This is a genomic window from Alteromonas marina, from assembly GCF_000808575.1.
Taxonomy (GTDB): domain Bacteria; phylum Pseudomonadota; class Gammaproteobacteria; order Enterobacterales; family Alteromonadaceae; genus Alteromonas; species Alteromonas marina_A.
The window spans coordinates 57,672-157,762 of record NZ_JWLW01000014.1; the positions used below are offsets into that span (position 1 = coordinate 57,672).

Below are 100,091 nucleotides of genomic sequence, written 5' to 3' on the forward strand. Positions count from 1 at the left end.
GTGTATCACCACCACCTGCGATTGAGAATGCGTCGCTTGCCGCAATCGCTTCAGACAGCGCTTTTGTTCCAGCACTGAACTGTTCAAATTCAAATACGCCTACAGGGCCATTCCATACAATGGTTCCCGCGTTCTTGATAATGTCCTCTAACGCCTTTGAAGAATCTGGACCAATATCAAAAATCATATCGTCGTCGGCAACGTCACTGACTACTTTTAGCGTCGCTTCGGTATTCTCATCAAACGCTTTGCCCACGACCACATCTGTAGGTACTGGAATATTACCGCCATTCGCCTGCGCTTCATTCATAAGCTGCGTGGCTTGCTCGGTAAGGTCCATCTCTACTAGTGACTTACCCACATTATGGCCTTGAGCAGCAATGAAAGTGTTGGCAATACCGCCACCAACAATCAGCTGATCAACTTTTTCAGCCAATGTTTTTAACACGGTCAACTTGGTAGATACTTTAGAGCCACCCACAATAGCAACCATTGGACGTTTAGGGTTGTCTAGCGCTTTGCCAAGTGCGTCTAATTCTGCAGCAAGTAATGGGCCAGCACAGGCTTTTGGTGCAAACTTAGCAACGCCATGAGTAGACGCTTGTGCGCGGTGAGCAGTACCGAACGCATCCATAACAAAGATATCGCAAAGTGCTGCGTACTGTTTTGCCAGTGTCTCGTCGTCTTTCTTTTCGCCATTATTGAAGCGAACGTTTTCAAGAATGACGAGCTCACCTTCGCTAAGCTCAACACCGTCTAGGTAATCTTTTACTAGCTTTACCGGCACATCTAGGGCGTCGTTAAGGTAATCAACAACAGGTTGAAGGGAGAACTCATCAGCAGGCTCGCCTTCAGTAGGGCGACCAAGGTGAGACATCACCATAACTGCCGCACCTGCGTCTAGGGCTGCTTTAATCGTAGGGATTGATGCTTTGATACGCGCATCAGAAGTTACTTTGCCGTCTTTTACCGGCACGTTTAAATCTTGTCTAATTAATACGCGCTGACCTTTTAGGGCCATATCGCTCATGCTTGGAATTGCCATCGTCTTTCCTATGTTAATTTAAATTCAGTAGAGCGTGTTTTGAAGGTAAGACACGCTCAAATTAACTGTGAAAGCTGCGCGGGCTGGTGCTACCAACCCTTGGCAGCATCAATGCTTTATTTTGCGTCGAACATCACTTTTGCGGTATCGAGCATACGGTTTGCAAAACCCCATTCGTTGTCACACCATACTAGTGTTTTAACCAGTTGTTTGTGACTGACTCTTGTTTGTGTGCCATCTACAATACACGAGTGAGGGTCGTGATTGAAATCTACCGACACCAAAGGCTCTTCGGTGTAGTCCAAAATGCCCTGTAAACGCCCCGCTTTTGCATTGCGAAGGGCTTGGTTCACTTGCTCAATCGTTACCTTAGATTGAAGCGTTACACTCAAATCCATGGCAGTAACATTGATAGTTGGCACTCGAACCGCAATGGCTTCGAATTTTCCCGCAAACTTAGGCAGAATGCGCTCTATACCGGCAGCAAGTCGGGTATCAACGGGAATAATCGACTGACTTGCAGCACGGGTTCTGCGCAAATCTTCGTGATAGGCGTCGATAACTTGCTGGTCGTGCATAGACGCGTGAATGGTTGTGATCGTACCACTTTCAACACCGAACGCAGCGTCTAGCGCTTGGATAACAGGAACAATGCAGTTTGTGGTGCAAGAGCCGTTGGAGACTAATTTTTGTTCACTGGTCAACGTGTCTTCGTTGGTTCCGAAAATGACCGTATTGTCTAAATCTGGTGACCCGGGTGACGAGAAAAGCACTTTGCCAGCGCCTGCATCTAAATGTGCTTGCCCCGATGCTCTGTCATCAAACTTGCCCGTACACTCAAGCACAATATCAACGCCTAAGTCTTTCCAGGGTAGGTCTTTAATATCGTTTACCGCAAGCAGCGTAATATCGTCACCTGCGACATTAAGCGTGTTATTTTCTAAGGCCACATCAAAACGGAACCGCCCGTGGGCGGTGTCGTATTTAAGTAAATGTGCTATGCCTTCGGGTTTAGCAATGTCGTTAATGGCCACCACGTTAAATTCGTTGTTGCGCCCACTTTCATACAGCGCGCGCAACACGTTACGACCAATACGACCAAACCCATTTATGGCAATATTTACCATAGGCTTATCTATTACCTCTTACAGAGACAGTGCAGCCTCTACTACAGCGTCAGTGGTAATGTTGAAGTGCTTGAACAGGTCGCCCGCAGGTGCAGATTCACCAAAGGTGTCCATGCCTACGATAGCACCATTAAAGCCAACGTACTTGTACCAGCTATCTTTAGACAAGGCTTCAACCGCTACGCGTTTAACTACGCTAGAAGGTAGTACACTTTCACGGTAGTCAGCAGACTGACGGTCAAATACATCAGTTGATGGCATAGACACCACGCGAACGGCTTTGCCTTGCTCGGTCAGTTTCGCTGCGGCTTCAACGGCTAGCTGAACCTCAGAACCGGTACCAATAAGAATAAGCTCTGGCGTACCTTCACAGTCTTTAAGTACGTAACCGCCTTTAGCGATATCTGCAACTTGTTGAGCCGTTCTTTCTTGCTGTGCTAAGCCTTGGCGTGTGAAGATTAGTGTTGTTGGGCCGTCAGTGCGCTCAATAGCAGACTTCCACGACACAGCAGACTCAACCTGATCACAAGGACGCCAGTTATCAAGATTAGGCGTTGCACGTAGCGCAACCACCTGCTCTACTGGCTGGTGTGTTGGGCCGTCTTCACCTAGACCAATTGAATCGTGGGTGTAAACGAAAATTGCAGGCTGCTTCATTAGCGCTGCCATACGTACCGCATTGCGTGCATATTCCATGAACATTAGGAAGGTTGCACCGTATGCCTTAAAGCCACCGTGAAGGGCAATACCATTCATCATGGCAGACATACCAAACTCACGTACACCGTAATAAATGTAGTTACCTGACGCATCGTTCGCTTCAACGCCTTTGCTGCCTTCCCAAATAGTAAGGTTAGAACCAGCAAGGTCAGCAGAGCCGCCTAATAGCTCAGGAAGTAGTGGACCAAATGCGTTTAGTGCATTTTGCGACGCTTTACGTGAAGCAATATTTTGTGGGTTAGCTTGAAGCTCAGCAATAATTGCATCTGCTTTTTCGCTGAAATCTGCTGGCAACTCGCCATTTACGCGGCGTTTGAACTCTGCCGCAAGCTCTGGGTAAGCGGCTTCGTATGCCGCGAAAGCGTCATCCCACGCGCTCTCCGCGTTTGAACCTTTCTCTTTAGCATCCCAACCCGCGTAAATATCGTCTGGAATTTCGAACGCGCCATGGCTCCAGCCAAGCTTTTCGCGAGTGGCTACAATTTCATCTTCACCTAGTGGTGCACCGTGACAAGACTCGGTACCTTCTTTATTAGGCGAGCCGAAGCCAATAGTGGTTTTACAACAAATAAGCGTAGGCTGCGCGGTGTTCGCTTGCGCCTTTTCAATAGCGGCTTTTACTTGCTCTGCATCGTGACCGTCAACGCCATCGATCACTTCCCAACCGTAGCTCTTAAAGCGTGCTGGTGTATCGTCAGTGAACCAGCCTTCTACTTCGCCATCAATTGAAATGCCGTTGTCATCCCAAAACGCGATAAGCTTACCAAGGCCTAGTGTGCCGGCTAGTGAACATGTCTCGTGTGAGATACCTTCCATCAAGCAGCCATCGCCTAAGAATGCGTAGGTGTGGTGGTCAACAATATTGTGACCATCTTTGTTGAATTGTGCCGCTAGCACTTTCTCGGCAAGCGCCATACCCACAGCATTACTGATACCTTGGCCTAGTGGGCCAGTGGTCGTTTCAACACCTGGCGCATAACCGTACTCAGGATGGCCTGGCGTTTTTGAATGCAATTGGCGGAAGTTCTTTAATTCTTCTATTGGCAGTTCGTAGCCCGAAAGGTGAAGAAGAGAGTACAACAGCATCGAGCCGTGACCATTTGAAAGCACAAAGCGATCGCGGTTAGCCCAAGATGGGTTTGCAGGGTTGTGTGATAAGAAATCACCCCATAGTACCTGTGCGATATCAGCCATCCCCATTGGGGCACCTGGGTGACCAGATTTAGCTTGTTGAACGGCATCCATGCTTAATGCACGGATTGCATTGGCGAGTTCACGACGAGAGGGCATGTTGTCTCCTGATTTATTTTGTATCTTTTGTTTCGTATCTTAGCGGGCTAGGCAAGCTAGACGAGCGTAGAGGTAAGGCGTTCGCTCTACTTCTTTATACGAATGAATGTGGCGTTATTCTTACCTATGCCACCTTACAGTTCAATGGGTTTTGATTGCCAATAGTGAAAGTCTTAGTAAAAAATGGTCTATACCTTATCCATCACGTATTCCCAATACATCAAAAACGGTTATATCTAACGTCTGGTTTTACTAGTACATCATTCGCTTTACCAATTTCGTCCTGGATAACCCCATTAGTGATCGGGTTGTGTCAACTATTCGTAACGAAGAGACTTTTAGACGTCTAGAAGTAAAGACTGGTATTTATAACTTGTTTTAGTACAATATACGACTATTTTGATAATTTAACGCTTACGGAGCATTTATGGCCACGCATTTATTCACATCCGAGTCAGTGTCTGAAGGACATCCGGACAAAATTGCTGATCAGATCTCAGATGCGGTTCTTGACGCTATTTTAGAACAAGATCCTCGCGCTCGGGTGGCCTGCGAAACGTATGTAAAAACCGGTATGGTTTTGGTGGGTGGTGAAGTAACTACCTCTGCATGGGTAGATATTGAAGAGCTTACCCGAAAAACAGTTAAAGAAATTGGCTACACGCACTCAGATATGGGCTTCGACGCTGATTCATGTGCGGTATTAAATGCTATTGGCAAACAGTCACCTGACATCAATCAAGGTGTTGACCGTGCAAGCCTTGAAGAACAAGGTGCGGGTGACCAAGGTCTAATGTTTGGCTACGCTAGCGACGAAACTGACGTACTAATGCCTGCGCCGATCACGTACTCTCACCGCCTTGTTCAAAAACAAGCCGAAGTGCGTAAATCTGGTAAGCTAGACTGGTTACGCCCAGATGCTAAAAGCCAAATTACTTTCAAATATGAAAACGACAAGCCTGTTGGCATCGACGCGGTTGTGCTTTCAACCCAGCACTGTGATTCAGTGAGCACTGAAACAGTTCGCGAAGCGGTAATGGAAGAAATTATTAAGCCAGTGCTGCCTAGTGAATGGATTGATGGAAATACACGCTTTCACATTAACCCAACGGGACGATTCGTTATCGGTGGTCCAATGGGCGACTGCGGCTTAACAGGTCGTAAAATCATTGTTGATACTTACGGTGGTATGGCCCGTCACGGCGGTGGTGCATTCTCTGGTAAAGATCCATCAAAAGTAGACCGCAGTGCAGCATACGCGGGTCGTTACGTTGCTAAGAACATTGTTGCAGCAGGTCTTGCCAAGCGTTGCGAAATCCAAGTGTCTTATGCAATCGGTGTGGCAGAGCCAACGTCTATCAGTATCGATACCTTTGGTACAGGTGTGGTAGATGAGAAAACGTTAGTAGCACTGGTCCGTGAACATTTCGACCTACGCCCGTATGGACTTATTCAAATGCTAGACCTTGAGCGCCCTATTTACCGCCCAACGGCTGCTTACGGTCACTTTGGTCGTGACGAATTTCCATGGGAAGCAACAGATAAAGCAGAAGCGTTAAAAGCATCGATTTAATTCGACAACCAAATAACGCTTTTAAATACGCCGCTCAGTTTTTATAACGCTTTGCAAAAAAGTGTTAGTATAAACTAGCGGCGTTTTTTATTTGGCTAGCAAAATCAACGAAACAAATAAAAAACAGCAAAGAATATTTTCATCATTTATTTTTTGCAGCTATGCTTAAATAACGAACACACTATCGCTTGTAGTTTCTGGTTGTTTACAAGCCATGATAACAACAACTTGGGCTCTTCCATGAATGTGGTTACTGGAATTCTTCTGGCACTTACTTTGGCTGCGTCTATGGCGGCTTCCCCCGTGCTCGCGGAAATGAATGCTCCCCACTACAGTCCTATCCAATTCAAAAGCAAAAAAATAGCGCGGTGGCAGATAAATAGTATGTACCGCATTCAATCTACAACCGAAACTTATCTATACGACAACAGTTATACCTACCCAGCGGGGTCTCAAGGTATGTTTAGCGCCAGCCGGCGGTTTAACACTTGGGTTCCGCAAAAGGTCTATGCAACGTACAAAACCAACAATACCGCCTTTCAGCATTACGCAGAGTGGCTTTATTTACCTCATGATGTAGGTACTTTTACTCGGTTGGGCTGGCTGCTTGGCAAAAGCGAGGGTTTAAACATGGCGGTAGAACTTGAACATAGGCAAGTTGGGGAAGAAGAAAACATGGCCCTTTCTTTGGGGGTGAACTACCTGTTCTGATGAACATGTTAGCTTCCCGCTAACAAAACTCGTCATACACTTGCTGCCCGAGTTAATTAAAGCCAATCCTGCATTCACAACCTTTCCTAAGAAATGCTCCTGCACTTTCTGAGTAAGTATCTATCTATGCGATTTGGTATTACCCTTGCGTGAGTTCAATGGTTTTCGCATAAGTTTGTTGAATAATCATCGCATCTGAACTTGCTCTATGGCGCTTAACATTATGCTCGGCTACGAGACTGTTTTTTACATCATGCCATCTTTCCATTTGAGGCTCAGTTAAAATATATTCAAGAGCGCGACAGGTGAAAGACATGTCAACGTTCGCTGCAGCGTAAAGTTTAATCAGCCAAGGGTTATCCACTACCCATCCGTCGCTGTATACTATAGTGTTTCCTAGAAAGTTATTAAGCTCAACACACACTTTATAAGGGTCCTCACCTCGTGCTTGCAGCATTTGCTGAGAAATGCCATGTAGCGACTCAGCCTGCGAGTCCCAATGCACCCAAGAGGCAAATGGTCTAAGCAATTTGCACCACTTTGCACCATCATAGCGCACAATGCCAATCTCTATAGGATAACTCGCTGCCCCAAAACCACTTGCTTCCACATCTATTATTGTCGGCAGTGTTGTATTTCGCACTTATACTCCAAACTACTGTTTTCATTAATGTGTGTCAGTAAAAGAAGATACCTTTCACATAGGTACAGAAAGATTTTCTAAACAACCGTTTAGGGCGCAATTTTAGCCCCCTCACATAACAACCACTCAACTGTATATTTCTAACGCAATAGCAGAATCGTGCCACATTACTATCTACTCGACTAAACTGAATACGGTGTCAAAAAAGAGAAACTGTTTATAAAAAGCGCAAATTTATACTAAAGGATAATACGTAAATGGCAAAACGCTGAGCGCATTGCTATACACTTTTAGGGTAATCAATCAGGTGACTACCCCATGCGTGCAAATCTTTTTCTATCAGCGCTCTTCTGCTTTTTTTCTCTCTTAAATTCATGCCTAGCTGACAACAACCAAGCACCTTTAATTATAGGTATAGATGCCGACCTTTCAGCGGTAGCGGTCGAGGGAGGTATTGCTATTACTCGAGGCGTCGAGCTAGCCGTAGAAGAAATTAACGAAAAGGGCGGGATTCTCGGGCGTAAGCTTAAAGTGATGACCAAAGACCATCGAGGTAACCCGGCTCGCGGCATATTCAATATTGAACAGTTCGCCCAAATGCCCAACTTGCTAGCCGTAGTTGGTGGAGTTCATACCCCTGTAGTGCTAGCCGAAATAGATATTTTACATGCCAAGAATGTGCTAATGCTGGTACCGTGGGCCGCTGGCACACCAATTATTGATAACCAGCACTTCCCTAATAATGTTTTTCGAGTTTCAGTTCGTGACGCTGAAGCTGCATCGGTACTTATTGACTATGTAAAAACCAGGGGGCTGTCTAACATTGCTTTGGTGCTTGAACGCACAGGCTGGGGTCGCTCTAATCTAGAATCGTTAACCCAAGCTGCGCAAGTACATGGCATAAATATCAGTGCAACTCACTGGATAAATTGGCAGCAAAAAGATTTTTCCGAAGATGCCGCTGCAATTAAAGATTCAAAAGCTGACGGTGTTATATTGGTCACTAACGTACCTGAAGGTACGGTTGTCGTCGACGCATTGGCTGAGCAAGGGTTGAGTTCGCTTCCGGTCGCTTCCCATTGGGGTATTGCTTCAGGTCAGTTTGCATCTCAATTAGCTAACCCAATTAGCGAGTACGATATTTCCGTCCTTCAAACGTTTCACTTCGACCATCAAAAAAATAACAAGGCTAAACAGCTTTTAGAAGCCTACTACAATAAATATGGGTTAATCGATGCTGTAGCCATTGATGGAGTCACAGGCTTAGCGCATGCGTATGATTTAATTCACTTAATTGCCATTGCTGCCGATAAAGCAGGTAGTACAAGTGTTGACGCGTTGCGTAGCGCCCTCGAATCACTTGAAAACATCCAGGGTGCAGTTAAATACTACAAAGCCCCATTTACAAAAGAACGGCATGATGCGCTTTGGTCAAAGGATTATTTTATGACAAAATTTAATGATAAAGGCCACTTGGTCACAGTAGGCGATAAATAATGCAGCAAGAACATATGAGACTACGTTCTCTATTGCTATCCAGCATGATCCCTAGGCTGGCATTGTTAATCACAGTACTTTCCATCACGCTGTTTGCGCTATCTTTTCATTTTATCGTTAAGCAAACTGACCACCTCCAACAGCAATCAGTGAAAGGGTTGGAGCAAGACATCAATTTCATTGTTAGTGATACAACACGTCAGCTAGCAGATTTAGCAGCTAACGACATCATCATCAATTCGCTGGTAGATATAGAACAGCGGGACAACTACCTTTCTATGTTTTTTCGCTCTTTGAATCTTACCCAAGCAAAGAGTGTTGAATTTGCGCTGTTTGATTTTGCTGGAAAGAAGGTTATTGATAAAAATTGGAGTGCGGCGCTTCCTGAGTCGTTAAGTAATGCGTGGCGCCAGCAAACCTTAGGTTCATCGAATACGTTTTCTTCTGTATCACAGTATGGCGTAGTCATTAGCGTTCCTGTCTTACTAAACGGCGTCTCTGAAGGTGCCCTTGTGATGTACGTTGACAGCCTTCAATCATTACTTGCGCCTTATCCACGCCTCACAAATCAGTTAGTGACTGATGCTAACGGAAATGTTCTTTTTAGCAGTGAGCCCTCACTCATTGCTCCAAGTTCAAAGTTTTCAAACTTTAACCAAAGTGGCTATTCTATCAAGCAAACGAGTTGGAAGAACTTGCAGTTATACAGCGTAAAACCAACGATTACTGCATACAGAGAGATGGCTTGGACAGGCATCGTTTTAGTTTCAATGATCGTGGGGTTTATCTTCATCATATTGCATATGGTGCGTATGACCGGCACCTTGGCAGAGCGCACGCTTTCAAAGCTTTACAAGGATATTAAAAATCAACTTACCAGTAAAAAAGCAGCGTCTCTTCAAAATGACCAGCCAATAGAGGCCAAGGAGCTGGCAGACATCAGAGCCGCTTTTGATAAGCTTATTTGGGACTTAACAGAAGTATCGCTGTCCAACGAACAATTTTCGAATGTACTGGAGTCGATGGGCGATATGCTGGTGGTAGTCGACCCGAATCAGGAAATCCTGCTTGCAAATAAGCGCTTCGAAGGTTTTTGCGAAGACCAATACGGCGAAAAAAATTCAATCCTAAAACTGATAGTACGAAAGCTAGCAGAGAAGCAGAGCGAAGAGCTTACGCATTTTTCAGTAACCACTGGCAAAGAGCGTTACATTCGATGGACGAAAGCATCTTTAGCCGATGCTAAGGGTAATATTCGTGGCAACATATATGTAGGAAGTGATGTTACCGAACAGCGCGCGTTAGAAAGCCATCTCAACGTGCTCACCCATGCGATGGATGAAGCAACGGTTTCGATTATTATTTCTGACGTTAAACGAGTCGGTCAGCCAATTATTTATGTAAATAGCGCGTTTGAAGAATTAACCGGCTACAAGCGTGGTGAAATGATTGGTCATAATTGTCGCAACATGCAAGGCGATGAAACCAATAAGCAAACAGTCGAACAAATACGAAAAGCCATAGCAACCCGCGAGCCTATAGAAACCACCCTCATTAACTATAAAAAAGACGGCAGTCTATTCTACAATAGGCTAAATCTAACACCGGTTAAAACCAATGGCGAAGTAACTCACTATATCGGTTTTCAGCAAGATGTTACGCAGCAACGTCAAACTGAACAATACCTACAAGATGCTAGAGAGAAAGCCGAGGAATCTGCGCGCCTGAAATCGAGCTTTTTGGCGAGTATGAGCCATGAGATACGCACTCCAATTCACGGGATTTCTGGCGTTTTACAGCTATTAGCAAACTCTGATTTGGCTGAAGAGCAAAAACATTATCTTTCATTAGCCAAATTTAGCATTCAAGGCCTATTGCATATCGTTAACGATATTTTGGATTTTTCAAAAATTGAGGCCGGCCAGCTACAAATTGAAGAAAACCCATTCGACATTCTAGAGTCACTTGAGAACCTTCAAAGTCAGTACGCCATTATGTGCCAAGAGAAAGGCCTTGAACTGCACTTCCACTTTGATTTACAAGGTTTCCACGTAGTTCAGGGTGATGACGTACGCTTCAGACAGATTTTGTCGAACTTACTGGGTAACGCCGTGAAGTTCACCGATTCAGGCTACATTGAAGTAACCACAAGTATTAAGCAAAACGCAGATGATAGCCTTAATCTATTATGTAGCGTTAAAGATACCGGAATAGGTATTGCTGAGGATAAACAAGGCACCATTTTCGAAGTTTTCACGCAAGAAGATCTGTCAACTACTCGCAAGTTTGGTGGCACTGGCCTTGGCTTATCAATAAGCAAACAGCTTTGCGAACTTATGGGTGGTAATATAAAGCTTGAAAGTGCAAAAGGACACGGCAGTACCTTCTCATTCACCATATCCCTCGAACCTGCTGACGAGGCTTTGCTGAAGCCAGTTCACTACGCATCAGCGCTGACACGAGAAAAGGGTAAAAAACGTAAGGTTCTGATTGTCGAAGATAATGATATTAACCAGGTTATCGTAAAGCAGCACTTGAACAACCATACAACACTGAGTGCTAAATCTGGCTTAGAGGCATTAGAAGCATTAAATAAAATGAAGGTAACTTTTGATGTCATTCTTATGGACTGCCAAATGCCAGAAATGGATGGCTTTGAAGCCACCAGGCGTATCAGAAATGGTGAAGCCGGAGAACGCTACTTAAATGTACCTATCATCGCACTAACCGCCAATGCCATGAAGGGTGATAAAGAGCGCTGTGTAAACGCGGGAATGGACGACTACTTAAGCAAGCCTTTTGAAGCTGTTGACCTTATTGATAAAATCGAGCATTGGGCAAGTTTTGAAAGAAATAGTGAAGAAAACGCAGTTCATTAACCTATTGTAGCGGGACATCGTGAATGTATGCTTTAGCAAGATTAACACCTCTCATAAAAAGAGTTTTTTCGATAAGTTTATTGGTAAATGTTTCGCTTTTTAGTGATACCGCCACTGCCGATGAAATATTGCGGTACAACCTTGGAACATCAGGTAATTCTATTCCATACGAAAATGCTGTCGACGAAGACAGGGCCGGTATTTTAGTTGAAATACTTCCACTAATTATGGATAGAGCTGATATCAAGACAGAGAAAGTCATGCTGTCTACCAAACGCGCCATGCTTGCATTTAAAACAGGCGACCTTGATTTCGACTTCTTCAGTCCAAGCTGGCTGTCTAAAGATGAGCCTGCGGGTGACTTTACTTTTTCAGACACCCTTATAGATATCACAGAATATTTTATTACTCTGCCTGAAAATCATAGTCGATACCCTACTGTTACCTCTATCTATGGTGAAACCGTAGGAATGATTTCCGGCTATGTGTATTTTGATTCTGATAAGTTCGTCAGAATGGATTTTCAAGCCGAGAACAACCTTATCTCAGCCCTAGGCGCGAAACGGATAGATGTCATCATAATGGAGGAGGCATCGGCCCGTTACTGGTCTTCAATTCACGACATAAACATTGCCTTAGGGCCCATCCATACCGCAGGCAAAATGGCTTTGCGTCTTCACAATAGACATAAAGATAAGCTTCCCGCCATTAACCGCGCCATTGCTGAATTAAAACAAACGGGTCAAATTGATAGAATACTTAACAAGTATTCTGACTTTTCATTATAAGCCACACGCGGTTTCAACATTACGCCGTTGCTTTTTTGCCATAGCGTTTTACAGCGAATGGAAGTCTTATCGATTGGATTAAAAGGCAAAGACACACCAGCGTCATGCCACCCCATCCCAACGGCTTGAATACTTCACCAATTAGAAAAATAGCGAAAAGTGTCGCAACCAGTGGCTCGATTAACGTAATAAGCGTAGCTTTACTCGCTTCGGTAGTGCGAAGACCATAGCCAAATAGTAAATAACCAAGAAACATTGGAACCACAGCCATATAGAGTGAAACGCTAATGTGGGTAGTATTAGCAAACAAGTTTTGACCGGTAAACCAGAGGGAAGGCAACAGCGCAACTGCAGCGCAACCGAAAAGTCCCGCCATGGCAGATTTTGAATTTGCGCCAGCGTCAATGTGTTGCTTCGCGGACCATGAGTACCCCGCGTAAGTTAAACCTGCAATTAAACCCAATAGAACGCCGAACACCTGATCATCTTTAGATGCTGACAACGCCATTGCGTCGTGTGCCTTCCCCATGGATAACATGCCAATCCCAAACGCACCAAACACAAAACTAATAAACCATTTTAAAGACACGGGCTTTTTACTTAAAAAGTACTCTAAAAGCGCAGCGAATAGTGGTGCACTGGCGATAGAAACCACGGTGCCTATGGCAACGCCTGACAAACGCATTGAGCTGTAGAAGGCCAGCGGATAAATTGCAACACATGCACTGCCAAACAGAAAGGTCAGTGGTGTAGAAAAAAGAATAGGTGCATCCTTTACCAGTGATTTTCGGGCACTAACACAAAGCAATACACCGCCTATACCCATTGCAAAGGCACCGATTGCCAAAGGACTGATTTCTGGAGCGAACTGAGCGGCAGTGCCTGTTGTCCCCCACAGAAAGCTTGCTATAACAATTGCTAAGACCCCTTTTACTACATCGCTTGTATTCACTGCTTTCTCCACTTTATTACTCACCTTCTTAGCTTTAACTGTTGAACAATGCTTTCACGTTGTACTTTCCACTTAACCCATCAGCTTTTACTGTGACGCTGATATAAACCGATTGCTGCCGCTTGCTTTTATCACTCAGTCATTTTTGCTCTTAGGGTCAACACCACTTTCATAAAGATGATACGTAGATTATTGCTTTTGTAATTAGCCAGATAGACGCTTCTTTTGACCTTTTAGACGCACATTCGACGCACGCTGAAATTAACATACAGCTAACACCAAGAGATGAAATCAAACCTACTAGACTAAAGTTGAAATATTTATTTCATTACAGCTAGAAATGAATGCAATTTTTTGCCACATTACGCCCTTGCCTGATAACAAAATAGAAACAACCAACCTGGATAGACTTATGGTTAAAATAGTAAAATCGTCGTTTAGACGAAGCACACTTAGCGTTGCGGTAATGGGGTTGCTTAGCTCCGGTGCAATGGCGCAGGACACACAGCAAAAGAATGACGATGACTTTGAGCAGATCATAGTAACCGCAACAAAGCGCGCAGAATCCATTGAAGACATTCCTTTTTCAATCAACGCACAAACGCAGCGAGACTTTGAACGCAGCGGTGCAGGAAACTTAGAAGACGTCGCAAGAAACGTGGCGAGCGTCTCTATTCAAAACTTAGGGCCAGGCCAAAGCCAAGTATCTATGCGTGGCGTCTCAGCGGGTCAAATTGTACGAGACCAGCCTGGCGTTAAAGAGCAGGTCGGCGTATACCTTGATGAAAGCGTGATCTCGCTGTCTCTATTTACTCCAGATCTCGACCTTTTCGATCTTAACCGCATCGAAACCCTACGCGGTCCGCAAGGCACGCTTTTTGGATCTGGCTCTATCGGCGGAACCCTTCGCTACATCACCAACCAGCCCGAGCTCGACACCTTTGAAGGTAAGTTTGAAGCTAACCTTAATAGCGTGACAGACGGCGGTGTGGGCGGTCACGTTAAGGGCATGGTAAACGTACCTATTTCCGACACCATTGCCATGCGCGCGGTGGTATACCGCACTGATTACGCAGGCTTTATAGATGCGTTAGGTGAAAACGGCGCGTTTAGCGAAGACGTTAACGACGGCGATAGAACTGGCGGACGCGTAGCGTTTGTTATTGCTCCCAACGATAAGCTCACCATTACGCCACGACTTATCTTCCAAGAATTGGAAATGAACGGGTTTAACAGGCAGGAAGTGTATAACGTGTTTGCTAACCCTTACACAACGACCCGCCCAGCTATTCAACTGGGTGAACGAGAACAGTACCTGCTGCTTGAAGAAGGCTTCTCTGACGATACCTTGATTGCTGACGTAACTGCTGAATATCAAGCTGACGTTGCTGATTTTACCTTTGTTTATAGCTATACCGACCGCGATATTCTTGTAAGTCGTGATGCCAGTGCGCTTTCAGGCTCCGTAAGTATCGACTTAGGTTTTCCTGATGAAGCCGTACTATTACCGTCGAACTTATTAGACAGAACTGAAGTAGAGCAAGATACCTTTGAGCTTCGCGCCGCATCCAATGGCGATGGCGCGCTAGACTGGCTAGTTGGCGCTTTCTACTCTTCTACAGAGCGTGTTTACGACCAATCACTCCCTACCCCTGGGTACGACGCATTTACCGATGCTACCTTAGGTGAAGGCACGTCAGCAGCGGTTGCCAACGGTTTTGAAGCTGATTCTCCCTACAACGCCTATTTACCGTACGACTTGAAGCAGCTTGCTGTGTTTGGTGAAGTGAACTATCAAGTGAACGATGACTTTAAAATGACCGTGGGCTCTCGTTTTTACGATTATGAAGAAGAGCGTCAGTTTATCTCTGGGGGCTTATTTGCCAACGGCGACAACCAGACCGATTCTACAGAATCAGATGGCTTTACTTCTCGCGTTATCGGCCAGTATAGCGTAAACGAAAACGTGAACTTAAATGCTCAGGTGTCTCAAGGATTTAGACTTGGCGGTGTAAATGACCCGCTAAATAGAAGCCTGTGTACCGACCAAGATGAAGCCATCTTTGGTTCGTTCCAAGACTATGACGATGAAAAGCTCACCAACTATGAGATCGGTATGAAATCATCAGGTCGTGGATGGTCAGCTAACATCTCGGCTTTCTATAACGATATTGAAGATCTTCAGGTTACATTGGATGCTGGTTCTTGCTCTTCACGTGTATCATTTAACGTGCCTGACGCCCACACCCAAGGTATTGAATTTGAGCTTACGCGTCAGTTTACTGACCAGCTCTTTTTCTCATTAACGGGTAGCATCATTGAAGCCGAGTTCGATTCAACCGTTGTTGATGGTGATGGTGCGGTACTAGGTGGCGTAGAAGACGGTAACCGCTTAGCTTCAGTACCTGAAGAGAGCTTTGCCATCGCATTTACCTACGATTTAGCGCAGCCTTTATTCTCGTCAAACAGCACCTATTTCCAAGGCTCTTACCAGTACGTGGGTGATCGTATAACCCAGCCTAGTGACCAAGTTGCAGGCGCAGGTATATTCACTTCAGGCCTTGCCTTTGGCGGTGCCACTGGCGCAGAAACAACGGAATTAGACTTGTTGTTAGACGACTACGGTACGCTTAATATGAGCTTTGGTCTCACCTACGATGACTATGAAATATTGCTGTATGCAAACAACCTGTTCGACGAAAACGCGCAGCTATCCTTTGATAGAGAACGTGGTGGACGAGCTCGGCTTGGGTTTACGGTGAACCAGCCACGTACAGTAGGCGCAACTTTCCGTTACTTCTTCCAGTAACGAGCGATAAATGTCTCTGCCTGAGGGTTTACTTTCAGGTAGAGGCTTCACCTCGATATGAATAGCCGTCAGCTGCTACAGGAATAGCTTTCACCGACTTTAGGAAAAAGCTTCAAAGAAAAGCGGCACTATAAGTGCGTTTTGAAAAGCTAGCTAAGAAAAGAGTGGAGTTGGCCGTAAGCCATGTATGGTTGATTCTTCTGCTCATATTATCAAGCAATTATCTAATGTCTAGCTTACAATGTGTTACAAGCCGTGTGACAAAAGCATGTAATCTAAGATAGTATTTCGATGACGATAGCAACTTCTTACTAATGACGATTACTCAAGGATTGAGCTGAAATTTAGGTCAATAACTTTGTCAAAAGGGAACTAATGAGAGATTCATCGCTGATTGAACAGGCATTACGATTCACAATTTTATTATTAACCTGTATTTTTTTAGTTTCTGGAATCTCTTACATATTGGCGGAGTTAGCTTCCACCAAACCACTGTTTATAGCTACTGGACTTTCTCTTTTTGCTACATCTATAACGATATTTATCGCGTGGAAAATGATGTCTCTTAACTATGCGAGAGATAACTGTCATGTTTTCATAGATGACGGATACACAGAGGACGGCTACAACGCTTTCAGATTCAAAAATGCAGGGCCAAATATTGCTATAATCAAAAGCGTAACATTGAGCCTAGGTGATATTACGGCCCCTCATGATGATGCCAAACTTATTGACGATTTACTCAAAGCCTTCACCTTTGATAGCTCCGTGTACGATTGTATTTATAACAATATCGATATGCCACGACCATTATCCGTTGATGAAGAAATAACCTTTTTTGAGTTTAAACCTTCTAACACAGATAAAGTACCGTCAGGTAGAGTGGAGAGAATACGTACCCTGCTTTCAAACATGCATGTTAAAGTGAGCTATGAGAACATTCACGGGAATGTAAAAGAAAAAAACATATGCTTGCTGCCAAACTATATGTTTAATTCTACAGAGCTGTGAGTATCTAGAAATCTCAGTAAATACAAATGCACGTAAAAATATTAACTACTTAGTTTAAAACTAATTGCATATGGGTGTAAGTCTTAAATGAACCCTAATTTTACTAGGGGAAAAGTGCTAACGAATACAAAATATCTACGCTTTATCCCTAACTCTCATAATTGTTTGTCTGCTCACTTCATACTCTTTTGCCAAGGCATAAACAGTTGAGCCATTAGAAAGTTTTTTCTTGATAGACTTTCGTTGTTCTTCCGTTAAAACGCTCTTTCTACCAAACTTAACGCCTTTATCTTTTGCCGCCTCTCTACCCTCTGTAGTCCTCTGTACAATGAGATCTCGTTCCAATTGGGCAAACGTACCAATAAGGTTAAGTTGAGCTTGAGCAAACGGAGAGGAGTTCGTTGTATCTATTGCTCCATCTAGTGTTTTAAGCGTTGCCCCCTTATCCGTTATTTGCTGTATTGTTTCTAGTATTGACTTAAGGCTTCTGCCTAACCTATCAAGTTTAGTTACAACTACCGTATCTCCTTCTCTTACGTAATCCACCAGCTCTTTGAGCTTTAATTCATTCTCTTTAGATTTACCTGATTGCTTACCGTGAAATACTTTATTGCAGCCATGTTCCTCAAGCGTTCTGAGTTGATTGGCTAAGTCTTGGCTACTTGTCGATACTCTTGCGAATCCGATTAATTGCATCTTCCTACCCTGTCCAAAAATTAATATATTTGAACACATAGTAACAATGATGTACTTAATATACAATATTGAATTTTGAACATGTCCTAAATGGAGCATGTATATTTTGGGCAGTGCTATTTATACTTTCGTATAGAATTAGGGTAAGCATTTCTGATAATGTCTCAGAGTAAAGTAAATCAAGGAAGAAATAATGTCAGAATCGTTGTGTAAGCTAATTCAGAAGTATGAGGATAGAAAGTATTACGGATTATGCGTGCTATCTTTGTTTCTGCTTATGTGGCTGGTTATCGCTTTTACAGGCTTTGCAGAAATACTATCTCTTTTTTCAAATAGGCATCTTGGACTAATAGAAGCATTACTTTTCACTCAAATAGATTTACTCTCCTTCCAACGCAGTGGAATAGAAATACTCCCTAACAATAGTTGGCGCCCTGTCTCTGGTGATACATTTCTTAATAGCTTTAAATACTGGTACAACGCTATTTATCTTTTTCTATGGTTCACTTTACTGAAGTTGCTTACTTCCAAACCGTTAAACTCGCTTATTCTCGGATTAAGTGTTGGCGATATAATTAGTTCTATAAAGCTACTTTGTACCAAAATACAAGTGATTTTGAGTAGCATAGTTTCTAGTCTATTTAGATTAATTAGGCGGGAAATTGAAAACTTAAAAAAAATAGATGGGATTAAGTACAACCCACAAAATGCCAGTGTCAATGATAACCTAGAAGTAGTAAATAAAAGCGATTATGGCGAAGAGCCAACCCATAGGGAGTGCCCTTATTGTTGTGAGAAAATACTTTATCGAGCTATAAAGTGTAAGCATTGCGGTAGTAAATTAACAAATAGCGTCCACCTCAAGAAAACCAATAAAGTGAGACGTTCAGATGTTTCTTGCCCAAAATGCTCTTCAGATAATGTCGTAAAATCCAGAAGCTTTTGGATTTGGTTTTTCGCGATTGTTTTAATTCCATTGGGATTATTGCTGCTATTATTACCAGCTAGGCGCCATTGTTTAGATTGTGACTTTAAATTTAAGAAATAGTCAGTTTATGTCCGATCTCAATATCCGCAACGCTGCATTCAAAGTGGCTATTACATCGTCATGAGCAATATTAAAACAATCGTCTTCGTAGTTGTTGAACTTTATGAGGTTCGAAAGTATTACCTCTGCTTGCTCAATTACTAAGCGAGATTCTAACAATTCAGATTTAAGCTCTTCATTAGTCATGATCTTATACTTCCAATTAAGGCTAAGAGAGCCTATTGTATGAAGTTGTAGTGGCTTATATAACTGAACTAAAACCTAGTTTTTAAGTTGAATAATATTAATAAATACTATTAAAAAAAGCATAATAAATCTACTTATGCGATTGATTAATCTTGTAATCTCCCAAAAACTGATTAATAAAATTTGAGTTTCTAGCTTTTATTGAAGAGAGAGAAGGGTATTGGCAAACCTAGATAGCCACAAAAAGCCCTGTACAGCGCTGTAAGCCAATTTTTAAACAACCCTTTAGGGTTGGGTTAATATTAGACAAAAATACCCCCAGAAGGCTTTACAGGCTCAGTTTGAGCCACCCATATCCTTGGTGAAGCACTTTTTGTTAAGTATACCGTATCTTTGCCCCTTACCATCAAGATATTTAACAAGGTTATGCGGTTTCTCTCGTTTAATTTTGTTCATGTAGCTAGCGATTGTTTCTTGGTTTTGAAAGTAATTTGTATACTTATAGCCGCCAATATCGAATGACCTAATACGTGATAAATCAGGCTTTAAAGGAGTTCTCTGGCAAAAGTATGTAATCATAACCCCTGTAGTAAACTTGTTACTTTCTTCGTATTCTAAACCAAGTTCTTTGCTTTCAGAAAAAACATACTTCTTTGTCATGTTTATACAAATTCGGTACAAAAAGCCTATATCTGGATTCTTGGTAGTTAGTGAACGATTTATTCTACCTAGATACTCATAGATATTGTTTCCAAACTCTTGTGAGTCGAAGTATAGATTTAACTTACTTTCCCATGGGTAGGACTGTAACAGAGTTATAAATTTTCTCTTAGTTTTGTCCTCTGATGCTTCGCTCATAATGCACTCCTTTTAAGAGAATATAATTAAAGAATGTCTATCCATGGTACTTACTCGTTACACTATACAAAAAATGAGTTCCCATACAGGCTACATACATCGGCTAGCGTAGATGCAAGTGTTAAATCCGCCAACCTTAAATGTCGTAAGTATGCGGTAAAATTTTGACTACTATAATTTAATTGTACTACACAAAGAACACAGTAATTCAGCTGTCAATCTCTATCATATTAATTATCTCTCTCATAATTTCCATATCATCGGTATGAGTGTAATACATAGTTGTCACGCTTTGATCTAAGGACTGCAAATGTCCAATCATTGACTGAATATATGCGGTTTGCGCCTTCTTATTAACTAAAGTAGAAACAACAAAGTGTCTAAAGCTGTAAAGAGTAAGCTTTTCACCTTTCTCAGTTTCATGGGGGATATCGCATTTTGGTCTAATATGGTTAGAATACAAACGTGTAAGGTACTTCTCTGAAGTAGAATATTGTCGGAACAAGTACTCTTCTTTACACTTCTCAACAAAGTCTAGAAAACCTTTTTTCAGCAGTGACTCATGTACAGGAATCACTCTGTTGCTTTGTTTCGTCTTTAATTTTCCAGCTTCTTCGGTAACTCTAAAATACCAAATACCCTCTTCACTTTTTACTATATCAGCCTTTCTTAACTGCATAACTTCTGCGTTTCTCATTCCTGTAAACGCCATTATGTTTATAGGCCATTTTTTCCCAACAGATAAGCTATCAACAAACTTGAGTATTTTAACAACCTGCGCATTAGAAAAGCGCCCTCGTTTGATTGGTTCATTTTTGACGGTGAAGCGCATTTCTTCAATTGCTTTACTTGAGCCATTAAGCTCTTTTTCGTAAAAATTGAAAAAGGTTTTTAACTTTTTATAGTGCTCAAAAATTTGTTTCCCAGACACAGTTTTATCATCGTCTACCTGACCACCAGCGGCATGTTCGAGTAACTCTTTGGGAGACATGTTGTTATAAGGTGATATGTTTCCCATTGGGAAGTTAGATAATACCTCCCTAAATAAAAAGTCTAATTCTTCCGAATCTATGTCACCAATCATTTGGTCATCAAAATGAGCATTCATTATGTTGAAACATCGCTGGTAGTCTTTTACGTTTTCGCTATTCCATGGTTTGCCCTTGTAACTTTTAGTGATAGGAAGCTTACCTTCCTCACCAGCTTTTAAAAATAGCCTCGATACTTCAGAAAATGGTAGCGATCGCTCTTGTTTCTTTTTGAGTGATTGGTATGAATTGTTAGCTGCCTCGAAATTGCCAGCACTCAACAGCTTTTGAATTCGCTCAATCTGCATGAAGAAGATCTCTAACTTCTCTTGCATATCAAAATAGTTTTTATCGAAGTCCACAATATCTGGCGTTGGAACCGCGTCACATTCTCCTTCATCTTCTTCCGAAATAAATAATTTTCTTGATAAATTAGAAACGGAATCAGCAGGTCTTCTATGAGGAAAACATTCTTGAACTTTAAACTGATGATATGAGGGTAAAGGCGAGTCGCTTTCGTACATGTGAGTAAATTGCTCGTGGATTGCTTGATGCTGATAGCGATTAAACAACATATCTCCATATGAGCTCTTTTCTCCGAACAAACAACCAACTTTGGATAAATGATTATCTATAGTTTCTCGAACTAATTTATCTAGAGCTACTTTGTCCATACTTTTTCTACTTCCCTGTATCTTTATTTGACTTAAAATTTTACTCACTAACTCTAATGCTTCAACTCGACAGCTTGTTCGAAGCGACCTACGAACAATAGATGATTTATGACGTAAGTTAAAATGGTAAGTGTTTCCACGTTGTATAGTATGTGGAACTGATAAGTGTGACATGATGTGTGACGCCCCTGTGACAATGAGGCTTAGAGCATTCTATGCTTACCAGCAACATACTGATAAGCATAGATTTTCCGAATTAGGGCGGAGTTAGCCGTAAGCCGGGTTCTGTCGTGGGCAACCATTCCTCTAGATCAGCAATCGCTCACTGATTCAAGCAACCTACCCGATCCCCATGCGGGCCACACGTTGAGGGATCCTATTTGGTCTTGCTCCGGGTGGAGTTTACCTTGCCACACTCTGTTACCAGAGGTGCGGTGCGCTCTTACCGCACCCTTTCACCCTTACCGGCATGTAAACATGCTTAGGCGGTCTTCTCTCTGCTGCACTTGTCGTCGGCTCGCGCCGCCCAGACGTTATCTGGCACCCTGCCCTTTGGAGCCCGGACTTTCCTCCCCTTTCTTACGAAAGCGGCGATTGCCTGGCCAACTCCGCGGCGCATTCTACATGAAGTCCCCTACAATAGCACCCTATTCCTGCTCGCTGTAAAAGCAGAGCTCAACGGCGCTTTTATCGAGCAGTTTGGTGATAATAAAAATTTGGTCGCCCATTTCTATTTTGGTACTTCCTTTAGGTATAAGGGTTTCTTCACCGCGGGCAATCATTGCCACTACCGTATTATCGGGAAGAGCTAATTCGCTAATGGTTTTATGTAGTGCCGGCGATAACTTCGAAACCTCTATTTCTATAAGCTCGCGCTTGCTCTTAGCGACTTTAACAATCTCCAGCGTGCTCGATTCCTTTACTTCATCGTCCAACACTAAACCTAACTTACGCGCCGCATAAGGTAAGGTGGAACCTTGCAACAAGGCGGAAATAAGCACGATAAAGAACACCACATTAAAAATGAGCTCGGCATATGGCATGCCGAATATTAGCGGAAATATAGCGAGTATAATTGGCACCGAACCGCGTAAACCCACCCATGAGATGAGCAACGATGCTTTGAACGAAAATTTCGAAAGCAACAAAATCGGCATAACCACCAGCGGACGGGCAATAAAAATAAGCACAAACGCAATTAAAAGGCCTTCTTTCCAATTCACAAACAGCTCGGTGGGCGTTACCAACAAACCTAAGATAACGAACATGGCAATTTGCCCAAGCCAGGCCAGCCCATCCAGAAACACGAACGTATTACGCTGATAAGCAAAGCGGCTATTACCCACGATAACACCCGTTATAAAGGTAGCGAGAAAGCCGCTGCCATTTAAGTTCGCAGCAAGGCCAAAAGACAATACACCAAACAACATCACAAATACCGGGTACAAACCGATGGCCATTAAGGTGATGCGTCTGAAAAGCCATACTGCAATACCGCCAATGGCAAGGCCCACTATCGCTCCCACTCCCATTTGACTGGCAAACAGCGAAAGTAAGTCAATGGGCTTAGTGGTGCTGTCTTGAATAAGCGTAATAAGGCCAATTGTGAGGAATATGGCCATTGGATCGTTCGAGGCACTTTCCAGCTCTAGTGTGGATTTTATTTTTGAAGGAATGCGTATACCAGCGTTGCGCAGAACAGAAAATACTGCTGCGGCGTCTGTCGACCCTACAATAGCACCAAGCAATAAGCCCTTATAAAGCGGTAAATCGAGAATAACCATAGCAGCGATACCGGTGATCACTGCCGTACCAATTACGCCAATAGTGGCGAGTAACGCGGCGGGTTTCCACGCCTGCGCTATAGATTTTTTTGACGTTTGCAGACCGCCATCAAATAGGATGAGAATAAGAGCAAATGTACCAATAGCATGCGCAGCATCGGCATTATCAAAGAAAATTCGGCCAATCCCATCTTCACCAGCAAGCATACCAACACCAAGAAATAGCACCAATACAGGTACGCCAAAGCGCGGAGACAGCTTACTAGCCAGCACACCTAAAATAGCCAGCACTGCGCTAAGTAAAATAATGTGATCAACTGCAAACATTATACGTTCCTTATTGCCACTGATGCATGCTTACGCAAGACTAGAAGTACGCATCGAGGGTTCCTGTTAATACTGACACCTTACCGCGTTTTGTTACCAAAGTATTTAGGTACAGAAACGCGGCAGGGTAATAAAGTTAAGGAGCTCGTGTCGTCTAAGGGATGTGCGACAACGAAGCCTTAATCTCTTCTGCAGTAGGCTTTAACTGCGCTTTGCCTTGTTTCTCTCTTCTACTGCCCAACAAATACAGCAGCGTAGAGGTGATAAACAAGGTCGATGACGTGCCAATCACGACAGCAAAAACCATAGGGACTGCAAAACTTTCTACTGCATCACCGCCAAAAATAGCCATCGGTAACAACGCCAACAGCGTGGTAACGGAAGTGAATACCGTGCGGCTTAGCGTGCTGTTCACGGCCTCATTAATAGTATCTGCCAATGGCTTGTTTGGGTCTAAACGCAATAATTCACGGATGCGATCAAGCACCACCACTTTATCGTTTATAGAGTAACCAATGAGCGCCAACAGTGCTGCAACAGCCGTTAAGTTAAATTCGATACCCGTAAGCGCGAAAAAGCCTATGGTCTTGGTTAAATCGAGTATCACGGTTAGCAGCGCTGCGCTCGCAAAATGCGCTTCAAAGCGTGCCCACAGATACACCAACATGCCGCCACCTGCGATAAGCAGTGCTAGAATAGATAGCTCGGCGAAGCCTCCGCTGACCTTGGGTCCTACCATATCAATTTTATCAAAACTTACCTCACTGTCGGCTTTCGAAATCGCACGCTTTAGTGCGTCAGTCTGCTTTGCATTGCTATTTTCAAGCTCGCCACTGCTATCTAGAACAGGTGCTCGCAATAAATAGTGATGTTCACTGCCATATTCTTGAATTGCTATTTGATCAAAGCCATTGCTTTCAATCACATTCCTTAGCTCATCGGTACTAAGGGTTGGTGCGGTCAACTCAATCATGGTGCCACCGGTAAAGTCGACGCCATAATGTAAGCCAGGTTTAGCAAACAAGCCGATTGAAAGCACTGTTAGCACTACAGAAACAGCAAGTGCAATTTTACGCTTTGCCAGAAAATTAATACCGCTTAGCTTATCGCTTAACCGCAAAAGCGGTGATGAAAAGCGCAAAGGAACGCGCTGCTGCGCGCGATCTTGCGTATTCTTGTGCTTCGACTTAACCACTCTTAGCATTAACATTTTAGTTAGGGCTACAGCAGTAAATACCGAAGACACCAGACCAAGGGCAATGGTAATTGCAAACCCTTTAATAGGGCCGCTTCCAAACATAAACAACAAACTTACCGCTATTAGTGTGGTGAAGTTTGAATCCACAATAGTCGCGAACGCTTTATCAAAACCCACTTCTATTGCACTGGCTGCCGGACGACCTTTCTTACTTTCTTCACGAATACGTTCATTAATCAAAATGTTCGCGTCCACCGCCATGCCCATGGTTAGGATCAAACCTGCAATGCCCGGCAACGTCAGCGTTGCGCCAAACAGGGTTAATGCGCCAAATACCAGCGCCATATTAATACAAAGAGCAAAACTTGCGATAGCGCCCCACCTGCCGTAAATCGCTACCATAAATGCCAATACCAGTAACGCGCCTGCCACGCCGCTTTCCACTCCGGTTTGAATTGCATCGCTGCCTAAATCAGGCCCCACCGTACGCTCTTCAATAATGGTAAGTGGCACAGGTAGCGCACCAGTGCGAAGCATTAATGCGGTGTTGCCCGCCTCGGGCAATGTAAAGTTACCGGTTATTTCACCACGACCACCCGGAATCACGCTATTTATAACGGGGGCTGTAACCACTTTGTCGTCAAGTACGATAGCAAGCACACGGCCGATGTTGTCACGTGTCATAGTGGCAAACTGCTTGGCACCTGCGCTGTCTAATCGGAACGTCACTACTGGCTGGCCATTTTCACTACTTAAGACACCTGCCGCATCAGTAATATGCTCACCTTCTAGCGCCACTTTTTGCTCTAAGCGATAGGTATTACCCGCCGCATCTTGCTTATTCATAACCTGCTCAGACTGGCTATTCGCGGCCCAGTGAAAAGTCATTTGTGCGGTAGTGCCCAATAATTTTTTAACTTGAGTGGGGTCAGACATACCCGGCATCTGAACTAAAATGGCGTCTTTACCTTGTAGCGTAACGCTAGGCTCAGTAAGCCCCGTTTCATTCAAACGCTTTCGAACTACTTCAACACTTCGGCTTAACGTGTCTTTAACCAGTTGTTCGGTATATAGCTCGTTAAGCGTAAGGGTAACGGTGCTTTGCTTTATCTCTACATCAAGTGCACTTGAACCATTTGGCTGAGCTGAAATTTGGTATGCGATGTCTTTTACCTTTCTCGCATCATCTGCACTACGCAGTGTAAAAACGACACTTCCAGAACGACTATCTTTATGAATGAGTGAATGAGACGTTTTTGTATAGCGCACTTTTTGACTGCGCAATTCGCTAAGTAAGTCACTCGAAAAGCTGTTGAGCTGCTTTTCAAACAAGGCGTTGGTGTCTGCGGCTAATAGCAGATGCGAACCTCCTTGCAAATCTAAGCCTAAAGATAGTGTGGACGTGGTGTACCACGTAGGTAGTTGCTGTTTAATTGATTGTGGCAATATGTTGGGCGCAGCGCTCAGTAAACCGAGCATAACGATGAGCACATACACAAAGCCACGAAATGAAAATCGTGTCATTTTAAAATCCTGAATAATAATGTTTTTAAGGTCGCCAAATTTAAGATCACAACAGGTGTGCTCCCGTTTTGACGCATATGAGTTGTTAAATCAGGATAGAGGGTGGTGCGCGAGGGCTTGGTTTAACCCACCTTTGTGACCGAAAAGGAACGTTTGCTGAACGTGTATTGACAGCAAAAAGGCCGGCATAAACCGAGTTCAACGAAGCAGGTATTAGCCCTAAGAGATCGGCATCGGTAGGCTGCTCACTGTTGTTGGCCGTCAGCTTGCTGACGTTAAACCGCAGAGAGTAGCTTTGCGAGTTATGAACAAACTTAGCAAGCGGTGACTGTGATGTTACCTCGGCATTACTCGCTACATCAGGTAGCTGAAACCCGGTACTAACAACCAGATACGACAATACCCACGCCATGAGGAAAGGCGCAAATGTAGAGGGGTAAAAGCGTTTAAAGATTGTATTCACCAGAGTTCCATTAGCGGTTAGAGGTAACAGCTGTGGGTTGTCAGTGGAAGAAAGTGGGGGCTAAAAAAGCAAATTCAATCGCTATATTAAAAAGAGCCCAATTTAAGGACTCTTTTGACAATTCACGTTTATCATATTTACGGGTGACGTACATTTACTCTCGCGCCACCTTGCCAATACAGGTTACACGATTGCAATAACGTCTTCTTTCGCCAAGCGCGCTTTTGGAAGGCCGTAATTCCAATCTTTCTCAGTATCTGGGTAACCAATCGCTAATGCGACTTCACACACGTGACCGTCTAGTTCATCTCTAAACAATTCACCAAGTAACTCAGGATCAACCCCTTCCATTGGCGTAGATGCTATGCCTAAACGCGCCAGCGTGTGAAGAACATTGCCTAACGCTAGATAAACTTGCGCTTATAAAAGAAATTATTTATGGGTAATAGATCACGCTTTGCAAAGCCTTGAAGTATTGCAGCAACAACACAATTTTACAGGAAAGATGTGCATCAATATATCTGGCGTGGAGTTAACCAACGAAAACTTTCCACCTCTGGTTAAACGTTTACTTGAAACACACAAGGTAAGTCCTTGTAGCGTAGAATTGGAAGTAACTGAAACCGCATTGGTTGCTGGAGATAAAGCCTGTTTAGAAACCCTTAATGTGTTAAACGCACTAGGTGTATCCTTAGCACTCGACGACTTTGGTACGGGTTATACCGCATTCAGCCAACTTATCCACTACCCTGCCAATGCCTTAAAATTGATCGCTCTTTTGTCAGTGATCTATTTTCTGAAAAAGAGCCACGAAGCTAAATGGTTTTAATTATACAAAACCTTGCCGAGCTTTACGGCTTGCGTGTTATCGCAGAAGGAGTTGAAACTGAAGAGCAGTTAAACTACTTGAAGAGGCATGGCTGTGACTGGGCACAGGGGTATTTCTTATCTCGTCCCTTACTTTGGGATGATTTAATTAAGCGTCTAGCTGGATAAAAGTAAAGCTAAGATAACATCATGCTTATAACGAAAAGCCCCTCTGTTGAGGGGCTTTTACGCTAAAAAACGAGATATATTCGCATTTTAATTAGGCGTAATCGCGTTGTGGTAAACGTCTTGTACGTCGTCACAGTCGTTAAGCATGTCCATGAATTTTTCAAACATCGGCATGTCTTCTTCGCTAATCTCAGTTTCAGTCTGAGGCATCCAGCTCATTTCTTCTGCAATAAAGCTAATGTCTGGATAGGCTTCGGTTAGCGCTGTTTTTACTTGATAGAATTCAGTGTGTGGCGCGTAAACGGTCACTTTATTGTCTTCTACTTCAACGTCAGTTACGTCTGCGTCAGCTTCCATAAGCACTTCTAGGATAGCGTCTTCGTCGTCACCTTCAAACTGGAATACTGCTTGGTGATCGAACATATGCGATACCGCACCCTGTGCACCAAGTTTCGCGTTAGTTTTAGTAAAGCAGTTACGTACTTCGGTAATGGTACGGTTTGCATTGTCAGACAAGCAGTCAACAATTACCATGCAGTTACCTGGGCCAAAACCTTCATAACGCATAGGCTGGAAGTCTTCGCCAGCGCCACCAGCGGCTTTATCAATCGCTTTTTCAATAACGTGGCTTGGTACTTGATCTTTCTTCGCTTTTTCCATTAGGCGGCGAAGTGAAAGGTTGGTGTTAGGATCGGCACCACCATTTTTCGCACATACGTAAATTTCTTTACCGTATTTAGAATAAACTTTAGTTTTTTGGCCGGCAGTTTTTGCCATGGCGTTTTTACGAACTTCGAATGCTCTTCCCATCTTAAAATTCTCTTTCTCGCAATTTGAAATGCTGCGTTGGGTTTTATCGGGCTACCTGTTGCCTGACGGTTCATCAGGCGCATCGCTCTGCCTTACTTGGAAGCATTGCCGAACTCGACGTTTCTATAAATGGCCGAACGCGACGGTGCTTAACATTGCCAAGCGAAACACTGCCCAAAATAACGGTAGGCTAAGCGACACAAAAAATTTAGGCGAAATTCTACCTTAATTTTCATGTAATACCAATGTGAACGCCCCGAGAAAGGGTGTAGGTTGGTAGCTTTCACATTTTCAATGAGGTCAAAATGTACTCTGACTCCATATTTATGTTTACGGCAAATGCTCGGTTGCTAGGTAGTCGTGTGACTGCATTTCCTTTAAGCGGCTCAGACAGCGCCTGAACTCAAAATTAAGTAGCCCCTCGGTGTACAAGCTTTCTAGCGCGACTTCTGCAGATATGATCAGCTTTACATTTCGCTCGTAAAATTCGTCCACCATCGCAATGAAACGACGGGCCACATCGTCATTATGCTGGCCCATTTCCTTAACATTGGCTAAAAGCACTGAGTGATAACAACGGCTTAACTCAATATAATCGCTCTGGCTACGGGGCCCGCCACACAGGGCTTTAAAATCTATCATCAATACCCCGTCAGCGTTTCTAAGCGTCGGTATTTTTCGGTTGTTCACCTCAATATCCTCGTCTTTAGAGCCCTCTTCCGGTGCTAATTGTGAAAAGTAGCTATGCAAGTTTTCTGTGGCCTCGTCATCAAGTGGATAATGATAAATTTCGGCTTGCTCTAACGTTCTAAGACGATAATCAATACCGCTATCAACATTTACCACGCGGGTATTCTGATTGAGTAGATCGATGGCTGGTAAGAACCGCGCACGCTGCAATCCGTTTTTATATAAATCGTCAGGGACTATGTTCGACGTCGCCACCAGCACAATACCGTGACCAAACAGTTCTTCCATTAACGTGCCTAAAATCATGGCATCGGTTATATCAGACACGAAAAACTCGTCAAAACATATTACCCGCGCCTCTTTTGCTAGCTTGGCTGCTACTAGCTTTAGCGGGTCTTGCGCGCTTTTAAGCTGCTTTAGTTCATCGTGCACACGGTACATAAAGCGGTGAAAATGCACGCGCATTTTCTTCTCGAACGGCAAGCAGTCGTAGAAGGTATCGACTAAATAGGTTTTGCCTCGCCCTACACCGCCATAAAAGTAAATACCCTGAATGCCGGGCTTTGCGTGACCTTTTCCAAACGCAGCTTTTAACTTTACCCGCCACGTCGTTTTCTTTTCAGGTTGGGTAAGTTCATCAAACAAACGTTGAAGTTCTTTTACTGCATTTTCTTGCGCCGCGTCGTAATGAAAGTCAGACGACTGAAGATCTAGCTGATATTTTTCCCATGGCGTCATCGCCGAAACCACTCCATACAAAAGTCAATAGCGGCGCTTGCTGCACCGACCTGCTTGAATTTCTCAATTATGACCTTAATTTTAATGGAAATCACGGTAGAATCTCACATTGAAATTCGACATACACCGAATAAATGTCACGATGTATGCGCTTTTCGGGTTCGACCTTGCTATATTCAGCGTATGGTCGAAAGCAGCTTTTAGATCGTAGAAGTAAAGGTCGGCTGCAAGATGTAGATTGATTCGGAGAATATAATGGAATTGTTAGTATCTCTTGCTTTGTTAGTAGTTGGGTTAATTATTGGCTTTTTCGCAGGTCGCTTTTTTCAACAAAAGCAGGGCGCAGGCAATACTGCACAGACTGAGAAGCAAGTTAAAGAGATCCTCGCACAGCAGGCGCAACACCACATTCATCAAACTCGTCAAAGCTTAGAGAGCATTGAAAGCCAGTGCGAAACCTTAAAGCAACAAATTGAAGAGTATGAATTGCTGCTTGAGCAAGGCAGCGATGATGACAGCAAAGTTCCTTTTTATGGGGAACAAGCAACTACGTATTTACGTAACAACCTAAAAGGGTCTGACAAATCGAGAGTTCAGCGTGTATCTGACACACAGCCAAGAGATTTCGCTAACTCGGGTTCTGGGCTGTTCGTCGGCGGATCTGATAAGAATACCGCAGAAAAACAGTAACATCGGGAACTTTATCACGACCTCGGACTCTTTTAATGAAACCATGCTATGTCGCATATAACATGAAGGAGTGTAAGCGAACATGAAAATGTCTTTCCGCCATTGTCTATTGGCGTCTGCCGTTGTTGTAAGTTCATTGGGCTTTACTGCTAGCACACAGGCGGCGTTACCGTTCTTTTCTGATAAGAAAGATGAAGTTCCCTCTTTAGCCCCTATGCTAGAAGAAGCTACCCCAGCGGTAGTAAGCATTGCAGTAGAAGGAACACAAACCTCTACGCAGCGTGTACCCGAGATGTTTCGCTACTTCTTCGGTGCCCCGCAAGAGCAGGTTCAAGAGCGCCCTTTCCGAGGTCTGGGTTCTGGTGTCATCATTGATGCCGATAAAGGTTACGTCGTTACCAACAATCACGTTGTTGATAACGCGGACGAAATCACGGTTAAATTAACAGACGGGCGCGAGTTCAAAGCGAAAAAGCTAGGCTCTGACGAGCAAAGCGATATCGCGTTACTTAAAATAGAACCTGATGATTTAAAAGCGTTACCACTCGCCGATTCTGACGCGCTGCGCGTAGGCGACTTTGTAGTAGCAATTGGTAATCCGTTTGGTCTTTCTCAAACGGTTACATCTGGTATTGTAAGCGCTCTGGGCCGCTCTGGCTTAAACATTGGCGGTTATGAAGACTTTATTCAAACCGACGCCGCAATTAACCGCGGTAACTCAGGTGGTGCGTTAGTTAACCTTCACGGCGAACTGGTTGGCATCAATACCGCTATCTTTGGTCCTAACGGCGGCAACGTCGGCATCGGTTTTGCCATTCCTGCCAATATGATGAAGAGCCTTGTTGACCAAATTGCAGAGTTTGGTGAAGTTCGCCGTGGCCTTCTAGGCATTTTAGGTAGCGATATTGACGCGGGCCTTGCCGAAGCTATGAATGCGGAAGTGAACATTGGTGCCTTCGTGAGCGAAGTACAGCCAGACTCGGCTGCTGAAAAAGGTGGTCTGCAAGCCGGTGATATCATTACTGCGATTAATGGTCGAAAACTTCACAGTTTCCAAGAACTGCGCGCAAAAATTGCGAGTATGGGCGCGGGCGCAGAAGTCGAACTCACCGTTATGCGCAAAGGCAAGAAAATGAATGTAGACGTTGTGTTGGACGACGCTACTGATACCACGGTTACCGCTGCTCAAATTCACCCTGCTCTAGAAGGTGCAACCTTATCTAACGGCACCGACGATGCTGGTAATGCTGGTGTAGTGGTTTCCGATATTGAGCGTGGTGCGCCTGCGGCGCGAATTGGCCTTCAATCTGATGATGTGATAATTGGCGTTAACCGCGTGCGTACGTCTACGGTTGCAGAGTTTAGAAATGCACTAGACGAAGCAAAAGGCGTTATTGCACTCAATGTAAAACGTGGAAACTCTACGCTTTATTTGGTAATCAGACAGTAGCAATTAAACGTTCAATTACGTTCCCCCGCTCAGACGCGTTGGTGTCCAAGCTGGGAATTAGCATAAAAACGGCGCTTTATAAGCGCCGTTTTTTTCAAATGATAACCGTTGAAAACAGTGTTCTCCTAGCTTCCTAACGGGGCTTCTTTACGGGCTCCTCTGATAAGCCGCATTCTCAATGCTACACCTATGTCCACGTAAATAAGTATGTATGAACAGCATGAAAAGTTTTGAAGTACATGCTAGTGTTAATCGAGTTGCACAAAATTTGCGTTTCATTACGGTAGTTTATTGAATAAAGTGATATCCTTTATATCACGAATGATAATTCAAAAACGTTGCGCTTTTAATTTGTGAAGTAGTGCCGCTATGACGGTTCATATAGAGTAAGTGCGACAGACAACAATAAGTGTGATTTGTGACTGGCCGCTCAATAATAAACTTCTTACTAAAATCTATAATTCTTGGCGTTGCTGTTGCTGCACTGCTGTTGGTGTTTATCCCCGAGCTTCGCAATGGTAAAGGTCTTGCTCAGGGCTTCTTTAATACTCATTCAGTCAGCGCCAGCCGCGAGAGCTATTTCACCGCGTTAAGCCGCTCTGCACCTGCAGTAGTTAATATTTATAGCGTAAGTATTGAAAACGGCTCTGGTATTTTTAGAAATCAATCTCGTGGGCGCACCAACCTTGGTTCAGGCGTTATTATGACAGAGAATGGCTACCTGCTGACCTGTCACCACGTAGTTGCCGATGCAGATAGCATTTACGTAGCTGTGCAAGACGGCCGTATTTTGGAGGCGCAGATTGTCGGCACAGACCCTTTGACCGACCTAGCAGTATTGAAGGTAACCGCGGATAACCTGCATATCATTCCTCAAGTATCAGAACCTGATACCCATGTAGGTGATGTAGTTATGGCGATTGGTAATCCCTTCGACTTAGGCCAAACAGTTACCCAAGGTATTGTCAGTAGAGCGGGTCGTAACGGTCTTTCAAACTATGTTGATTTCATTCAAACCGATGCAGTTTTGAACCAAGGTAACTCTGGTGGCGCGCTGGTAGATAGCAACGGTATTTTGCTAGGCATTACCAATGCCAATTTCCAAGTATTAGATTCTAATAACCGCGCTCGCAATGTAGATGGTATCAATTTCGCCGTACCTTATGAATTGGCCAAGCGAGTCATGGATGAAATTATTAGTAACGGGCGCGTTGTGCGCGGCCAGCTAGGTTTTGTCGGCGGTGAAAATCGCAACCGGCCGGGTATTGATGTTCAAGCGGTAGGTAAAGGCAGCCCTGCCGATATTGCGGGTATTCGCCCTGGCGACATTATTGTTGCCATAGACGGTGTGCGTTTAGAAAGTGCTTCCAAAACCTTGGATATGATTGCCGAAACCGAACCCGGTACTGAACTAGAAATTGAACTTAGTCGCGATGGTCGCTCCATAACTATTACCGCTACTGTTGCAGAGCTTCGTGCGGGCCAATAATTGTTATAGATATTCAGCGCCACGTAGGCAGATTGCGTTTGTTCTGCTGCTGTTTAACTTCACTGGTAATAGAGACAAATCAGGTACAAAAAAAGCGCCGTAATGAACAGGCGCTTTTATCTATGCTAAAAACTCACAAGATAACGTTACTCTTTAACTCGCTCTATGATGGCGCCTAAACCACCAAGTTTCTCTTCTATCGATTCATAACCACGGTCTAAGTGGTAAATTCGATTTACGTGAGTTTCACCTTCTGCAATAAGCCCAGCGATAACCAAGCTTGCTGATGCGCGAAGATCAGTAGCCATCACTGGTGCCCCTTTCAAGCTTGAACTACCTTTGGATACAGCTGAGTTTGCTTCTAATGCGATTTCGGCGCCCATACGCTGTAGCTCTGGCACATGCATAAAGCGGTTTTCAAAAATAGTTTCTGTAATTACGCCTGTACCTTCGGCAACACAGTTTAGGGTGACGAACTGGGCTTGCATATCGGTGGGGAATGCTGGGTGTGGTGCAGTCTTAACGCGAACAGCCTGCGGCTTACGCCCTTCCATATCTAGCTCAATCCAGTCTTCACCTACCGTGATTTTCGCGCCAGCTTGCTCAAGCTTATCGAGTACTGCATCTAACGTGTCAGGGGCCGCATGGGTACAGCGAATTTTACCGCCAGTTACTGCAGCTGCGACTAAGAAAGTACCGGTTTCTATTCGATCAGGCAGTACGGCATAATCGCAACCATTTAAGGTTTCTACACCTTCAATGGTTATTTTATCGCTTCCTGCACCAGTGATTTTTGCGCCCATCTGGATAAGACAATTCGCCAAATCAACAATTTCAGGCTCTCGTGCAGCGTTTTCTAAAATAGTCGTACCATCAGCCAATGCCGCGGCCATAAGTAAGTTTTCGGTAGCACCTACACTCACCATATCCATAAAGATACGGGCGCCTTTTAAACGACCATCAACTTCAGCACGAATATAGCCTTCGTCTACTTCAATCTTTGCGCCCATCTTTTCAAGGCCAGTTAAATGAAGGTTCACTGGGCGTGCGCCTATCGCACAACCACCAGGCAAAGACACGTTCGCTTTACCCTGTTTGGCAAGCAATGGGCCTAACACTAAAATTGAAGCACGCATGGTACGCACTAAATCATAAGACGCGGTCACACTTTCAAGTGTACTTGCATCAATAACAATATCGTTAGGCGCGGGTAACGCTACCTCTACCCCCAATTCACGCAAAAGCGCCGTAGTCGTGTTGATATCACGAAGACGGGGAACATTGGTATAACGACAAGGAGAATCGGTAAGCAAGCTAGTCATCAACAACGGCAATGCCGCGTTTTTGGCACCTGATATACGCACTGTACCGTTAAGCGCAGGGCTCTTTTTAATTACGAGTTTATCCACGAGCAGCGCCTATTATTGAGGAATGTTGAACTGGCGCTCGCGCTCCCAGTCTTTTACTGAAAACGTCTTGATAGTAATCGCATGCATGCTGCCGTCTGCAATTTTATCAGCTAAAGGCGCGTACACCGCTTGCTGACGCTTCACACGACTCATTTCGTTAAATGCATCGCTTACTGCAATGATGTTAAAATGCGAACCTTCGCCCTTTACGTGGACTTCGTGTAGGTCTAACGCATCTTTCAAGATCTTTTCAATTTCAGACAATTCCATAACTTACTTCTTTATTCGCTAACTGGTGTTTATTCTACGGGTAAAAAGCTATTTGCGTTGCTTATTTTCGCAAGCTTCTGTAGCTTTTCAGGCATTTTATAGAGGGTCATGCTAACACCATTTTGCTTTGCATCCCTAACAGCATTAATAAGCCACGCCAAACCGGCACTGTCTGCACGCTCTACATCACTCAAATCGATTTGACATCTTTTCTTAGTAATCAAAGCACTACGTTCGTTACCGTTTAAGCTTTCCCAGAAATTTTTCGACAGTGTTTCACGGTCGAGATGACCGTGAACCACAATATTGCCTTTGTCATTTACCTCGAAAAGGCTCACTCAGCCTCTCCTTCGATTTCGATTGGCTCGCCCTGCTTGAGCTCTACTGGCTTACCAATTTTATCGCGCATTAGCGCAATCACTGAATCGATGCCGTCTTGACGGAGTATTGACTCAAATTCGCTACGCTTGCTGTTTAGCATGCTAATGCCTTCAGCCACCATATCGTAGGCTTTCCATTCATTAGTTTTGCTGTCTTTACGAACCTTAAAAGCAATTTTAATTTCAGGACGGTTGGGATCTTGAACAACCGCGCGTACAGTCACAGACTTCTTATCATCAAAAGACGATTCAGGCTCAAAGATAACTTCTTGGTTGTCGTAGTAGCCCATCGCAACAGCATAGGTTGTTACCAAATACTGACGAAATACACTGATGTACTCGCCCATTTTTTCTTGAGGAACCGATTTAAAATGCTTACCTAGCACCATAAAAGCCGCAAATTTGTAGTCAATGTGCGGCACCAACTCTTCTTCCATAATAGTGCGTAGCATTTCAGGGTCAGCTTTAATTTCAGCCTGATTCGCTTTAATTCGCTCAAATGTGCGGTTAGCCACGTCCTGAACTAGCTCATAGGGGTTTTGCTCATTAACTTCTTGCGCATTGGCTATGCCTGCTACAGACATCATAAAGATGCCAATTGCTACCATAAACTTTTTCAAAATCACTCTCCTAACTTAAAACTCTATTTAGCAGACCTGACAAACAAGCATTTCGTTTCATCAGGCCGCTGGAATTAATTGACGACTAGGTTACATACGTTCAGATGCTATGCCGCGATTAGTCTTCATCGCTGCCGCGGTTAAATAAGAATTGTCCAATAAGGTCTTCTAGCACCAAAGCTGACTTCGTATCTTGTAGGTAATCACCATTTTGAAGATTAGCGACACCGTCAAAAGAGAACCCTGGCTGGAAACCAACATATTGCTCACCCAAAAGGCCAGACGTCAGAATAGACACCGAGCTGGTTTCAGGGAAACCGTTGTATTCATTTAGGATTGATAGTTCAACCACTGGCGTAAAATCTTCTTGGTCTAGCGTAATTGATGATACACGGCCAACTGTTACGCCCCCAACTTTTACCGCTGAGCGAGGCTTTAATCCGCCGATATTGTCGAACTTCGCATATAGAGTGTAGGTATCGCCTTCGGTGGCTACCGTTTGGTTTGCAACCTTTAGTGCCAATAACAACAACGCACCAATCGTAAGCATGACAAACACACCAACCATTACTTCCGTTTTATACTTACTCATTCCAATCCCCTACTCGATACCAAACATAAGGGCGGTAAGCACGAAGTCCAGCCCTAATACTGCTAATGATGAATAGACCACCGTTTCGGTAGTCGCTTTGCTGATCCCTTCCGATGTAGGAATAGAATCGTAACCCTTAAATATGGCAATCCACGTCACAACCAAGGCAAATACGAGGCTTTTTATCACACCGTTTATGACATCTTGGTTCCAATCAACGGTCGACTGCATGATTGACCAGTAGCTACCTGCATCAACACCCAACCAGTCTACGCCGACCAAATGGCCACCTAAAATACCAATAGCACTGAAAATAATGGCCAGCATAGGCATGGCTAACATTCCCGCCCAAAAACGCGGAGCTACTATGCGCCTTAAAGGATCTACCGCCATCATTTCCAAGCTACTTAACTGCTCAGTGGCTTTCATAAGGCCAATCTCAGCAGTCAACGCAGACCCAGCACGTCCAGCAAACAATAGAGCCGTAACCACCGGCCCGAGTTCTCGTAAAAGAGACAGTGCAACCATGGGACCTAAGCTCCCCTCTGCACCATAATCCACTAAAATAGTGTAGCCTTGAAGTGCCATCACCATGCCAATAAACAGCCCCGACACCATGATGATGAGCAGCGACTGAACACCAACCACATAAAGTTGTTTGATAATCAGTGGAATATTTTTTACTCGAGGGACAGCGACAAGTGCACCAAACAACATCAGCGCGGCTCTACCAATTGCGGTAACTTTCCCTATCGTTTTAGCACCTATTGATTGGAAGAACTTCATTCATCTGCCCCCAAAAAGCTTGTTTTCAAATCAGGTGCAGGGTAATGAAAGGGGACCGGGCCGTCTGCTTTTCCTTTCAAGAACTGCTGAACTAATTCAGAGTCACTCTCTTTAATTTGCTGTGCCGTTCCTTCACCGATAACCCGCTTATCTGCCAAAATGTAGATATAGTCAGCAATGGTCAACACTTCGGTTACATCGTGGGTTACCACTATGCTAGTAAGGCCTAGAGCGTCGTTTAGTTCACGAATTAGCTTCACCAACACGCCCATCGAAATAGGATCTTGGCCGGCAAAGGGTTCGTCGTACATGATTAAATCTGGGTCTAACGCTATCGCTCTTGCAAGTGCGGCCCTGCGCGCCATTCCACCAGACAGTTCACTGGGCATTAACTTAGCAGCACCGCGCAATCCTACTGCCTGTAGCTTTAAAGCGACAATCGTTGCTATCAAGTCTTCTGAAAGGTCAGTATGCTCGCGAAGAGGAAACGCCACATTATCGAACACACTCATATCAGTAAACAGCGCGCCACTTTGGAAAAGCATGCTCATTCTACGACGGGTTTGGTAAAGAGACTTTCTCGACATTGAGACAATCGAATCGCCGTCGAATTTTACGTCGCCTTCATCTGGCGTTAACTGCCCACCAATGAGGCGCAGCAGCGTGGTTTTACCTATACCACTTGGGCCCATTACCGCAGTAATTTTGCCTTTGGGTACCTTAAGCGATATCCCATCATAAATGATGCGATCGGCGCGCTTAAAGGTAAGGTTATCTACTTCAACTAAATGATCCATAGTTACTTAAATGTCGACCCCTGACGCTGGATTGGCTACGTTTTTAACCGCGATTGCAACCCACTTAAAAAATAATAAATAATAAATAATATGAGTGATATGCATATTCAATTTCTATGCCTTAGCACTCATCTCTCATAAAGTTTACTGAGCAGTTTACTTTTAAGAGCGTGCAATTTCAAAAAAGTTTACTCTTCAGTGTAGTTTTTATGTTTACAGGCTAACATGCTTTTTGGGCCGTGTAATTTGGTGCCATTGTACGCTTTTTCAAGACCCTCGCCAAAGTCAAAAAGTTACAAGTTATGTTCTATTGAGACGAATGATAGGTGTCCCGCGCTGAAGTAATGCCCGTGCCTTCACTAATTCTTACATGTAGTACCAATTCCCATCCTATTTCCTTGTTTATTAAATGAAACTGAACGCCCTTGCATATCAATAAAGCCTCATTCAACGTTTGCTATCGGCAGAAATTTACGGCAATTGCCCTTATTTGATGAAAATAAAGCGTTGCGAGCATAGGCAAATGGCACTCTTTTTGCGACAATCTAGCGAAATACTTTCTATTACAGGTTGTTGTGCTTTTAAACATTGTTATTTTTCTGGTTGGACTGATTGTCTTGAGTTGGAGTGCGGACCGTTTTGTTTATGGTGCTTCAGCGCTAGCAAAGAACATCGGTATCTCTCCTATGATGATCGGCCTAACGATCGTCGCTATGGGCTCCTCGGCACCTGAAATCGTGGTTTCCGCTATTGCCTCTGCCAATGGCAATATGAACACTGCGGTAGGTAATGCACTAGGTTCGAATATAACAAACATCGCACTGGTGTTAGGTATAACCGCGCTTGTAAAGCCGCTTCTTGTTTCATCTACCACCCTAAAACGTGAACTTCCGGCGCTTCTGATCATCTCACTAATAGCTATCGGCTTTATGTTTGACGGAGAATTGAAGTCTTATGAAGGGATCATCTTACTGGGCCTATTTATTTTTGTTCTGGCAATGATGGCTTGGTTGTCACTTCAAGTTGATAAAGAAGACCCGCTTGTTGCTGAAACCGCAGATGAGATCCCTAAGGGCGTTTCAAATACTTCTGCGCTTATCTGGATAGGTGTTGGCCTTGTTGTTCTGCCATTGAGTGCCCACTTTCTAGTAAATTCGGCCGTTGAAATTGCCAGATATATGGGCATTTCTGATTTAGTTATTGGACTGACTATTATTGCCTTTGGCACAAGCCTGCCCGAGCTTGCAGCAAGTGTAGCAGGCGTGCTCAAAGGCGAAGACGATTTAGCACTGGGTAATATCATCGGCTCTAACATTTTCAACCTGCTTGCCGTACTTGGTATGCCTGGGTTAATTGCCCCAGGCCTTCTCGACCCGGATGTTTATAATCGAGATATGTACGTTATGCTCGGCTTAACTTTGCTATTGTTTTTGTTCAGCTTCGATTTAATTGGCAAGCGTACAATTTCAAGAACAAATGGATTTATACTTCTGGCTTGCTTTATCGGCTATCAATTCTGGCTGTTCGGATAATCATGAATACAAAAACTCAGATGAACTATATCGACTCAGCGAAGCGCGTTATTGAAATTGAAACGCGGGCTATTGCTAATCTGGCAGAACGCTTAAACAATGAATTTATCGCTGCCTGTAATATTCTCTTCGCCTGCAAGGGCAAAGTTGTCGTGAGTGGTATGGGAAAGTCTGGGCATATCGGTAATAAAATTGCCGCTACGCTGGCCAGTACAGGAACTCCTGCTTTTTTCATGCATCCAGGCGAAGCCAACCACGGCGACTTGGGCATGTTAAGCAAAGGCGATGTCTTACTCGCCATCTCTAATTCTGGTGAAACTAACGAGTTAGTTAATCTTCTGCCTGTCGTTAAGCGTTTGGGGATACAAGTTGTGGCCATGACTAATAGTGCATCCAGCTCGTTGGGTCAACACGCAGATGTAGTACTTGATATTAGCGTTGAAAAAGAAGCCTGTTCACTAGGTCTTGCCCCTACGTCAAGCACAACAGCCACTTTGGTTATGGGCGACGCCCTTGCGGTGGCGTTACTCGACCAAAAAGGCTTTACGTCAGATGATTTTGCGCTGTCACATCCTGGTGGTAGCTTGGGTAGAAAACTGTTGCTCAAAGTGAGTGATATTATGCTTAGCGGCAGCGACATCCCGCTAGTGAGCCTAAATGCGTCTGTCGCTGACGCACTTTTAGAAATCTCTAAAAAGGGATTAGGCATGACCGGTGTTTTAGACTCAGATGGTTCGTTGACCGGCGTTTTTACAGACGGTGATTTACGACGAATACTCGATGCACGCATTGATGTGCACGGCGCAACCGTAGAAGATGTGATGACCAAAGACGGTAAAACCACAACCGCTGAGCAATTGGCTGTTGAAGCCCTCAACTTAATGGAAACTCACAAGATAAGTGCGTTGATGGTCACCGATGACAAGCGCAAACCTGTTGGCGCCTTCAATATGCACATGCTTCTGAAAGCAGGAGTACTCTAAATGACGACGACCTTATATACCGACCTAGACAAAGGGCTTTTTGAAAAGCTAGCACATATTAAGCTGTTGGTGTGTGATGTAGACGGCGTATTTTCTGACGGCCGCATTTACTTAGGCAATGACGGTGAAGAACTTAAAGCATTCCATACCCGTGATGGATATGGCGTAAAAGCGCTAGTAAGCAATGGAGTGAATGTCGCAGTTATCACAGGGCGACGGTCAGCAATTGTAGAAAATAGAATGAAAGCCCTTAACGTTGCGCACATTATTCAAGGCGAGGAAAATAAAGCAGACGCACTGAGTGAACTGATGCAAAGCCTAGAGTTAGCCCCTAATGAAGTTGCAGCGGTAGGTGATGACATGCCTGACACAGGTATGTATCAGCATGTTGCTGTTAAAATTGCAGTGGCCGATGCTCACCCTCACGTCGCCAAACAAGCCAGTTGGATAACTACACTTCCAGGTGGGTTTGGCGCGGTCCGAGAAATATCAGACACTATTTTGCAAGCCAAAGGGGTAGCAAACGAGATTTTTGGAGCGAGTGTATGAGCCTATTTGGCTTCAATCGCTTAGGTTTAAGTATATCGGCGCTATTTATCTTAGCGCTTTTGATGTACATCCCTACGTGGATGGAAGAGCAGCCTGAAACTCAAGGCAGTAGCGAAAATGACGCCTTGAAGCCAGCATATAAGGCTAAAAACCTAACGACTACGTTATACAATCAAGACGGTGAGTTGAACCACAAAGTCTTTGCAGAGTCGATGGAGCACTATGACCAGCTGGGTTTTGTTTTATTTCAACAGCCAAAGTACACCTTGTACACGGAAAACGCTTCATCACCTTGGGTTGTCACGGCACAAGAAGGAACGCTTTATAACAATGAGCTGATTCAACTAGAAAACAGCGTTGTTATTGAAAATCAAACCAGCGATGACTTTGTCAAAAGGTTATCAACTGAATACATACAGATAAATTTAGAAACGAAACAAATGACATCTGATCAACCCGTTGAGATACTGGGTACACAATACCTTATTTTAAGTAATGGGTTTAATGCGAACTTACGCACACAAGAATACGAGCTTTTAGATCATGTACAAACGACTTATTCCCCTAGCAACTAGTTTTATGCTTGCCATCGCTAGTGGTGCGGTGCTTGCCAGTGAAGACGACTTTTCACAACCTATCAAAATAGGGTCGAACACCCAGTTTATTGACGGTAAAAACAAAACTGCGCTTTACAAAGAAGACGTCCTTATCACGCAAGGTTCGCTTGTCATCAAGGCTGATGAGGTCGAAGTTATCGCTACAGACGGTAGCGGACGAGAAATATTTATCGCACGAGGTAAACCTGCTAGCTATTCTCAATCGCTTGAGGACGGTACGCCAGTGTCAGCAAAGGCCAATGAGATACGCTATGAAGTTGTTAATCGTACCATCTCTCTGGCAGGCAGCGCTGAGCTACAGCAGGACACCAGTAAAGTGCAAGGCGACAAGATTACCTTTGATATGATTACCGAGCAATTACTTGCAACCGGTGGAGCGGGTAAAAATGGCGAAGGCCGGGTAACTACGGTATTTACGCCGGAAACTATTCGCAAAACATCGTCAAAGAAAGATAACAAGGACAATGAATAGCAATGGCTACTTTGAGTGCTAAAAACCTTGCTAAAGCCTACAAGTCACGACAGGTTGTTCGCGATGTGAGTCTTTCTGTCTCAACGGGTCAAATAGTCGGCCTTCTTGGGCCTAATGGCGCTGGTAAGACCACTACATTTTATATGATTGTCGGCTTGGTAAACCTAGATAAAGGCAAGATTGAGATTGACGACAACGAACTCACTCACCAACCAATGCACGAGCGTGCACGCCGCGGAATTGGCTACCTTCCACAGGAAGCATCAATTTTTAGAAAGCTTACGGTACATGAAAATATCATGGCTATTTTACAAACCCGTAAAGATTTAAATTCACAGCAGCAAGAAGAAGAAGCTGACGCCCTACTTGATGAATTTAATATCAACCATATACGTAATAGTACTGGGATGAGTTTGTCAGGGGGCGAGCGCCGTCGTGTTGAAATTGCACGCGCTTTGGCCGCAAAACCACAATTTATTTTGTTAGACGAACCATTTGCTGGTGTTGACCCAATATCAGTTAATGATATAAAGAAGATAATACAACATCTTCGGGATAGGGGCATTGGTATCCTTATCACAGACCATAACGTACGCGAAACATTGGATGTTTGCGAGAAAGCGTACATTGTGAGTCATGGCGAGCTTATTGCGCAAGGAACGGCGGAACAGGTTTTAAGTAATCAAAAAGTAAGGGATGTATACCTAGGCGAACAATTCAGGCTATAGTTAGTGTAACCGAATTGTCATTTTTCAGTTTAGCTCTGGTATATTTAATTTAGAGCATTTAAATAAGACGTAGATGAAACCATCTTTACAGCTAAAATTTAGCCAACAACTTACCATGACACCACAGCTTCAGCAGGCAATTAAACTGCTGCAGCTTTCTACGCTTGATCTCCAGCAAGAGATACAAGAAGCACTCGATTCAAATCCACTATTGGAAGTGGAAGAAGGCAATGACGAGCCACAGCTAGAAAAGAACAATATCGACAACGATGACAGCGGCTCTGAGGCCACTGCTTCTGCGTCTAGTGACACGTTAGAAGCGGGTGATGCATTAGAGAAAAATGACCTTCCCGACGAGCTACCTATCGATAGCACGTGGGATGAATATTACTCAGCTTCATCTGCGCCAGCGCCAGGCCCGTCTAATGACGACGAGCAAATCTTTCAAGGCGAAACCACTGAAGATATTCAAGAACATCTTCTTTGGCAAATGCGCCTTACTCACTTTTCAGACACTGACCGCGCAATTGCTACTGCTATCATCGACTCTATAGACGAATCCGGTTATCTAACCGTTACCCTTGAGGATATTTTAGAAGCAGTAAATGACGACGACTTAGAAGAGCCAATAGAGATGGACGAAATAGAGTGCGTACTTAAACGCATTCAGATGTTTGACCCCATTGGCTCAGGTTCCCGAACGCCTCAAGAATGCCTTATGGTGCAGTTACGTCAGTTTTCAGACGATACACCGTGGCTTGCTGAAGCAAAGCAACTGATTGAAGAGTACTCTGACTTACTGAGCAGCAAAGACTATCGTACGCTTATGCGTAAAAGCCGATTGAAAGAAGATCAGCTACGCGAGGCAATGCGTTTACTGCAAACCTTGAATCCTCGCCCAGGTAGTGCTTTAGTTACTAAAGAGCCTGAGTACGTTATTCCTGATGTCTCAGTAACCAAGAAAAATGGCCGTTGGGTGGTTGAGCTGAACCCCGACAGTCTGCCTAAATTAAGCGTTAATCAACAATACGCTGCAATGAGTCGCCGTGCCAAGAATAGTAGCGATTCACAATTCATCCGCTCACACATGCAAGAGGCTAAGTGGTTCATAAAGAGCCTTGAATCTCGTAACGAAACCTTAATGAAGGTTGCAAACTGCATTGTGCAGCAGCAAATGGGCTTTTTTGAGCACGGCCCGGAAATGATGAAACCAATGGTGCTAAATGATGTCGCAGAAATGGTAGATATGCACGAATCCACTATTTCGCGAGTGACAACGCAAAAGTACATGCATACGCCACGTGGAATCTTCGAATTGAAGTATTTCTTCTCAAGCCACGTTGCAACAGAGTCTGGTGGTGAATGTTCATCTACAGCGATTCGTGCATTGATCAAGAAATTAGTGGCTGCGGAAAATCCTAGTAAGCCGCTAAGTGATAGCAAGATTGCTTCATTGTTGGCCGAACAAGGCATTAAAGTTGCCCGGCGAACAATAGCAAAGTACCGGGAATCGTTGTCGATCCCGCCGTCGAACCAACGCAAAAGCCTTATTTAATCGGGCTTAATAATATAAGGAAGACGAAATATGCAAATCAACCTTACTGGTCATCATGTCGAAATCACCGACTCTTTGCGTAATTATGTCGATACGAAGTTCAGCAAACTTGAACGTCACTTTGATCACATTTCTAATGTGCATGTCATCCTGAACGTTGAAAAATTAAATCAAAAAGCCGAAGCGACCGTTCATTTAAGTGGCGCTGAAGTATTCGCATCCTCAGAAAATACCGACATGTATGCGGCGATTGACAGCATGGTTGATAAACTCGACCGGCAGGTAATCAAGCATAAGGAAAAACTGAAAAAACATTAGTAGTTAATTAAGCATGGATATACAAGCCATCGTAAGTCTGGACCGCACCGAGTGTGCGGTTCAGTGTAATAGTAAAAAGCGAATTCTTGAGATCATCGCTGATATCGCTGCCAAGCAAAACGAAAACATTGACCAGGCAACGGTACTTAATAGCTTAATGGCTCGAGAACGTATGGGTAGTACAGGCATTGGTAATGGCATCGCTCTGCCCCACGGACGCCTGCCGGGCCTTGAGAAAGTGATTGCCATTGTTGTAACCAGCACGCCAGCTATCGACTTTGACGCCCTTGACGAAAAACCTGTAGACATCTTTTTTGCACTGCTTGTTCCCGAGGAACAAACCGAAGGACACCTTCAAACGCTGGCTACCGTGGCGGGTAAACTTAGCGACAAAGAAACGATTAAGGCAATACGTCGCGCAACAACGAGCGACGATATTCTAACTGCATTAAGTTAATCGTTGTGCGCCTAAGTATTGATAGTTAGGCGTGTTATTCGACAACGAGTATGCGATAAAACCAGAGTATTAGGGAGAAATTAGGTGAAGCTGATCATTATCAGTGGTCGTTCGGGTTCTGGTAAGTCTGTCGCACTTCGCGCATTGGAAGATTTAGGTTATTACTGTGTTGATAATATCCCGGTAAACTTACTTCCCACCTTAACCCATACAGTTGTTGACGAATACGATCAGGTAGCGGTAAGTATTGATGTTCGCAATTTGCCTAAGAACCCTGACGACTTGGTCGAAATTCTAGATTACTTACCTTCTTCGTGGTCGATGACTATCGTTTACATTGACGCGAGCGATGATGTACTGGTTAAGCGTTTTAGCGAAACACGTCGTCTTCACCCTCTCGCCAAGCTTAATAAATCGCTTTCAGAAGCCATCAAAGCCGAATCAGCTCTACTTGCGCCTATTGCTGAACGCGCAGATTTATATTTAGATACAGATAAGCTTACCATTCACCAACTGGCAGAGTTAATTCGAGAGCGTATCTTGGGTAAGAAAAGCTCACGCCTTGTGCTTGTTTTTGAGTCGTTTGGCTTTAAGCACGGTATTCCTAAAGATGCGGATTACGTTTTTGATGCCCGCTTTTTACCTAACCCCCACTGGGAGCCCGATCTTAAACATCTGACCGGTTTAGACGCACCGGTGGAGGTATTTTTGGGCTCGCAACCCGTAGTTACGAAGTTTATTTGGCAGATTCAAAACTTAATGACCACATGGCTTCCCCATTTAGAGCGCAATAACAGAAGTTACGTAACCGTAGCGATTGGCTGCACTGGCGGCCAACACCGCTCGGTTTATATCGCACAGACCCTGTCGAAAACCTTCAGTGAAATACACCCTGATGTTCAAATTCGCCATAGAGAGCTGAATCAGTAATGACTATTCAAAAAACGCTAACTATCGTCAATAAGTTAGGGTTGCATGCAAGAGCGGCGACCCAACTGGTTAAACTGGCGAATCAATTCGACGCTAAAATCATCTTAAAAAAAGGCGATAAGGAAGCAGACGCAAGCAGTGTATTGGGATTAATGATGCTTGAAAGCCATCAAGGTGAACAGGTAGATGTAATTGTGGACGGCAGTGATGCTGTTGATGCACTTGCAGCTATTGAAGAACTTATTGAGGGAAGATTTAACGAAGACGAATAGTCTTATTTGCCCAATCCATTGACCAATTAATCAACACTTAGCGCAGTTATCTTAAAATCCTGCGCAAAACCTACGCAATTATCATGACAGACTCATCATAATTGCGATATTCTACGCCCACTTAGGCTCTATGGCCTGCATTGTTCATCTTTTAGCTTGTAGGAATAACGCCTTATGGCAGAAGCGCTTGTTTCTAAATACGTACAAACTCAGTTACGCGCACTCAACGCTGCGTTGACCAACGGTCAATTCGTATCTGTACGTAAGCTTCTGCTTGAATTACCACCTTCAGACGTCGCCCACATTCTTGAATCTAGCCCTAGCAGAACCCGTGACGAATTATGGGAGCTCATTGATGGTGACTTTCACGGCGACATTTTAGAAGAACTTTCTGACGATGTTCGAAACGGTATCATTACAAAGATGCTTCCCGCTAATGTGGTTGACGCACTTGAAGAGATGGATACCGATGACTTAGCAGAGACGCTAAGCAGTCTTCCAGAGCCAGTACTGGCCGATATTCTAGATTCGATGGATGCACAAGATCGCGTGCGCGCGGAGCAAGCGCTGTCTTACGGTGAAGAAACCGCTGGTTTCATCATGAACACCGACACCATCACATTACGTCCTGATGTGACCATTGACGTGGTTTTGCGCTATATCCGTTTAAAAGGCGAGCTGCCAGAGAATACGGATACTTTTTACGTAGTAAATCGAACTGACAACCTTGTTGGTATTGTTCCAGTTACCCGTTTACTCACCGCAGATACCGACGATAGAGTGTCTGACGTTATGGACGAGGAATCTGAAGCGATTCCTGTGAATATGCCCGACGATGAAGTGGCAAGCCTGTTCGAGCGATACAATTGGCTTTCAGCACCTGTTGTAGATGAAAACCATCGCTTAGTGGGGCGAATTACCATTGACGACGTGGTTGACATTATTCGTGAAGACGCCGAGCACTCGATGATGAGTATGGCGGGTCTTGATGACGACGAAGATACCTTTGCTCCGGTTATGCAAAGTACTAAACGCCGCTCCGTGTGGCTGGCCGTTAACTTGGTCACTGCGCTGATGGCTGCTATGGTGAGTGATTTATTTGAAGCAACGCTCAGCCAACTAGCTGTGTTAGCTATTTTAAATACCATCGTGCCGAGTATGGGAGGCGTGGCTGGTAACCAAACGCTGACCCTGGTTATTCGCGGTATGGCACTAGGCCATGTAAATGCCAGTAACTCACGATGGCTTATCAGTAAAGAAATATCCATCGGCTTTTTAAACGGTGCCATTTGGGCGGTGCTTATTGCCTCTGTCATTGCGTTATGGAAACAAGATTACATGCTGGGCGTAATTATTGCCTTTGCCATGATGGTAAACATGATTGCGGCTGCTTTAGCGGGTGCAACCTTACCTATGATCATGAAGCGTCTTAAGATAGACCCTGCGCTAGCTGGCAGTGTTATCTTAACTACGATAACCGATGTAGTGGGTATTTTTGCTTTCTTAGGTACTGCGACGCTGTTTCTAATTTAAGTTAATTTTGAACTCTCATGCCTGATAGGGCATGGGTGAGCTAAACAACACTCATGCAATAAGCGCTTTCGCTATGTATCCATTGACGTTCAGCTTGTAACCCACACCCCAGACGGTTTCTACTAGCTGTCCACCATTTTCAATACTGTTGATTTTATCAAGCTTAGTGCGTAACCGATTTATATGGGTATTCACCGTGTGCTCGTAGCCTTCGTGGTTATAGCCCCACACCTCACTGAGCAATTGATTGCGAGAAAAAACTTGGTTTGGATGACGACAAAAATAATCCAGTAGCGCAAACTCCCTAGCCGTTAGCGTTAGCACTTGGCCATTTAAGGTTACGCTATGAAATCGCTGGTCGACTTTAAGGGGTCCTATTTCGATGCGCTCTTCACTACCTTGAGATGGTCTTACATGTTCTTGGCTAGGCATACTCCTACGCATATGGGAGCGAATACGGGCAGTAAACATGCGTGCATCAAATGGCCCTGATAGATAATCATCTACGCCTACTTCATAGTAGTTTGCTTCATCTACCTCTTCGTCGGCCACATCGTCTGCCATCGCGTCACTTTCCACCGCCATCACCCAACTTTCTGGGTTCGTCTCAACAAGGCCTTTTATACGATTAAGGCAGATAATATCTCTATGCGACTCAACAATAATAAGCGAATAATGTTGCGCCTTAAGCAAAGACTCTGCGGATTGAAAATTAGAAACTGCGTCGTAAAGAAAGCTATGCTTACTTAAGCATTGCGATATGTTCTGTTGAAACATATTTCCACTGTAGATGATAAGGATCATATCTCGCTCCTAATTCGCCAATAAAAAACAAGACCAGTGCGTTCGTGGTTTTCTTTCACAGTGATTACAATTTTTTTATAAAAAATATAAATTCAGAATTTATAACAGCATTGTTATTTATTGAGACGAATCTGTGTGCGTTTTGTGAAAGTTCTGTGATGAATTGGACATTTTACTGCCCTAAATTTTTATACGATTTAAGCCATAAATAAGGACAATAAAATGAAATTCACTAAACTTGCTAGCGCAACGCTTTTGTCGCTAGCAGCAGTATCAGTAAGCCAAGCTGTCACTTTAGACATTGAAATTACCAACCTGACTCAGGCGCAGAGTTTTACGCCGCGCTTAGTCATAGCTCACGATGACACCGTCGATGCCTTTGAAGTTGGGCAACCTGCGTCATCAGCTCTAGCGTGGTTAGCTGAAGCGGGTGTTATTGACGACGAACAAAATGCTGATTCAAGCGGCGCAAACTTTGAAGCGTTACTCGGCCCTGTTGATACCGACAATGGTTCAAATACGTGGCACCGTTTTGGCGGACTTCTCGCGCCGAAAGCTACGTTAAGCTATCCCTTCGATACTATGGACAAGCCATATCTTTCGCTACTTTCCATGCTAATACCTACTAACGACGCTTTTGTTGGTATGGACAGTATTGAAATTCCAACCGAGCCGGGTACCTACACTTATTACCTTAATGCATACGATGCCGGTACTGAGCTTAACGATGAACTAAATAGTGCCCGTACAGATGTTGTTGAAGCTGGAACTGGAAATACGCTGGGTGGATATGGCGTACCGGGTGTTGCCGGTGGCGGCGCTCCAACTCGTATTGTTGATTTGGGTACAGGTGGCACGGGTGTGGGTGCACAAATCGTTAATGGCGAAATTGAAGATGGTGAAGATGGCCCAGTACACATCCACCGCAATGCGCTTGGTGATACTGATAGCGCCGCTGGTGCAAGTGATCTGGACTCTACCGTACACCGTTGGTTGAACCCAGTAGCACGTATAGTTATTACTGTTCCTGCATCTTAAGGAGCCAATACGATGAATAATCCAATAATTAAACTCAGTACATTATTGATGCTTTCAGCGCTTCTTGCTGCCTGCGGCGACGATGGTGATACAGGCCCTCAAGGACCAGCTGGTCCGCAGGGGGAAGCAGGTACTGACGGACAAGATGGTACGGATGGTCAAGACGGTTCGGACGGACAAGACGGTATTAACGGTAATTCTGCGGTTTATACCGTACAAATTACCAACTTAACCTACTCTCAACCCTTTTCACCTGCCGCTGTCATATTGCATGAGTCAGGCTTCCATTCATTTAATGAAGGCGAGCCAGCCAGCATGGGCATTGAAATAATGGCTGAAGGCGGTGACCCGTCTATGGTCATTACTGAAGCCATGGACTCCACGGACTTTTTGGATGCGCAAAACTCTGGGGGCATATTGGGTCCTCGCTCAATGGGCGCAGAACTAACTCTTGTAGTTCCAGAACTCGATTCTGACGACCTTCGCCTTACGGTAACGACCATGCTGGTCAACACCAACGACGCATTCACCGGCTTAAACGCTGCGAATGTAAGCAACATGGCGGTTGGTGATATAAAAACGTTCATGACAGTGACTTGGGATGCGGGTACAGAAGCAAATACAGAAACAGCTGCTACTATGCCAGGCCCTGCCGCTAGTGCAGCGGGTGGCGGCGGAGAAGCTGCGGGCTATGATGTGGTAAGGGGTGATCTTGCCGATGCAGTAAGACTTCACCAAGGTGTAGTCACTAGTGCAAACGCTGACGATCCAAGCCGTGAGGGTCTATCCACATCGGTACTAACCGAGGCCCATCGCTTTGATTTCCCAACGAGCCGCGTGGTGATAACCCGAACCCGTTAAATGGTCGAACGCAGTACACGTGAAAGCGCCCTATTACACAGGTAATGGGGTGTTTTTACTTTTGTGCGAAGGGGAAACGGAGATAAAACTTAACGGGAATAAGAAAGATAGGCGCTGGCTTTGCTGAGTAGATAAACTTCACAAAACCAGGCTAATACGTTATTTGATAAGCTATTTAATAAGTTACTTAATAAGCTAATTAATAAGCTACTTAATAACTTTAAGGGTAGGCTTACCCTTTTTAGGTGGAACAGGTGCGTCTTTCACGTCGCTTGCATCAGCATCTTCCAGCGACGTCGGGCCGCTAGGTTGAGAAACATCTTCAGATGTTTCTGGACGCTCTTGCTGCGCACGAGCCACATCTTCTTCAGTGGCGAATACTGTACCTGCACCATTTTCTCTTGCGTAAATAGCCATTACCGCTTCACAAGGCATACTTAATCTTCTAGGTTGCCCAGAGAAGCGCGCTTGAAACGATAAGCCATCTAAATCAAGAGAAAAGTTAACACACGCACTAGGTGATACGTTTAAAACGATCTGGCCGTCTTTAACGAATTCCTGCGGCACTTCAACCAACTCGTTGGTTGCATCTACCACAATGTACGGCGTTAAGTCGTTATCAACAATCCACTCATAAAAAGCCCTAAGCAAATAGGGCTGGTTTGACGTCATAGATGTCATAGCGGGTTGTGGATCTCACGCTCTTGGTCAGTCAAAGACGCTTTAAATGAACTACGAGAGAAAATACGGTTCATGTAAGCGTTAATTTCTTTGCTGCCAGCACCGTTTAGTTCAATACCTAGTGCAGGTAAACGCCATAATAGCGGAGCAAGGTAGCAATCAACTAAGCTGAACTCTTCGCTCATAAAGTAAGGCATTTCACCAAATACAGGCGCAAGAGATAGCAAAGCTTCACGCAGCTCATTACGTGCTGCTTCTACATCACCTTCGCCACGGAAAATACGGGCAGCAAGCGAGTACCAGTCTTGCTCGATGCGGTGCATCATAAGGCGGCTCTGACCACGTGATACTGGGTAAACCGGCATAAGTGGTGGATGAGGGAAACGCTCATCAAGGTATTCCATGATGATGTGCGACTTGTAAAGTACAAGCTCGCGATCAACTAGAGTTGGAACAGTACCGTAAGGGTTAAGCTCCAACAGATCTTCAGACAAGTTGCTAGGATCTGTGTAGCTGATTTCAACACCCACACCTTTTTCTGCCAACACAATACGCACCTGGTGGCTATAAATATCAATTGTGTCAGAGAACAACGTCATAATAGAACGTTTATTCGCGGCTACGGCCATTCAATTTCCTCCGTCGAGAAACAAGTTTACGCTTACAAACGGTAAGCTTATTACGTTAACTCGTGCTACCTGAAGACCCTATTTACTAGGATTTTCAGATAGCACGAGTAAATACCAAAAAAGGGGGCGAGAAGCCCCCTTTTCATATTATACATAAATCTGTGCGATTAGTGCACTTCTCGCCAGTATTCTTTCTTCAGTAAGTAAACAAATACAAACAATACTGCGATAAAGATAAGTACCCACTTACCGATTTTGTGAGATTCAAGTTTAGAAGGCTCACCTGTGTACTCTAGGAAATTCACGATATCGGCAACAGCTTGGTCGTACTCGTCAGGAGACATTGCGCCAGTACCATCTGACTTAATGCCTACATAACGCTTAACCATTTCGCCATCAACCATTTGCTCTTCATAAGTACGTGTTGGCGTACCTTGAAGTGGTTGAAGTACGTGTGGCATACCTACTTCAGGGAATACTGTGTTGTTCACACCAAATGGGCGGCTTTCGTCAACATAGAAAGAGCGCAGGTAAGTGTAAATCCAGTCTTCGCCACGAACACGAGCCACTAGCGTTAAGTCTGGTGGAGCAGCACCAAACCAGCCAGCAGCCGCCTCTTCAGGCATTGCACGAGTGATGTAGTCAGACACTTTTTCACCCGTGAACTGCAGGTATTCTTGACCTAGTTCGTCAGGAATACCCAAGTCTTGGAATGAACGCTGATAGCGCTGATACTTCATTGAGTGACAGCCTAAGCAGTAGTTCATGAACAATTGTGCACCGCGTTGTAAAGACGCCTTATCGGTTAAATCGATAGGGGCTTTATCTAGGTGTACGTTCCCGCCTGCCGCAAGCGCTACGCCAGGTAGGAAGAAGGCTAAAAAGCACATCATTTTTTTCATTTAGAAATCCTCTCTGGCACAGGTTTAGTGTTTTCGTTTTTGCTGTACAAGAACAGTGCTAGGAAGAAACCGAAGTACATTACCGTTGCAACTTGCGACGCAATGATTTTCCAGTTTTCTTGCGGTGTACCACCTAGGTAACCTAGGAAGATAAACACAATTGCAAACACGATAAGGTTTACTTTGTGTAGGCCACAACGATAGCGCCATGACTTAACACGACCACGGTCTAACCAAGGCAGAGCAAATAGCGCAGCAATTGCACCGAACATCGCTAATACACCGAATAGCTTATCAGGAACCGCTTTTAGTACAGCGTAGAACGGTGTGAAGTACCAAACAGGGAAGATATGCTCAGGTGTTTTAAGTGGGTTAGCAATTTCAAAGTTAGGGTGCTCTAGGAATTTACCGCCCATTTCAGGGGCAAAGAACAGCACGTAAGTGAACAATGCTAAGAATACACAGAACGCCACAAGGTCTTTAAGTACGATGTGTGGGAAGAACGGCAATACGTCATCAGCAATGTCGTACTTGCTTGTGTAGTATTCATGAATTTCATACTTCGTCTTTTCAGACTCAGGTAGTGAACCTTTCTTGTGCTTGATAGCGATACCATCAGGGTTGTTAGAACCCACTTCGTGAAGTGCAATAATGTGAAGGAACACAAGAATAACGATAACCAACGGCAACGCAATAACGTGTAATGCGAAGAAGCGGTTTAGTGTTGCGCCAGAGATAACATAGTCACCTTGTAGCCAAATAACAAGGTCAGGACCAACAACAGGAATAGCACCAAATAGTGATACGATTACCTGCGCCCCCCAGTAAGACATTTGTCCCCAAGGTAGAACGTAACCCATGAAAGCTTCTGCCATAAGCGCTAGGTAAATAAACATACCAAACACCCATAGAAGCTCACGAGGCTTCTGGTAAGAGCCGTAAATCATGCCACGGAACATGTGTAGATATACCACAATAAAGAACGCTGATGCGCCAGTACTGTGCATGTAACGAATGATCCAACCGTAGTCGATCTCACGCATGATGTATTCAACAGAAGCAAATGCGCCTTCTGAAGATGGAACGAAGTTCATGGTCAACCAAATACCAGTAACAATCTGGTTCACCAAAACGATAGTTGCTAGAAAACCGAACACATACCAGAAGTTCATGTTCTTTGGAGCAGGATATTGAAGAGCGTGCATATTCGCAACGCGCATCATTGGGATGCGCTCTTCAATCCAACCTAGGAAAGCATTCATATTACACGGCCTCCGCTTCTGAACCGATGATGATGTTATTGTCATCAACGAATTGATATGGCGGTACGACCAGGTTCAACGGTGCAGGAACGTTTTGGAATACACGTCCAGCCATGTCGAATTTCGAACCGTGGCACGGGCAGAAGAATCCATCTGGAACGCCTTCAACCACTTCTTCAAATGCACCGTCTTTAAGATGCTGTGGAGAACAACCCAGGTGAGTACAGATACCAACAAGGATAAGGTACTCTTCCTTCATTGAACGGAAACGGTTTTGAGCAAAGGCAGGCTGCTGCTCAGCTTCAGAGTTAGGATCTTTCAGCTTATCTTCGTGCGCGCCTAGTTCTTCAAGAATTTCAGGCGTACGACGTACAATCCATACAGGCTTGCTTCGCCACATTACACGTACTAATTGTCCAGGTTCAATCCCGCTGATATCTACTTCAACGTCAGCACCAGCGGCTTTCGCTTTGGCGCTCGGATTCCAGGACGCAATAAAAGGCACAGCAGCACCAACGACACCTACACCACCAACTACCGACGTGGCAACGGTCAAGAACCGACGACGAGTGTTGTTTTCTGGCTGGTTTTCATTGTGTGCAGACTCTGTTGCATCTACAGATACATTGCTCATCCACATTTCTCCAGGTTTGGATAATTATGATGTGTAACCCAAGCTTATACTGGTTTTATCACGCTTGCGTCATGCATCATATGGCTTGTCATGACAGCGACGTAACAGCAAAAATTTACTGATTTACGAAGTCACGAAAGTTTTCAAAATTTTCGACCGCAAATGATAAAAGAAAAGCCCTTATAAACACAAGGTTTTACTGATATTTAAGCGACAATTTAATTCAAAAGGTGTGTTTAGGTGTAGTGAGGGAAAGGCCTAAAATCAAGGTTTTGAAGAATATTTGGTAAGATAACACCAGCAAATTAAACCTTTGTTATGAATTGTAGAGGCTTGAAGACTTTACTGAATGTGGGACGCAGGCAACTTGTAATAGAAAAAAAGCAATAAAAAACCCGGCATAAGCCGGGTTTTTTGCAATACAAAAAACGTAAAAATTAACGCTTTGAGAATTGTGGACGCTTACGCGCTTTGTGTAGACCAACTTTCTTACGTTCAACGCGACGTGCGTCACGAGTAACGAAGCCAGCTTTACGAAGTGCTGGACGTAGTGCTTCATCATACTCCATAAGAGCACGAGTAAGACCGTGACGGATTGCACCCGCTTGACCGTTAGAACCACCGCCTTTAACAGTGATGTATACGTCAAACTTTTCAGTCATTTCAACAAGTTCAAGTGGCTGACGAACAACCATGCACTCTGTTTCACGACCAAAGTACTCGTCAAGAGCGCGTTGGTTTACTTTAATGCTACCTGTGCCTGGACGTAGGAACACACGAGCAGTAGAACTTTTGCGGCGGCCTGTGCCGTAGTATTGAGTATCTGCCATGTTAATAGCTCCTTAAATGTCCAAAACTTGTGGTTGCTGTGCGGTGTGCTTGTGCTCTGCACCTGCGTAAACTTTCATTTTACGGAACATTGCGCGACCTAGAGGGCCTTTTGGCAACATGCCTTTAACTGCTTTTTCAATAACCATTTCTGGCTTGTGAGCAATTAGTTTTTCAAAGTTTGTCTCTTTAAGACCACCTGGGTAACCAGAGTGCGCATAGTACATTTTGTCTTGCGCTTTACGGCCTGTTACCGCAACTTTCTCAGCATTGATTACTACGATGTAATCACCAGTGTCCACGTGAGGTGTGTACTCTGGCTTGTGCTTACCACGAAGGCGTAGTGCGATTTCAGAAGCCAAACGGCCTAGAGTTTTGTCTGTGGCGTCTACCACATACCAGTCACGTTGTACCGTTTCTGGCTTAGCAACAAAAGTTTTCATTTTCAAATTCACCCGAATAATATCGTCGTTACTGATTTCTGAACACCAGAAATCACCTTAAAATCAACACAATGACCCCTTCGAGCCGGCTGATTCTTCCACCTTCCCAAAGGTGGGCGTAACTGGGCAGGGCGCGAATTATACAGGAATTGAAGGAAATGCGAACCCCTAATAACAAAAAATATGGATAAAATTCCATCATCTGCCGATGACATAGAAACCGATTTGAGGTAACGTCAAAACGTTATATTTGGAACCGCTATAAAAACAAAATGAAAATGTCTCGCTTCGTAGCTTCAATGATGATGCTACACACGCTATTTATAGCCAGTGTAAATGCTGAGGAGTTAGTATATACACGTGCGTTTGCCGATGGTGATTATGGCAATTATCATGTAGCTGTGCTCAGTGCAGTTATCGCAGCAACACCAGAATACGGTGATGTTGCTTTAACCCCTCACCCCCATCCTATGAGTCAGAGTCGTCAGCTTGTTACTTTGCTAAAAGGCGATGCGGATGTAATGTGGAGTGTCACCAACAGTAACCGAGAGCAGCGTCTTCTGCCCGTTAAGTTACCACTGCTGAAAGGTTATTCAGGTTATCGCGTATTGGTGATTAACCCTTCTGAGCAGTCCAGTTTTGCCCAACAAACCGGCGAAGCATTAAAGCAATCAACCATGGTTCAAGGCGCAGACTGGCCAGATTTAAGTGTACTTAAAGCAAATGGCTATAACGTAAGTGGTGAAGATTGGAGCCTTTGGTTCCATTCTATGTACTCTATGGTAGATAAGGGGCTAGTTGACGCTTTCCCCAGAAATATCATAGAAGTACACCTCGATTTAGAACGCCATAAAGATAAGCATATCTCTTTAGAGCAGTTCCACCTATTAAAATACCCCAACTATGAGTACTTTTTTGTTAGCCCAGATAACCCTGCCCTCGCGAATAGATTGAGATTAGGTCTTATCAGAATTCTAGACGGTGGAGAACTCGAACGTATCTTCGATAGCTTCGAAGGGCACAGAAAAGCAGAAATGCTTGCCGATGCTGAAAGTAGAAAAATTCACGAACTCGGCAACCCAACAATACCTTATAAACTAGATTACGCGCGGTGGGATAAATACAAAGATTTAGCAATACGCGCGCTCGAAAAAGAGATGTCAGAGTAAAACACTAAACACTTAAGGTTTTCTTAAGGTCTCTCGTTTAGTGTTTTGATTTGTTTTTTATCAATGAGTTTTTTATGCGTGTACTGCTCGTAGAGGACGATAGGCCGTTGTCTGACGCCCTCGCCCTTTCACTAAAGAATGCCAACTTCACGGTAGACTGTGTTTATTCAGGCGCAGATGCCCTTGCAACGCTTCGAGCGGGCCAAAGTGACATCGTCATTCTTGACTTGGGTTTACCTGACACAGATGGCCTCGACGTACTAAAATCTATTCGAAAGAAAAACGCAACGCTTCCTGTGTTGATACTAACTGCACGGGATAAAACGCTAGACAAAATCTCTGGCTTAGATGCAGGCGCCGACGACTACTTACCAAAACCGTTTGAAATAGAAGAACTGTTAGCTAGGATTAGAGTACTTGAGCGTCGTCTGAGCACAGCATCTCACACCATTGTGAGTGTTAAGAATGTCAGCCTTGATACTGCCCATCATACGCTTACTATCGACAATCAAAACGTTCACTTACCTCGACGTGAACTCATGCTAGTAAAAGCGCTTATTGAAAACGCAGGGCGCATACTGAGTAAAGATCAGCTAGAGAATAAACTTTATGAGTGGGGAGAGGAAGTGGCAAGCAACACGATAGAAGTACACGTGAGTAATTTGCGTAAGAAAATGCCTCCTGAGTTTATTAAGACTATTAGAGGCGTCGGTTATTGCATTTCAAAATCGGGGGAGTGAATTGTCTTCAATTCGCCGCTTTCTAATTCTTACACTGATCAGCGCGCTTGTTTTAGTGATATTTAGTGCAGCACTTAAAGGCTACCGCGCAACGCTGGGTATATCGAATACCTTGTTAGATAACGAGTTAGTTGAGCTATCCCGCGCAATCTCTTACGTAGATAGCGGCACCCGCACACAGCAACAGACACTTTTCTTCCAGGTATGGAAACAAGGTAAGCTGGCCAGCTCATCTACTGACGCGCTAAGCACGCCGTTAACCAGCTTTTCCGAGGGCTTTTCTGAAGTAAACGCACTGGGCACACGTTGGCGGGTACATACCCGGTTTAACCCGAATAATGATAGCTGGTATATGGTGGCTCAACCCGTAAGTAGTCGCTTCACTTTAACTGACTCGCTAACTGTAGCCGCCATCACCCCTTTTATAATTAGTGTGCCTATTCTTGCACTCATTCTCTTTTTTGGCATTACTTGGGGACTATCGCCGTTAAAACACCTATCAAAACTCCTTGCCAGCCGCCAGGGTAATGATTTTTCTACCATTGCGTTATCCCGTGAGCCCAGTGAACTTAGCCCTGTTGTTACTACGTTAAACACCATGTTCACGCGACTGAATTCAGCGTTCGAACGAGAGCAGCAATTCGCATCCAATGCGGCGCATGAGCTTAGAACTCCGCTCAGCGTGATGAAAATAAACATTCACAATATAGCGAACGAGTTAGGTGAAAAAGGCCACGTATTGGCTCCCCTCAAAGCAGACACTGACAGAATGATCCACGCGGTAAACCAATTCCTTTTGCTTACTCGCACCAGTCCAGAAACGTTTGCAGAACAGCGAGAACCTGTAAATGTGCATGTGGTCTCGCAAGAGGTAATTAGTGACCTATACGGCGCTATAGAAAATAAAAACCAAGAAATAGCACTGGAAGGAGAAGAGGCCTGGTTGCTAAGTTCTCAATTTGTCCTTTACACCTTGCTTCAGAACTTAGTGAGCAATGCAAGTAAATACTCTCCTAGCGGTGCACAAATAATAATTAGGATTGAACGACGGAAAAACGAACTAGCTTTAAGCGTCTGTGATTCTGGGCCAGGCATCCCTGCTGACCAGCGCGCTGTCGTGCTAAACCGGTTCAAAAGAGCATCTAACAGCTCGCCTCATTCGGGAAGCGGCTTGGGGCTAGCCATTGTAGAACAAATCGTTGTATTACACGGGGCTGAGCTCTCTTTAGATGAAAGTTCGCTCGGGGGATTAGAAGTTAGGGTGGCATTTTCCAATGACTACATACTCTAAGATTTCTTTATTCTGCTTTTCAGCCCTTTGTGCTTTTTATACGCCCCTTGCGTTCGCCTTACCTGAAGTGGTGGTGGAAATTAAAGAGCACTTATTCTTTCCTCAGGAAGTGATTGTGCCTGCAGGGCAAAAAGTAAAACTAACCTTTGTTAATTTCGATGATACCCCCGAAGAAATAGATAGCTTTTCTTTGAACAGGGAAAAAGTGATATTTGCGAAAAGTCGAGGAACCATTTTTATTGGCCCATTAAAAGCCGGTGAGTATCCTTTTTTCGGCGAGTTTCACCCTAATAGCGCAGTAGGAAAGGTAATAGTTAAAAACAAAGAGGACACGCTGGATGCTAATTAATACTGTCGTTCTCTTCTTGCGTGATACCTTGCCCATATTCCTGCTCATTAGTGTATTGCTGGTGCTGCCGCGTGTATCTACGCTTGCCGTTGCGTGGCGGGTGTTGCTGCTGGTATTGCTCGCTGTATTTACCTACCCCCAGCTAGGACTGGTATCGCAGCTATCAGAAGGTGCCGGATTTGAGTATCTCAAATCAATTCTGTTTTTTATTGCGTGGTTGGGTATGTGCCTTGTTGTCCTTTTGCCGTCACGTATCTCAAATTGGTTCAGTCTAGGCCTCACCCTACTAGTAATAGGTATTGGCTTACCCAATTCGCTGCACTTTTTAGTTTATTTTGTTTCCGAGTTATCACGTAATAGTGATAGTACGTTATTACTCTTGGGCACTATCATTGGTCTGGGTATAAGTATTAGCATCGCGATTCTACTTAATATTTTGCTCACTCATTTTGTTAGCAAGCGAGCAACATACTTTTTTGCAACCACATTTGTGGCAGCTCAAACCGCTAATATCGCATTACTATTGGAACAAACTGACACCTTCCCATCGCCAAGGCAGCTATGGGATAGCAGCACAATAATTAGCGACAATAGCGAATATGGTCATCTTCTGAATTCTCTCGTTGGCTATGAGGCTACGCCCTCGACGAGCTATTTATTGGTGTTTTGCTTCGCACTTATCGTGCCTAATTTAATTGCTTTCTTTTCTTCAAAAAAGAGATTCTCTGATGAAATTCAGGAGGTCGCACAGTGAGAGGTTTTCTCCTTACTGCTATCGCATTATGCGCCGTGTTTTCAAGTAACGGTTATGCAGATAATTTTACCGTAGATAAGGTTTATCACCCTTATGTATTACCCTTTGAACGTGAGTTTGAGTGGCGACTTACCTCAAGACAAAATGACGATGGCAATGTTTTAATGCAACGCTTCTCATTCGGCCATGCACTTTCAGAATTTATGATCCTCGAGACATACCTTGTCGGTGCGCGGGACGAAAATGAAGATTTTGGCTTAGAAAGCTACGAAGTAGAGTTACGCTGGATGATGACTGAACAAGGGCGATACTGGGCTGACTGGGCAACGCTGTTTGAGCTGGAAAAGCAGCACAATACCGATGACTGGGAAGTTAAAGCGGGGATATTAACAGAAAAAGAATTTGGCCAATTCAGTTTAACAACTAACGTTAGCTTGGTGTACGAGTGGGGTCAAACTGTTGAGAATGAATGGGAAAGCGAATTTAAAGCCAAGTTTAGGTATCGCTGGATCCCTGAAGTACAACCTGGATTGGAAGTGTATGTAGCAGAGGACTTTATCGGGGTTGGTCCAGCATTCATGGGTATAAAACGCTTTGACCGACAGAAACAGTTAAAATGGGAACTGGGCTTTATTGCCGGACTAAATGGTGACAGTAAAGATCACACACTTCGAATGTCGTTGGAATACGAATTTTAATGCAAGTTTGCACTTTAGCGCCTAACTTAAGCTTTCCTTAAGGTTCAACATTTAAAGTGCACGTCATTCGATGATTTACCAAATATTCTTATGCACCAGTTTGACGTCAGTGTTGTTTTACCTGCTAAAAATGAAGCCAAAAACCTTTCTGCTTTGTTACGAGAAATTGCAGAAGTGGTTCCAAGTACAACGACAGAAATTATTGTTGTTGATGACGGTAGCAGCGACGACTCCCTAGCCTTGCTGCATAACCTTTCAAGCACCTTGCCGGTAAGTTGTCGTGTCATCGTCCACCCTATGAGCTGCGGTCAAAGCACTTCGGTTTTTCACGGCGTTTTACAGGCAAAAGGAAAGTGGATCATCACCCTTGATGCTGATGGGCAAAACGATCCTGCTGATATACCGCGACTTATTCGCGCAGCTAAAGACACTAATACAGTGCACTTCTGCGTTATCGGACATCGTAAAAAGCGAAAAGATACCCCGTGGAAGCGATTTCAGTCTAAAGTTGCCAATCGTGTTCGCCAGTGGATCCTACAAGACGACACACCAGACACGGGCTGTGGCTTGAAACTCCTCCCAAGAAGTACCTTTTTACTTTTGCCCTACTTCGACCATATGCACCGATATATCCCCGCTTTAACTAAAAGGCTTGGGGGAGAAGTGGTATGTGTATCGGTCAATCATCGCGCGCGTTTAGAAGGTAAATCAAATTACACAGCGTGGAATCGTGGCTGGGCAGGGATCATCGATATGCTTGGCGTCAGATGGCTAATGTACAGAAATAAGCTTAATCAAATTGCCAGCGGAATGGGTCATGAAGACTAATCTTCGCCGCCTCAAGAGCTTCATACAGTTTTTCATCGGGGCAGCAAGCATCGCGCTTATCTGCTATGTGTCGCTTGAAGTCACTGGTGAAGTATGGAAGCACGGTGATGATACAGATTGGTTGAATGCCTATATTTCAAATTTAAATTGGCAATCGCTGTGCATGATACTGAGTGGTTGTGTTGTACTTTTAACCATGGGCTTTCCCCGTCAGGCTGTCAGTTTTTTTTGCGGAGTGGGCTTTGGCGCATTGCAGGGAGGGTTAATTGCTTTGTTGCTAACGGTATTGTCTGCATGTATCGCCTATGCATTAGCAAATGGCCCTCTGCGCTCACTTGCCGTCCGTCTTTTAGGTACAAAATTAAAGCCTGTTGAAAACAAACTGGCCAAGCGAAGTTTTCGCAATGTGCTAATTGTTCGTTTATTCCCTGTTGGCTCCAACCTAATCACAAACGCCGTCGCAGGTGTGCTAAGCGTTCCGTTTGTCCCGTTTATTGCTGCAAGTGCAATCGGCTTTGCGCCTCAAACTTTTTTATTTACCTTGCTTGGAAGCGGTTCACGATTTGTCAGCTCCCTCGAACAGCCTTTACAAATTGGTGGCTTAATCATTAGCCTTCTTCTACTTCTATCCTTATCAGGCATTGCTCGTAGGAGTGAGCCGTCGTGAGGCTTGTGCTTAATTCGAATAGCCATGTATCTACCCTGTTCTTTTTTGCCTGTGCTCTGATATTTGTTGGTCTGGGTTTCAGAGATGCTTGGCCCCCCGATGAGCCTCGATTTGCCTTAGTCGCAAAAGAGATGGTGAACAGCGGACAGTGGCTTGTGCCCATGCGCGGTGGCGAAATTTATCCAGACAAGCCCCCTGTGTTTATGTGGTGTATTGCCTTCTTTTACCTTATTACGGGTAGCCTAAAGGTGGCTATGCTCCTGCCTAACGCTATCGCAAGCCTTGTCACTTTGGGGTTAACCTACAAGCTATCGCTAAGACTTGCCAATGAAAAAGCGGCAATGTTGAGTATGCTCGTACTTCTACTGAGCCCTCAGTTTCTTATTCAAGCCAAATTCGCTCAAATAGATGCCCTTGTCGCCTGCTTTATTTGGGTTGGCGTCTACGGACTCATTCAGCACTTTTATGTGCATGTTAATTGGCGGTGGTACTTTGCAGCATGGTTCTTTATGGGGCTTGGGATCATAACCAAAGGCGTTGGCTTTTTACCTGTTCTTTTATTTATCCCCATTGCATTTTTCGCATTTACCAGCGGCTCACATCGCGGCAAGTGGTCATTGCGCATGTTGTTTGGCCCCTTAATCATGCTATCAGTTGTGGCGATGTGGCTTGCACCTCTGCTTTATCTTGGTTTGATAAAACAAGAGCCTCAAATACAACAATACTTGTCGAACATTTTGTTTAAACAAACGGCTGAGCGATATGCCAATGCCTGGCACCACATAGAGCCCTGGTATTACTATATTGTTGAAGTTATTCCTGTATTTTGGATAACTCCAATTGCCATACTTGTATCAAAAGCTAAGTCGTTAAAAGATGTACTTACTCACACCCCCGCTTACTCATCGCTGTTTATATGGGTAATGTTGGTTGTCATTTTCTTTAGTATCAGCCCAGGTAAACGTGGTGTTTATGTGCTACCGGCACTGCCTGCGTTGAGTATGGTTGCAGGTCTGGTACTTGCGAATTCAACTGTATCAAGAGGGTTGGTGCTTTTTGCGCGCGCAGTTACTTCGTTAATCTCTGCCGTTTTATTGATTGCTGGCTTAGCACTGCTTTTTCACGAGCCCACCGCTGCTAAGCTGATGACGCGCTTTGACAGCGACAGCGAAACCCTTGTTTGTTTAAGCATAGTATTACTTGTACTCGGATTCGCTGGGCTTTGTACTCATATTGTCTACTATGTTTGCAATAAAAAGCGCAACGCAGGGGATGGAGAATTACTCGCCCGCCAATTACTGGCATGGCTTTTCATTTTAACTGTAATTCCTTCCACATTCGGTGCATGGCTGCTAAACGACTACCGTACTCCCCGTATAGTCCTTCAAAATGCAGAAAGCCAAATAAGTAATATGTTGACGAAGGATTCAACTGCCTTCGAGGTAGGGATAGTCAGCTTTAAAGAACAGTATTTGCTTTATTCACCCTTTGAAATGGCTCATTTTGGTTACCATACCCCTAAAGAAGTAGAAAACGGTACAGCGTGGGCTTGGTTGACCGATACTTCCGAGCCTTCCCGCGAGCAGACAAAGGTTTCAGGCCAGCGGGTTAGACCGCCAATACGTCAACGCTTTTTGTTAGTTCCAAGTGACTACAAATTTCAATGTGTAGACTTATCACAAGCCACTTCACTGGGTGTAGCCCACCGTGACGAATGGTTGTTGCTTCCTGCCACTGCTGCGAACGCTACCTGTGATTTACCTGCTAATGGCCCAGTTTTTAATAGCTATGACGGCTCAGCGATTAATTAGCTTGGGCGTTTTTAACATTTTGGACTGACATTTATAAAAGTTTTTACCACTTAAGGTTCTCTTAAGGTCTCGCGTAAATACTCATAACATCGCAAAACCAATGAGCATGTTTATGAGTCACGTTTTAGCTTCAGTTCCAACCCAGATTGCTAGTCAGCAATCTGCGATTGTCTCAAAGGAAAAGCCCGCTATAACCTTTATCGCGGCAAAACATGGACATAATGCCCGCCGCCGTATTGAAGCGTTTATAGCGAGTGGTTTTAAAGCTCGCTACAACGCACGAGTAACTTCCTTTATGCCTATGCTGTTTGCTCTTGAAGCTAAGGGAGTTAAAGCCGCCGCAGGCGCAAGGTTTGCCGCCTATGATGGTCAGTATAATTCTCTTTTTATAGAGCAATACCTTAACACTTCGGTAGAAACTGCCCTCACCCTACAAGGGATAACCGTAAACAGAGCGCATATTGCTGAAGTTGGTAACCTTTTTAGCAGTGCATCGCGCTATACCCTCCCCTTGTTATTTGCCCTGTTCTTCGTTTTAAAACGATGTGGTAGCAAATATCTGGTTTTCAGTGCGACCTCACAGCTTACCTCTTTACTCATGGGCGCGGGTATTCAACTGCTCCCCCTTGTTAAAGCCGAGGTATCAAAACTTAAAGGGAATAGCGACGACTGGGGCACCTATTACGACACGGCTCCTCAGGTTACTGCCCTGTCGCTAAATCACGTAACCCAACACATAATTGGCTGCCCTGAACTTAATGCTCATTACCAACGTGCAATTGAGCTTATTTCCGCAAATGTGGATGCGTTAACGCAAAATATCTGCACAAAAAAGGAAACAGCGTATGTTGCTTAATCAGTATATAAACGGGCATGACGATGACGTTGCGCTTAAATGCAAAGACGGTTCAATGACTTACCGCGCCCTTTTGAGCGCCGTCGAGAACCTCGCAAGCTGGATAACAAACCACAATGTCGAGAGGGTCGGCATTGCCTTTGACAATAGCTTTGCATGGGTGATTGCTGATTTAGCCTGCCAACAGGCTAACGTTTGCTGCGTCCCCGTTCCGCTATTTTTTACCGCTTCCCAACAAGAACATGTATTAAATGAGAGCCAGTGTCACTTTTTATTGACCAATCGCGGTGGTGAACTAAGTGAATGGAGTGAGTCACCGGCTGTTCTTGATAGCGAAAACGACATTGTCGCTCATCCACTCAAACATGACTCTCGTGTATACACACCTGTAGGAACCAATAAAATAACCTTTACTTCTGGCTCTACGGGCTCACCGAAAGGCGTGTGCCTGTCAACTGAATCGCAATGGAAAGTTGCCCATTCTATTGAGCGCGCTGTTCAACCAGAAATAGTGAACCACCTGTGTTTATTGCCATTGTCTACCCTACTTGAAAATATTGCAGGTGTTTACGCCCCTCTGTACCACGGCGGCACGGTTTATTTAGCCACGGCATCTGAGCGCGGATTTCAAGGAAGCAAACTCGTCAATCCAAACGCACTGCTGTCACTGATAGACCGCGTTCAACCATCGTCTGTGATTTTGGTGCCCGACTTGCTAATGGTGCTAGTACAGGCATGTAATCAGGGCTGGACACCACCTTCATCACTAATGTTCATTGCTGTTGGCGGTGCACATGTAGCGCCCACTTTGCTGGCGCAAGCTCAAGCGAAGGGACTACCAGTATTTGAAGGTTATGGCTTATCTGAAGCGGTATCAGTATCAACATTGAACACGCCCAATTGCAATACGATGGGCAGTGCCGGAAAAACGCTTGGTCATAATCAACTGCACATCGAAGAGGGTGAAATTGTAGTTACAGGCAACCACTTTCTGGGCTATCTGAATCAACCTTCCTCATTTTATCCGACCCAGGTCAGAACCGGCGATTTAGGCTTTTTTTCTGACAACACACTTACGCTGAATGGGCGTATAAAAAACATAATGGTGAACAGCTTTGGCAGAAATGTATCGCCAGAGTGGATTGAATCTTTACTGCTGGGAACAGGACTGTTTAGGCAGGCTTTGGTGTATTGCGAAGCTAAACCCTACTGTGTCGCGCTCCTCGTACCCGCTTCCAATACTATTTCTAATACACAGATTCAAAGCACCGTGGCGCTTATCAATAAGCAGTTACCTGACTATGCGCAAGTTGTTAATTTCGCCACCATCGGTCTTTGTACGCCAGAAAACCAACTGCTTACCCCAACGGGAAAACTGAAGCGTGACGCAATAATTGCCCGCTACGCGACTGACTTAGACATGCTCTACCAAGGCCAAGACCAACACCAGTACAGCGTTCAAAGTACAACAGCATTTTCTTCTCAATTTGTTATCAAGGAATAATTTATGAATTTCTATCAGCAACTTCAAAGCAACACCGAACATGCCAGACAGTCATTCTTACAGGCGCCGATTATACAACGCTGCTTTAACGGTGATTTTAACCTAAACGACTATATTGCCTTTCTTCAACAGGCTTATCATCACGTTAAGTTTACTGTACCCCTGCTTATGGCTACAGGTGCCAAACTCAACGAAGATAAGGAATGGCTAAGAGAAGCAATTGGTGAATACATTGAAGAAGAAATGGGTCACCAAGAGTGGATCCTTAACGACCTTGCAGCCTGTGGCGTTGATAAAGAACAGGCGAGGAAAAGTCAGCCTGCACCCGCCACTGAATTAATGGTTGCCTATGCTTTTGATGCAATAGCACGCAAAAGCCCACTGTATTTTTTTGGCATGGTATTCGTTTTAGAGGGCACAAGTATTGCGCTTGCCGACGCGGCTGCAAAACAAATCAAAGACAAGTTATCTCTGCCTAAATCAGCGTTTAAATACCTTACCTCTCACGGTGCGCTAGACCAAGAGCACATTGTTTTCTTTGAAGGGCTTATGAACAAAATTACTGACCCCAAAGAGCAGCAAATGATCATTCACAGCGCGAACATGTTTTATCGCTTATACGGAGATATCTTTCGCGAATTAACACCTGAACACGGTTTGGAACAGGTTGCTTGAATTCAAGGGTTTACCTCTGGTGCTTATCCCCGAGGTAAATTGCTAATACGTTAAGGTAAATACAATGAATATTCAGTGGCGTAATCAAGTGGTACTTCTTACAGGTGCAACTGGCGGTATTGGTCAAGCAATAGCCAAGGCGCTTGATGAAAAAGGCGCGCACATTATCCTAACTGGTAGAAGTAAGGCGAAGCTCGAACAGCTGCAACAAAATTTAACCCTTCATCATACTGCTATTGTGGCTGACATTACGTCAGATGAAGGCAGAGATAGAGTAGTAAGTGCCTGCCAACGACTTCCTTTAAGTATTCTGGTTAACAATGCTGGCATTACCTATGTGGGCGAGTTTGATGGCACCCCAATCGAGTCAATTGTGTCGACAAATATGCTGGCCCCGATGCTACTAACCCAACGCCTACTGCCGTTACTCGAACGTAGACCGTCTGCGCACGTCGTGAATGTAGGCTCAGCTTTTGGGAGCATAGGTTTTGCTGCGCACGGAACCTACTGCGCAACTAAATTCGCTTTGAAAGGCTGGACGGAAGCGATGCACAGGGAATTCAGCGATAGCAAAATTAAATTTCACTATCTAGCGCCACGCGCAACGCGTACCGATATAAATGACGATCGCGCTAATGCGCTAAATGAGGCATTGGGCAACCAGACAGACGAGCCTGATGCAGTAGCACAAGCATTCATTAAACAGTTAGAAAACAATTTGCCAAGGGTCGCGCTCGGACGTGCTGAACGCTTTTTTGCCAAGCTTAACGCGCTAGTTCCCAGTGTTGTTGACAATGCGTTGGCAAAGAAACTTCCAACAATTAAACGCTATGCCTTTCAAAAAACGCAATCACAAGACAAACAGACCAGCGCTCAAAACGAAACCCGTCTGGGTAACAAGCTGGTTTAACACGAGGACATTATCATGAAGAAATTAACCACGCTTAGCACCACGGTAATTCTGGGACTCGGTTTGGCATTAAGTAATACTGCTTTGGCTCAAGCTAACGAAGTCACAGAAAGTACAGCGCCGACATCAGCCTTAAGCGAAACGGCTACCAGCCCTTTAAAGACACTTCAGCATCAGTGGGCACATATTAACTATGAACTTGATGATGCAGAAAAGGAAAAAGCATTCGTCGCCCTTATTAATACCGCTAAATCTTTCGTAAAGGCAGAACCCAATAACCCTGAGCTATTGATTTGGCAAGGCATAATTCAATCCAGTACAGCCGGTGCCAAGGGGGGACTTGGTGCTCTGGACTACGCAAAGGATGCGCGTAAGAGCTTCGAACATGCAATGCAACTAGATGAAAATGCACTCTCGGGCTCAGCGATGACCAGTCTAGGCGTGCTGTACCATAAGCTTCCGGGTTGGCCTATTAGCTTTGGTAACGACAAAAAAGCTGAGAAATTGCTGAAGCATGCACTTGAAATAAACCCTGACGGGATAGACCCCAACTATTTCTACGCCGAGTACTTGTTCGATAATGGTAAATACGAGCAAGCGCTCAAGTTTGCCAAGAAAGCGCTCGACGCCCCAGCGCGCGCAGATCGCCCTATTGCAGATTCAGGTCGCAAAAGAGAGATCGCTTTATTGGAAGCGAAAATAGCGAGAAAAAGTTAGTCACCCCAAAAGTATACAGGGAAAGGCAATGCTCCTATTGCCTTTCCATTTTCAACAAGTATTAGATTTTCGCTGCAAATACCGTTAGATTAGCCGCCGATTCAACGATAATTCATAAATTACTCACAATTTCGTCGAGTTATCTCGTTTATTCCTAACTACCTCTATCTTATAAAGGCGACTTTTCATGCAGAAAAAGAATTTCTTCTCTCCTTTTCTCTTTATCCTTATTACTACGTTGTCGATATCTAGGGTTCATGCAAGCACCCCTGATTTACTACCGTTACAACATGCGTGGGCAAAAACGAACTATGAGCTTGAAGGTGAAGCCCAATTAGAGGCATTTTCTACATTGATAGCGCAGGCGAAAGTGTTAGTCGAGCAATCAGAAAATAGCGCTGAAGCACTGACCTGGCTAGCTATCTCTCAATCAAGTACTGCAAGTGCGAAAGGCGGTTTAGGTGCCCTGGACTTTGCTGAAAGTGCGAAGGAAAACTTAGAACGTGCCATTGAAAAAGAGGAAGCGGTATTAGAGGGGACGGCACTCACTGTATTAGCGGCACTTTATCATAAAGTACCAGGCTGGCCAGTTAGCTTTGGAAGCGATAAGAAGGCAAAACAATTATTTAAGCGTGCATTGGAAATTAACCCTGAAGGTATGGACCAAAACTTCTTTTATGCTGAGTTTCTTTTCGACGATGGTGAATACGAAGAAGCCCAAGGGTTTTTAATCCGTGCTCAAAACGCGCCTGAAAAAGCCAACCGCCCTCTAGCCGATAAAAAACGCAGAGAAGAGATTGCTATACTTCAGTCAAAATTAGATAAAAAAGCATAGTATCATTTGCTTTATGCGGGGCTATCGCGCGTCGCTAATGAGTTCGAAATAAGCAATATCCCCGCTTTTTGCGTGTAGAAAGGTGAATTTAACGCCTTTCTACATAAAATGCGCATACATAGGTGGCACTTATCCTCATGTATAAATTGTAAACAGTTCTAATTCGGTATCAGCACTCCTAATATGAAAGAAAAAAGGAGTGGCCCAATGCCTAAAATCCCACGTTCCTCAGACAACGACTATACCCACGACATGAGCCGAACACGCCGCGAATTTATTGCGCGCGAAACCGGCACTCAGCTAAATCACTTAGGACACTATTCTATACCGCCAGAAACCTTGTCGGGAAACATAGAAAACTTTGCCGGCGTTGCACAGGTGCCTATTGGCTTTGCAGGCCCAATGCTAGTGAACGGAGAGCATGCCAAAGGTGAGTTCTATGTGCCAATGGCAACAACAGAGGGCACCTTGACCGCCAGCTACAGTAGAGGCATGCGCTTAACAAGAGAGGCTGGGGGCATAACTACCACAGTCATTGACGATGCCATGCAGCGAGCGCCCATGTTTGCGTTTTCCGATGCACGTGAAGCACTCGCATTTGGCAGGTGGGTCGAGCAAAACTTTGAAACCATTAAACAAGCCAGTGATAGTACCACCAGCGTGGGCAAGCTCAGGGATATTGAGCAGTACGCTGCGTCTAAGCTTCGCTGGCTAAGATTCAATTTCACCTGCGGCGATGCGGCTGGTCAGAACATGGTAAGTAAAGCCACTAAAGCGGGTTGTGAGTGGATACAAGCGAACTACCCACGTCCTATCGAGCACTTTGTACTAGCCGCTAATCTTGATACCGATAAAAAGCACTCTCACTTAAACTCTCTGCATACCCGCGGAAAGCGCGTTGTAGCAGAAATAACCCTGCCAAAACAACTTATGACGGACATTATGCATTGCCCGCCAGAAGCATTATTCAAACAGCGCCAGTATTCAAATATGGGCGCACTAATGGCAGGTAGTGTTAATAACGGTGCGCATTTCGCTAACGGCATTACCGCCATGTTCATCGCTTGCGGGCAAGATGTCGCTAATGTGGCTGAGTCGTCGGCGGGGTTTACCTACGCTGAAATTATGCCAAATGGTGACTACTACTTCTCTGTTACTATTCCATCGTTAATCGTTGCTACATACGGTGGTGGAACCGGTTTAGCTACACAAAACGAATGTTTAAGCGTACTTGGCTGCACAGAAAGGGGCAGCGTAAATAAGTTTGCGGAAATTGTCGCTGCGACCGTATTGTGTGGCGATCTGTCGCTGGGTTCTGCAGTCGTCGCAGACGAATGGGTAAGCAGTCACGAGCGACTGGGTAGAAACCGTTAAAGGTTTTTAAACCTGTCACCTAACGCTTAGCAATGCAGTTCGAATAAACTGTGCGCTACTGCCGAAGGTAACTAAATTCTGTATAGAGAAATTATACAGCAGGCATGCTAGGGCGTGTAACAACAAAGTACGCGCCTATTCCCATAAATAGACCTATGCCTATGTAAGCAGGAATAGGCACTGATGCGAACAGGCAAACCAGAATAAAGCTCACCAACATACTGCAGCACGCTATGCATTTCACTTTTTTCGAAATTGCTCCATGTTTTCGCCACGCAACAAGACTGGGGCCATATTTAGGGTGTTGAAGTAACCAGTTTTCAAGGCGCGGTGAAGATTGAGTAAAACAAAAAAGCGCACCTATCAAAAAAACAGTTGTTGGCATTACCGGCAAGAATGCGCCAATAATACCTAGAAGGGTAAAAAACAACCCGAGTGATAAATACAGTACTTTTTTCATGAAATACCAACGCCCAATGCTAGCCGATTCCTTGGTAGGTGCTGTGACCACACACCCGCTGAACACTTTTCCGAAGTGCTAAATTTATACAGTCATTTTAGATAGTATGGATCTATGTAGCCTTGTTATAAATCAAACCTACCTTTTAACCATACGCCAAAATAACTAGGTTTCCACCTTCATTGGTCTAAATTTGTAGTACTAACATTTGCCCGGTCATAAGTGATGAGCAAATCCGAGACCTTACTATCTGGCTGATTTTCAAACTTAATAGTGAAGTTGTAGCAGGATAAACTACTTCCTATCGGACGACTGTTTAACCTGCTGCCACAGCGCTTCCATTTCATCAAGCGTCAATGCGTCGAGCTTGTCGCCCTGTTCAGCCGCTAAGCGCTCTACACCTTTAAAACGGTTAGCAAACTTGTTACTGGCGTTTCTAAGTGCGGTATCCGCATCTACCTTGCAATGCCTTGCCAAGTTAACCATGGCAAAAAGAGCATCGCCAATTTCTTCTTCAATAGCTTGTTGGTTGTCAGGCACGCCACTGTTTAAAGGTGCAACACCCGCATTCAGTGCCCCTTGTGCTCGCTGCTTGAAGTCTAGCTCTTGCTGAATCTCTTCCACCTCTTCGCGCACTTTATCTATAACAGGAGCGGCATCAGTCCAATCAAAACCTACCTTTGCACAGGCTTTCTGCAGCTTTTGCGCATACATAAGTGCAGGCATACCTTTGGGTACACTATCTAGAATACTGGGCTCTATTGCTTCGTCGTCTTGCTTCAAACGCTGCTTTTTAAGCTGCTTTTCTTGGGCTTTGATAGCATCCCACTGCGCGTTTAAAGTACTGTCGTTCAATTGGGTACGTTCGACCGTGACGTTTTCATTTGTGTCATTAACGCCCTCAGATGCAAGCGGGTTAGCAAAAACATGAGGGTGACGACGCACGAGCTTATCACTAATGCTTTTCGCCACATCGTCAAAAGAAAATGCACGCGATTCGCTGGCTATCTGCGCGTAGAACACCACTTGAAACAGCAAATCACCCAACTCATCTTTGATGTCATGCATATCACCAGTGGCAATAGCATCAGCCACTTCGTAGGCTTCTTCTATGGTGTAGCGAGTTAGGCTTTCCATGGTTTGTTTTACATCCCACGGGCACCCAGATTGCAGGTCGCGCAGCTGCGCCATAATGTCAAGCAGCCGCTGCGTTTCACTAAGCTTAGCTTTGTTTGCGTTTTGCATCAGTCACGCCTTTAAGCTGTCGCAATCGGGTTAACACCTTTGATACGGTGTCGAGATCGTGCACCTCTATCGAAATGGTGATAAGCGCCGTCTGTCTGTTTTTATCACTTAGGCTGTTCACCCCCAAAAGCGGCACGTTTTCGTTCGCTAGTACCGTGGTGATATCGCGCAACAGGCCGGTTCTATCGTGACAGAATATATCTATGCCTGTCTCAAAGCCCACTTTAAGCTCTTGTGACCAATTCACTTCTATTTGACGCTCAGGGTGTTGTGACAACAAGTGTTGCAGCTGGTCGCAGCTTTCTTTATGAACGCTTACACCACGGCCTTGTGTGATATAGCCTAAAATTGCTTCGCCTGGTACTGGCTTACAGCAATTCGCCAGCTGGCTCATTAAGTGACCCACGCCCTGCACCACCACTGCATCTTTTTTGCCCGACCCGGCCGCAGTTTTGCGCGTTTTAACCTTAGGGCTAATCTCGGGTTCTGGGGCTGGCGGCTCCTGCAAGTGATGAATAAAGTTAATCACCTGCATAACGCGCACATCACCGGCACCTACCGCAGTGTACAAGTCATCGAGGGTTTGTAAGTTAAACTTCTCAAATGCCTCATTGGGTACTTTGGCAGGCAAATGAGCACGCTGAAGTTCGCGTTCTAGTAGCTCTTTACCGGCAGCCAGGTTTTTGTCTCTATCCTGCTTTTTAAAGAAGGAATGGATAGTGGCACGCGCCCGTGATGAATGCACATAGCCAAGGCCCGGGTGCATCCAGTCGCGACTTGGGTTTGGCTCTTTTCCGGTGAGTACTTCTATCTGATCGCCACTTTGCAGTAAATAAGTGAAAGGGACTATTCGCCCATTCACTTTTGCGCCAATACAGCGATGTCCCACATTACTGTGAATATAGTAAGCAAAATCAAGCGGCGTAGCGCCTTGGGGAAGGTCAATAACATCGCCTTTGGGTGTGAATACATACACCCTATCGTCAAACACCTGACTGCGAAGTTCTTCAACCAAATCGCCAGATTCCGCCACTTCCTCTTGCCACGCTAGTATGCGACGAAGCCAGTTTATGCGCTCGTCATAGCCTGACTGCTTGCCCGTGCTACCCTCTTTATATTTCCAGTGTGCAGCCACACCCAGTTCTGCATCCTGATGCATTTTCTGCGTGCGAATTTGAATCTCAACCGACTTCCCTTCTGGTCCCACGATAACCGTGTGAATAGACTGGTAACCGTTAGGTTTGGGGGTTGCGATATAGTCGTCGAACTCGTTAGGTAAGTGCTTATAGCTGGCGTGAACCGTACCAAGCGCGGCGTAACAGTCTTGAAGTCGCTCGGCAATAATTCGCACCGCACGAATATCAAAAAGCTGCTCAAACGTAAGGCGCTTTTTCTGCATTTTTTTCCAAATGCTGAATATGTGCTTGGGACGGCCGTAGACCTCTGCGCGAATTTCTTCGCTATCAAGCAAGCCTTGCAAGTCGCCTACTATGGTTTCTATGTACTCGGCACGCTCTCGGCGCTTGCCGTCAAGCTGATGAGCTATTTGCTTGTAGGTGATGGGGTGTAAATAGCGAAATGCGAGGTCTTCAAGCTCCCACTTTAACTGACCAATGCCCAAACGGTTTGCCAATGGCGCATAGATGCTAGCGCATTCGCGGGCCACCATAACGCGGGTTTCTTCGTCGGCTTTTTTAACCTGTTGCAATGCACAAATGCGTTCTGCCATTTTGATCACAACGGCACGCACGTCTTCTACCATCGCCAGCAGCATGCGGCGAATACTGTCTATGTGCTGTTCGTCTGACTTTTCGGCAAAGCTAGAGCCATTCACTTTACGCGCATGTAACGATTTAATGGCATCCATTCGGCGCACGCCAACGATTAGATCGCGTATTTCCCCGCCGAATTCTTCATAAATATCGTCTTCACTTAAGGCGTGCTGTTCGCAATATGGAAAAACCAGGGCCGCCTGAAGCGTTGCATCATCCATATTAAGCTGGCATAAAATTTCGACCATTTCCTGACCAACCAACAGTCGCTCTGGAATAGATGACACTGCACTTAGTTTTTCTTTTGTTTCTGCACTTAACTCAAGGCTATCTAACCACGCTTCAAAGGGTGGTCGGTCGGCTTGGTGGACCTTTCTTGTCGATACCATATCCTTTACTCGTTACTGCTGCTTTCGCGTAAACAAGGCCATCATTTCCATGTGATGGGTGAAGGGGAACATTTCTGCTACGCCCGCTTTTTCCATTTCATAACCTCCGTCTATCAACACCTTCGCGTCTCTAGAAAACGTACTTGGGTTGCAAGAAACATACACTATCGTTTTTGGTAGTGCTTTTACAAGCGCATGACAAACGGTCAACGCCCCTTCTCTTGAGGGGTCTAGTAGTACCTTATCAAAGCCCAGCTGTAATGAAGCCTCGACGTTGGTCTTATCAGCCAAATCTAAATGCAGCCACTCTACATTTTCAATGCCCTGTTGCTGTGCATTGTCTTTGGCGCGGCGCACCATCTCTGCCACACCTTCTACCGCCTGAACCTTTGCACCTAACTTAGCAATAGGTAGAGTAAAATTGCCCAGCCCGCTAAACCAATCGGCGATACGTTCGTTGGGCTTTGGGTTTAGCCATCCTATTGCCTGATTAACCATTTTTTCGTTAACCACTTTATTTATTTGAATAAAGTCGTTAGCGCTAGGTGAAATTGAGCAGCCATTTACCGTGTTCATCACCATATCAGTACCACAACCCACACTGCGAATTTGCCCTTGCTTATTTTCAAGCTTTAATTCAATTTCGTAGCCGTTAACCGATGAACTCGTGTTCACCAATTCACTCACTGCATCAATCAGCTCAGCTTCAAGGGCTTTGGTGTGTTTAATAACAAGGTGCGAAGTGTTGTCGCCTGCAATAAGGCTGATATGCCCAATATGACGCGCTGACTCGAACCCTGTAAGCACATCTCGTAAAGGGCCAATAAGTTTAGATAGCGGGTCGACCAGTATTGGGCAGGTTTCGACATTAATAACGTTATTGCTATTTGCTTCACGGAAGCCTAACTTAATTTGATTGGGGTTGCGGGCATCTATAGCCAGCCTTGCTTTTCTGCGATATTGAGGGCGCGGCCCTGCTAAAGGTGCTTGCCAAATGTCTGGCTTCATTGCAAGGTGACGTTCCATCATCACTTTAAGAGCACGGTCACGTTGCACAAGGGCAGCGTCGGGCTTTATGTGCTGTAGCTGACACCCACCACATACATCAAACACAGGGCAAAAAGGCGCTTGTCTTTCATCACTTGGCGAATGAATGTTTGTTGCCTTGGCGTTAATGACTTTCTTTTTGCTAGATAGCACCTCTATGTCGCAGCTTTCTCCCACAAGGGCACCTTCAACAAATACCATAGGATTGCCGCGCACTACGCCATTGCCCATCCAGTCTAAATCTTCAATGGTGACCGTGTTAGGTTTTCGACTTTCACTGGTACCAGCTGCTTTTTTGCTTTTCCCAAATCGAAGTCCTGCGACCTGCGCGTTGGCTCTGGCATTCCCTTTTTTTGAAGCGCCACGCTCAGTAAGCGACGTTTTGCCTTTTTGCTTGCTACGAGATTGTTTAAAAAGGTTTGCCAAGTGTGACTCCGGTTACTTGCTTTACGTCGTTTGATGTTAGTAGAGGTTTTTGCGCGCGCTCACCAAATAGAAGTCGCCCACGTGGGTTAGGGGCAGTTGCTCTATTCAGATTCTAGTATAACGGTGGCGACAGCATAATGCAGCTCATCTGAAATACTGACCACGCTTCGCGTGATACCTCGGTTTTTGCACATTGCAGCAAACTCGCCAGAAAAATGAAGCTCTGGCGCACCTAAATCGTTATTGCGCACTTCTATATGCTGCCAGCTGATCCCGTTTCCAATCCCTGTACCAAGGGCCTTCACTGCCGCTTCCTTGGCGGCAAAACGTTTGGCCAAAAAGCGTACTGGCGTACTGTGCTCACTAAATTGCTGCCACTCGGCAGGCGTAAGTACTCGCTTGGCTAAGCGTTCATTAGCACCGTCACCTTTACCAAGTCGCGCTATCTCTACAATATCAGTACCTAGCCCTGCAATCGCCACGTTATCTACACCCTTTTGAATCTAACGTTAAATGCCCGCTCGCGCTTCAAGCATAAGCTTTCGCATATCCGCCACTGCCGTGTGAAGGCCATCGAAGGCAGCACGGGCAATGATAGCGTGACCAATATTAAGCTCAATTAGCTGAGGGATAGCCGCGATAGGCTTAACATTGTGATAGTGCAAGCCGTGACCCGCATTCACTTTAAGCCCTAAACTATCGGCGTACTCAATACCTTCAACTAAACGCGCTAGCTCTTTGTGCTGCTCTTCTTCGCTAGTGGCTTCTGCGTATTGGCCTGTATGAATTTCAATGTAAGGGGCGTTGCATGCTGCGGCCGCGTCAATTTGCGCTTTGTCCGCATCAATAAATAACGACACCAAAATGTTTGCATTAGCGAGTCGCTCACACGCCGCTTTGATGTTTTCAAAATTCCCTGCCACATCAAGACCACCTTCGGTAGTCAGCTCTTCGCGCTTTTCTGGTACTAAGCAACAAAAAACAGGCTTTACTTCTTCTGCAATTGCCAGCATTTCATCAGTTACTGCCATTTCCAGATTGAGTCGAGTATTGATCGTCTGCGCTAAAATGCGTACATCGCGGTCTTTAATGTGACGGCGGTCTTCACGTAAATGAACCGTTATGCCGTCTGCACCTGCGCGCTCTGCAATATCCGCTGCATGTACTGGATCTGGATAATGTGTACCGCGCGCATTGCGTAGCGTTGCGATATGGTCGATGTTAACGCCTAATAAAATCGTGCTCATTTCACCACCTAGCCTGTAAGAGCGATAGAAGAGGCCAGCTCTTCCTGTTTAATACGTTGCTTTAAGGGTAAAAATACCCTTTTAAGGAAAGTCGCAATTGTAGCAAATTTTTTTGTAGAACGTGCTGTTTAAGCGTTTGAGTTAAGAGAAAATAATTTAATGCTTTTACCGCGGTTTGGGCATAAAAAGCTCGCGGCTTTTAAGTGGCTTGTCACCAATTAACGGTTTCAGCAAGTCCCGGCAAAGCACCTTAGCCACTTTTTTACTAAGCGGCGTAAATTCCCCCCGTGACAAACTAAGCAGCGCTTGTCCAGGAAAGCCTCGCATGCCGCGGGTACCTGCCATATCGTCAGGCAGTCGCACAAACCCTGCGTCTATATGAAAATGATAGCTACCGGTTTCTTCTATGGGCAATTCATATTCGACGTCGGTGGTGAAGTCGGGTAACAGCCCCATTTCGTCAAGCAGTGCAAATTCGAACTGACGTAAGGTCACTTCTATGTCGCTTTCATCGCGAAGAGACAGCAGCGCATTTTCATAAGCATTGTGAACGCCATCGCTGGCAAGCCCTGCCGGCATAACGCGATTAGTTAGCTCGTTAACGTACATGGCGCAAAATAACGCCGTGCCCACTAGGTTGATAGAAGGCGAAACGCTTTCAACGTGACGTAAGTTCTTTAACTCTGACTTTCCGCTTAACTGTAAACGTAGATGCTGAAAAGGTTGAAGCAGGCTTTTCTTGTCAGATTTACTATTCTTCACCCCTTTCGCTACCGCACTAACACGCCCTTCTTCTAGGGTAAAAAAGTCAACAATATAGCTGGTCTCCCTGTAAGGGCGTCTATGCAGTACATAGGCATTTAACCATTCATTATTCATTGTTGCTCACTGTGTGTTAATTGTTGTCGAATTGGTGCCTGTGGCAACGTTAATATCAGCTGCGCTTAATTCGTACCACTTTCATGGTTTCAAACTCAATGCCAGCCAGATCTTCAACGTGGCGATAATAGGTTACGTTCACCCGCGCGCCTTTTAAGCTTTGGTATTGCTGTTTGCGACGGTAGATAAAAGGGACATCAATGCCTTCTAGCATAATGGTGTGGCGAATCCAGTCGCTGTCTTTCTCTTCTCGCTGAACGTGAGAAATCACTTTAGCATTGTCGGTTTGATTCAGCTGACTGTGCTTTTCCACCAGCTTTTGTCTTTCGCTTTTCACCCTTGCTCCTTTTCCACTGCTTACACTTATTGCTTGCTAGGCTTATCGTCATCGCCTGCGTGTGAACTCGCTGCTAACGCGCTTCTATTTGCTCCACAATAAGTTGCACGGTTTCCTGACCGCGAAACACATTGATATCAAGTCGATAGGCAATATGTACACGCTTAACCATGGCATTCGGCCATGATTTTAAATCGACGTTAAACGCAATAGCATCGACCTCGTTAGCACCGTCACTTTTCAACACCATTTTTAGGTGCTTTTGGCCAACTAAGCGCTGGTCAAGTAGTGCAAATTCACCATCGAATAGTGGTGATTCAAAGCCCTGTCCAAACGGACCTGCTTGACGCAGTAAATGCGCAAAGGGTAAACACAGCTCTTTCGATGACAAGTCACCGTCGGAAAGTAAAGCATGATTTCCATCAAGCTTTGCCATGTGCGCACGCGCAATATCAACAAAAGCCCGCTCGAAGTCTTGAAGCTTAGCTACGGGCAAGCTCAATCCAGCGGCCATGGCATGCCCGCCAAATTTTTCGATAACGCCAGGGTAGCGCGTATTAACTTCATCAAGTACATCGCGAATGTGCACGCCGGGAATTGAGCGTGCCGAACCTTTAATGATCTCGTCGTCTTGATGGGCAAAAGCAATAACAGGCTTAAGATATTTCTCTTTCAAACGCCCTGCCACAATACCAATAACTCCCTGGTGAAAGTCTTCGCGATAAACCACCAGCGCGCTTGGCATATCGCCTTCATCCAGCGCCATTTGCTCTAGCACGGTTTCTGCTTGCGCTTTCATGCCGGTCTCAATTTCACGGCGTTCTTTGTTAAGCGCATCGAGTTCGGCGGCAATCATTCGCGCTTGAATGGTTTCATCTTCTAATAAGCACGCAATACCTTGAGACATGTCGTCTAATCGACCCGCGGCATTAAGCCTTGGCCCAACCACAAAGCCTAAGTCAGTTGAGGTTAAGTGAGCGCAATCGCGATTCGCTACTTCGACCAATGCTTTAATGCCAGGTCGACACTTACCCGCCCGAATGCGCTGAAGGCCTTGATGAACTAAAATTCGGTTGTTTTTATCCAGCACTACTACATCGGCCACGGTGCCAACCGCAACAATATCAAGTAGCGACGCTAGGTTTGGTGGCGCTACTCCCGCTTTTTCAAAATGCCCTTGCTGCTGTAACTCGGCTTTAAGTGCTAGCATGATGTAAAAGGCAACGCCAACCCCAGCCAAATTTTTAGAAGGAAATTCACAGCCAGGTTGGTTAGGATTTACTATCGCATCAGCAGGAGGTAGAACATCACCTGGCAAATGGTGATCGGTAACAACAACCTGCATTCCCAACGACTTTGCATGGGTTACACCGTCAATACAGGAAATGCCATTGTCCACTGTGACAATAACCTCTGCCCCCTGTTTGGCAGCTTCATCCACAATAGGCACGCTAAGGCCGTAACCAAAGTCAAAACGATTAGGTACAAGAAAATCAACGTTGTGATAGCCCATGGCTCGAAGCGCCAATATACATACCGATGTACTGGTTGCTCCGTCGGCATCAAAATCGCCCACAATAATAATACGTTTATTTTGCACAACAGCATTGGCGAGAATTTGCGCGGCCTGCGGCATCCCCTTCAAGACATTGAAGTGGGTTAGTCCTTTTAGACCATTCTCCAAGTCATCTAAATTCGCAATATTACGACCGCGATAAATTCTATCGATAACAGGATGTAAGTCGGAACTAAGCGAGGCGCCGGTAACCTCACGGCGAACAATAGGCAAAATCATGAAATACCACTAACCAATACTGTAAATGCAGTTGTCGATGTCAGTTCAAATAGGCTTTAAATAAAAAGACTGGAGTCGGGACACTTGATAATTAGTGCAGATTCCAAGTGAACGCCCGTGTGAACTACAAAGCAAAACTGTACGAAAAAACGCTAGAAAATATGAGGACGAATCATACCGCAGAAAACAAAAAAACGCACAAAGCGTGCGTTTTTATCATATTTAAGGTTAAGGACTGAATGGCTATTCAGCTTCCTCCAATGCTTTAGCAAGCAACGCAGCTGGCTGATAACCAGGAATCAATGAACCGTCTGGCAGTACGATATTTGGCGTGCCATTCACGCCTAATTTTTGACCCAACATGTACTGCTCTGCCACTTTATTTTTACAGCTTGCGCTAGCTACGTCGTCACCCGCTTTCGCTTTAGTTAACGCTTTTTGCGGGTCTTTCGCACACCACACCGACACCATATCGTTGTAGTTTTCACTGTTTAACCCAGAACGTGGAAACGCAAGGTAGTGTACGGTGATGCCCGCATCGTTGAGTTCATCAATCTCGTTGTGAAATTTACGGCAATAGCCACACGTAATATCAGTAAATACGCTTATTTCATGCTTTTCATTTTTGGCCTTAAACGTAATAGACGATGATTCCATCTCTTTTACGCCTTCTTTGCGCAGCCCAGAAAGTGCCAGCTCTGTTTCGTTACGCATCTCTTCATCAATGTTAAAAACACGAGCCTGAAGCAGATACTGCCCGTTTTCACTTACGTAAAATAAACCGCGGTTTGTTGATACCTGAACCAGCCCTGATACTGGAGAGTCAGCAATAGTTTCTACATCTAACCCTAGCATTGAGGTTAATTTATCACGGATAGCCGCTTCATCAGCCGCTTGCGCACTAAGCCCTAATAGAGAACCTGCCGCAACTACACTGGCTAACAATACTTTCTTTACTGCTTTCACTAAATACTCTCCATTTTGCCATTTAAGTTCGCTTGTACTTACTGGCTTAACATGCAACTGCTTGAATCGGTATCTTTCCATTTAAAGCAATTGCTAAAAATTTTTACATTCATAACGTTCAGACCGTAAAACTTAGCAAAAAATTGCACGTTAAACGCTAATTTTCTTTTAACCTCAGTACATTTAACGTCAACATTTAAACTCAGTCACGTTAGAGCACTAACGGAAAATGTATTTTCTAAACGTTTTGCATGGCTCGTATCCTACCATAGACCTTTTTATTTTATATACGTCGTCACTGAGCCTCGTCGTATACAGCCCCCAATTTATAGCATTCTTTATTTGTATATTTAGCCAATTTAGCCACGTGGGTGATGACTGTGGATTAAAGTTTGAAGTCGCTCTGTCGCTACATGGGTGTATATTTGAGTCGTTGACAAATCGCTGTGCCCCAATAGCATTTGTACAACGCGTAAATCAGCACCGTGATTCAAAAGGTGTGTCGCAAAGGCATGGCGCAACGTGTGAGGAGAAAGGTGCTGCTCAATTCCCGCTTTCACCGCATAGTATTTAATGCGATGCCAAAATGTTTGACGCGTCATTTTCTGTCCACGCTTGCTCAGAAATACCACATCAGAAGCTTTACTGGCGAGTATCGGTCTTGCTGTTTTAATATAGGTCAGCAGCCATTCTATTGCATCTTCACCAAGGGGCACTAAGCGCTCTTTATTCCCTTTACCCACAACCCTAACTACGCCTTGCTGAAGGCTTATTTGATCCATTGTTAACCCAATAAGCTCACTTACACGAAGGCCGGTCGCGTAAAGCACTTCAAGCATGCTCTTGTCCCGACATTCAATAGGGTCGTCGGTAAGGGGGGCATTTAGCAAATCTTCAACTTGTTGTTCACTGAGTGAAGAAGGCAAAGCTTTGGGTGTTTTGGGGTTTGATAGCGCGGACACCGGGCTGTCTACACGTACTTGCTTACTAATTAGGAATACGAAAAACGCCCGGATAGCGCTAAGCGCACGTTGGGTGCTGCGTGTGGACAGCCCCTTGTCGTGACGGTAGGCTAAATAATCCTGAAGCTGCTCAGTGGTCAGCACAGCGATATCTTTTACGCCTTGATTGTTGCTGAAGATAGCAAGCTTAGTAAGGTCGGTGCGATAGCTCTGCTGAGTATGATCAGACAGTCCTTTCTCAAGCCAAAGCATCTCGATAAAACCATCGATATGCGCCTGACTCGCTGCCGGCACATAAGTTAACTCACGTTGAGTTTTTGCCATCTAAAAGCCACGCTTTTGCTTAATCAGCTCGTAGGCTGATTGAATATCTTGCGCTTTCTTTTTCGCAATTTCCATTGCCTGTTCAGGTAGCCCTTTAGACACCAGCTTATCGGGGTGATGCTCAGACATGCGCTTCCTGTATGCACGCTTTATTGTCTTTTCATCGTCGGATGCCGCCACACCTAATATGTGATAGGCATCATCTAAACTTTGCTGTTCTGAATAGGCTGATTGGCTGTGCTGACGTTGACCTGAATGAGTGCGTTGTCCTGAGCCAGAGTTAGACCGCTGCCTAAAGCGTATTTCAGCTTCATACATTGAAATTAGATAATCTAAATCACGACGCCTAAAACCTAGTGGCTTCGCTACTTTTTCTAATACGTTGTATTCTTCCTGTGAAAGCTGACCGTCGGCGAAAGCGGCTTGAATAAGAATCTCTAAGAATACTTGAAGAATATCCCGTCTACCGTGGCTGGCGTCGTAAAAACCTTTCAACGTATCGACTAAAGGAAAGTCTCGCGCTTTGCCTTCTCTAAATGCATCCTGAGCTTCACGACGGGCATCCCCAGTTAAACGCATCTCGTCCATTAATGCTGTGGCGATTTGAATTTCTCTGTCCGTTACTTTGCCGTCAGACTTAGCAAGATGGCCTAACGCACTAAACAAACTATGAAAGAAAATAGCTTGCTGCTTCAGATTGTCCTGATCGGTAAAAAAGCGCCCAAAGCCACCTAGCTGATTGAAGTCTTGGCGATAGGCTTTATCAAAAAAGTGCCCGACTAATAGCCCTAAGATCGCTCCAGGTATTTTAAGAAACATAAAGCCGAACAAGGCGCCGAGGATTTTTCCCCAAATTGACATCGCGTCATACTCCGTTGGTGCACTGTTTAGAAAGTTGATGTTACTATTGTAAAATCACGCCGTGCAGAGCGCGTTATACCAATCATCATATCAAATACATAAGTTAATTAACTAGGGCTTGTGCAGCTTGAAATCAAGCTTACTGCCACTAATTGCCTCCGTCTTTGATGTGTTGTACATATAAAAGTGCATTTTTTTGTCTGAATGGTTGGTAATTACGACAGAAGTGCTTAGAATTGAGCGCTTGAATAAAATAGTTATAGCTAGTGAACGCCCTAATTCTTTAACTAGAAGGTCAATCAAGGGTATGTAATCACTGTTTTTTTAAAACGTTATGTCGAACTAATCGAGACGCATGTCGTCTTATTTGGGTTTATAAGCAACATACAACAAAACAGGCCACCCATTTACGCATGAAAAATACCTGCGCCATGCTTGTTTCCGCGACCCTTTTGCCTACAGTCGCGTTTGCACAGGAAACGACAGCTTCAAATTCTCAATTAACTCCAAATGCAGCCCCGCTTGCATTTTGTTCTGTTGAACCCGTTACTTTTAGTAGCCAGGCGTTAATGCCTAAAGGTCATGTGAAAGTTGAAGCTAACCGAACTGAAATTATTCAAGACACTGTGGCATTGTTTTCTGGCAATGTAGACATAACGTCAGACACCGCGGTGATTAGTGCGTCTCAAGCGCAAGTGAACGGCAGTGGCCGAGACCTCATTGCTAAAGGCGATGTGACTTACCAAGATGCGCAATTGAAAGTTGAAAGTGACGCGGTAACCCTGCGCTCTGAAGAAGAGCGTTTAGAGATGCAAAACACCCGCTATAAACTTACGGGGTTTGTAGGACAAGGAGCCGCAAAAGATATCGTGCTAGATACCGATACCGGTATCGTACTTAAGGAAGTCAGTTTCACTACTTGCCCAGAAGGGGGAGAAGACTGGATGATCCGTGCCAGTGAGATCAGTTTGGAAAAAGGCACGGTATGGGGCAAAGCTAAACACACCCGATTTTACATCGCCGATGTACCAGTATTTTACTTACCTTACTTTGCGTTTCCCGTAAGCAATGAACGACAAACCGGCTTACTATTTCCCGAACTCACCAGCTCTAGTCGCACGGGCGTAGACTACACCCAGCCTTTTTATTGGAACATTGCGCCAAACTACGATATGACGATTTCACCTCGGTTGATGACCCTTCGCGGCGTTCAGCTGAATACGGAGTTTCGCTATTTAACAGAGCGCAGCCAAGGTAAAGCCTATGTTGAATATTTACCCAGCGACTCGGACATTGCAGGTAATCCAGACCGCTATTTTTACCGCTTAGAGCATCAGGGGTTAGTTGCTGATAATTGGCTACTTAATATTGATTTTAACGGCTTAAGTGACAACAACTACCTAGTTGACTTGGGTTCAGACTATTATAGTCGCGCAGACACTCACCTGTACCGCAACATTGGTTTAAGTTACTACTCTCAAAATCTATCGGTAAATATGCAAATAAAAGATTTTGAAGTATTAGGCAATACGGCAGACAGCTACCGTGCAGTGCCAGAGATTAAAGTTAACTATAACAGAGCGTTTGGCGAATATTTCGAGTTCAACCTTGACTCTGAGGTTGCTCATTTTGATAACACGTTGGAGACTGCGCCAACAGCAACTCGCTTCCATATTGCGCCAACACTTGCCATGCCATTTCGCGCTGCATGGGGAGAGTTTGTTGCTGAAACCTCATTATTTCAAACGGTTTATCAGCAAGACAATGTTGAAGGCACTAATTTGAAAAAAGATGTTGAGCGAACTCTCGGACAAGCTCGTCTTTACGGTGCATTATATTTTGAAAGAGACACATCTTGGTTTAGTGACGATATGTCAATGACCCTAGAACCCAAGGTGCAATATCTCTACACGTCTTATGAAGATCAAACTGCTATAGGTTTTTATGACTCAACGCCGCTTTTAACCGACGTTGAGGGATTGTTTAGGGGACAAGAATTTACCGGCCTTGATAGAATTAGTGACAACAACCAAATTACCCTTGGTGCAACCACACGCATGTTAGACAAAAACAATAGGGAACAATTTGTTCTTAGTGTGGGTCAGATATTCTACCTTGAAGATAATAAAGTTATTGCGGCAACAAAAAATCAAGACCGCTCAGCCCTTGCCGCTGAGGTGGATTGGCGCTTTAACAACAATTGGTTTTTCCATTCTGATGTACAGGTAACCACTGACACAGACAAAGTTGATCTAAGTAGCGTGGGTATTGAATACCGTAGAGATGACGCGCGTTTTATTCAATTGAGTCATCGCTATGTTCGCGACTTAAGTGGTGAAACCATCGATCAAATTGGTATTTCAGCAAGCTGGCCTATTTCTGAGAATTGGCAATGGGTTGGTCGTACTTACCGTGATCTAGAGCGCAATCGAAGTGTGGAAACCTATGCAGGTATTCAATATGAATCTTGCTGTTGGGCGGTTCGACTTGTCGCACAGCGCAGTTTAAACAACCGCTACAACGACAGTGGTGTTCAAACAACCGACGATTTCGACTCTGGTGTATCGCTCCAGTTTATTTTCAAAGGCATAGGTTCATCAGGAACCCGAAGAAGCATGCTTCAAGACGGTATGTTTGGCTATCGCCAGCCTTATAGTTTAAATTAACCCGCAGTTGAGCGCTTAACCGCGCTTAAATGCAATCAACCAATAATAAAAGAGTGTGTATGAAGTTCATTATCCGTGCATTGATGTTAGGTGCCCTACTCTCGTTTAACAGTGTTGCGCAAGAAGTTATGCTTGACCGCGTTGCTGTAATTGTTGACCAAGGTGTTGTGCTTGAAAGCGAAATTGATGCCCTTGTACAAGAAGTTAAACGCAACGCTGAAGCTAATAATCAACAGCTGCCATCAGATCGTGCGCTTCGAACTCAGGCCATTGAGCGCTTGATCAGTAAGAGTCTTCAGTTACAAATGGCTGAACGCATGGGTATTCGTATTAGTGACCCACAGCTTGAGCAAACTATTGGCAATATCGCGTCTAATCAAAATGCGACTGTTGAACAACTTCGTGCACAATTAGCTGCCGAAGGTATTGCGTACGATGACTATCGTGAAGATATTCGTGAAGAAATTATTATGGGTGAAGTGCGCCGTGCAAACGTACGTCGTCGCGTCTATATTACTCCTCAAGAAATCAATACCCTGATAGACCTTATGGAGCAACAGGGTGCGACGCAGGCAGAATACCGTTTAGGTCACATTCTTATTGGTTTCCCACCTGAACCAACAGACGAAGATATTCAAGCCGCCCGTGAGCGCGCAGACAAAGTAATAGCCTTGTTAGAATCAGGTTCTGATTTTGCTAAGATAGCCATCGCGTCATCGTCTGGTAACGAAGCGCTAGAAGGTGGTGATATGGGCTGGCTTAATATTAACGCCATGCCTACACTTTTCGCTGAAGCTATTCAAGACAAAGATAAAGATGCCCTTGTTGGACCAATCCGAAGCGGTGCAGGATTTCACATACTTAAAGTGTTAGACACCCGCGGTATTGAGAAAGTCACCGTGGAAGAAGTGGACTCTCGCCACATTCTTGTGAAGCCGTCTATCATTCTTAGTGAAGAGAAAGCAAAAGCTATGCTTGTTCGCTTTAAAGAAGAATTGCAAAGTGGCGAAGCTGATTTTGCAGAGTTAGCCAAAGAGCATTCTGAAGACCCAGGTTCTGCCCTTCGAGGTGGCGAGTTAGGCTGGTCTGACCCAAGCAATTATGTACCAGAGTTTAAAGATGCGTTGTCTCAGCTTGAGCCTGGAGAGTACAGCGACCCAGTACGCACAGTTCACGGCTGGCACTTAATTCAACTTATCGACCGCCGCATGGATGACGCAACGGATAAGCGTAAAGAAGACAAAGCATATCAGCTTATCTTCAACCGTAAATTTTCAGAAGAAACCGAAAACTGGTTACGTGAGATGCGCGATGCCGCTTACGTCGAAGTAGTCGAATCTTAATAAAAAGTTATTCATGAGCACACCAATTAAAATAGCAATAACACCGGGAGAGCCGGCAGGTATCGGGCCAGATTTGATCATTAAACTGGCCCAAGAAACATGGCAAGCCCAGCTTGTCGTGTTTGCCGATGGCGACATGCTAAAAGCACGAGCGAGCGCCTTAGGGCTTCCGTTAACGCTAATCGATTACGATGCAAATAACCCGCAGATACAAGCTGCGGGTTCGTTGTTTATAAAGCAGATAGACAAAACCGCTGACGTTATCCCCGGAACCCTTGATAGTGAAAACGGGCTTTATGTGGTTGAAACCTTACGTCAAGCGTGCCAAGCCAATATTGACGGTGACTTTGATGCCGTTGTGACTGGTCCTGTACACAAAGGTATCATTAACAAAGCGGGGGTTTCTTTCAGCGGCCATACAGAGTTTTTCGCTTACCAGTCCAACACGATTGACGTGGTGATGCTGCTAGCAACGGAAGGCCTGAATGTGGCACTAGCTACGACACATATCCCCCTTGAATATGTAGCAAAAGCAATAACCCGCGAGCGACTGCACAAAGTTATTCATATAATTAATACTGACTTGAAGCTGAAGTTCGGCATAAAAACGCCTCACATTTATGTATGTGGTCTAAACCCACACGCAGGTGAAGACGGTCATATTGGCACTGAAGAAATTCACACTATTATTCCGGCACTTAATGAGCTTAGGGAAGAAGGCTTAAATATTACAGGTCCACTGCCTGCTGACACTATATTTCAGCCTAAATACTTAGAAAATGCCGATGTAGTGCTAGCGATGTATCACGACCAAGGCTTACCCGTGCTAAAATATAAGGGTTTTGGGGCGTCGGTGAATATCACGTTAGGGTTACCTTTTGTTCGCACTTCAGTCGACCACGGTACTGCATTAGATTTAGCAGGTACAGGTGAGGCCGACGCCGGTAGTTTCAGAAAAGCATTGGAAAAAGCCATTGAGCTTGCACATCATCAACAATGAGTAAAACACACTTAGGCCATACGGCCAGAAAGCGATTTGGACAGAACTTCCTTCACGACGAGTACGTGATAGGAAAAATTGTTGCCGCAATCGCGCCAAAGAATGAACAAAACTTGGTAGAAATAGGACCTGGTTTAGGTGCATTAACAGACCCTGTTTGTGAAGAAGTAGACGCACTTACCGTTATTGAGCTAGACCGAGACCTTGCCAAACGACTACGTCACCATCCATTTAACGGCGATAAACTCACCGTAATTGAACAAGATGCGATGACGATGGATTTCGGCGCGTTATGCAAAGAGATGCCAATAAAAGACAAGAAGCTGCGGGTCTTTGGTAACTTGCCTTACAACATTTCAACACCGCTAATGTTCCATCTATTCGACCATGCTCACTGTATTGAAGACATGCACTTTATGCTTCAAAAAGAAGTGGTTAATCGACTAGCCGCGGGGCCAGGCTCTAAAAATTACGGCAGACTTTCAGTAATGGCGCAGTATTACTGCCACGTTATACCTGTACTGAACGTTCCGCCCGGTGCTTTTAAGCCACCACCGAAAGTAGATTCTGCCGTTGTAAAGCTAGTACCGCATCAATCTCCACCCGTTGATGTTGAATCAGTGAACACGCTGGAACGTGTCTGTGCCCAAGCTTTCAATCAGCGCCGCAAAACAATTCGCAACTCACTGAAAGACAGCTTAGGTGAGGAAGAAATCCGTGAATTAGGGATAGACCCAACTTCTCGCGCAGAAGTGCTATCGCTTAACGATTTTGCCACTATAGCCAACGCTGTATCGGCGAAAGAGCACCAACAAGAGCAATAACTTTCTCTATGGATGTACTTGATATAAAGGTGCGGGTGAAAACCCGTCACCTTCCTGACCACCTCCCCTCTGACTCAAAGCAGTTTGCATTCGCCTACCACATTACTATTGAAAACAATAGTGAGCATACGGTACAGCTGCTAAGTCGCTACTGGAAGATAACCGATGCTAACGGTAAAACGTCAGAAGTAGAGGGCGATGGAGTGGTTGGGAAACAGCCAATAATGAAGGCAGGTGAAAATTTTGACTATACCAGCGGAGCAGTCATTGACACTCCGGTTGGCAATATGGAAGGCTACTATGTAATGGAACTAGAGAGCGGCGAGCGTTTCCGCGTTCCTGTAAAAGTATTTCGCCTAGCCATTCCAAGCATTCTTCATTAAGGTTTTTATGTCCAAAGGTAACACCTACGTCATTGGCGATATTCAAGGCTGTTATGACGGTCTTCGCCGCGCATTAGATAAAGTCGAATTTGACGAGACGAACGATAAACTGCTTGCCGTCGGTGATTTGGTTGCACGAGGAGAAGATTCGTTAAACACATTACGCTTTCTGAAATCACTTGGCAGTCAATTTAGCAGCGTATTGGGTAATCACGACCTACATTTACTCGCCGTTGTTAACGATATCCGTAAAGCCAAAAAATCAGACAAATTAACGCCATTACTCAATGCTTCAGACTTGACCGAACTTATTTATTGGTTGCGTCAATTTCCGCTGGCAATGAAATTAGACGAACAATCAGTAATGGTCCATGCTGGGCTCTATCCTAAATGGTCTATCGATAAGTGCATTTCACTGAGTGATGAAGTTAGCAACATCCTAAAATCCGATGATTACGCTACGTTTCTATCCAGCATGTACGGGAATACACCAGACAACTGGTCAGATAATCTTGAAGGTGACGAGCGACTGCGTTTTATTGTGAATGCCTGTACCCGCATGCGGTTTGTTCATACAGACGGCACACTCGATTTTGAAAATAAGTCTCACCCTGGTGCGGTATCACACAGCACCAGTAGCACGCTAAGACCATGGTTTGAGGTTGAGAATAAAAAGCTTGGCGATGATCAACGAGTAGTATTTGGGCATTGGGCTGCTCTGTCTGGCGAGACAAATAGTTCTCGGTTTATTGGCTTAGATACGGGTTACGTGTGGGGACAAAGTATGACGCTACTAAACCTAAACACATCATCGCTCGTTAGCGTCTCGGCGTAATATCTCATTTCAACACATCATTGGGCTGGAAAAGCGCAAATGAGGAGACTTTTCTCCCACCCCAACTGGTTGTACCAGTGAAAACATTAGCACTTAAGTGCTAATTAAAATAAACATTAAGTTGTTGTAGCCGATACACTTACTTGTGATAGTAACGATGATGTTTCGTTATCCCCTCTCATTACATGAGCAAATACGCTTATACAACCGCTATATTTTGTTAGCTGAGACGGGTAATATCGTTAGGGATAAAAACAAAAAACACTCATCCAGGAGTTCCGATGAAATTAACGGTAGCCACACGCGTAATCGGGGGATTTGTATCGATTAGTGCACTTCTAATCGTCATAAGTGTTGTTTCGCTATACAACCTCAATTCTATAGGCTCTGCGACAGAAGAAGTAAACGACGTTGCGCTTCCCACCGTAGCAGGCAGTAACGCATTAAAAGCAAGCTTTCTAAACATGGGACGACTGACCTTCGAAAGCTACATTGAAGAAGATCTAAATGGCTTAAAAGACAAACGAGCATCTTTTAACTCTGCCAAAGATACCTTTGAGAGTGAATATAAGAAACTGGCGCAGGCAGTTAATAACGAGCCTGAACTAAAGAGTACGCTGAATACTGTACGAGAATCTTATGAAGCGTATGTCACCAACGTAGAAGCGATGTACAAAAACCATCAAATGTACCTCGACCTGCGCAATAGTATTCAAGACCGACTTGGTGACGCGGAAGACAACGCCGACGATGCTTCTACCTACCTTCTAGACTTCTCAGACTTAGACGCTGTTCAGCGCGACTCTAACCTCCGACGTGCGGCAGAAATCGGCGGCCAACTTGAGACGTCGCTGCTTTCTTTGCTAACGGTTTCATACGAGTACATTAAAACAGAGACACTGGTTCGTTCGCAGACGCTAGGCAACGAAGTTGATTTGGTTGTCGAGAAAGTGGTCACGCAATTAAGCGACATGATGCAAACTGCGGGCGGACGCGATGCTTCTGGTACTCTTGATGACATTAACGACTTGGTTAACGACGCCATCAATGCGATTAAAGCTAACGACGGCGTGGTGCAGCTTCATGTAGATCGCCTAGAGCGCAGAAATGATGCTGAACAGGCACTTAATGCTTCTGATGCAAACATCACGCAGGGGGTTGTGGCGCTTGAAAACCTTCTGAATCTTGCAGATAAAAAAGCATCTCACATAGAAAACCAAGTTAATGGCGCCATTACAACAGGCAACACGTTCGTTATTGTGGTCGTTATCATCTCGATTGCTGTAGCGGCCTTCATTGGATACGTAACCGTTCGCGCTATCACACGTCCGCTTTATCGCGTAAATGAACTACTTACGGTGGCTTCATCGGGTGACCTTACTCACCGCTTAGATGATTCTGCACAAGACGAATTTGGTCTTTTAGCTCGAAACTGTAATACGCTTATTGGAAACCTTAAGGAGCTCATTACAGCCATTAACGTTCGTGCAGAACAATTGGCGGCAGCTTCAGAGCAAACATCTGCGGTAACGGCGCAAACTACCCATTCAATTCAGGATCAAAAATCTCAAATTGGCCAAGTGGCAACAGCAACCACAGAAATGCACTCTACGTCGCAGCTGGTTGTTCAGAACGCAGAAGATACGCTTAGCCAGATTCGCCATGCAGATGCTGAGGCCGAAAACGTTCGTCAAATCTCGTTAGAGAACAAGAACACTATTGAAATTTTGTCTCGTGATGTTCAAGAAGCGGCGGATGTTATCAACAAGCTTCATCAAGACAGTGCAAGCATTGGTGGTATTCTTGACGTTATTCGCGGTGTTGCCGATCAAACCAACCTATTGGCCCTGAATGCTGCTATTGAGGCTGCTCGCGCGGGTGAACAAGGTCGGGGTTTCGCGGTTGTTGCAGACGAAGTAAGAACCCTAGCTAGCCGTACACAAGAATCGACACAAGAAATTAATGCCATGATTGAAGTGCTTCAAGCAGGCGCGGAAAAAGCGGTGTCGGTGATGAATCAAGGTAAAGATCAAACCGCCGCATGTGTTGCGCAAACAGAAAAAGCCACACAAGCGTTGGATATCATTACCGATGCGGTTCACAAAGCCCATGACGTGAGCTCTCAAATTGAACAGTCAGCTCGTGAACAGAATACGGTATCACAAGAGATCAGCGAAAAGCTTGAAACTATTGTGAGTATTGCTGAAGAGACAACCGTTGGTGCACAGCAGACGTCTGAATCAAGCCATGAAGTGGCTCGCCTTGCTGAAGAGCTACAGCAGTCTATTAGACAGTTTAAAGTGTGATCCTCACACGTTAAAGAAAACAAAAACGGCCGATTCAATATCGGCCGTTTTTTTTAGTCTGATATTTGATTACTCAAACAATGCCGTATGAAGCTTGCGAACCACATCGTCACTGTCGGTTTCGTTGACCAAGAACGATAGGTTGTGAGGGTTGGCGCCAAAGCAAATCATGCGAAGGTTGAAATCTGAAACCGCAGCTAAAATCTTGCTAGAAACACCTACAGCGGTTTGCATGTTGTTACCTACAACGGTGACAAGGTCGTAACCTTTTTCTACTTTCACATCACAGATAGTTTCAAGTTCAGCAATGGTTTCTTTGTTTAGTCGCTGAGCCACAGAGTTTGCAGGGTTATCAAGGGTAAAAGATACCGAGATTTCTGATGTGGTAACCAAATCAACACTTAGCTTGTGCTTAGCGATGATGGCAAATACCTGCTGTAGGAAGCCTTGCGCATACATCATCTTCGGAGTTTTCACTGTCACCATTACCTGCTCTTTACGGCGAGTAATAGCTCGATACGGTGGTTCGTGCTCACAATCACGCACAATCCATGTACCGCCCTTTTCTGGCTCCTTACTAGAGCCTACAAACACCTTTATGTCCTTGCGAAGTGCAGGCTCCATAGTGGCAGGATGTAGTACCTTGGCACCAAAGGTGGCCATTTCCGCCGCTTCTTCAAAGCTGAGTTCAGGTAACGGATGAGCAGCTGGCGTGATGCGCGGGTCAGTTGTGTACACCCCTGTTACGTCAGTCCAAATCTCACACGATTCGGCATCAAGCGCTTCAGCAAGTAGCGCCGCCGTAAAATCAGAACCACCACGACCTAGCGTTGTAGTACGGCCTTCCTCGTCAGCACCAACAAAGCCTTGAGTAACCACTATCGCGTCTTTAATTTCAGGTGCCAGCAATTGTTTAGACAGCTTTTCGATTTCTTCGATTTGCGGCGCACCTTCTCCAAACTCACTGTCCGTACGTAACACCTTACGTACGTCAAAGTTCATGGTTTTTACGCCCTGCTCTGCAAGCACGGAAGAGAACATCAGCGATGACATCCGCTCACCCATTGAAAGCAGCTGATCTTTTAAATCATCACGGTGAAGGATTTCTTCATGAAACGCTAAGCTTCGCATTTCATCTAACAAGTCGTTGAGTTTTGGCTCAACCGCGTCTTTATCTTTCAACTTGTTAAGAATGGCAAGCTCAATATTGATAATGGCCTGACAGGTCTCTTCAATTTGCTGTTGCGTCATAGGTGTGTGCGCTAAGCTTACCAGGTGATTGGTTACACCTGCCGCAGCGCTCACTACCACAATGCGCGTTTTGTCATTACCGGCAACAATTCGGGCGCAGTTTTGCATTACTTCGTAATTCGCAACGCTAGTTCCACCGAACTTAGCTATCGATAAGGCATTTGTCACTATATTTAACTCCAGAATAAAACTAGCATTTCGCTAGCGGCAACCGCGCGTTCTGCGCGGTTAATCAATCGTTATTTGGTCGCCTACTTTAATATTATTCTCGGCAAACCACCCTTGGTTCATTTCCAACGCGTAAAGTACCTCTTTCGATGATCCGACCGACTCCAAACTATGCGGAGTGAGAGGTTTTATATCCGTTATTACGCCTTTTCTGTCGATAAATGCTACGTCTAGAGGAACAAAGGTATTTTTCATCCACATGCCCGCAAACTTTGGGCTAGAAAACTTAAAAAACATACCGCAGTCTTCACACAAGGCTTTGCGAAACATAAGGCCCTGTGCGCGTTGTTCAAAGGTTTTGGCATACTCAACTTCATAGTGCTTGCCGCCAATCTCAAGTGTAATGGATTCAAAGTCCACTGAATTCAGCGACGATACAGGGTCAACCTGCGCTTTTGCACACCCTAAGGTTAATACAAGTGCAGCAACAATAAAGAAAGATTTTCCCATTAGACATTCCTTTTCGCCATAAAAAAAGCCGGTCACCTTAACGGTCACCGGCTTTGTAGTTTATACACTATTTTAAGCAACATTCAATGTTGGAATAATGCGCGCTTTTGCTTCTTCCTCAGCCTTTTTAAAGCTGGGCATTTTGTCGAAGTTTAAGTAGCGGAATACTTCACCCGACATTGCGTTAATTTTGCTGGCGTATTCCATGTATTCTTCGGCAGTTGGAATGCGCCCAACAATGGCACCCACCGCAGCAAGCTCTGCTGAGGTCAAATAAACATTCGCCCCATCGCCCAAGCGGTTAGGGAAGTTTCGAGTAGACGTGGAAAGTACGGTTGTTCCCGCATCCACCCTTGCTTGGTTACCCATACATAGTGAGCAGCCCGGCATTTCTGTACGCACGCCTACACGACCATAAATGTTGTAGTAGCCCTCTTCCATTAACTGGGCTTTGTCCATCTTGGTCGGTGGTGACATCCATAAACGAGTGGGCAGTGTTTTGTTGTACTGCTCAAGTAGCTTACCGGCTGCCCGGAAGTGACCAATGTTTGTCATACATGAACCAATAAATACCTCGTCTACCTTATCGCCTGCAACGTCAGATAAGGTTTTCGCATCGTCAGGATCATTAGGGCAGCACACAATTGGCTCTTTAATATCGTTAAGGTCAATTTCGATAACCTCTGCATACTCAGCGTCTGCGTCTGCTCGCATTAATTCCGGGTTAGCTAACCATTCTTCCATTTTCTGCGCGCGACGCTCTAAGGTACGTGGGTCGCCATAACCTTCGTTAATCATCCAGCGAAGCATGGTAATGTTTGAACGCAGGTATTCAGCAATCGACGCTTCAGATAAGTTGATAGTACAACCGGCTGCTGAACGCTCCGCCGATGCGTCAGAAAGCTCGAACGCCTGTTCTACGGTTAAGTTCTCTAGTCCTTCGATTTCTAAAATACGGCCAGAGAAGGCATTGATCTTGCCTTTTTTCTCGACCGTTAATAGGCCTTGTTTAATGGCGTACAGCGGAATGGCGTGTACTAGGTCGCGTAACGTAATGCCCGGCTGCATTTCCCCCTTAAATCGCACCAATACCGACTCGGGCATATCTAGCGGCATAACGCCAGTAGCCGCAGCGAACGCGACCAGCCCAGAACCTGCAGGGAAAGAAATACCTAAGGGGAAACGAGTATGCGAGTCACCACCCGTACCTACTGTGTCAGGCAGCAGCATGCGGTTTAACCAGCTGTGTATAATACCGTCACCAGGACGCAGCGATACGCCACCGCGGTTCATTATAAAATCAGGTAGCGTGTGCTGCGTTTCTATGTCCACCGGCTTGGGGTAAGCGGCGGTGTGACAGAATGACTGCATGGTCAAATCGGCCGTAAAGCCAAGGCAAGCTAAGTCTTTAAGCTCATCGCGGGTCATGGGCCCTGTGGTATCTTGCGAGCCTACGGTCGTCATTTTAGGTTCGCAGTAGGTGCCTGGGCGAATACCGTCAACACCGCACGCCTTACCCACCATTTTCTGCGCTAGCGAGAAACCCGCTCCACTGTCTTTTGGCTGTTCAGGCGTACGGAATAAGTCCGTCGGGCCTAAACCTAGTGTCTCACGCGCCTTCTCGGTAAGGCCACGACCAATAATCAGGTTAATACGCCCACCTGCGCGCACTTCATCCAGGATCACCTTCGACTTATAGCTGTATTCTGCAAGAAGTTCACCGGTTTCATGGTTGGTGATTTTTCCTTCAAACGGATAGATGTCTATCACATCACCCATGTTCATTTTTTCCACATCGGCTTCAAACACCAATGCACCGGCATCTTCCATAGTGTTAAAGAAGATAGGCGCAACTTTTGAACCAATGCACACACCACCGCCTCGTTTATTGGGTACACCCGGTAAGTCTTCACCAAAGAACCACAGCACAGAGTTAGTTGCCGACTTGCGTGACGAGCCTGTTCCAACTACATCACCAACAAAAGCCACGGGATAGCCCTTACTTTTAACTTCTTCTATTTGCGCCATTGGGCCTTTAACACCAGGTTCTTCTGGCTCTAAACCTTCGCGGGGCATTTTGTAAGCTGCAAGAGCGTGCAATGGAATATCTGGGCGAGACCATGCGTCAGGGGCTGGCGACAAATCATCAGTATTCGTTTCACCTGTTACTTTAAACACGGTGTAAGTGATTTTATCGTCCATTAATTTGCGCGACGTGAACCACTCACCTTCAGCCCAAGATTTGATGATGTCAGTGGCATGCTCGTTACCCGCTTTGTGCTTTTCTTCCACATCGTGATAAGCATCAAACATTAAAAGGGTATGTTTCAGCTCTTTCGCAGCCAACGGCGCAAGCGCGTTATCATCAAGTAGCTCTACTAAAGTGGCAATGTTGTAGCCACCATGCATATTTCCTAGCAGTTCAACGGCTTTCTCTTTAGAGATAAGCTCACAACTATCTTCACCTTTTGCGATTGCACTTAAAAACCCAGCTTTAACGTAAGCTGCCTCATCAACCCCAGGCGGTACACGTTCTGCCAGCAGTTCTAAAAGAAAGTCCCCTTCGCCTGCTGGCGGGTTCTTCAATAAATCAACCAGGCCAGCTACCTGTTCAGCGTTAAGCGGTTTAGGTGGGATATTTTGAGCGGCACGTTCTTCAACGTGATTGCGATAGTCTTGTAACACAGTCTCTTCCTCTAAGTTAGCTTGCGCAATGGGAGTAAACGGTCTTGTACGCACTTGACGCAAGGTGTGTTTAATAAATCATCAACAGTATAACTTCACGAGCTCACTTTTTAAATTTAGCGCCTTTTTAATTCAATTATAATCGCTATTCATACCATTACTTTTAAATGACAAAAGCGATTAAAAAGAAATAAGCAAAGTAACTTTAGCAATTAACATGTAGTAAAGTTATAGGGCTTTATGACTTAAAGACAAGAGGTTAGCTGTACACGATGCTTTTTCAATTAAAGCAAACCGTAAACGATTAATACCAGTCCGCATAGATAATTACCCACTCAGCGAGAGTTAAAATGTTCGTAATCGCGGCGTGTTTCCGCAGGTATAGTGGTTCTACATCAAGGTGTCACAATAAAGAGTACGGACATTTAAAACTCGCCCTTCGGGAAGGCCTGGCAAGCTTCCTAGCTTCATTCTGGGAATTTGAAAGGGAACAACCATTCCTGCATTCCCACGCTTTGCTAGGAAACTTGCCAGCGCCTTCTGAGTGGGCACTTATCCATGCGGATTGGTATAACAACAGTAAGTGAGAGGCAGTTCATGTGACTATACTGGCAGTAAGTAAGTGTTAATTGGGCAAGTCTGCCTGAGGTCTAGTGCGAAGATAGCTTGCGAACCTTGGCTTTCCATTCTTTGTTAAACCGTAGTACTTAAAGGTTACCCAGCTACCGATAGCGGGCGGAGATTGGCGCTCATTTTCTGAAAAGCCCGTTCCTAATTTAAATTGAATGCCTTCTCGCGTTTCTACAAGAAGCGAGCCCATCATTCCTTTAAATCGTCCTTTTCCCGGAAGCAATGCCAGTACTTTCCCTTCTGCATCTTCAAAGCGTTTTACTTTGAGTAACTTGTCACTTCGCCCAGATGTGTACAGCGCTTGTTCATGATGAAGCATTAACCCTTCTCCGCCTTCCTGGGCTACTTGCTTCAGCTTTTCATCAAGTGAAGAAATAGACGTAAGCTTAAATTGAGGGATAACTGCAAACGTTGGATTAGGTGTAGATTTACTTAGGCTGTTAAGCATGTTGAGTCGCTGACCAAAGGGCTCACCCATCATAGGCATGTCAAAGGCCATAAATCTAACTTTGGCCCAGCGTTTTGCAGATAGAGAATTTGCTTCGGCAATAGTGTCTGCTGAAGACACTGTGCTAGATGAAGCGTTAGTGACAGAATGCAGCTCGATGTTTGTCAGCGTTGAAAGCACAATAGAAGCTGTACGTTCAAACTCCCCTCTTCCTATCCAAAGTTCGCCGTCAATAGTGGCTTTTGGCCAGTTAGCGGTGAACCATGTTGGCGCGAATATTTTGTTCCCATTGCGGGTAAGTAACTCAGTACCGTTCCATCTTGCGCGAATGCCGTCTAGCTTCTCACTAACCCAATAGTCAGCTACGTTAATATCAGTGCGACTTTGATCGTATTGCTTAGCAAGCTGCACCCCTTCGACAGTATCGAGCATGTAATTAGCATTAACGTTAACTATGGCGGTGATTAAAAGTACACATACAGCAGTCAAAAAATTTCGCATCGGCTCTTCCTATAAGGTTTTAACCTTTGCTTGCTTTAACGCTTTTAATAGAGAAGCAAAAACAAAGAAGGCAGAGT

General features: G+C 44.8%; 94 protein-coding genes, 1 other RNA gene and 1 pseudogene (1 of these 96 only partly in view). 50 read left to right on the top strand and 46 right to left on the bottom strand.

Features of this window, described 5'->3' with window-relative positions; genetic code table 11:
* The 3 genes from RJ41_RS08950 to tkt form a co-directional block, all read right to left on the bottom strand.
* A protein-coding gene (locus RJ41_RS08950) for a phosphoglycerate kinase (RefSeq protein WP_014948385.1) crosses the window boundary here: on the bottom strand, window positions 1–1,045 show its 5' portion. 131 nt of this gene lie to the left of the window's left edge; the window shows 1,045 of its 1,176 coding nt (coding positions 1–1,045); its start codon is at window positions 1,043–1,045; its stop codon lies off the left edge, out of view.
* A gap of 116 nt (window positions 1,046–1,161) precedes the next feature.
* Entirely contained in the window at window positions 1,162–2,172 is a 1,011-nt protein-coding gene (gene epd, locus RJ41_RS08955; RefSeq protein ID WP_039219548.1) for an erythrose-4-phosphate dehydrogenase, read from the bottom strand.
* A gap of 18 nt (window positions 2,173–2,190) precedes the next feature.
* A complete protein-coding gene (gene tkt / locus RJ41_RS08960) occupies window positions 2,191–4,182 on the bottom strand; it encodes a transketolase (RefSeq protein WP_039219551.1) in 1,992 nt (663 codons plus the stop codon).
* 427 nt (window positions 4,183–4,609) lie between these two features.
* On the opposite strand from tkt, the gene metK reads away from it, so the two are divergent.
* Window positions 4,610–5,755 (top strand): methionine adenosyltransferase, encoded by a 1,146-nt coding sequence (gene metK / locus RJ41_RS08965; RefSeq protein WP_014948382.1) that lies wholly within the window; start codon window positions 4,610–4,612, stop codon window positions 5,753–5,755.
* A 240-nt stretch (window positions 5,756–5,995) separates the two neighbouring features.
* Window positions 5,996–6,466 (top strand): hypothetical protein, encoded by a 471-nt coding sequence (locus RJ41_RS08970; RefSeq protein ID WP_039219554.1) that lies wholly within the window; start codon window positions 5,996–5,998, stop codon window positions 6,464–6,466.
* Window positions 6,467–6,605: 139 nt separating this feature from the next.
* On the opposite strand, the gene RJ41_RS08975 is transcribed toward RJ41_RS08970, so the two are convergent.
* Window positions 6,606–7,109 (bottom strand): 3'-5' exonuclease, encoded by a 504-nt coding sequence (locus RJ41_RS08975; protein WP_039219557.1) that lies wholly within the window; start codon window positions 7,107–7,109, stop codon window positions 6,606–6,608.
* Between the two features lie 318 nt (window positions 7,110–7,427).
* Here RJ41_RS08975 and RJ41_RS08980 point away from each other — a divergent pair, with 318 nt between their 5' ends.
* From RJ41_RS08980 to RJ41_RS08990, 3 genes are all read left to right on the top strand, one after another.
* Window positions 7,428–8,606 carry an ABC transporter substrate-binding protein gene (locus RJ41_RS08980; RefSeq protein ID WP_039219559.1) on the top strand — a complete coding sequence of 393 codons (1,179 nt, stop codon included), beginning with the start codon at window positions 7,428–7,430 and terminating at the stop codon, window positions 8,604–8,606.
* Window positions 8,606–11,485 (top strand): ATP-binding protein, encoded by a 2,880-nt coding sequence (locus RJ41_RS08985; RefSeq protein WP_039219561.1) that lies wholly within the window; start codon window positions 8,606–8,608, stop codon window positions 11,483–11,485. The genes RJ41_RS08980 and RJ41_RS08985 overlap by 1 nt, the downstream gene beginning before the upstream one ends.
* Window positions 11,486–11,565: 80 nt before the next feature.
* A complete protein-coding gene (locus RJ41_RS08990; protein ID WP_240485766.1) occupies window positions 11,566–12,273 on the top strand; it encodes a substrate-binding periplasmic protein in 708 nt (235 codons plus the stop codon).
* A gap of 19 nt (window positions 12,274–12,292) precedes the next feature.
* Here the strand turns inward: RJ41_RS08990 and RJ41_RS08995 are convergent, their stop codons facing one another.
* Window positions 12,293–13,237 (bottom strand): DMT family transporter, encoded by a 945-nt coding sequence (locus RJ41_RS08995; RefSeq protein WP_039219565.1) that lies wholly within the window; start codon window positions 13,235–13,237, stop codon window positions 12,293–12,295.
* Window positions 13,238–13,637: 400 nt separating this feature from the next.
* On the opposite strand from RJ41_RS08995, the gene RJ41_RS09000 reads away from it, so the two are divergent.
* Entirely contained in the window at window positions 13,638–16,034 is a 2,397-nt protein-coding gene (locus tag RJ41_RS09000; RefSeq protein ID WP_039219746.1) for a TonB-dependent receptor, read from the top strand.
* 375 nt (window positions 16,035–16,409) lie between these two features.
* On the top strand, window positions 16,410–17,045 hold the full coding sequence (locus tag RJ41_RS09005; protein WP_039219567.1) for a hypothetical protein: 636 nt from the start codon (window positions 16,410–16,412) through the stop codon (window positions 17,043–17,045).
* A gap of 135 nt (window positions 17,046–17,180) precedes the next feature.
* Here RJ41_RS09005 and RJ41_RS09010 read toward each other — a convergent pair whose 3' ends face one another.
* Window positions 17,181–17,741: a recombinase family protein gene (locus RJ41_RS09010; protein WP_039219748.1), complete on the bottom strand. Its 561-nt coding sequence runs from the start codon at window positions 17,739–17,741 to the stop codon at window positions 17,181–17,183.
* 193 nt (window positions 17,742–17,934) lie between these two features.
* Here RJ41_RS09010 and RJ41_RS09015 point away from each other — a divergent pair, with 193 nt between their 5' ends.
* Complete coding sequence (locus RJ41_RS09015) at window positions 17,935–18,789, top strand: Rossmann-fold NAD(P)-binding domain-containing protein (RefSeq protein WP_039219569.1); 855 nt, start codon at window positions 17,935–17,937, stop codon at window positions 18,787–18,789.
* Between the two features lie 522 nt (window positions 18,790–19,311).
* Here RJ41_RS09015 and RJ41_RS09025 read toward each other — a convergent pair.
* From RJ41_RS09025 to RJ41_RS09050, 7 genes and pseudogenes are all read right to left on the bottom strand, one after another.
* Window positions 19,312–19,833 (bottom strand): hypothetical protein, encoded by a 522-nt coding sequence (locus tag RJ41_RS09025; RefSeq protein ID WP_039219573.1) that lies wholly within the window; start codon window positions 19,831–19,833, stop codon window positions 19,312–19,314.
* A 208-nt stretch (window positions 19,834–20,041) separates the two neighbouring features.
* A complete protein-coding gene (locus RJ41_RS09030; protein ID WP_039219575.1) occupies window positions 20,042–21,535 on the bottom strand; it encodes a tyrosine-type recombinase/integrase in 1,494 nt (497 codons plus the stop codon).
* Between the two features lie 259 nt (window positions 21,536–21,794).
* Window positions 21,795–22,145: RNase P RNA component class A (gene rnpB, locus RJ41_RS18705), an RNA gene on the bottom strand.
* A 37-nt stretch (window positions 22,146–22,182) separates the two neighbouring features.
* On the bottom strand, window positions 22,183–23,646 hold the full coding sequence (locus tag RJ41_RS09035) for a potassium/proton antiporter (RefSeq protein WP_039219579.1): 1,464 nt from the start codon (window positions 23,644–23,646) through the stop codon (window positions 22,183–22,185).
* Between the two features lie 154 nt (window positions 23,647–23,800).
* Window positions 23,801–26,368: a protein translocase subunit SecD gene (gene secD, locus RJ41_RS09040; protein WP_039219581.1), complete on the bottom strand. Its 2,568-nt coding sequence runs from the start codon at window positions 26,366–26,368 to the stop codon at window positions 23,801–23,803.
* A gap of 85 nt (window positions 26,369–26,453) precedes the next feature.
* On the bottom strand, window positions 26,454–26,831 hold the full coding sequence (locus RJ41_RS09045) for a hypothetical protein (RefSeq protein WP_039219583.1): 378 nt from the start codon (window positions 26,829–26,831) through the stop codon (window positions 26,454–26,456).
* 183 nt (window positions 26,832–27,014) lie between these two features.
* A pseudogene (locus RJ41_RS09050) lies at window positions 27,015–27,251 on the bottom strand (nitroreductase family protein); the annotation flags it as partial.
* A gap of 37 nt (window positions 27,252–27,288) precedes the next feature.
* On the opposite strand from RJ41_RS09050, the gene RJ41_RS19485 reads away from it, so the two are divergent.
* Window positions 27,289–27,660 carry an EAL domain-containing protein gene (locus RJ41_RS19485; RefSeq protein ID WP_276203236.1) on the top strand — a complete coding sequence of 124 codons (372 nt, stop codon included), beginning with the start codon at window positions 27,289–27,291 and terminating at the stop codon, window positions 27,658–27,660.
* Window positions 27,651–27,827, top strand: coding sequence for an EAL domain-containing protein (locus RJ41_RS19490; RefSeq protein WP_276203237.1), 177 nt, complete (start codon window positions 27,651–27,653; stop codon window positions 27,825–27,827). Before RJ41_RS19485 ends, RJ41_RS19490 begins: the two co-directional genes overlap by 10 nt.
* A gap of 87 nt (window positions 27,828–27,914) precedes the next feature.
* Here the strand turns inward: RJ41_RS19490 and RJ41_RS09060 are convergent, their stop codons facing one another.
* Both RJ41_RS09060 and zapE read right to left on the bottom strand, forming a co-directional pair.
* Complete coding sequence (locus tag RJ41_RS09060) at window positions 27,915–28,637, bottom strand: YebC/PmpR family DNA-binding transcriptional regulator (protein WP_039219586.1); 723 nt, start codon at window positions 28,635–28,637, stop codon at window positions 27,915–27,917.
* Between the two features lie 330 nt (window positions 28,638–28,967).
* Window positions 28,968–30,065 carry a cell division protein ZapE gene (gene zapE, locus RJ41_RS09065; protein WP_039219589.1) on the bottom strand — a complete coding sequence of 366 codons (1,098 nt, stop codon included), beginning with the start codon at window positions 30,063–30,065 and terminating at the stop codon, window positions 28,968–28,970.
* A gap of 255 nt (window positions 30,066–30,320) precedes the next feature.
* Here zapE and RJ41_RS09070 point away from each other — a divergent pair, with 255 nt between their 5' ends.
* The 3 genes from RJ41_RS09070 to RJ41_RS09080 all read left to right on the top strand — a co-directional run bounded on the left by RJ41_RS09070 (window position 30,321) and on the right by RJ41_RS09080 (window position 33,694).
* The gene (locus RJ41_RS09070; protein WP_014948358.1) at window positions 30,321–30,755 is read left to right on the top strand and encodes a ZapG family protein; all 435 of its coding nucleotides are present in this window, start codon (window positions 30,321–30,323) and stop codon (window positions 30,753–30,755) included.
* A gap of 88 nt (window positions 30,756–30,843) precedes the next feature.
* The gene (locus RJ41_RS09075; RefSeq protein WP_039219753.1) at window positions 30,844–32,205 is read left to right on the top strand and encodes a DegQ family serine endoprotease; all 1,362 of its coding nucleotides are present in this window, start codon (window positions 30,844–30,846) and stop codon (window positions 32,203–32,205) included.
* 418 nt (window positions 32,206–32,623) lie between these two features.
* Window positions 32,624–33,694: a trypsin-like peptidase domain-containing protein gene (locus RJ41_RS09080; RefSeq protein WP_039219592.1), complete on the top strand. Its 1,071-nt coding sequence runs from the start codon at window positions 32,624–32,626 to the stop codon at window positions 33,692–33,694.
* A 146-nt stretch (window positions 33,695–33,840) separates the two neighbouring features.
* On the opposite strand, the gene murA is transcribed toward RJ41_RS09080, so the two are convergent.
* The 7 genes from murA to mlaF all read right to left on the bottom strand — a co-directional run bounded on the left by murA (window position 33,841) and on the right by mlaF (window position 38,548).
* A complete protein-coding gene (murA, locus tag RJ41_RS09085; RefSeq protein WP_039219595.1) occupies window positions 33,841–35,103 on the bottom strand; it encodes a UDP-N-acetylglucosamine 1-carboxyvinyltransferase in 1,263 nt (420 codons plus the stop codon).
* 12 nt (window positions 35,104–35,115) lie between these two features.
* A complete protein-coding gene (locus tag RJ41_RS09090) occupies window positions 35,116–35,373 on the bottom strand; it encodes a BolA family protein (protein WP_012517351.1) in 258 nt (85 codons plus the stop codon).
* Window positions 35,374–35,402: 29 nt separating this feature from the next.
* Window positions 35,403–35,711, bottom strand: coding sequence for an STAS domain-containing protein (locus tag RJ41_RS09095; RefSeq protein ID WP_039219608.1), 309 nt, complete (start codon window positions 35,709–35,711; stop codon window positions 35,403–35,405).
* Window positions 35,708–36,373, bottom strand: a complete 666-nt coding sequence (locus tag RJ41_RS09100) for an MlaC/ttg2D family ABC transporter substrate-binding protein (RefSeq protein ID WP_039219612.1) — start codon at window positions 36,371–36,373, stop codon at window positions 35,708–35,710. The genes RJ41_RS09095 and RJ41_RS09100 overlap by 4 nt, the downstream gene beginning before the upstream one ends.
* 118 nt (window positions 36,374–36,491) lie before the next feature.
* Window positions 36,492–36,965: an outer membrane lipid asymmetry maintenance protein MlaD gene (mlaD, locus tag RJ41_RS09105; RefSeq protein ID WP_014948351.1), complete on the bottom strand. Its 474-nt coding sequence runs from the start codon at window positions 36,963–36,965 to the stop codon at window positions 36,492–36,494.
* A gap of 9 nt (window positions 36,966–36,974) precedes the next feature.
* Complete coding sequence (gene mlaE / locus RJ41_RS09110) at window positions 36,975–37,751, bottom strand: lipid asymmetry maintenance ABC transporter permease subunit MlaE (RefSeq protein ID WP_039219616.1); 777 nt, start codon at window positions 37,749–37,751, stop codon at window positions 36,975–36,977.
* Window positions 37,748–38,548, bottom strand: a complete 801-nt coding sequence (gene mlaF, locus RJ41_RS09115) for a phospholipid ABC transporter ATP-binding protein MlaF (protein ID WP_039219621.1) — start codon at window positions 38,546–38,548, stop codon at window positions 37,748–37,750. The genes mlaE and mlaF overlap by 4 nt, the downstream gene beginning before the upstream one ends.
* Window positions 38,549–39,123: 575 nt before the next feature.
* On the opposite strand from mlaF, the gene RJ41_RS09120 reads away from it, so the two are divergent.
* From RJ41_RS09120 to mgtE, 12 genes are all read left to right on the top strand, one after another.
* The gene (locus RJ41_RS09120; RefSeq protein ID WP_039219624.1) at window positions 39,124–40,080 is read left to right on the top strand and encodes a calcium/sodium antiporter; all 957 of its coding nucleotides are present in this window, start codon (window positions 39,124–39,126) and stop codon (window positions 40,078–40,080) included.
* Between the two features lie 2 nt (window positions 40,081–40,082).
* Complete coding sequence (locus RJ41_RS09125) at window positions 40,083–41,063, top strand: KpsF/GutQ family sugar-phosphate isomerase (protein WP_039219627.1); 981 nt, start codon at window positions 40,083–40,085, stop codon at window positions 41,061–41,063.
* Window positions 41,064–41,612, top strand: coding sequence for a 3-deoxy-manno-octulosonate-8-phosphatase KdsC (kdsC, locus tag RJ41_RS09130; RefSeq protein ID WP_039219633.1), 549 nt, complete (start codon window positions 41,064–41,066; stop codon window positions 41,610–41,612).
* Window positions 41,609–42,187, top strand: a complete 579-nt coding sequence (lptC, locus tag RJ41_RS09135) for an LPS export ABC transporter periplasmic protein LptC (RefSeq protein ID WP_039219635.1) — start codon at window positions 41,609–41,611, stop codon at window positions 42,185–42,187. Before kdsC ends, lptC begins: the two co-directional genes overlap by 4 nt.
* Entirely contained in the window at window positions 42,156–42,701 is a 546-nt protein-coding gene (gene lptA, locus RJ41_RS09140; protein WP_039219637.1) for a lipopolysaccharide transport periplasmic protein LptA, read from the top strand. The genes lptC and lptA overlap by 32 nt, the downstream gene beginning before the upstream one ends.
* Window positions 42,702–42,703: 2 nt before the next feature.
* Window positions 42,704–43,429 carry an LPS export ABC transporter ATP-binding protein gene (gene lptB / locus RJ41_RS09145; RefSeq protein WP_014948343.1) on the top strand — a complete coding sequence of 242 codons (726 nt, stop codon included), beginning with the start codon at window positions 42,704–42,706 and terminating at the stop codon, window positions 43,427–43,429.
* 73 nt (window positions 43,430–43,502) lie between these two features.
* Window positions 43,503–44,984 (top strand): RNA polymerase factor sigma-54, encoded by a 1,482-nt coding sequence (locus tag RJ41_RS09150; protein WP_039219641.1) that lies wholly within the window; start codon window positions 43,503–43,505, stop codon window positions 44,982–44,984.
* 30 nt (window positions 44,985–45,014) lie between these two features.
* Window positions 45,015–45,302 (top strand): ribosome hibernation promoting factor, encoded by a 288-nt coding sequence (gene hpf, locus RJ41_RS09155; RefSeq protein WP_012517338.1) that lies wholly within the window; start codon window positions 45,015–45,017, stop codon window positions 45,300–45,302.
* 13 nt (window positions 45,303–45,315) lie between these two features.
* Complete coding sequence (gene ptsN, locus RJ41_RS09160) at window positions 45,316–45,759, top strand: PTS IIA-like nitrogen regulatory protein PtsN (RefSeq protein WP_039219648.1); 444 nt, start codon at window positions 45,316–45,318, stop codon at window positions 45,757–45,759.
* Between the two features lie 84 nt (window positions 45,760–45,843).
* Entirely contained in the window at window positions 45,844–46,689 is an 846-nt protein-coding gene (rapZ, locus tag RJ41_RS09165) for an RNase adapter RapZ (protein WP_039219650.1), read from the top strand.
* Window positions 46,689–46,961 carry an HPr family phosphocarrier protein gene (locus RJ41_RS09170; protein WP_014948339.1) on the top strand — a complete coding sequence of 91 codons (273 nt, stop codon included), beginning with the start codon at window positions 46,689–46,691 and terminating at the stop codon, window positions 46,959–46,961. Before rapZ ends, RJ41_RS09170 begins: the two co-directional genes overlap by 1 nt.
* Window positions 46,962–47,135: 174 nt before the next feature.
* A complete protein-coding gene (gene mgtE, locus RJ41_RS09175; RefSeq protein WP_039219653.1) occupies window positions 47,136–48,494 on the top strand; it encodes a magnesium transporter in 1,359 nt (452 codons plus the stop codon).
* Window positions 48,495–48,545: 51 nt separating this feature from the next.
* Here the strand turns inward: mgtE and RJ41_RS09180 are convergent, their stop codons facing one another.
* Window positions 48,546–49,298, bottom strand: coding sequence for a response regulator transcription factor (locus RJ41_RS09180; RefSeq protein ID WP_039219654.1), 753 nt, complete (start codon window positions 49,296–49,298; stop codon window positions 48,546–48,548).
* Between the two features lie 222 nt (window positions 49,299–49,520).
* On the opposite strand from RJ41_RS09180, the gene RJ41_RS09185 reads away from it, so the two are divergent.
* Window positions 49,521–50,336, top strand: a complete 816-nt coding sequence (locus RJ41_RS09185; RefSeq protein WP_039219657.1) for a spondin domain-containing protein — start codon at window positions 49,521–49,523, stop codon at window positions 50,334–50,336.
* 12 nt (window positions 50,337–50,348) lie between these two features.
* Window positions 50,349–51,197, top strand: coding sequence for a spondin domain-containing protein (locus RJ41_RS09190; protein ID WP_039219659.1), 849 nt, complete (start codon window positions 50,349–50,351; stop codon window positions 51,195–51,197).
* Between the two features lie 207 nt (window positions 51,198–51,404).
* On the opposite strand, the gene RJ41_RS09195 is transcribed toward RJ41_RS09190, so the two are convergent.
* From RJ41_RS09195 to rplM, 7 genes are all read right to left on the bottom strand, one after another.
* Entirely contained in the window at window positions 51,405–51,878 is a 474-nt protein-coding gene (locus RJ41_RS09195; RefSeq protein WP_014948334.1) for a ClpXP protease specificity-enhancing factor, read from the bottom strand.
* Window positions 51,875–52,507 carry a stringent starvation protein SspA gene (sspA, locus tag RJ41_RS09200; protein ID WP_012517332.1) on the bottom strand — a complete coding sequence of 211 codons (633 nt, stop codon included), beginning with the start codon at window positions 52,505–52,507 and terminating at the stop codon, window positions 51,875–51,877. Before sspA ends, RJ41_RS09195 begins: the two co-directional genes overlap by 4 nt.
* A gap of 167 nt (window positions 52,508–52,674) precedes the next feature.
* Window positions 52,675–53,409 carry a cytochrome c1 gene (locus RJ41_RS09205; protein ID WP_014948333.1) on the bottom strand — a complete coding sequence of 245 codons (735 nt, stop codon included), beginning with the start codon at window positions 53,407–53,409 and terminating at the stop codon, window positions 52,675–52,677.
* Complete coding sequence (locus RJ41_RS09210) at window positions 53,406–54,671, bottom strand: cytochrome b (RefSeq protein WP_039219662.1); 1,266 nt, start codon at window positions 54,669–54,671, stop codon at window positions 53,406–53,408. The genes RJ41_RS09205 and RJ41_RS09210 overlap by 4 nt, the downstream gene beginning before the upstream one ends.
* Window position 54,672: 1 nt before the next feature.
* Window positions 54,673–55,305 carry a ubiquinol-cytochrome c reductase iron-sulfur subunit gene (gene petA / locus RJ41_RS09215; RefSeq protein WP_014948331.1) on the bottom strand — a complete coding sequence of 211 codons (633 nt, stop codon included), beginning with the start codon at window positions 55,303–55,305 and terminating at the stop codon, window positions 54,673–54,675.
* A 437-nt stretch (window positions 55,306–55,742) separates the two neighbouring features.
* A complete protein-coding gene (gene rpsI / locus RJ41_RS09220) occupies window positions 55,743–56,135 on the bottom strand; it encodes a 30S ribosomal protein S9 (protein ID WP_014948330.1) in 393 nt (130 codons plus the stop codon).
* Between the two features lie 12 nt (window positions 56,136–56,147).
* Window positions 56,148–56,576, bottom strand: a complete 429-nt coding sequence (gene rplM, locus RJ41_RS09225) for a 50S ribosomal protein L13 (RefSeq protein ID WP_014948329.1) — start codon at window positions 56,574–56,576, stop codon at window positions 56,148–56,150.
* A 272-nt stretch (window positions 56,577–56,848) separates the two neighbouring features.
* On the opposite strand from rplM, the gene RJ41_RS09230 reads away from it, so the two are divergent.
* The 16 genes from RJ41_RS09230 to RJ41_RS09305 all read left to right on the top strand — a co-directional run bounded on the left by RJ41_RS09230 (window position 56,849) and on the right by RJ41_RS09305 (window position 71,754).
* Complete coding sequence (locus tag RJ41_RS09230) at window positions 56,849–57,745, top strand: hypothetical protein (protein ID WP_039219667.1); 897 nt, start codon at window positions 56,849–56,851, stop codon at window positions 57,743–57,745.
* A 74-nt stretch (window positions 57,746–57,819) separates the two neighbouring features.
* Window positions 57,820–58,485: a response regulator gene (locus RJ41_RS09235; protein WP_039219669.1), complete on the top strand. Its 666-nt coding sequence runs from the start codon at window positions 57,820–57,822 to the stop codon at window positions 58,483–58,485.
* 1 nt (window position 58,486) lies between these two features.
* A complete protein-coding gene (locus tag RJ41_RS09240) occupies window positions 58,487–59,776 on the top strand; it encodes a sensor histidine kinase (RefSeq protein WP_039219671.1) in 1,290 nt (429 codons plus the stop codon).
* Window positions 59,760–60,125 (top strand): cupredoxin domain-containing protein, encoded by a 366-nt coding sequence (locus tag RJ41_RS09245; protein ID WP_039219674.1) that lies wholly within the window; start codon window positions 59,760–59,762, stop codon window positions 60,123–60,125. The genes RJ41_RS09240 and RJ41_RS09245 overlap by 17 nt, the downstream gene beginning before the upstream one ends.
* Window positions 60,115–60,879 carry a hypothetical protein gene (locus RJ41_RS09250; RefSeq protein WP_039219676.1) on the top strand — a complete coding sequence of 255 codons (765 nt, stop codon included), beginning with the start codon at window positions 60,115–60,117 and terminating at the stop codon, window positions 60,877–60,879. Before RJ41_RS09245 ends, RJ41_RS09250 begins: the two co-directional genes overlap by 11 nt.
* Window positions 60,876–61,577 carry a hypothetical protein gene (locus RJ41_RS09255; RefSeq protein WP_039219679.1) on the top strand — a complete coding sequence of 234 codons (702 nt, stop codon included), beginning with the start codon at window positions 60,876–60,878 and terminating at the stop codon, window positions 61,575–61,577. The genes RJ41_RS09250 and RJ41_RS09255 overlap by 4 nt, the downstream gene beginning before the upstream one ends.
* A 90-nt stretch (window positions 61,578–61,667) precedes the next feature.
* Window positions 61,668–62,405 (top strand): glycosyltransferase family 2 protein, encoded by a 738-nt coding sequence (locus RJ41_RS09260; protein ID WP_039219680.1) that lies wholly within the window; start codon window positions 61,668–61,670, stop codon window positions 62,403–62,405.
* A complete protein-coding gene (locus tag RJ41_RS09265) occupies window positions 62,395–63,072 on the top strand; it encodes a TVP38/TMEM64 family protein (RefSeq protein WP_039219683.1) in 678 nt (225 codons plus the stop codon). Before RJ41_RS09260 ends, RJ41_RS09265 begins: the two co-directional genes overlap by 11 nt.
* A complete protein-coding gene (locus tag RJ41_RS09270; RefSeq protein WP_052235440.1) occupies window positions 63,069–64,883 on the top strand; it encodes an ArnT family glycosyltransferase in 1,815 nt (604 codons plus the stop codon). Before RJ41_RS09265 ends, RJ41_RS09270 begins: the two co-directional genes overlap by 4 nt.
* Window positions 64,884–64,995: 112 nt before the next feature.
* Window positions 64,996–65,739, top strand: coding sequence for a thermostable hemolysin (locus tag RJ41_RS09275; protein ID WP_039219685.1), 744 nt, complete (start codon window positions 64,996–64,998; stop codon window positions 65,737–65,739).
* Entirely contained in the window at window positions 65,729–67,243 is a 1,515-nt protein-coding gene (locus tag RJ41_RS09280; RefSeq protein WP_039219687.1) for an AMP-binding protein, read from the top strand. Before RJ41_RS09275 ends, RJ41_RS09280 begins: the two co-directional genes overlap by 11 nt.
* A gap of 3 nt (window positions 67,244–67,246) precedes the next feature.
* On the top strand, window positions 67,247–67,918 hold the full coding sequence (locus RJ41_RS09285; RefSeq protein WP_039219691.1) for an iron-containing redox enzyme family protein: 672 nt from the start codon (window positions 67,247–67,249) through the stop codon (window positions 67,916–67,918).
* A 64-nt stretch (window positions 67,919–67,982) separates the two neighbouring features.
* Entirely contained in the window at window positions 67,983–68,828 is an 846-nt protein-coding gene (locus tag RJ41_RS09290; RefSeq protein ID WP_039219693.1) for an SDR family oxidoreductase, read from the top strand.
* 15 nt (window positions 68,829–68,843) lie between these two features.
* Window positions 68,844–69,545, top strand: a complete 702-nt coding sequence (locus tag RJ41_RS09295; protein ID WP_039219694.1) for a tetratricopeptide repeat protein — start codon at window positions 68,844–68,846, stop codon at window positions 69,543–69,545.
* Between the two features lie 187 nt (window positions 69,546–69,732).
* Window positions 69,733–70,380 carry a tetratricopeptide repeat protein gene (locus RJ41_RS09300; protein ID WP_039219696.1) on the top strand — a complete coding sequence of 216 codons (648 nt, stop codon included), beginning with the start codon at window positions 69,733–69,735 and terminating at the stop codon, window positions 70,378–70,380.
* Between the two features lie 207 nt (window positions 70,381–70,587).
* Window positions 70,588–71,754 carry a hydroxymethylglutaryl-CoA reductase gene (locus RJ41_RS09305; protein ID WP_084081828.1) on the top strand — a complete coding sequence of 389 codons (1,167 nt, stop codon included), beginning with the start codon at window positions 70,588–70,590 and terminating at the stop codon, window positions 71,752–71,754.
* A gap of 91 nt (window positions 71,755–71,845) precedes the next feature.
* Here the strand turns inward: RJ41_RS09305 and RJ41_RS09310 are convergent, their stop codons facing one another.
* The 12 genes from RJ41_RS09310 to djlA form a co-directional block, all read right to left on the bottom strand.
* Window positions 71,846–72,214, bottom strand: coding sequence for a YbaN family protein (locus RJ41_RS09310; protein ID WP_039219701.1), 369 nt, complete (start codon window positions 72,212–72,214; stop codon window positions 71,846–71,848).
* A 294-nt stretch (window positions 72,215–72,508) separates the two neighbouring features.
* Window positions 72,509–73,459 carry a nucleoside triphosphate pyrophosphohydrolase gene (gene mazG / locus RJ41_RS09315; protein WP_039219703.1) on the bottom strand — a complete coding sequence of 317 codons (951 nt, stop codon included), beginning with the start codon at window positions 73,457–73,459 and terminating at the stop codon, window positions 72,509–72,511.
* Window positions 73,437–75,620, bottom strand: a complete 2,184-nt coding sequence (gene relA / locus RJ41_RS09320; RefSeq protein ID WP_039219705.1) for a GTP diphosphokinase — start codon at window positions 75,618–75,620, stop codon at window positions 73,437–73,439. The genes mazG and relA overlap by 23 nt, the downstream gene beginning before the upstream one ends.
* Window positions 75,621–75,632: 12 nt before the next feature.
* The gene (gene rlmD, locus RJ41_RS09325) at window positions 75,633–77,093 is read right to left on the bottom strand and encodes a 23S rRNA (uracil(1939)-C(5))-methyltransferase RlmD (protein ID WP_039219708.1); all 1,461 of its coding nucleotides are present in this window, start codon (window positions 77,091–77,093) and stop codon (window positions 75,633–75,635) included.
* Between the two features lie 101 nt (window positions 77,094–77,194).
* Complete coding sequence (gene acpS / locus RJ41_RS09330; RefSeq protein WP_039219710.1) at window positions 77,195–77,575, bottom strand: holo-ACP synthase; 381 nt, start codon at window positions 77,573–77,575, stop codon at window positions 77,195–77,197.
* Window positions 77,576–77,602: 27 nt separating this feature from the next.
* Entirely contained in the window at window positions 77,603–78,340 is a 738-nt protein-coding gene (pdxJ, locus tag RJ41_RS09335; RefSeq protein ID WP_014975702.1) for a pyridoxine 5'-phosphate synthase, read from the bottom strand.
* Window positions 78,341–78,505: 165 nt separating this feature from the next.
* A complete protein-coding gene (gene recO / locus RJ41_RS09340) occupies window positions 78,506–79,219 on the bottom strand; it encodes a DNA repair protein RecO (RefSeq protein ID WP_039219713.1) in 714 nt (237 codons plus the stop codon).
* A gap of 55 nt (window positions 79,220–79,274) precedes the next feature.
* Window positions 79,275–79,556 carry a hypothetical protein gene (locus RJ41_RS09345; protein ID WP_039219714.1) on the bottom strand — a complete coding sequence of 94 codons (282 nt, stop codon included), beginning with the start codon at window positions 79,554–79,556 and terminating at the stop codon, window positions 79,275–79,277.
* A 73-nt stretch (window positions 79,557–79,629) separates the two neighbouring features.
* Window positions 79,630–81,351: a single-stranded-DNA-specific exonuclease RecJ gene (recJ, locus tag RJ41_RS09350; protein ID WP_084081830.1), complete on the bottom strand. Its 1,722-nt coding sequence runs from the start codon at window positions 81,349–81,351 to the stop codon at window positions 79,630–79,632.
* A 243-nt stretch (window positions 81,352–81,594) separates the two neighbouring features.
* Entirely contained in the window at window positions 81,595–82,317 is a 723-nt protein-coding gene (gene dsbC / locus RJ41_RS09355; protein WP_205622712.1) for a bifunctional protein-disulfide isomerase/oxidoreductase DsbC, read from the bottom strand.
* A gap of 359 nt (window positions 82,318–82,676) precedes the next feature.
* On the bottom strand, window positions 82,677–83,603 hold the full coding sequence (xerD, locus tag RJ41_RS09360) for a site-specific tyrosine recombinase XerD (protein ID WP_014975697.1): 927 nt from the start codon (window positions 83,601–83,603) through the stop codon (window positions 82,677–82,679).
* Window positions 83,604–84,464 (bottom strand): co-chaperone DjlA, encoded by an 861-nt coding sequence (djlA, locus tag RJ41_RS09365; protein ID WP_014948312.1) that lies wholly within the window; start codon window positions 84,462–84,464, stop codon window positions 83,604–83,606. It abuts the gene before it with no gap.
* A gap of 413 nt (window positions 84,465–84,877) precedes the next feature.
* Between djlA and RJ41_RS09370 the strand changes: the two genes are divergently transcribed.
* The 7 genes from RJ41_RS09370 to RJ41_RS09400 all read left to right on the top strand — a co-directional run bounded on the left by RJ41_RS09370 (window position 84,878) and on the right by RJ41_RS09400 (window position 93,821).
* Window positions 84,878–87,130 (top strand): LPS-assembly protein LptD, encoded by a 2,253-nt coding sequence (locus tag RJ41_RS09370; RefSeq protein WP_039219718.1) that lies wholly within the window; start codon window positions 84,878–84,880, stop codon window positions 87,128–87,130.
* Between the two features lie 29 nt (window positions 87,131–87,159).
* On the top strand, window positions 87,160–88,473 hold the full coding sequence (surA, locus tag RJ41_RS09375) for a peptidylprolyl isomerase SurA (RefSeq protein WP_276203238.1): 1,314 nt from the start codon (window positions 87,160–87,162) through the stop codon (window positions 88,471–88,473).
* Window positions 88,474–88,486: 13 nt separating this feature from the next.
* Window positions 88,487–89,473 carry a 4-hydroxythreonine-4-phosphate dehydrogenase PdxA gene (pdxA, locus tag RJ41_RS09380; RefSeq protein WP_039219722.1) on the top strand — a complete coding sequence of 329 codons (987 nt, stop codon included), beginning with the start codon at window positions 88,487–88,489 and terminating at the stop codon, window positions 89,471–89,473.
* Window positions 89,470–90,297, top strand: coding sequence for a 16S rRNA (adenine(1518)-N(6)/adenine(1519)-N(6))-dimethyltransferase RsmA (gene rsmA / locus RJ41_RS09385; RefSeq protein WP_039219724.1), 828 nt, complete (start codon window positions 89,470–89,472; stop codon window positions 90,295–90,297). Before pdxA ends, rsmA begins: the two co-directional genes overlap by 4 nt.
* 8 nt (window positions 90,298–90,305) lie before the next feature.
* A complete protein-coding gene (gene apaG / locus RJ41_RS09390) occupies window positions 90,306–90,680 on the top strand; it encodes a Co2+/Mg2+ efflux protein ApaG (protein WP_039219726.1) in 375 nt (124 codons plus the stop codon).
* Window positions 90,681–90,687: 7 nt separating this feature from the next.
* Entirely contained in the window at window positions 90,688–91,515 is an 828-nt protein-coding gene (locus RJ41_RS09395; RefSeq protein ID WP_039219728.1) for a symmetrical bis(5'-nucleosyl)-tetraphosphatase, read from the top strand.
* A 281-nt stretch (window positions 91,516–91,796) separates the two neighbouring features.
* Entirely contained in the window at window positions 91,797–93,821 is a 2,025-nt protein-coding gene (locus RJ41_RS09400; RefSeq protein WP_039219729.1) for a HAMP domain-containing methyl-accepting chemotaxis protein, read from the top strand.
* Between the two features lie 69 nt (window positions 93,822–93,890).
* On the opposite strand, the gene lysC is transcribed toward RJ41_RS09400, so the two are convergent.
* The 4 genes from lysC to RJ41_RS09420 all read right to left on the bottom strand — a co-directional run bounded on the left by lysC (window position 93,891) and on the right by RJ41_RS09420 (window position 100,014).
* The gene (gene lysC / locus RJ41_RS09405; protein ID WP_014948303.1) at window positions 93,891–95,240 is read right to left on the bottom strand and encodes a lysine-sensitive aspartokinase 3; all 1,350 of its coding nucleotides are present in this window, start codon (window positions 95,238–95,240) and stop codon (window positions 93,891–93,893) included.
* A gap of 60 nt (window positions 95,241–95,300) precedes the next feature.
* Window positions 95,301–95,750: a DUF192 domain-containing protein gene (locus RJ41_RS09410; RefSeq protein WP_014948302.1), complete on the bottom strand. Its 450-nt coding sequence runs from the start codon at window positions 95,748–95,750 to the stop codon at window positions 95,301–95,303.
* Between the two features lie 72 nt (window positions 95,751–95,822).
* Window positions 95,823–98,435, bottom strand: a complete 2,613-nt coding sequence (acnB, locus tag RJ41_RS09415; protein WP_039219732.1) for a bifunctional aconitate hydratase 2/2-methylisocitrate dehydratase — start codon at window positions 98,433–98,435, stop codon at window positions 95,823–95,825.
* Between the two features lie 625 nt (window positions 98,436–99,060).
* A complete protein-coding gene (locus tag RJ41_RS09420) occupies window positions 99,061–100,014 on the bottom strand; it encodes a DNA ligase (protein ID WP_039219734.1) in 954 nt (317 codons plus the stop codon).
* Window positions 100,015–100,091 lie beyond the last annotated feature (77 nt).

Bases quoted from the DNA above. Each gene is read 5' to 3' on its own strand.
- epd (WP_039219548.1), bottom strand. From the start codon at position 2,172: ATGGTAAATATTGCCATAAATGGGTTTGGTCGTATTGGTCGTAACGTG.
- tkt (WP_039219551.1), bottom strand. From the start codon at position 4,182: ATGCCCTCTCGTCGTGAACTCGCCAATGCAATCCGTGCATTAAGCATG.
- metK (WP_014948382.1), top strand. From the start codon at position 4,610: ATGGCCACGCATTTATTCACATCCGAGTCAGTGTCTGAAGGACATCCG.
- RJ41_RS08970 (WP_039219554.1), top strand. From the start codon at position 5,996: ATGAATGTGGTTACTGGAATTCTTCTGGCACTTACTTTGGCTGCGTCT.
- RJ41_RS08980 (WP_039219559.1), top strand. From the start codon at position 7,428: ATGCGTGCAAATCTTTTTCTATCAGCGCTCTTCTGCTTTTTTTCTCTC.
- RJ41_RS08985 (WP_039219561.1), top strand. From the start codon at position 8,606: ATGCAGCAAGAACATATGAGACTACGTTCTCTATTGCTATCCAGCATG.
- RJ41_RS09000 (WP_039219746.1), top strand. From the start codon at position 13,638: ATGGTTAAAATAGTAAAATCGTCGTTTAGACGAAGCACACTTAGCGTT.
- RJ41_RS09005 (WP_039219567.1), top strand. From the start codon at position 16,410: ATGAGAGATTCATCGCTGATTGAACAGGCATTACGATTCACAATTTTA.
- RJ41_RS09010 (WP_039219748.1), bottom strand. From the start codon at position 17,741: ATGCAATTAATCGGATTCGCAAGAGTATCGACAAGTAGCCAAGACTTA.
- RJ41_RS09015 (WP_039219569.1), top strand. From the start codon at position 17,935: ATGTCAGAATCGTTGTGTAAGCTAATTCAGAAGTATGAGGATAGAAAG.
- RJ41_RS09025 (WP_039219573.1), bottom strand. From the start codon at position 19,833: ATGAGCGAAGCATCAGAGGACAAAACTAAGAGAAAATTTATAACTCTG.
- RJ41_RS09030 (WP_039219575.1), bottom strand. From the start codon at position 21,535: ATGGACAAAGTAGCTCTAGATAAATTAGTTCGAGAAACTATAGATAAT.
- RJ41_RS09035 (WP_039219579.1), bottom strand. From the start codon at position 23,646: ATGTTTGCAGTTGATCACATTATTTTACTTAGCGCAGTGCTGGCTATT.
- secD (WP_039219581.1), bottom strand. From the start codon at position 26,368: ATGACACGATTTTCATTTCGTGGCTTTGTGTATGTGCTCATCGTTATG.
- RJ41_RS19490 (WP_276203237.1), top strand. From the start codon at position 27,651: ATGGTTTTAATTATACAAAACCTTGCCGAGCTTTACGGCTTGCGTGTT.
- RJ41_RS09060 (WP_039219586.1), bottom strand. From the start codon at position 28,637: ATGGGAAGAGCATTCGAAGTTCGTAAAAACGCCATGGCAAAAACTGCC.
- zapE (WP_039219589.1), bottom strand. From the start codon at position 30,065: ATGACGCCATGGGAAAAATATCAGCTAGATCTTCAGTCGTCTGACTTT.
- RJ41_RS09070 (WP_014948358.1), top strand. From the start codon at position 30,321: ATGGAATTGTTAGTATCTCTTGCTTTGTTAGTAGTTGGGTTAATTATT.
- RJ41_RS09075 (WP_039219753.1), top strand. From the start codon at position 30,844: ATGTCTTTCCGCCATTGTCTATTGGCGTCTGCCGTTGTTGTAAGTTCA.
- RJ41_RS09090 (WP_012517351.1), bottom strand. From the start codon at position 35,373: ATGGAATTGTCTGAAATTGAAAAGATCTTGAAAGATGCGTTAGACCTA.
- mlaD (WP_014948351.1), bottom strand. From the start codon at position 36,965: ATGAGTAAGTATAAAACGGAAGTAATGGTTGGTGTGTTTGTCATGCTT.
- mlaE (WP_039219616.1), bottom strand. From the start codon at position 37,751: ATGAAGTTCTTCCAATCAATAGGTGCTAAAACGATAGGGAAAGTTACC.
- mlaF (WP_039219621.1), bottom strand. From the start codon at position 38,548: ATGGATCATTTAGTTGAAGTAGATAACCTTACCTTTAAGCGCGCCGAT.
- RJ41_RS09125 (WP_039219627.1), top strand. From the start codon at position 40,083: ATGAATACAAAAACTCAGATGAACTATATCGACTCAGCGAAGCGCGTT.
- kdsC (WP_039219633.1), top strand. From the start codon at position 41,064: ATGACGACGACCTTATATACCGACCTAGACAAAGGGCTTTTTGAAAAG.
- lptC (WP_039219635.1), top strand. From the start codon at position 41,609: ATGAGCCTATTTGGCTTCAATCGCTTAGGTTTAAGTATATCGGCGCTA.
- lptA (WP_039219637.1), top strand. From the start codon at position 42,156: ATGTACAAACGACTTATTCCCCTAGCAACTAGTTTTATGCTTGCCATC.
- lptB (WP_014948343.1), top strand. From the start codon at position 42,704: ATGGCTACTTTGAGTGCTAAAAACCTTGCTAAAGCCTACAAGTCACGA.
- RJ41_RS09150 (WP_039219641.1), top strand. From the start codon at position 43,503: ATGAAACCATCTTTACAGCTAAAATTTAGCCAACAACTTACCATGACA.
- hpf (WP_012517338.1), top strand. From the start codon at position 45,015: ATGCAAATCAACCTTACTGGTCATCATGTCGAAATCACCGACTCTTTG.
- ptsN (WP_039219648.1), top strand. From the start codon at position 45,316: ATGGATATACAAGCCATCGTAAGTCTGGACCGCACCGAGTGTGCGGTT.
- RJ41_RS09170 (WP_014948339.1), top strand. From the start codon at position 46,689: ATGACTATTCAAAAAACGCTAACTATCGTCAATAAGTTAGGGTTGCAT.
- mgtE (WP_039219653.1), top strand. From the start codon at position 47,136: ATGGCAGAAGCGCTTGTTTCTAAATACGTACAAACTCAGTTACGCGCA.
- RJ41_RS09180 (WP_039219654.1), bottom strand. From the start codon at position 49,298: ATGATCCTTATCATCTACAGTGGAAATATGTTTCAACAGAACATATCG.
- RJ41_RS09185 (WP_039219657.1), top strand. From the start codon at position 49,521: ATGAAATTCACTAAACTTGCTAGCGCAACGCTTTTGTCGCTAGCAGCA.
- RJ41_RS09190 (WP_039219659.1), top strand. From the start codon at position 50,349: ATGAATAATCCAATAATTAAACTCAGTACATTATTGATGCTTTCAGCG.
- RJ41_RS09195 (WP_014948334.1), bottom strand. From the start codon at position 51,878: ATGACATCTATGACGTCAAACCAGCCCTATTTGCTTAGGGCTTTTTAT.
- sspA (WP_012517332.1), bottom strand. From the start codon at position 52,507: ATGGCCGTAGCCGCGAATAAACGTTCTATTATGACGTTGTTCTCTGAC.
- RJ41_RS09205 (WP_014948333.1), bottom strand. From the start codon at position 53,409: ATGAAAAAAATGATGTGCTTTTTAGCCTTCTTCCTACCTGGCGTAGCG.
- RJ41_RS09210 (WP_039219662.1), bottom strand. From the start codon at position 54,671: ATGAATGCTTTCCTAGGTTGGATTGAAGAGCGCATCCCAATGATGCGC.
- petA (WP_014948331.1), bottom strand. From the start codon at position 55,305: ATGAGCAATGTATCTGTAGATGCAACAGAGTCTGCACACAATGAAAAC.
- rpsI (WP_014948330.1), bottom strand. From the start codon at position 56,135: ATGGCAGATACTCAATACTACGGCACAGGCCGCCGCAAAAGTTCTACT.
- rplM (WP_014948329.1), bottom strand. From the start codon at position 56,576: ATGAAAACTTTTGTTGCTAAGCCAGAAACGGTACAACGTGACTGGTAT.
- RJ41_RS09230 (WP_039219667.1), top strand. From the start codon at position 56,849: ATGAAAATGTCTCGCTTCGTAGCTTCAATGATGATGCTACACACGCTA.
- RJ41_RS09235 (WP_039219669.1), top strand. From the start codon at position 57,820: ATGCGTGTACTGCTCGTAGAGGACGATAGGCCGTTGTCTGACGCCCTC.
- RJ41_RS09245 (WP_039219674.1), top strand. From the start codon at position 59,760: ATGACTACATACTCTAAGATTTCTTTATTCTGCTTTTCAGCCCTTTGT.
- RJ41_RS09250 (WP_039219676.1), top strand. From the start codon at position 60,115: ATGCTAATTAATACTGTCGTTCTCTTCTTGCGTGATACCTTGCCCATA.
- RJ41_RS09260 (WP_039219680.1), top strand. From the start codon at position 61,668: ATGCACCAGTTTGACGTCAGTGTTGTTTTACCTGCTAAAAATGAAGCC.
- RJ41_RS09265 (WP_039219683.1), top strand. From the start codon at position 62,395: ATGAAGACTAATCTTCGCCGCCTCAAGAGCTTCATACAGTTTTTCATC.
- RJ41_RS09275 (WP_039219685.1), top strand. From the start codon at position 64,996: ATGAGTCACGTTTTAGCTTCAGTTCCAACCCAGATTGCTAGTCAGCAA.
- RJ41_RS09280 (WP_039219687.1), top strand. From the start codon at position 65,729: ATGTTGCTTAATCAGTATATAAACGGGCATGACGATGACGTTGCGCTT.
- RJ41_RS09285 (WP_039219691.1), top strand. From the start codon at position 67,247: ATGAATTTCTATCAGCAACTTCAAAGCAACACCGAACATGCCAGACAG.
- RJ41_RS09290 (WP_039219693.1), top strand. From the start codon at position 67,983: ATGAATATTCAGTGGCGTAATCAAGTGGTACTTCTTACAGGTGCAACT.
- RJ41_RS09295 (WP_039219694.1), top strand. From the start codon at position 68,844: ATGAAGAAATTAACCACGCTTAGCACCACGGTAATTCTGGGACTCGGT.
- RJ41_RS09300 (WP_039219696.1), top strand. From the start codon at position 69,733: ATGCAGAAAAAGAATTTCTTCTCTCCTTTTCTCTTTATCCTTATTACT.
- RJ41_RS09305 (WP_084081828.1), top strand. From the start codon at position 70,588: ATGCCTAAAATCCCACGTTCCTCAGACAACGACTATACCCACGACATG.
- RJ41_RS09310 (WP_039219701.1), bottom strand. From the start codon at position 72,214: ATGAAAAAAGTACTGTATTTATCACTCGGGTTGTTTTTTACCCTTCTA.
- mazG (WP_039219703.1), bottom strand. From the start codon at position 73,459: ATGCAAAACGCAAACAAAGCTAAGCTTAGTGAAACGCAGCGGCTGCTT.
- relA (WP_039219705.1), bottom strand. From the start codon at position 75,620: ATGGTATCGACAAGAAAGGTCCACCAAGCCGACCGACCACCCTTTGAA.
- pdxJ (WP_014975702.1), bottom strand. From the start codon at position 78,340: ATGAGCACGATTTTATTAGGCGTTAACATCGACCATATCGCAACGCTA.
- recO (WP_039219713.1), bottom strand. From the start codon at position 79,219: ATGAATAATGAATGGTTAAATGCCTATGTACTGCATAGACGCCCTTAC.
- recJ (WP_084081830.1), bottom strand. From the start codon at position 81,351: ATGATTTTGCCTATTGTTCGCCGTGAGGTTACCGGCGCCTCGCTTAGT.
- xerD (WP_014975697.1), bottom strand. From the start codon at position 83,603: ATGGCAAAAACTCAACGTGAGTTAACTTATGTGCCGGCAGCGAGTCAG.
- djlA (WP_014948312.1), bottom strand. From the start codon at position 84,464: ATGTCAATTTGGGGAAAAATCCTCGGCGCCTTGTTCGGCTTTATGTTT.
- RJ41_RS09370 (WP_039219718.1), top strand. From the start codon at position 84,878: ATGAAAAATACCTGCGCCATGCTTGTTTCCGCGACCCTTTTGCCTACA.
- surA (WP_276203238.1), top strand. From the start codon at position 87,160: ATGCAATCAACCAATAATAAAAGAGTGTGTATGAAGTTCATTATCCGT.
- pdxA (WP_039219722.1), top strand. From the start codon at position 88,487: ATGAGCACACCAATTAAAATAGCAATAACACCGGGAGAGCCGGCAGGT.
- rsmA (WP_039219724.1), top strand. From the start codon at position 89,470: ATGAGTAAAACACACTTAGGCCATACGGCCAGAAAGCGATTTGGACAG.
- apaG (WP_039219726.1), top strand. From the start codon at position 90,306: ATGGATGTACTTGATATAAAGGTGCGGGTGAAAACCCGTCACCTTCCT.
- RJ41_RS09395 (WP_039219728.1), top strand. From the start codon at position 90,688: ATGTCCAAAGGTAACACCTACGTCATTGGCGATATTCAAGGCTGTTAT.
- RJ41_RS09400 (WP_039219729.1), top strand. From the start codon at position 91,797: ATGAAATTAACGGTAGCCACACGCGTAATCGGGGGATTTGTATCGATT.
- RJ41_RS09410 (WP_014948302.1), bottom strand. From the start codon at position 95,750: ATGGGAAAATCTTTCTTTATTGTTGCTGCACTTGTATTAACCTTAGGG.
- RJ41_RS09420 (WP_039219734.1), bottom strand. From the start codon at position 100,014: ATGCGAAATTTTTTGACTGCTGTATGTGTACTTTTAATCACCGCCATA.